This is a genomic window from Stenotrophomonas sp. YJH_SMC_14-1 (assembly GCF_059372275.1).
Map to the genome: position 1 here is coordinate 1 of NZ_JCAFVK010000010.1, position 113,444 is coordinate 113,444.

General features: G+C 67.5%; 103 protein-coding genes (1 of these 103 running past the window's edge). 41 read left to right on the top strand and 62 right to left on the bottom strand.

Going from position 1 to position 113,444, the window contains the following annotated elements:
- Positions 1-225: 225 nt before the first annotated feature.
- The 13 genes from gspF to AC5P9P_RS17775 all read right to left on the bottom strand — a co-directional run bounded on the left by gspF (position 226) and on the right by AC5P9P_RS17775 (position 12,932).
- Positions 226-1,425, bottom strand: a complete 1,200-nt coding sequence (gene gspF, locus AC5P9P_RS17715) for a type II secretion system inner membrane protein GspF (protein WP_495232987.1) — start codon at positions 1,423-1,425, stop codon at positions 226-228.
- 7 nt (positions 1,426-1,432) lie between these two features.
- Positions 1,433-2,866: a type II secretion system ATPase GspE gene (gspE, locus tag AC5P9P_RS17720; protein WP_080356453.1), complete on the bottom strand. Its 1,434-nt coding sequence runs from the start codon at positions 2,864-2,866 to the stop codon at positions 1,433-1,435.
- A complete protein-coding gene (gene gspD, locus AC5P9P_RS17725) occupies positions 2,863-5,244 on the bottom strand; it encodes a type II secretion system secretin GspD (RefSeq protein WP_184013504.1) in 2,382 nt (793 codons plus the stop codon). Before gspD ends, gspE begins: the two co-directional genes overlap by 4 nt.
- Positions 5,241-5,768: a type II secretion system protein M gene (locus tag AC5P9P_RS17730; RefSeq protein WP_049403387.1), complete on the bottom strand. Its 528-nt coding sequence runs from the start codon at positions 5,766-5,768 to the stop codon at positions 5,241-5,243. The genes gspD and AC5P9P_RS17730 overlap by 4 nt, the downstream gene beginning before the upstream one ends.
- Positions 5,765-6,928, bottom strand: a complete 1,164-nt coding sequence (gene gspL / locus AC5P9P_RS17735) for a type II secretion system protein GspL (RefSeq protein ID WP_184013505.1) — start codon at positions 6,926-6,928, stop codon at positions 5,765-5,767. The genes AC5P9P_RS17730 and gspL overlap by 4 nt, the downstream gene beginning before the upstream one ends.
- The gene (gene gspK / locus AC5P9P_RS17740) at positions 6,925-7,830 is read right to left on the bottom strand and encodes a type II secretion system minor pseudopilin GspK (RefSeq protein WP_049403389.1); all 906 of its coding nucleotides are present in this window, start codon (positions 7,828-7,830) and stop codon (positions 6,925-6,927) included. Before gspK ends, gspL begins: the two co-directional genes overlap by 4 nt.
- A 9-nt stretch (positions 7,831-7,839) precedes the next feature.
- Positions 7,840-8,277, bottom strand: a complete 438-nt coding sequence (gene gspG / locus AC5P9P_RS17745; protein WP_049403390.1) for a type II secretion system major pseudopilin GspG — start codon at positions 8,275-8,277, stop codon at positions 7,840-7,842.
- 57 nt (positions 8,278-8,334) lie between these two features.
- Positions 8,335-8,895 carry a hypothetical protein gene (locus AC5P9P_RS17750; protein WP_227415366.1) on the bottom strand — a complete coding sequence of 187 codons (561 nt, stop codon included), beginning with the start codon at positions 8,893-8,895 and terminating at the stop codon, positions 8,335-8,337.
- Positions 8,896-9,039: 144 nt separating this feature from the next.
- Positions 9,040-9,591 carry a hypothetical protein gene (locus AC5P9P_RS17755; RefSeq protein WP_049432851.1) on the bottom strand — a complete coding sequence of 184 codons (552 nt, stop codon included), beginning with the start codon at positions 9,589-9,591 and terminating at the stop codon, positions 9,040-9,042.
- Between the two features lie 58 nt (positions 9,592-9,649).
- Positions 9,650-10,630, bottom strand: a complete 981-nt coding sequence (locus tag AC5P9P_RS17760; RefSeq protein ID WP_231522244.1) for a FecR family protein — start codon at positions 10,628-10,630, stop codon at positions 9,650-9,652.
- 69 nt (positions 10,631-10,699) lie between these two features.
- Entirely contained in the window at positions 10,700-11,230 is a 531-nt protein-coding gene (locus tag AC5P9P_RS17765; RefSeq protein ID WP_019337777.1) for an RNA polymerase sigma factor, read from the bottom strand.
- Positions 11,231-11,246: 16 nt separating this feature from the next.
- Positions 11,247-11,927, bottom strand: a complete 681-nt coding sequence (locus AC5P9P_RS17770) for an STN domain-containing protein (protein WP_111172365.1) — start codon at positions 11,925-11,927, stop codon at positions 11,247-11,249.
- A gap of 540 nt (positions 11,928-12,467) precedes the next feature.
- Entirely contained in the window at positions 12,468-12,932 is a 465-nt protein-coding gene (locus tag AC5P9P_RS17775; RefSeq protein WP_049403394.1) for an Lrp/AsnC family transcriptional regulator, read from the bottom strand.
- Positions 12,933-13,059: 127 nt separating this feature from the next.
- On the opposite strand from AC5P9P_RS17775, the gene AC5P9P_RS17780 reads away from it, so the two are divergent.
- Both AC5P9P_RS17780 and AC5P9P_RS17785 read left to right on the top strand, forming a co-directional pair.
- Entirely contained in the window at positions 13,060-13,791 is a 732-nt protein-coding gene (locus AC5P9P_RS17780) for an AzlC family ABC transporter permease (RefSeq protein WP_005409897.1), read from the top strand.
- Positions 13,788-14,102 (top strand): AzlD family protein, encoded by a 315-nt coding sequence (locus AC5P9P_RS17785; RefSeq protein WP_005409898.1) that lies wholly within the window; start codon positions 13,788-13,790, stop codon positions 14,100-14,102. The genes AC5P9P_RS17780 and AC5P9P_RS17785 overlap by 4 nt, the downstream gene beginning before the upstream one ends.
- A gap of 52 nt (positions 14,103-14,154) precedes the next feature.
- Here AC5P9P_RS17785 and glgX read toward each other — a convergent pair whose 3' ends face one another.
- From glgX to glgA, 7 genes are read right to left on the bottom strand one after another with little or no spacing between them, the layout of a single operon-like run.
- Complete coding sequence (glgX, locus tag AC5P9P_RS17790; RefSeq protein ID WP_495232988.1) at positions 14,155-16,275, bottom strand: glycogen debranching protein GlgX; 2,121 nt, start codon at positions 16,273-16,275, stop codon at positions 14,155-14,157.
- The gene (locus tag AC5P9P_RS17795; protein ID WP_005413658.1) at positions 16,262-16,432 is read right to left on the bottom strand and encodes a DUF2934 domain-containing protein; all 171 of its coding nucleotides are present in this window, start codon (positions 16,430-16,432) and stop codon (positions 16,262-16,264) included. The genes glgX and AC5P9P_RS17795 overlap by 14 nt, the downstream gene beginning before the upstream one ends.
- The gene (treY, locus tag AC5P9P_RS17800; protein ID WP_049403397.1) at positions 16,401-18,974 is read right to left on the bottom strand and encodes a malto-oligosyltrehalose synthase; all 2,574 of its coding nucleotides are present in this window, start codon (positions 18,972-18,974) and stop codon (positions 16,401-16,403) included. The genes AC5P9P_RS17795 and treY overlap by 32 nt, the downstream gene beginning before the upstream one ends.
- A complete protein-coding gene (locus AC5P9P_RS17805) occupies positions 18,971-20,815 on the bottom strand; it encodes a 4-alpha-glucanotransferase (protein ID WP_049432843.1) in 1,845 nt (614 codons plus the stop codon). Before AC5P9P_RS17805 ends, treY begins: the two co-directional genes overlap by 4 nt.
- On the bottom strand, positions 20,812-22,530 hold the full coding sequence (gene treZ, locus AC5P9P_RS17810) for a malto-oligosyltrehalose trehalohydrolase (RefSeq protein WP_049403399.1): 1,719 nt from the start codon (positions 22,528-22,530) through the stop codon (positions 20,812-20,814). Before treZ ends, AC5P9P_RS17805 begins: the two co-directional genes overlap by 4 nt.
- Positions 22,527-24,764 (bottom strand): 1,4-alpha-glucan branching enzyme, encoded by a 2,238-nt coding sequence (locus AC5P9P_RS17815; RefSeq protein ID WP_049403400.1) that lies wholly within the window; start codon positions 24,762-24,764, stop codon positions 22,527-22,529. Before AC5P9P_RS17815 ends, treZ begins: the two co-directional genes overlap by 4 nt.
- Complete coding sequence (gene glgA, locus AC5P9P_RS17820; RefSeq protein ID WP_080356455.1) at positions 24,761-26,287, bottom strand: glycogen synthase GlgA; 1,527 nt, start codon at positions 26,285-26,287, stop codon at positions 24,761-24,763. Before glgA ends, AC5P9P_RS17815 begins: the two co-directional genes overlap by 4 nt.
- Positions 26,288-26,728: 441 nt before the next feature.
- Between glgA and AC5P9P_RS17825 the strand changes: the two genes are divergently transcribed.
- Together AC5P9P_RS17825 and AC5P9P_RS17830 are read left to right on the top strand one after the other, a co-directional pair.
- Complete coding sequence (locus AC5P9P_RS17825; protein ID WP_049403401.1) at positions 26,729-27,157, top strand: PAS domain-containing protein; 429 nt, start codon at positions 26,729-26,731, stop codon at positions 27,155-27,157.
- A complete protein-coding gene (locus AC5P9P_RS17830) occupies positions 27,154-28,683 on the top strand; it encodes a diflavin oxidoreductase (protein WP_049403402.1) in 1,530 nt (509 codons plus the stop codon). Before AC5P9P_RS17825 ends, AC5P9P_RS17830 begins: the two co-directional genes overlap by 4 nt.
- Positions 28,684-28,980: 297 nt before the next feature.
- Here the strand turns inward: AC5P9P_RS17830 and AC5P9P_RS17835 are convergent, their stop codons facing one another.
- The 11 genes from AC5P9P_RS17835 to moaA all read right to left on the bottom strand — a co-directional run bounded on the left by AC5P9P_RS17835 (position 28,981) and on the right by moaA (position 36,949).
- Complete coding sequence (locus AC5P9P_RS17835; RefSeq protein ID WP_049403403.1) at positions 28,981-29,649, bottom strand: sulfate/molybdate ABC transporter ATP-binding protein; 669 nt, start codon at positions 29,647-29,649, stop codon at positions 28,981-28,983.
- Positions 29,639-30,322 carry a molybdate ABC transporter permease subunit gene (gene modB / locus AC5P9P_RS17840; protein ID WP_005409908.1) on the bottom strand — a complete coding sequence of 228 codons (684 nt, stop codon included), beginning with the start codon at positions 30,320-30,322 and terminating at the stop codon, positions 29,639-29,641. The genes AC5P9P_RS17835 and modB overlap by 11 nt, the downstream gene beginning before the upstream one ends.
- 3 nt (positions 30,323-30,325) lie before the next feature.
- Positions 30,326-31,069, bottom strand: a complete 744-nt coding sequence (gene modA, locus AC5P9P_RS17845; RefSeq protein ID WP_049403404.1) for a molybdate ABC transporter substrate-binding protein — start codon at positions 31,067-31,069, stop codon at positions 30,326-30,328.
- A 23-nt stretch (positions 31,070-31,092) separates the two neighbouring features.
- Positions 31,093-31,869, bottom strand: coding sequence for a helix-turn-helix domain-containing protein (locus AC5P9P_RS17850; RefSeq protein WP_049403405.1), 777 nt, complete (start codon positions 31,867-31,869; stop codon positions 31,093-31,095).
- A 68-nt stretch (positions 31,870-31,937) separates the two neighbouring features.
- Positions 31,938-32,303 carry a hypothetical protein gene (locus AC5P9P_RS17855; protein WP_049403406.1) on the bottom strand — a complete coding sequence of 122 codons (366 nt, stop codon included), beginning with the start codon at positions 32,301-32,303 and terminating at the stop codon, positions 31,938-31,940.
- Positions 32,300-32,842: a molybdenum cofactor guanylyltransferase gene (mobA, locus tag AC5P9P_RS17860; protein ID WP_049403407.1), complete on the bottom strand. Its 543-nt coding sequence runs from the start codon at positions 32,840-32,842 to the stop codon at positions 32,300-32,302. The genes AC5P9P_RS17855 and mobA overlap by 4 nt, the downstream gene beginning before the upstream one ends.
- A gap of 105 nt (positions 32,843-32,947) precedes the next feature.
- Positions 32,948-33,448, bottom strand: coding sequence for a molybdenum cofactor biosynthesis protein MoaE (locus AC5P9P_RS17865; protein WP_049403408.1), 501 nt, complete (start codon positions 33,446-33,448; stop codon positions 32,948-32,950).
- A gap of 3 nt (positions 33,449-33,451) precedes the next feature.
- Entirely contained in the window at positions 33,452-33,712 is a 261-nt protein-coding gene (locus tag AC5P9P_RS17870) for a MoaD/ThiS family protein (RefSeq protein WP_005409914.1), read from the bottom strand.
- Positions 33,712-34,965: a molybdopterin molybdotransferase MoeA gene (locus AC5P9P_RS17875; RefSeq protein ID WP_049403409.1), complete on the bottom strand. Its 1,254-nt coding sequence runs from the start codon at positions 34,963-34,965 to the stop codon at positions 33,712-33,714. The genes AC5P9P_RS17870 and AC5P9P_RS17875 overlap by 1 nt, the downstream gene beginning before the upstream one ends.
- On the bottom strand, positions 34,962-35,960 hold the full coding sequence (gene moaCB / locus AC5P9P_RS17880) for a bifunctional molybdenum cofactor biosynthesis protein MoaC/MoaB (protein WP_049403410.1): 999 nt from the start codon (positions 35,958-35,960) through the stop codon (positions 34,962-34,964). The genes AC5P9P_RS17875 and moaCB overlap by 4 nt, the downstream gene beginning before the upstream one ends.
- A gap of 8 nt (positions 35,961-35,968) precedes the next feature.
- Positions 35,969-36,949, bottom strand: coding sequence for a GTP 3',8-cyclase MoaA (gene moaA / locus AC5P9P_RS17885; protein WP_049403411.1), 981 nt, complete (start codon positions 36,947-36,949; stop codon positions 35,969-35,971).
- A 567-nt stretch (positions 36,950-37,516) separates the two neighbouring features.
- On the opposite strand from moaA, the gene AC5P9P_RS17890 reads away from it, so the two are divergent.
- The gene (locus tag AC5P9P_RS17890; RefSeq protein ID WP_049403412.1) at positions 37,517-37,891 is read left to right on the top strand and encodes a hypothetical protein; all 375 of its coding nucleotides are present in this window, start codon (positions 37,517-37,519) and stop codon (positions 37,889-37,891) included.
- A gap of 45 nt (positions 37,892-37,936) precedes the next feature.
- Here the strand turns inward: AC5P9P_RS17890 and AC5P9P_RS17895 are convergent, their stop codons facing one another.
- Both AC5P9P_RS17895 and AC5P9P_RS17900 read right to left on the bottom strand, forming a co-directional pair.
- Positions 37,937-38,272 (bottom strand): DUF6984 family protein, encoded by a 336-nt coding sequence (locus AC5P9P_RS17895; RefSeq protein ID WP_049403413.1) that lies wholly within the window; start codon positions 38,270-38,272, stop codon positions 37,937-37,939.
- Between the two features lie 10 nt (positions 38,273-38,282).
- Positions 38,283-38,672 carry a hypothetical protein gene (locus AC5P9P_RS17900; protein ID WP_049403414.1) on the bottom strand — a complete coding sequence of 130 codons (390 nt, stop codon included), beginning with the start codon at positions 38,670-38,672 and terminating at the stop codon, positions 38,283-38,285.
- A 1,124-nt stretch (positions 38,673-39,796) separates the two neighbouring features.
- Here AC5P9P_RS17900 and AC5P9P_RS17905 point away from each other — a divergent pair.
- On the top strand, positions 39,797-40,618 hold the full coding sequence (locus AC5P9P_RS17905; protein ID WP_049403415.1) for an alpha/beta fold hydrolase: 822 nt from the start codon (positions 39,797-39,799) through the stop codon (positions 40,616-40,618).
- Positions 40,619-40,653: 35 nt separating this feature from the next.
- Here AC5P9P_RS17905 and AC5P9P_RS17910 read toward each other — a convergent pair whose 3' ends face one another.
- Positions 40,654-41,448: an AraC family transcriptional regulator gene (locus AC5P9P_RS17910; protein ID WP_014647399.1), complete on the bottom strand. Its 795-nt coding sequence runs from the start codon at positions 41,446-41,448 to the stop codon at positions 40,654-40,656.
- A gap of 79 nt (positions 41,449-41,527) precedes the next feature.
- Here AC5P9P_RS17910 and AC5P9P_RS17915 point away from each other — a divergent pair, with 79 nt between their 5' ends.
- The 10 genes from AC5P9P_RS17915 to eptA all read left to right on the top strand — a co-directional run bounded on the left by AC5P9P_RS17915 (position 41,528) and on the right by eptA (position 51,445).
- On the top strand, positions 41,528-43,489 hold the full coding sequence (locus AC5P9P_RS17915) for an FUSC family protein (protein WP_329772600.1): 1,962 nt from the start codon (positions 41,528-41,530) through the stop codon (positions 43,487-43,489).
- Positions 43,490-43,493: 4 nt separating this feature from the next.
- The gene (locus tag AC5P9P_RS17920; protein WP_049403417.1) at positions 43,494-43,703 is read left to right on the top strand and encodes a DUF1656 domain-containing protein; all 210 of its coding nucleotides are present in this window, start codon (positions 43,494-43,496) and stop codon (positions 43,701-43,703) included.
- A gap of 1 nt (position 43,704) precedes the next feature.
- Positions 43,705-44,589 carry an HlyD family secretion protein gene (locus AC5P9P_RS17925; protein ID WP_049403418.1) on the top strand — a complete coding sequence of 295 codons (885 nt, stop codon included), beginning with the start codon at positions 43,705-43,707 and terminating at the stop codon, positions 44,587-44,589.
- The gene (locus AC5P9P_RS17930; protein ID WP_495232989.1) at positions 44,586-46,022 is read left to right on the top strand and encodes an efflux transporter outer membrane subunit; all 1,437 of its coding nucleotides are present in this window, start codon (positions 44,586-44,588) and stop codon (positions 46,020-46,022) included. Before AC5P9P_RS17925 ends, AC5P9P_RS17930 begins: the two co-directional genes overlap by 4 nt.
- A gap of 134 nt (positions 46,023-46,156) precedes the next feature.
- Entirely contained in the window at positions 46,157-46,504 is a 348-nt protein-coding gene (locus AC5P9P_RS17935; protein WP_495232990.1) for an RcnB family protein, read from the top strand.
- 71 nt (positions 46,505-46,575) lie between these two features.
- Complete coding sequence (locus AC5P9P_RS17940) at positions 46,576-47,106, top strand: Cif family virulence factor (RefSeq protein WP_012480496.1); 531 nt, start codon at positions 46,576-46,578, stop codon at positions 47,104-47,106.
- Positions 47,107-47,209: 103 nt separating this feature from the next.
- Positions 47,210-47,884: a response regulator transcription factor gene (locus AC5P9P_RS17945; RefSeq protein ID WP_032962486.1), complete on the top strand. Its 675-nt coding sequence runs from the start codon at positions 47,210-47,212 to the stop codon at positions 47,882-47,884.
- Positions 47,881-49,113 carry a sensor histidine kinase gene (locus tag AC5P9P_RS17950; protein WP_495232991.1) on the top strand — a complete coding sequence of 411 codons (1,233 nt, stop codon included), beginning with the start codon at positions 47,881-47,883 and terminating at the stop codon, positions 49,111-49,113. The genes AC5P9P_RS17945 and AC5P9P_RS17950 overlap by 4 nt, the downstream gene beginning before the upstream one ends.
- 60 nt (positions 49,114-49,173) lie before the next feature.
- Complete coding sequence (locus AC5P9P_RS17955; protein WP_005409934.1) at positions 49,174-49,560, top strand: diacylglycerol kinase; 387 nt, start codon at positions 49,174-49,176, stop codon at positions 49,558-49,560.
- Between the two features lie 73 nt (positions 49,561-49,633).
- Positions 49,634-51,445, top strand: a complete 1,812-nt coding sequence (gene eptA / locus AC5P9P_RS17960) for a phosphoethanolamine transferase EptA (protein WP_495232992.1) — start codon at positions 49,634-49,636, stop codon at positions 51,443-51,445.
- Here the strand turns inward: eptA and AC5P9P_RS17965 are convergent.
- Positions 51,349-52,269 (bottom strand): M14 family metallopeptidase, encoded by a 921-nt coding sequence (locus tag AC5P9P_RS17965; protein WP_033835608.1) that lies wholly within the window; start codon positions 52,267-52,269, stop codon positions 51,349-51,351. The genes eptA and AC5P9P_RS17965 overlap by 97 nt on opposite strands.
- Positions 52,270-52,414: 145 nt before the next feature.
- On the opposite strand from AC5P9P_RS17965, the gene AC5P9P_RS17970 reads away from it, so the two are divergent.
- Genes AC5P9P_RS17970 through AC5P9P_RS17985 form a run of 4 tightly spaced genes read left to right on the top strand, consistent with a single transcriptional unit; the run spans position 52,415 to position 56,336 of the window.
- Positions 52,415-53,068 (top strand): DUF3348 family protein, encoded by a 654-nt coding sequence (locus tag AC5P9P_RS17970; RefSeq protein ID WP_033835609.1) that lies wholly within the window; start codon positions 52,415-52,417, stop codon positions 53,066-53,068.
- Positions 53,069-53,078: 10 nt separating this feature from the next.
- Entirely contained in the window at positions 53,079-55,343 is a 2,265-nt protein-coding gene (locus AC5P9P_RS17975; protein WP_495232993.1) for a DUF802 domain-containing protein, read from the top strand.
- Positions 55,340-55,978: an OmpA family protein gene (locus AC5P9P_RS17980; protein ID WP_006449800.1), complete on the top strand. Its 639-nt coding sequence runs from the start codon at positions 55,340-55,342 to the stop codon at positions 55,976-55,978. Before AC5P9P_RS17975 ends, AC5P9P_RS17980 begins: the two co-directional genes overlap by 4 nt.
- Entirely contained in the window at positions 55,896-56,336 is a 441-nt protein-coding gene (locus AC5P9P_RS17985; RefSeq protein WP_395760172.1) for a DUF2894 domain-containing protein, read from the top strand. Before AC5P9P_RS17980 ends, AC5P9P_RS17985 begins: the two co-directional genes overlap by 83 nt.
- 635 nt (positions 56,337-56,971) lie before the next feature.
- Here the strand turns inward: AC5P9P_RS17985 and AC5P9P_RS17990 are convergent.
- From AC5P9P_RS17990 to AC5P9P_RS18035, 10 genes are all read right to left on the bottom strand, one after another.
- Complete coding sequence (locus AC5P9P_RS17990; RefSeq protein WP_495232994.1) at positions 56,972-57,418, bottom strand: REP-associated tyrosine transposase; 447 nt, start codon at positions 57,416-57,418, stop codon at positions 56,972-56,974.
- A gap of 385 nt (positions 57,419-57,803) precedes the next feature.
- Positions 57,804-58,562 (bottom strand): 2,3-dihydro-2,3-dihydroxybenzoate dehydrogenase, encoded by a 759-nt coding sequence (locus tag AC5P9P_RS17995; protein WP_495232995.1) that lies wholly within the window; start codon positions 58,560-58,562, stop codon positions 57,804-57,806.
- Complete coding sequence (locus tag AC5P9P_RS18000; protein ID WP_495232996.1) at positions 58,553-62,443, bottom strand: enterobactin synthase subunit F; 3,891 nt, start codon at positions 62,441-62,443, stop codon at positions 58,553-58,555. Before AC5P9P_RS18000 ends, AC5P9P_RS17995 begins: the two co-directional genes overlap by 10 nt.
- On the bottom strand, positions 62,440-62,697 hold the full coding sequence (locus AC5P9P_RS18005) for a phosphopantetheine-binding protein (RefSeq protein WP_005409947.1): 258 nt from the start codon (positions 62,695-62,697) through the stop codon (positions 62,440-62,442). Before AC5P9P_RS18005 ends, AC5P9P_RS18000 begins: the two co-directional genes overlap by 4 nt.
- On the bottom strand, positions 62,697-63,329 hold the full coding sequence (locus AC5P9P_RS18010; protein ID WP_033835614.1) for an isochorismatase family protein: 633 nt from the start codon (positions 63,327-63,329) through the stop codon (positions 62,697-62,699). The genes AC5P9P_RS18005 and AC5P9P_RS18010 overlap by 1 nt, the downstream gene beginning before the upstream one ends.
- Positions 63,329-64,981, bottom strand: coding sequence for a (2,3-dihydroxybenzoyl)adenylate synthase (locus AC5P9P_RS18015; RefSeq protein ID WP_005409949.1), 1,653 nt, complete (start codon positions 64,979-64,981; stop codon positions 63,329-63,331). The genes AC5P9P_RS18010 and AC5P9P_RS18015 overlap by 1 nt, the downstream gene beginning before the upstream one ends.
- Positions 64,978-66,171 carry an isochorismate synthase gene (locus AC5P9P_RS18020; RefSeq protein ID WP_049403971.1) on the bottom strand — a complete coding sequence of 398 codons (1,194 nt, stop codon included), beginning with the start codon at positions 66,169-66,171 and terminating at the stop codon, positions 64,978-64,980. Before AC5P9P_RS18020 ends, AC5P9P_RS18015 begins: the two co-directional genes overlap by 4 nt.
- The gene (locus AC5P9P_RS18025) at positions 66,168-67,364 is read right to left on the bottom strand and encodes an MFS transporter (protein ID WP_049403972.1); all 1,197 of its coding nucleotides are present in this window, start codon (positions 67,362-67,364) and stop codon (positions 66,168-66,170) included. Before AC5P9P_RS18025 ends, AC5P9P_RS18020 begins: the two co-directional genes overlap by 4 nt.
- A 153-nt stretch (positions 67,365-67,517) precedes the next feature.
- On the bottom strand, positions 67,518-67,829 hold the full coding sequence (locus AC5P9P_RS18030) for a DUF3817 domain-containing protein (protein WP_049403974.1): 312 nt from the start codon (positions 67,827-67,829) through the stop codon (positions 67,518-67,520).
- Positions 67,830-67,950: 121 nt separating this feature from the next.
- Positions 67,951-68,886 (bottom strand): TIGR03571 family LLM class oxidoreductase, encoded by a 936-nt coding sequence (locus tag AC5P9P_RS18035; protein ID WP_495232997.1) that lies wholly within the window; start codon positions 68,884-68,886, stop codon positions 67,951-67,953.
- 66 nt (positions 68,887-68,952) lie between these two features.
- Here AC5P9P_RS18035 and AC5P9P_RS18040 point away from each other — a divergent pair, with 66 nt between their 5' ends.
- From AC5P9P_RS18040 to AC5P9P_RS18060, 5 genes are all read left to right on the top strand, one after another.
- Positions 68,953-69,402 carry a GNAT family N-acetyltransferase gene (locus AC5P9P_RS18040; RefSeq protein ID WP_049432206.1) on the top strand — a complete coding sequence of 150 codons (450 nt, stop codon included), beginning with the start codon at positions 68,953-68,955 and terminating at the stop codon, positions 69,400-69,402.
- A 149-nt stretch (positions 69,403-69,551) separates the two neighbouring features.
- Entirely contained in the window at positions 69,552-71,072 is a 1,521-nt protein-coding gene (locus tag AC5P9P_RS18045) for a thioredoxin family protein (RefSeq protein ID WP_049403979.1), read from the top strand.
- Positions 71,073-71,317: 245 nt separating this feature from the next.
- Positions 71,318-71,947 (top strand): superoxide dismutase, encoded by a 630-nt coding sequence (locus tag AC5P9P_RS18050; RefSeq protein WP_012480516.1) that lies wholly within the window; start codon positions 71,318-71,320, stop codon positions 71,945-71,947.
- A complete protein-coding gene (locus AC5P9P_RS18055) occupies positions 71,944-72,519 on the top strand; it encodes a flavin reductase family protein (protein ID WP_495232998.1) in 576 nt (191 codons plus the stop codon). Before AC5P9P_RS18050 ends, AC5P9P_RS18055 begins: the two co-directional genes overlap by 4 nt.
- The gene (locus AC5P9P_RS18060) at positions 72,519-72,854 is read left to right on the top strand and encodes a tetratricopeptide repeat protein (RefSeq protein WP_111172392.1); all 336 of its coding nucleotides are present in this window, start codon (positions 72,519-72,521) and stop codon (positions 72,852-72,854) included. The genes AC5P9P_RS18055 and AC5P9P_RS18060 overlap by 1 nt, the downstream gene beginning before the upstream one ends.
- Positions 72,855-72,859: 5 nt before the next feature.
- Here the strand turns inward: AC5P9P_RS18060 and AC5P9P_RS18065 are convergent, their stop codons facing one another.
- Complete coding sequence (locus AC5P9P_RS18065; RefSeq protein WP_005413710.1) at positions 72,860-74,008, bottom strand: fatty acid desaturase family protein; 1,149 nt, start codon at positions 74,006-74,008, stop codon at positions 72,860-72,862.
- A gap of 11 nt (positions 74,009-74,019) precedes the next feature.
- Entirely contained in the window at positions 74,020-75,090 is a 1,071-nt protein-coding gene (locus tag AC5P9P_RS18070) for a ferredoxin reductase (RefSeq protein WP_181453296.1), read from the bottom strand.
- A gap of 92 nt (positions 75,091-75,182) precedes the next feature.
- On the opposite strand from AC5P9P_RS18070, the gene fabR reads away from it, so the two are divergent.
- The 3 genes from fabR to AC5P9P_RS18085 all read left to right on the top strand — a co-directional run bounded on the left by fabR (position 75,183) and on the right by AC5P9P_RS18085 (position 78,774).
- Entirely contained in the window at positions 75,183-75,839 is a 657-nt protein-coding gene (fabR, locus tag AC5P9P_RS18075) for an HTH-type transcriptional repressor FabR (RefSeq protein ID WP_005409961.1), read from the top strand.
- Between the two features lie 246 nt (positions 75,840-76,085).
- Positions 76,086-78,236 carry a TonB-dependent receptor plug domain-containing protein gene (locus AC5P9P_RS18080; RefSeq protein WP_495232999.1) on the top strand — a complete coding sequence of 717 codons (2,151 nt, stop codon included), beginning with the start codon at positions 76,086-76,088 and terminating at the stop codon, positions 78,234-78,236.
- Entirely contained in the window at positions 78,226-78,774 is a 549-nt protein-coding gene (locus AC5P9P_RS18085) for a thioredoxin-like domain-containing protein (RefSeq protein WP_111172395.1), read from the top strand. Before AC5P9P_RS18080 ends, AC5P9P_RS18085 begins: the two co-directional genes overlap by 11 nt.
- A gap of 39 nt (positions 78,775-78,813) precedes the next feature.
- Here the strand turns inward: AC5P9P_RS18085 and mntR are convergent, their stop codons facing one another.
- Entirely contained in the window at positions 78,814-79,284 is a 471-nt protein-coding gene (gene mntR, locus AC5P9P_RS18090) for a manganese-binding transcriptional regulator MntR (protein WP_005413716.1), read from the bottom strand.
- Positions 79,285-79,401: 117 nt separating this feature from the next.
- On the opposite strand from mntR, the gene AC5P9P_RS18095 reads away from it, so the two are divergent.
- Positions 79,402-80,733, top strand: coding sequence for an Nramp family divalent metal transporter (locus AC5P9P_RS18095; protein ID WP_495233000.1), 1,332 nt, complete (start codon positions 79,402-79,404; stop codon positions 80,731-80,733).
- 113 nt (positions 80,734-80,846) lie between these two features.
- Here AC5P9P_RS18095 and AC5P9P_RS18100 read toward each other — a convergent pair whose 3' ends face one another.
- The 4 genes from AC5P9P_RS18100 to AC5P9P_RS18115 all read right to left on the bottom strand — a co-directional run bounded on the left by AC5P9P_RS18100 (position 80,847) and on the right by AC5P9P_RS18115 (position 85,141).
- Complete coding sequence (locus tag AC5P9P_RS18100; RefSeq protein WP_049403991.1) at positions 80,847-81,173, bottom strand: thioredoxin family protein; 327 nt, start codon at positions 81,171-81,173, stop codon at positions 80,847-80,849.
- Positions 81,145-81,612, bottom strand: a complete 468-nt coding sequence (locus AC5P9P_RS18105) for a flavodoxin (protein ID WP_080356471.1) — start codon at positions 81,610-81,612, stop codon at positions 81,145-81,147. Before AC5P9P_RS18105 ends, AC5P9P_RS18100 begins: the two co-directional genes overlap by 29 nt.
- 25 nt (positions 81,613-81,637) lie before the next feature.
- Positions 81,638-82,678, bottom strand: coding sequence for a ribonucleotide-diphosphate reductase subunit beta (locus AC5P9P_RS18110; protein ID WP_049403992.1), 1,041 nt, complete (start codon positions 82,676-82,678; stop codon positions 81,638-81,640).
- Positions 82,679-82,777: 99 nt separating this feature from the next.
- Complete coding sequence (locus AC5P9P_RS18115; RefSeq protein WP_049403994.1) at positions 82,778-85,141, bottom strand: ribonucleoside-diphosphate reductase subunit alpha; 2,364 nt, start codon at positions 85,139-85,141, stop codon at positions 82,778-82,780.
- A gap of 429 nt (positions 85,142-85,570) precedes the next feature.
- Between AC5P9P_RS18115 and AC5P9P_RS18120 the strand changes: the two genes are divergently transcribed.
- Both AC5P9P_RS18120 and AC5P9P_RS18125 read left to right on the top strand, forming a co-directional pair.
- A complete protein-coding gene (locus AC5P9P_RS18120; protein ID WP_049403996.1) occupies positions 85,571-86,548 on the top strand; it encodes a zinc-binding dehydrogenase in 978 nt (325 codons plus the stop codon).
- Positions 86,549-86,881: 333 nt separating this feature from the next.
- Positions 86,882-89,509 (top strand): TonB-dependent receptor, encoded by a 2,628-nt coding sequence (locus AC5P9P_RS18125; RefSeq protein WP_495233001.1) that lies wholly within the window; start codon positions 86,882-86,884, stop codon positions 89,507-89,509.
- A 107-nt stretch (positions 89,510-89,616) separates the two neighbouring features.
- On the opposite strand, the gene betT is transcribed toward AC5P9P_RS18125, so the two are convergent.
- The 4 genes from betT to AC5P9P_RS18145 all read right to left on the bottom strand — a co-directional run bounded on the left by betT (position 89,617) and on the right by AC5P9P_RS18145 (position 92,946).
- The gene (gene betT, locus AC5P9P_RS18130; RefSeq protein WP_180882532.1) at positions 89,617-91,596 is read right to left on the bottom strand and encodes a choline BCCT transporter BetT; all 1,980 of its coding nucleotides are present in this window, start codon (positions 91,594-91,596) and stop codon (positions 89,617-89,619) included.
- A gap of 196 nt (positions 91,597-91,792) precedes the next feature.
- Positions 91,793-92,173, bottom strand: a complete 381-nt coding sequence (locus AC5P9P_RS18135) for a VOC family protein (RefSeq protein ID WP_021204273.1) — start codon at positions 92,171-92,173, stop codon at positions 91,793-91,795.
- A gap of 96 nt (positions 92,174-92,269) precedes the next feature.
- Positions 92,270-92,593, bottom strand: a complete 324-nt coding sequence (locus AC5P9P_RS18140) for a DMT family transporter (protein ID WP_049432057.1) — start codon at positions 92,591-92,593, stop codon at positions 92,270-92,272.
- Positions 92,593-92,946: an SMR family transporter gene (locus AC5P9P_RS18145; RefSeq protein ID WP_005409979.1), complete on the bottom strand. Its 354-nt coding sequence runs from the start codon at positions 92,944-92,946 to the stop codon at positions 92,593-92,595. Before AC5P9P_RS18145 ends, AC5P9P_RS18140 begins: the two co-directional genes overlap by 1 nt.
- A gap of 160 nt (positions 92,947-93,106) precedes the next feature.
- Here AC5P9P_RS18145 and AC5P9P_RS18150 point away from each other — a divergent pair, with 160 nt between their 5' ends.
- Complete coding sequence (locus tag AC5P9P_RS18150) at positions 93,107-93,958, top strand: LysR family transcriptional regulator (protein WP_111108725.1); 852 nt, start codon at positions 93,107-93,109, stop codon at positions 93,956-93,958.
- A 68-nt stretch (positions 93,959-94,026) separates the two neighbouring features.
- Here AC5P9P_RS18150 and AC5P9P_RS18155 read toward each other — a convergent pair whose 3' ends face one another.
- Entirely contained in the window at positions 94,027-94,947 is a 921-nt protein-coding gene (locus AC5P9P_RS18155; protein ID WP_495233002.1) for a M14 family metallopeptidase, read from the bottom strand.
- Between the two features lie 131 nt (positions 94,948-95,078).
- Here AC5P9P_RS18155 and AC5P9P_RS18160 point away from each other — a divergent pair, with 131 nt between their 5' ends.
- From AC5P9P_RS18160 to AC5P9P_RS18170, 3 genes are all read left to right on the top strand, one after another.
- Positions 95,079-97,160: a TonB-dependent receptor family protein gene (locus AC5P9P_RS18160; RefSeq protein WP_495233003.1), complete on the top strand. Its 2,082-nt coding sequence runs from the start codon at positions 95,079-95,081 to the stop codon at positions 97,158-97,160.
- Between the two features lie 62 nt (positions 97,161-97,222).
- A complete protein-coding gene (locus tag AC5P9P_RS18165; protein WP_012480538.1) occupies positions 97,223-98,995 on the top strand; it encodes a chloride channel protein in 1,773 nt (590 codons plus the stop codon).
- A gap of 127 nt (positions 98,996-99,122) precedes the next feature.
- Entirely contained in the window at positions 99,123-99,839 is a 717-nt protein-coding gene (locus tag AC5P9P_RS18170; RefSeq protein WP_005409984.1) for an MgtC/SapB family protein, read from the top strand.
- A gap of 71 nt (positions 99,840-99,910) precedes the next feature.
- Here the strand turns inward: AC5P9P_RS18170 and AC5P9P_RS18175 are convergent, their stop codons facing one another.
- Positions 99,911-100,318, bottom strand: a complete 408-nt coding sequence (locus tag AC5P9P_RS18175; RefSeq protein WP_049404010.1) for a MerR family transcriptional regulator — start codon at positions 100,316-100,318, stop codon at positions 99,911-99,913.
- Between the two features lie 63 nt (positions 100,319-100,381).
- Between AC5P9P_RS18175 and AC5P9P_RS18180 the strand changes: the two genes are divergently transcribed.
- The gene (locus tag AC5P9P_RS18180) at positions 100,382-101,209 is read left to right on the top strand and encodes a class I SAM-dependent methyltransferase (RefSeq protein ID WP_049453435.1); all 828 of its coding nucleotides are present in this window, start codon (positions 100,382-100,384) and stop codon (positions 101,207-101,209) included.
- A gap of 79 nt (positions 101,210-101,288) precedes the next feature.
- Here AC5P9P_RS18180 and AC5P9P_RS18185 read toward each other — a convergent pair whose 3' ends face one another.
- The 4 genes from AC5P9P_RS18185 to AC5P9P_RS18200 all read right to left on the bottom strand — a co-directional run bounded on the left by AC5P9P_RS18185 (position 101,289) and on the right by AC5P9P_RS18200 (position 109,065).
- Positions 101,289-101,579 (bottom strand): DUF6959 family protein, encoded by a 291-nt coding sequence (locus tag AC5P9P_RS18185; protein ID WP_019659952.1) that lies wholly within the window; start codon positions 101,577-101,579, stop codon positions 101,289-101,291.
- A 121-nt stretch (positions 101,580-101,700) separates the two neighbouring features.
- The gene (locus AC5P9P_RS18190; protein ID WP_005409988.1) at positions 101,701-102,537 is read right to left on the bottom strand and encodes an OmpA family protein; all 837 of its coding nucleotides are present in this window, start codon (positions 102,535-102,537) and stop codon (positions 101,701-101,703) included.
- Positions 102,538-102,599: 62 nt separating this feature from the next.
- The gene (locus AC5P9P_RS18195; protein WP_495233004.1) at positions 102,600-107,849 is read right to left on the bottom strand and encodes an ESPR-type extended signal peptide-containing protein; all 5,250 of its coding nucleotides are present in this window, start codon (positions 107,847-107,849) and stop codon (positions 102,600-102,602) included.
- Between the two features lie 235 nt (positions 107,850-108,084).
- Positions 108,085-109,065, bottom strand: coding sequence for an AraC family transcriptional regulator (locus AC5P9P_RS18200; RefSeq protein ID WP_005409990.1), 981 nt, complete (start codon positions 109,063-109,065; stop codon positions 108,085-108,087).
- 694 nt (positions 109,066-109,759) lie between these two features.
- On the opposite strand from AC5P9P_RS18200, the gene AC5P9P_RS18205 reads away from it, so the two are divergent.
- The 5 genes from AC5P9P_RS18205 to AC5P9P_RS18225 form a co-directional block, all read left to right on the top strand.
- Positions 109,760-109,966 carry a Flp family type IVb pilin gene (locus tag AC5P9P_RS18205; protein WP_043035237.1) on the top strand — a complete coding sequence of 69 codons (207 nt, stop codon included), beginning with the start codon at positions 109,760-109,762 and terminating at the stop codon, positions 109,964-109,966.
- A gap of 88 nt (positions 109,967-110,054) precedes the next feature.
- Positions 110,055-110,600 (top strand): A24 family peptidase, encoded by a 546-nt coding sequence (locus AC5P9P_RS18210; protein WP_005413738.1) that lies wholly within the window; start codon positions 110,055-110,057, stop codon positions 110,598-110,600.
- Complete coding sequence (locus AC5P9P_RS18215) at positions 110,597-111,073, top strand: TadE/TadG family type IV pilus assembly protein (protein WP_005409993.1); 477 nt, start codon at positions 110,597-110,599, stop codon at positions 111,071-111,073. The genes AC5P9P_RS18210 and AC5P9P_RS18215 overlap by 4 nt, the downstream gene beginning before the upstream one ends.
- A 23-nt stretch (positions 111,074-111,096) precedes the next feature.
- A complete protein-coding gene (cpaB, locus tag AC5P9P_RS18220; protein ID WP_184013534.1) occupies positions 111,097-112,134 on the top strand; it encodes a Flp pilus assembly protein CpaB in 1,038 nt (345 codons plus the stop codon).
- 18 nt (positions 112,135-112,152) lie between these two features.
- Positions 112,153-113,444: the 5' portion of a type II and III secretion system protein family protein gene (locus AC5P9P_RS18225; protein WP_049404139.1), read on the top strand. 64 nt of this gene lie beyond the right edge of the window; the window shows 1,292 of its 1,356 coding nt (coding positions 1-1,292); its start codon is at positions 112,153-112,155; its stop codon lies off the right edge, out of view.

The following is a 113,444-nucleotide window of genomic DNA, read 5'->3' on the forward strand; positions in this document are numbered from 1 at the left end:
CTCGACTAAACGGCGTCAAACGGGCATTTTTATGGTGGTTCATCCGGGCTCTTTGGGGACTGGATAGGTGTGGTAACCACCATTTTCCAAAGATGCCCCGGATGAACAACCTACCGAGAGATCACAGTTAGTCGACTGCTTTTCGCACGCGGAAACGATCTGAATGCACTCGATCTCCGCGCTAGTCGACTAACAGTCGACTCTACCTGTGATGCGCGTTGCGCATCACTGCACCAACTGGTTCATTTCCATGATCGGCATCAGCACCGCCAGCACGATCGTCAGCACCACGCCGCCCATCACCAGGATCATGGTCGGCTCCAGCAACGCAGTCAGTGCCATCGCGCGACGCTCGATCTCGCGCGAGATCGTCTGCGCGGCGCGATCCAGCAGCGGCGCCAGCGAACCGGTCTTCTCGCCACTGGCCACCAGGTGCACCAGGATCGGCGGATACACCTTCTGCACCTTCAGCGCAGAGCCAAGCGCGGCACCTTCGCGCACTCGCGCGGACACATCATCTGCACAACGCGCCAGCAGCGCATTGCGCAGGGTCTGCCGCGCCGCCTCCAGTGCACGCAGCAGCGGCACGCCAGCATCCAGCAGGATCGCCAATGTCGAGGCGAAGCGCGCACTGTTCACGCCCAGCACGAAGCGCCCGACCATCGGCACCCGCAGCAGCATCGCGTCCCATCGCAGGCGCAGCTCGGGCTTGCGCAGGGCCAACCGCCATGCAACCACCAGCGCAGCGATGCCCAGCCCCACCCACACGCCCCAGCTGCGCACGAACGCGCTGGCGGCCAGCATCACCTGGGTCAGCATCGGCAGCGTCTGCCGCGCCTGCACGAACGCGGTCACCACCTGCGGCACCACGTAGCTGAGCAGGAAGATCACGATCGCCACCGATACCAGGCTGATCGCCGCTGGATAGATGAAGGCTGTCAGTACCTTGGCCTGCAGCGCATTACGTTCTTCGATGTAGTCGGCCAGGCGCTCCATCACCCGCGCCAGGTCACCGGAGTCTTCACCTGCGCCCACCAGCGCCCGATAGATCGGCGGGAAGTCGCGCGGCCGCGCGGCCAGCGCAACGGTCAGGCGCTGGCCGGCACGCACGTCGGCGCGTACGGCGGTGAGTGCCTGGGCCACGTGCGGGCGCTCGGCCTGTTCAATCACCGCACTCAATGCTGCTTCCAACGGCAGGCTGGCGGCCAGCAGGCTGGCCAGCTGGCGCGTGGCCCAGGCCATCTCGCTGGCAGACAACCGGCGGGCGCCCCAGCCACCGCCGGCACTGCGCGCGGCGCTTACCTGCACAGGGGTCAGCCCGCGCCCGCGCAGCAGCTGACGCGCACCGAGCGGGCTGTCGGCGTCCAGCTGGCCTTTCTCGATGCGGCCCTGCGCGTTGGCGGCCTGGTAGTCGAACAGTGCCATGCAGGCCTCAATCGTCGCCGGTGACGCGCAGGATCTCTTCCAGCGTGGTTACCCCGCTGTCGACCCAGCGCTGGCCGTCCTGCCGCAGGGTCCGCATGCCGGCCCGCCGGGCCGCCTCGCGTAGCGCAGGCTCGCCCTGCCCTTCATGGATCAGTGCGCGCACGCGGTCGTCGACCACGAACAGTTCATGGATGCCTGTTCGCCCCCGATAGCCGCTGTTGGCGCAGGCCGCGCAGCCCACCGCGCGCCATACGGTGCGACCCTCGCCGTCCACCTCGGCACGACGGCACTGCGTGCACAGCCGCCGCACCAACCGCTGCGCCAGCACGCCGCGCAGCGACGAGGCCAGCAGGAAGGGCTCCACGCCCATGTCAGCCAGGCGGGTCACCGCCGAGATCGCATCGTTGGTGTGCAGCGAGGCCAGCACGCCATGCCCGGTCAGCGACGACTGCACCGCAATCTGCGCGGTCTCCAGGTCGCGGATCTCACCGATCATGATGGTGTCCGGGTCCTGGCGCAGGATCGCACGCAGCGCGGTGCCAAAGCTCATGCCGATGCGCGCGTTAACCTGGATCTGGCCGATGCCGGCGAAGTCGTACTCCACCGGGTCTTCCACGGTGAGGATGTTGCTGGTGCTGCTGTCGAGCTGGCCCAACGCGGCGTACAGCGAGGTGGTCTTGCCGCTGCCGGTCGGGCCGGTGACCAGCACGATGCCGTGCGGTTGCCGGATCAATCCGGTGAACGTGGCCAGGGTGTCATCGGCCATGCCCAGGCGCTGCAGCTGCAGGCGGCCGGCGTCCTTTTCCAACAATCGCAGCACGGCGCGTTCGCCATGCCCGGTCGGCACCGTGGAGACACGGATATCCAGCGGCCGCCCGCCCACTCGGATCGCAATGCGCCCATCCTGCGGCAAGCGCTTCTCGGCAATGTCCAGGTGCGCCATGATCTTGATACGTGATACCAGCGCCGCATGCAGTGCGCGCCGTGGCTGCACCATGTCGCGCAGGGTGCCGTCCACGCGGTAGCGCACCACCGAGTGGGTCTCGAATGGTTCGATGTGCAGGTCGCTAGCGCCATCGCGTGCGGCCTGTGCCAGCAGCGCGTTGATCATGCGGATCACCGGCGCATCGTCCTGCGCGTCCAGCAGGTCGGTGACTTCCGGCATGTCCTGCATCAGCCGGTCCAGATCGACTTCGCTTTCGGCGGCACCCACTACCGCAGCGGCATCGCCGCCGTCACGGTACTGCTCACCCAGCCGCTGCTGCCAGGTCGCAGCATCCAGCGCCTGGAACGGCAGCGGGCCATGCCGACGGCGCAGTTCGGCCACGGCCCACGCTGCGGTGTCGGCGGTGCCCAGCAACACGGGCTCGCCGCCAACTTCGGACAGCATCACGCCATGGCTGCGCACCCAGGCGTACGGCAGCGGCGCGGAAGCGCTCACGGCCCGATCACCAGTTCCGGCGTGTAGCCCAGCCCGCGCAGCTGCTGCAGCGCAGGGTCCAGCGTCGCCGGATCGCGCGGCAATCGCACGCGCAGGCGTTGCCCGCTCTCGCCGGGCGTCGCTTCGGCATAGGCCTGCAGGCCCAGTGCACGCACCTGCGCCACGCCCTGGCTGGCACGCGCCGGGTCCAGCCCCTGCGCGAACTGCACCAGCTGCGCGTCGCCGTCACCGGACGGGTACAGCGCCGCCAGGCTGCTGCTCTGCAGCGGCTGGCCCTGGTCATCGCGTGCATTGCCCTGGCCGAGTACAGACAGGTCCTGCGGTGGCAGCTGCGGTGCCGACAGCGCCGGCAAGGCCCAGCTCTGTGCCGGCTGCGCGCCCGCCTGCGCGTTGCGCATGTAGTCGTAGCGGTCGCGGGTCAGGCGCTGGCCGGCGGCCGGGTCACGCACCACGTGCGGGCGCAGGAACACCATCAGGTTGGTCTTGGAGCGCTTGCGCGTATCACTGCGGAACAGCGCCCCCAGCACCGGGATCCTGCCCAGGCCCGGCACCGCATCACGGCCATGGCTGACGTTGTCCTCCAGCAGGCCACCGAGCACCATGATCTGGCCATCGTCCAGCAGCACACTGGTATCCAGCGCACGCTTGTTGGTGATGATGCCGGCGGCACTGTTGGCACTCTGCGCATCGATGCTGCTGACTTCCTGGTAGATGTCCAGCTTCACCGTGCCGCCCTCGGAAATCTGCGGGCGTACGCGCAGCTTCAGGCCCACGTCCTCGCGCACGATGGTCTGGAACGGGTTGTTGCTGCCGCCACCGCCGTCGGTGACGTAGCGGCCGCTGACGAACGGCACGGTCTGGCCGACCATGATGCTGGCCGCCTCGTTGTCCAGCGTCATCAGGTTCGGCGTGGACAGGATGTTGGCACCGCCCTTGCTCTGCAGCGCAGTGGCCAGCGCTTTCATGTTGAGGATCTGGCCGACACCGGGCAGGTTGATGGTGCCGTCGATCACACCGATCTTCAGGCCGTCCTTGGGCAGCACGTCCAGGGTGGTGCGCGCGGTGGTGCTCAACCCGCTGCCGCCGGTGGCGCCACCGAAATGGGTGCCGCCGAAGGTTCGCCCGTTGCCCAGCATCCACTGCACGCCCAGCTCGGCCGCATCGGTCTGGTTGACCTCCACGATCAGGCTCTCGACCAGCACCTGCGCACGGCGCTGGTCGAGCTGATCGATCACCCGTCGCAGGTTGCGGTACACCGGCTCCGGCGCCGAGATCAGCAGCGTGTTGGTGGCCACGTCCGCCTGCACCGAAATGCCGTTCTGGCTGAAGCCGGTGCTTCCCGCATCGATCGGGTCGCGGCGGCTCGGGTCCAGACGCTGTGATTCCAGCGCATTGCCCCCGGTCTTGGCCTGCTGCGGCTGCGACGGCTGCGCGGGCGTGGAACGGTTGGCGTCACCCGGCAGTGGCGTGATGCCTTCGTTGCTGCCCATTGCCGGTGCATCGCTCTGCCCGGCCACCACGCCTCGCAGCACCCCCGCGAGCTGGTTGGCCTGGGCATTGCGCAGGTAGACCACATGCAGGTTGCCGGACTCGTCCTGGGCGCGGTCCAGCTTCTCCACCAGCTGCCGCGCCAGACGGGTGCGTCCGGGACTGCTGGAGCGCAGCAGCACGCTGTTGCTGCGCGGGTCGGCCATCACCACCACCTTCTGGGTGGGCTCGGCGCCCTGCGCATCCAGCAGCGGCGCGACCATCGCCGCGACGTCAACGGCAATGCCCTGCTGCAGCTTCACCACGTCGGTGTCCATGCCGGCCGGTGTATCAACGCTGGCGATCACCCGCGCGATGCGCTCCAGGTTATCGGCATAGTCGGTGATCACCAGGGTGTTGTTGCCCGGATTGGCAGTGATCGGATTGTCCGGGCTGATCATCGGCCGCAGCACCGCCACCAGCGCGGCCGCGTTCTCGTAGCGCAGCGCGAAGGTGCGCGTGGCAACCTCGCCCCCCGCACCGCCGCTGCCAACGCGGCCACCGAGCAGCTTGGCATCGGCCTGCGGCACCACGCGACTGACGCCGCCGTTCTCGACCACGGCGAAGCCGCGCATGCGCAGTGCGCCCAGCAGCAACTGGTAGGCCTGGGTACGGCTGACCGGGCCATCGGAAACCACTGTCATCTTGCCGGTCACCCGTGGATCGACCAGGAACTGGCGCCCGGTGAAGCGCGCTGCCATGCGCAGTACGCCACCGATATCGGTGTCGACCAGGTTCAACTGCACCGGCTCATCACGGGCGTCCTGCGCCAGTACCAGCGCCGGTGCGTGGGCCATGCACACGATCAGGGCCAGTGCGGTACTGCAGGCAAGGCTGCGCATCGCCCTCATGGATGGGCACCCGCGGTGGCCACCATCACGATGTTTCCGGAAATCCGTGCCGCAGGCATGTTCGCATCCCCTGTGCGTGTCAGTTGCAGCTGCTGCAGCTCGATGGCCGGGTCGGCCAGTAGCGGCAGCAGCCAGTTCCATAGCGCATCTGCGGGCACCGCCTGCACCTGCAGGTGCCAGCGCCCGTCGCGCGCTTCGATATGCAGGCCGGCGGCAAGGCCGGCGGTCTTGATGCCATCGCGCAGCCCGGCCAGTGTCGGGTGCTGGCCCTGCGCCAGCTGCTGGCGCTCTCGGGCGAGCAGCAGCGGTGCCAGTGCGCGGGACTGCGCCTGCAGCCGCGGCAGCTCGGCCTGCCAATACGTGCGCTGCTTCAGCAGTGGCCCCAGCCACAACGACCACAGGCCCGCCACCAGCAGCGCCACCACCATCACCCACAGCATCAGCCGGTCGCGCGGTGGCAGGCGTTGCCAGCGCTGCTGCAGGCCCACCAGCCCCTCGCCCGGCCGTAGGGTGCGGGTCGTCACTGCCCAGCTCCGCTCACTCGCAGGTGTCCACCGGCTTCGCGCGCCAGCTGCAGGCCCTGTGCCTGAACTGCTTGCTGCCAGTGCTCAAGCCGCTGCGGATCGTCGGCCAATGCCTGGGCATCGGCATCCAGCTCCATGTCCAGCTGCCCGGGTTGGTAATGCAGGCTGCGCACTTGCCCGGCCAGCTCCGGAACAGCCTGCAGCGTGCTGGCAACCTGACGCTGCAGCGCCGGCAACGGCGGCGCCGGCAGCGGCACCGCAAGTGCTCGCCTTGCCTGCAACACCGGGTCCACCACATCGGTGATCTCCGGGAAGCGCGCGCTGAACTGGCGCGCCATGTCCTGTTGCAGGGCCTCGCCCTCGATCCGCCAACGCGAGACCTGCAGCTGCAGGCCGAGTGCAGCCAGCAGCACTGCTACCAGTGCCAGGCCGATCGCGAGCCGCGGTGCTTGCCGGCCTGCGCCGGGCAGCGGCAATGACCAGCCTGGCAAGGGGCCAGAGGTCTGCCGTTCATGCGTGACGGCGGTGGCCGGGAGGCTGTCCGGCCACGTCGGCGGCACACTATCGATCCACTGCACGGCCTGCACGCCGGCCTGTTGCAGGCGCACGGCCAGCGCCTGCATCACCGCACAGGCGTCACGTCCGCCATACCATTGAACGAAACCCCGATCGCGCCCGCTGCGTACCAGCAGGTGCTCGCCGCTGACCTGCAGCGTGGCCTGGCCGTCCTGCCAGGGCAGCAGCAGTGGCGTCGGATAGAGCGCCTGCAGCTGCAGCGCACACGAGGCCAGCAGCTGCTGCGCCTGCGCGATGGCCTGCTGGCCGAGCCAGGCCACCGGAACCGTGCCGTCTGCCGCCTGCGCGCCGTGGGCCAGCGCCACCTCCTGCAGGTCATCCAGCAGCATCGCCTCCACCTCACCCTGCAGCGCCGACTGCAGGCGGCGCCCGGACAACGGCGGCAGCTGCAGTTCCAGCAGGATCAGGTCGTTCGGATCGAGGCAGGCACGAACCGCAGCCTGCGGATGCCGCAGGCCCAGCGTCGCCAGTGTGTCGCGGCCATGCGCCAACATCTCGCCCTTGTGCAGCTGCGCCCAGTCCACCGCGCTGTCGGCGCGCAGGTGCTCCAGCGCCGGAAGGCGCACGCGAAGCTGCACATTCATGCGCCGATCCTCGTCCACACCCGTTGCACACGCACCCCATCGTCGCGGTATTCGCGCCACAACAGCGCGCGAAAATCGACCGCACTGCCGTCAGCCTGCACCTGGCCGACGGCCAGGAACCATTCGCTATGGATACCCAGGGGAAGCACGGCCATCTGTTCGTTGCTCAGTTGGAGTCGGTTGGCGATGTCGCCGCGATTGAGCAGCCAATGGCCAGCATCGCGCTCACCGAGCAGCGCCTGCAGCCGTGCCGGCTCGACCACCGGCGTCACCGCCTGCAGAACGCGCAGGTCGCTGGTGTTGGCGTTGACCAGGGTCTGCGCCGGCAACACCACGGTGCGCCGCGCCAGCGCCCGCAACGCCACCGGATCGGCACCAGGTAGCGCTTGTTCGATCAGTGATTCGCGCGGCAGCGGCGCCTGCGCCTGCATGTCGCCATCGCGCAGGCGCGCCTGGATGTGGTCGGCGGCGGACGCGCAGGCGCCCTGGCCCAGCCCCTGCCCGGCACACAACGCGATGAACGCGCGCCGCGCCTCGGGGTCCGGCCTGCCATGCGCAAGAAGGTTGCGCAGGTTGAACATCGACTGGGCATCGACCAGCTGCAGCTGCACCGGCAACGGCGCCTGCAGCTCCAATGGGCGCGCCCAGCGCCCGCTGCGCACCGTGGTCAGCTGTTCCTTTACATCCTCACGCAGCTGTTGCGCCGCACGCTCCAGCGTTGCGTCCACCGCCATGCGTACCTGTGCGCGCAGCTGATCGCCACGCAGCGCACGCAGCTGGGCCGACTGCCGGGTCAGCAGTGCCGTGGCAATCACCGCCACCAGCGCCACCACCAGCATGGCGACGATCACCGCCATGCCACGTTGACGGACACTCGAAACAGAACGCATCCGGGCTGACATCGGTCTGCCTCACAGCTGCCAGGAGCCGATGTCCGCGTTCCCGGCGTCGCCACCGGGCTTGCTGTCCGCACCCAGCGAGAACACATCGATGTCGCCGTGGGTGCCTGGTATCTGATACTGGTACGGTTGGCCCCATGGATCATTGGGCAGGCGATCCAGATAGGGCGTGACCGGCATCGCGCCACCGCCCTGCGGTGGCTTCACCAGCGCCTGCAGCCCCTGCTCGGCACTGGGATAGCGCCCGTTGTCCAGCTTGAACAGTTTCAACGCCTGCATCAATGCAGCGATGTCCTGGCGCGCCGCCACTACGCGCGCCTGGTCGGGGCGGTCCATCAACCGCGGTACGATCAATGCAGCGAGGATGCCGATGATCACCACCACCACCATGATCTCGATCAGGCTGAAACCCTGCTGCCGAGCCCTGCGACCACGAACCTGCCTTGCCATTGTTCCGCCCTCGTCATCCTGGAAGAGACCGCTGCGCCATGGTCAGCGGTGCATGTGTCAGTACGATAAACATCCGCTGGAAATCCGCTGCGCGTGTCCCTGTGCAGGCGCAATACGTGCAGCCGGGGCACATGCGGACTCGAACAGGTGCTGCGGCACGCTGGCCAGCGCATCGTCGATGCAGCCGCGCAGCAACGGATGCGCGCAGGCCTGCAGCAGGCGCACGCACTGCATCGGCGACCATGCCGTTCCATGATCGAGGCCGATGAACATCCGATAGGCCTGGTGATAGCGCAGGTCGTCGTACACGCGCTGGGCACTGTTCAAATCGCGCACGACCACCAGCAGAGCCGCGCGCTGCAGCAGCCGCGCATCGCCTGCATCAAGCGGTAGCGGGCTCATCGCCGCCTCGGGCCAGGGCCGCAGCTGCAGGTCGAGGGCTTTTCGCAGCGCCGCCAGTGGGTGCGCACTACCATCCAGTGCCGCCCAGCGCGCCGCGTCCGCCCAGGCGTCGCTGGACAGCACCCAGACCCACGAGCGCCCATAGCGCTGCACGTTCAATGGTGCATGCCGTGCCTGCTCCAGTGACTGGCTCAGGTGACGATCCAGCTCCAGCATGCTGATCCTGCGACTGTCTGCCATCGGCGCCGCCCGTGCTCCACGACGCGTGGTGCGTCGTACTCTGGAGAAGACGTCAGCAAGGCAGGTGAAGCGACAGCGCGCATGCAGCTCTGTGCACTACGTGGCGCTTCATCGACAACGTCATCGCAGCGTCATCTGCCTGCAGGCTTCGCGTTCCAGCCGCGGCGCTTCGCCTCCACAACGGCGTGCCAATATCGCCACGTCGCTGCGCGCGGCGAATGTTGCCAGCGCATTGGACATGTCCACGTCATCGAACCATGACGCCATCGCAACGCGCAGCGCCGGCAGCTGCCAGCCGTCCATCACACCATGGGTGCCTGCTACGAACCAATGCCAGAGGCGATGGTGAAGCACCTGGTCGTGCAGCTGTGCGAGATTCTCAATGCGATGCACGTCCATCAACAGCAGTGCGCGTGCAACCGCCGCGGGCGGCAACGCACCAGCTTCAGACAGCGGAAGCGACTGCTGCTGCAGGCGCAGCAGCATCGCCAGCGGGTGCGACTGCGGATCAAAGTCCAGCAGCACCGCCTGTTGCTGCCACTGCGCATCGGACACCACGCACACCCAAGGTGAGCCATAGCGATGCACCATCAATGGCCGTCGCTGCGTGGTTTCCAGCAGCGCCGACAGATTGCGACGCAGATCCAGCACACCGATGGTCTCGTTGCGCATCCTTGGCCTCTCCTCGCTTGCAACAGCCCTGCGCGGCGCGCAGGGCCAGCGTCTTCATCTATCCAAGGACGGCAATGCCACCCGGAAAGCGACGCAGATCCAGCGACATCGTCAGTCGCAGCTGCTCCAGTGCCGCGTCTGGATCATCAATACGGAAGCGACCGCTGACCGGCGCGCGCGCCAACGCCGATTCTCCCAGCAGCACCTTGCCGCGGCGGTAGCGGTTGATCTCGTCCACCACCTCACGCAGCGGTGCGCGGCGGAACACCAGCATGCCTTCGGTCCAGGCGCTAACCTCCGAAGCCACGGCTTCGGCCACCACGCCACTGAGGCGCTCGTCGTACTGGGTCTGCTGACCCGCCTGTAGCTGCAGCCGGCCCTGCGGATGCTCGATGCGGGCGCTGCCCTGCAGGCAGGTCACCCGTACCTGGCCTTGGGTGTTGCGCACATCCAGGCGCACCGCGCCTTCATCGGCAATCACGCAACCAGGGCCCGCGAACAGCGCCAGGCGCAGGCCAGCCCCGGTTTCGATCGCGGCTTGGCCCTGCATCAGCTCGAAGCCTTCGCCCTGCGCGTCCGCGCGGCGGCGCAGGCTGCTCTGCGTATCCAGTTCGATCTTCAGCTGCGGCAAGGGCGCGATCTGCAGCCGTTCACCGGTGCCGGTGTGGAAATCGGCCGTCATCGCCGTCACCGAGGGCCACAATCCCAGCGGCGGGCGGATCGCCGCCACCACCACCAGGCTGGCCGGGGCGGCAATCGCCGCGCCCAGGAAGGCGCGCCGGCTCCAGCGCTGGGCCGGCGTCGGCGCCACCGGTTGGCGGGCGGCGGCGGGCAGCTGCTCGCCGGCCAGCCGTACCTGCTCCCATTGCCGGCGCGCACGGCCGAACGCCTCACGATGACGCGGATCCGACTCGCACCACGCACGGAACCTGCGCCCGTCGGCGGCGGTCGCCTCGCCCGAGGTCAGGCGCACCACCCACGCGTGCGCCTGACGCTCGACGGCATCCAGCGGGCGTTGCGGGCGATCGTCAGGATCCATGGGGGCTCATGCCGGACCCGCACGCTGCGGGGTTCTGCTCGGCGTCAAAGTGTAGACGGATGCCGCCGTTCAGAACCGCACCTGGCGCCCCTGCCCGCTGCGCTCGGCCAGGTAGTCCTGGGCCGCCTTCAGCTCACGCTGCACCAGCCGCAGCGACACACCGAGGTGGTCGGCCACGTCGCGCTGCTGCAGGCCGTCGACGCGGATCGCCAGCAGGATGCGGCGACGGCGCTCGGGCATGCGCTGCAGCAGGCCGACCATGTCTTCCAGCGCGAAGTCCAGTTCGGCCGCCTGCGCCGGGCCGGGTGCAGGGTCGGCCATGTCCATCAGCGTATCCACCTCCTCCAGGCTCAGCAGACGGTGGTCAGCACGTTGGCGGTCGATCACGGTATTCATTGCCATGCGCAGCAGGTAGGCCGCGGGGTTCTGCACGGCATCCAAGCGGTCACGCCGCGCGCTCAGGCGCATCCACGTGTCCTGCAGCGCGTCGCCGGCCAGCTCCTCCGAGCCCAGCTTGCGCACCAGCCGGCGCTTCAGCTCATCGTAGGCACCCAGAAGGTGGTCCATCAGGTCAACTGCCCCAGCCGTACCGTTGCTCATGTTCGAATCCTTGAAGTCATGGAAGGGGCGCGCGCCGGCCACAGTCGTGGTCGGTCCCGGAAGGACGGATCTGCAGCGTCACCGGCTGCGGCAGCGCAGCGGCATCGGGCGCCAGCACCAGGCCCTGCAGCGCCTGCAGCAGGCGCGCATCGCGGCGGGCGCTGCCACTGCCTGACAGCAGCTCGGGCTCGCTCACCTGGCCCGCGCCGTCGATGCGGAAGTGCAGCGTCGCGGCATAGCGGCCGGGCGCGATCTCCGGGTCGTCACAGAACGCCGCACGCAGCCGCTGCTGCAGGCCGCCGTAGCGACGCCGACGCTCGGCCTCGGGAAGTTCGGCGCCAACACCGGGTTCGGCTGCCGAGGGCGCGCCCCGGCGCAGCACCACGCGCTGCTCGCCGATCACCTCGGCCTCGATACCGGAGTCCTGCAGCAGCACCTGCAACGCAGGCAGCGGCGCCAGGCTGCCGCGCAGTGCATGGCTGCTGCGGCCGGCGGCCAGGTCACCCGGGTACATCACTGACCACCCACTGATGACGCTGAAGCGCTCGACCGCCTGTTCCAGCGGCTGCGCAGGGATGTCGTAGGCATGAACAGCGTCCTGCGCGGCAGCGGCAAAGGACAGCAGCAGCCATGCGGCGATGGCCACCTTCCAAGTTCTGACCGCATGGTGTCCATTCAGCCCCCTGACGTAGAACACATGACCCTCGGCAGCGACAGCAGCTGCAGTGGACGCGCGCCACCACCGGAACCCCGGCCCGCGCGCGACCCGCAAGCGGGCTCAAACCGTACCGGCGCCACATGTCATTGCGATGACCGCCGCCCACGGCCTGGCATCGAGCCAGGCTCCGTAAAGCCAGTCACGCATCAGGAATCAATGAATCGAACAGACCTGTTCATTTGCTCACAGGGTCAGAGCCCGTTGCGCAGCAACGGGATCCGACCCCGTACCGACCCAAACGTGTCGACCAAGGTCGACACCCACCAGGAGCAGCTCATGCCGTTCCGGCAGATCGTGGAAATCTGTCGAAGGCGGGGTGGGTCCGGTTGCGGGGGCGTGAGCCGCATGGATGCGGCGACCGAGCTACATGGACGTACTTGCAGCGTCCCCCGCAACCGGACCCACCCCGCCATCCCTCAGCAGGCCCGCTGTTGCTGTTGCTGTTGCTTCTGAGGTTGCCGGCCAGCGGCCGGCACTACCCGCGGGTGCCGGGTGCAACCCGGCCGCAAACCCCATCCCTCAAAGCGGCAGCTGGGTCGTCTGCTTGATCCGCTGCATCGGAATCTCGGTCTTGGTGTTCTGCACCCCCGCAATCCGGTTCAGGTGCTGCATCTGGAACTGCCGGTAGGCATCCAGGTCGGCCACCGCCACCCGCAGCAGGAAATCGCAGTCACCGGCCATCAGATGGCATTCAAGCACTTCCGGGAACGACTTGATGCTGTTGATGAAATGATTGGTAGTGTCCTCGTCCTGCCCGCGCAGCCACACCCGCACGAACACCGTGAAGCCACGGGCCACCTTGGCCTCGTTCAACAAGGCCACATAGCGGTCGATGTAGCCGCCCTCCTCCAGCAGACGCACCCGGCGCAGGCAGGCCGACGGCGACAGCCCGACCAGGCGTGCCAGCTCCAGGTTCTGCAGGCGGCCGTCGCGCTGCAGGGCGTCGAGGATGCGCCGATCGAGGTTGTCCAGCTGGTACTGCATGGAATTTCACCTCTTTCACTTTTGACCGCATGGAATATCAATCATCCAGAATCAAGTGGTATCAACGCAACCCGATTTCGCGATTGGACCGCTAGCATGGGCCACCCCCACCTTGTTGTGCCGTTCGATGGACGCCCGTACCACCCTCCCCCTGCCTGACACCTGCGATACCGCGCCGCGTGCCGAATTCCTGCGCGGCCTGCGCGCCGCCGTGCCGGTGATGATCGGCTTCATTCCCTTCGCCCTGGTGCTCGGCGCGCAGGCAGCCCAGAAAGGCCTGAGCGCACTGGAAGTGCCGCTGATGACCGGCCTCAACTTCGCTGGCGGCTCGGAGTTCGCCGCCGTCGAACTGTGGACCTCGCCACCGCACATTGCACTGATCGTGGCCATCACCGCGCTGGTCAACAGCCGTCACCTGCTGATGGGCGCCAGCCTGGCCCCGCTGCTGCAGCACCTGCCGCGCCGCCGGGTGCTGCCGGCCCTGTTCTTCATGTGCGACGAAAGCTGGGCGATGGGCGTGGCCGATGCGCGCAGACGCGCGCTTGGCTTCAGCCTGGCCTACTACCTGGGCGTATCGGCAGGCCTGTACACGGTCTGGGTGGCCTGCACCACGCTCGGCGCGATCGTTGGCCCGATGCTGGGCGACATCCACGCCTATGGTTTCGACATGGCCTTCCCCGCCGTGTTCCTGGTGCTGCTGCGCGGCATGTGGCAGGGCATGAAGGCCGCGCGACCGTGGCTGGTCAGCCTGGCTGTAGCCGCTGCTACCTACCTGCTGGTGCCAGGTGCGTGGTACGTGGCCAGCGGCGCACTGGCCGGCCTGGCCGCAGCCTGGCTGCTGGCGGAGGACGCAGCATGATCTTCAATGGCCTGATCCACTGGACCTCGGTACTGACCATCGTGCTGATGGCCGCCGCCACCTACCTGACCCGCATCGTCGGCTTCCTCGCGCTGCGCAACCGCACACTGAGCAAACGCGCAGTGACGGTGATGGAAGCCGCGCCGGGCTGCGTGCTGATCTCGGTGATCGCCCCGGACTTCGTGGCCGACAAGCCGGCCGACCTGGCCGCACTGGCCATCACCCTGCTGGCCGCCACGCGGCTGTCGATGCTGCCGACCGTGCTGATCGGCGTGGTCTCGGCGGGTGTGTTGCGCTATCTGATGGGGTAGCTACCGGTACGCCGGGCAATGCCCGGCAGTCCGTAGTGGCGCAGCAGTGCAATCACGCGCTGCTGCTTGCCGCCAGCAGGCACAGGCTGCGCGGCGGCAGCGTCCAGGCGCCTTCCTCATCCGGCTCCAACGGCGTTTCGTCGGTCTGCAGGAGCACGCGCCGGAACGACAGGGCGTCGTCTGACACACAGAACCGCTGCGGCTGCTCCCCGGCGTTCAACAGCAGGGCCAGGCTGACATGCCGCCCGGGCTCGCGCAGGCCACTGTCCGGACTGCGACCGTCCAGCACGATCGCCAGCGCACGCAGCCCTGCGTCATGCCAGTCCGCTTCCTCCATGCCGCGACCATCGGGATGCCGCCAGTCGATATCGCGCAGGCCCAGTGCCTCATCGTACTCGCCGCGCAGGAACCGGTTCCGGCGCAGCAGGCCGTAGCGCCGGCGCAGCGACAGCGCCCGCCGCACGAACGCCACCTGCGCCTGTGCAGCCGGCAATGCTGCGCGCTCCCAGTCGATCCAGCTCAGTGGATTGTCCTGGCAGTAGGCGTTGTTGTTGCCCTGCTGCGAATGGCCGAACTCATCGCCTGCCAGCAGCATCGGCGTCCCCTGCGCCAGCAGCAGCGTGGCCAGCAGGTTGCGCATCTGCCGCGCACGCAACGAAAGGATCGCCGCATCATCGGTGTCTCCCTCCACGCCGTGGTTACTGGAAAGGTTGTGTGAGTGGCCGTCACGGTTGTCCTCGCCGTTGGCCTCGTTGTGGCGATCGTTGTAGCTGACCAGATCGTGCAGGGTGAATCCATCATGCGCGGTCACCAGATTGATGCTGGCCGACGGTCGCCTGCCGTGGTGTTCGAACAGGTCGGCCGAGCCGGTGAAGCGCGTGGCAAACTCTGGCAGCTGCCCGCCATCGCCACGCCACAGCGCGCGCACCGTGTCGCGGAAGCGGTCGTTCCACTCGGCCCAGCCCGGCGGAAACTGGCCCAGCTGGTAGCCGCCCGGGCCGATGTCCCATGGCTCGGCAATCAGCTTCACCTGGCTCAGGATCGGGTCCTGGCGTACCGCATCGAGGAAGCTGCCCGAGGCGTCGAAGCCATGCCGTTCGCGGCCGAGGATGGTTGCCAAGTCGAAGCGGAACCCATCCACCCGCATCTCGGTCACCCAGTAGCGCAGGGAGTCCATGACCATGCGCAGCGCACCGGCATTGGTCAGGTCGAACGTATTGCCGGTACCCGTATCGTTGATGTAATAGCGGCGATCATCGGCCAAACGGTAGTAGCTGGCGTTGTCGATGCCCTTGAACGACAGCGTAGGGCCCAGCTCGTTGCCTTCGGCCGTGTGGTTGTAGACCACGTCCAGGATGACCTCGATGCCCGCGTTGTGCAGGCGCGCGACCATCTGCTTGAACTCGGCCACGGTGCCCAGCGACAGATAGCGTGCCTGCGGCGCGAAGAAGCCGATGGTGTTGTATCCCCAGTAGTTGCGCAGCCCGCGCTCGAGCAGCTGCTGGTCATCCACGTAGGCATGCACCGGCAGCAGCTCGATGGCGGTCACCCCCAGATGGCTGAGGTGGTCGACCACCGCATCGTGCCGCAACGCGGAGAAGGTACCGCGCTCGGCCTGCGGGACGTCGGGATGCTGCATGGTCAGTCCGCGCACGTGGGCTTCGTAGATCACGGTCCGGTCCCAGGGCGTGGCAGGTGCACGCTCGACGCCCCAGCTGAAAGCCGGATCGATCACGGCACAGCGTGGCATGTAACCGGCGCTGTCGCGGCGGTCGAAACTGAGATCGCCATCGCGGTGACCCAGGGTGTAGCCGAACAGGTGTGGGGCCCACTTCAGTTCGCCGACGATCTGCTTGGCGTAGGGGTCCAGCAGCAGCTTGTTGGGATTGAAGCGATGGCCCTCTTCCGGCGCATACGGGCCGTGCACCCGGTAGCCGTAACGTTGCCCGGGCCGCACGTCCGGCAGGTAGCCGTGCCAGATCTCGTTGGTGTACTCGGGCAGCGCGATACGCTCGACTTCACGGTTGCGCGCGTCGAACAGGCAGAGTTCCACCCGGGTGGCGTGCCGCGAGTACAGCGCGAAGTTCACACCCAATCCGTCCCAGGTCGCCCCCAGCGGGAACGGCCGGCCTTCGCGCACCCGCGAGGTCTGCGTCCACTTACGGCTGGCCATCGGTTCCCTCCTCGTCGCGCGCAGCGGCAATCTCGGCTTCCACCAGGCGCTCGGCCATGTGCCAATGCCGCTGCTGCTGGTCGTCCGGCCGCCCTTCCGCTTCCCATATCTGGTGGGCCAGTGCCTCAATCCGCTGCCGTCGTTCCCTGCTGTCCATTCCTGTCCGTCTCCTCGTTGATCCATACCGCCAACGGGCTGCCAGCCAGAAGCCGTGCCGCGTCCTCGGTTGCCTTGAAATGTTCGATGCGCCCGTCCAGCAGGTTGCGCATGGGACCTGTCGGCAGCCCGTGCAGCATCACGCCAGTGCCGACGTCGTGTGCTGCGTGCAGGCTGGGCCCGGGCACGGCGGTGGGCGAACCACGCCGCACGATCACCAGCAGCACCTGCGCCTGATGCCTGCGCGCGAATGCCAGCCAGGGCGAACGGGCCGGTGCGGACAGCGGCTGCAGTTGGCCGTGCAGGAACAGCTGCGGGTGCCTGCGGCGGCACTCCAGCAAGCGCCTGAGCAGAAATGCCTTGATGCCACCGTCCCGCCAGTCCTCCAGCAGGGCGGGCCACCCGCGCGTATCACGCAGCCACGCCTGCCGCACTGGATAGTCCACGGCACGACGGTTGTCCGGGTCCACCAGGCTCAGGTCCCAGCCTTCTCCGCCCTGGTAGAGGTCGGGCACGCCGGGCAGGCAGTGCTGCAGGCACAGCTGTGCCAGGCCGTTGCAGGCGCCGGCCGGCGCAATGCGCGCCACGAACGTCGCCAGCGCCTCCCGCACCGGCTGCAATGGCGCTCCATCCAGCAGTGCGTGCAGCCACTGCGCGGCGGCCTCCTCCACCGCCACGTTGGGATCGGACCAGCTGCTGACCCGTTTGCCCTCGCGCAACGCCTTGGTCAGCCATTGCACCATCCTCGATGCGAAGTCGGCGCCCGGGTTACCGTGCATCGGCCACGCGGCCACGAGCGCCTGCCACAGCGCATAGGCCTCGGCACCCGGCAACGGCATCGACGCGCCCGCGCGGGTCGACATCCGGCTCCAGCGCCGCACAGCCTCCCGCCACTCGACCGTGCAGGTGCTGATAACCGCCAGCCGCGCCCGGCTGTCGGCCCCGCGCTTGTGATCGTGGGTCGCCAGCGCAAGCAATGCCCGCGGATGGCGCTGCAGGCGTCCCACTGCGTGTTCCAGCAGCTCGCGTCCCTCCATGCCCAGCCGCTGCGGATCACTTCCGACTTCGTTGCGCGACAGCAGCCTGAAGTAACGATAGAAGCCTGTGTCCTCCACCGACTTGGCATTCAACGGCGCGGCCAATTGCCCGAATCTCACCCGCAGCGCGCGCTCGGCCTCCGCCTCGCCGGGAAGTGCCCGCAGCAGCAGATCCAGTGCCGCGTGTGCCGTACCGTCCAGTGCCTCGCGTGCTGCCACGGCAGCGTCCACCAAGGCCTTCCGTTCACCTGCATCCTGCAGCGAATAGGGGCGGTAGGTACGGTAGTGCCGCAGCAGCGCGGCCAATGCACGGGCCAGCGCAGCGGCTCCGATATCGGCTTCGGCCAGCCGGGGCTGCAGGACCCGCTGCGCGCTGCGCAGCAGTCGCTGGAAGTCGGTGTGAAGCGACGTGCGCAGCAGCATGCCGCGGGCATCCTGCTGCAGGTCGTCAAAGCTGCGCGCGTCGGCACTCGCCGCTTGCCAGGCGCGGGAGAGCGCGGGTGCAGCTGCCGGATCATGCAGCCACGCGCCAACCTGGTCCATGAAGTCATAGCCCGTCGTGCCGTCGCAGGCCCAGCCATCGGGCAGCTGTTCGTCCTCCGCCAGTATCTTCTCCACATGCACGCTCACTGCCTGTGGGTCGCGACCGCCTGCCGCGCAGGCCGCGTCGAGCGCCGCACGCAGGTGTTGCAGGTACGGCCCGGGTGACGACAGGCCATCCACATGGTCAATGCGCAGGCCGTCAACCCATCCCTCACGCACCAGCCGCAACGGCAGCACATGCACCGCCGCGAACACACCGTCGCGCTCTACCCGCAGTGCGGCCAGTTCGTTGATGTCGAAGAAGCGCCGGTAGTTCACCTGATCGCCCGCCGTGCGCCACCAAGCCAGCCGGTAGTGCTGACGCCGCAGCAGCGTGTGCAACCGTTCCACGCTGCGGTTGCAGCGTTCCGCCCATGCCGGCCACTGCGCGGGTGCCAGCGGATGGCTGCGCGGAGACAACGGCAATGCCAGCCCGTGATGACGCAGCGTCGGCCGCTCATCGTCCACTGCTACGCGCAACACGCCATCGCGCACGGCGTCGTGCAGTGGCCGGTCCAGCACTGGCAGCCAGAGCCGGCCCTCGCAGCCCGGCGCCTCCCAGTCAATGTCGAACCATCCGGCATGGGGACTTCTGCACCCGTGCAGCAGCACATCGTTCCACCAGGGCGTCTGCGGGGATGCCGCAAGATGGTTGGGTACGATGTCCAGGATCAGGCCCATGCCATGCGCACGCGCCGCTGTCGCCAGCCGCTGGAAGCCTTCTTCGCCGCCCAGTTCCGGATTGATGCGGGCCGGGTCGATGCCATCGTAGCCATGCATGGACCCTGGCATCGCAGCGCTGATCGGCGACAGGTAAAGGTGGCTGACGCCCAGCGCGGTGTAGTACGGCAGCTGCGCCGCAGCGGCCTCGAAGTTGAAGCCTGCATGCAGCTGCAGGCGTGCGGTGGCACGCAACCGGGTCATCGTCCCGCCTTGCGTCGCGTGGCGCTGAACCGGGCAATGCGCGCGTCGGCCGCGTCCGGATCCCACGCAAGCGGCAAGCGTCGGCGCCAGTTCGGGTGACCGTTGACGGTACCCGGCAGGTTCACCTGCGCGCGGCTGCCCAGCGCGTCTTCCAGCGGGAGCAGCGCCAGCCGTGAAGGTGCGTGCGCCATCAGTGACAGCGCACGCGCTTCCAGCGTCGCGCCCTCGCCCCGGGCGACTGCGGACAGCGCCTGTACCTCGCTGGCACGCGCGTGCAGCGCCGCGGGAAGCTCGGTCAGCTCACTTAGGCGTGCACGCCAGCGCAGGTCGCGCCCACGCAGCCAGCCGGCCAGCGGCGGCAGATCATGGGTGGAGGGCATGGCCACCGCATCGCGGCGCCACCGTGGCGCCGGCAGGAAGCGCTCACCGTTGCGGGCGAACGGCAGCACCTCAAGCCCCAGCACGCCACGGGCTGCCAGTCGCTGGCGGATACCCGGAGGAACCACCCCAAGGTCCTCACCGATCAGCACGCAGCGATGGCGCCACGATTCCAGCACCAGCAGGTTGATCAGATCATCGAACGGATAGCGCAGGTACACCCCCTGCCCGGCGCCTGCGCCACGAGGCAGCACCCACAGCCGCTGCAGGCCCAGGATGTGGTCGATGCGCAATCCACCGCGACCCGCCATCACGGCGCGCAACACGCGGATGAACGGTTCAAACCCCTCACGCTGCAACGCAGAGGGTGACCAGCTGGTGATACCCCAGGCCTGGCCCAGCGGATTGAACGCATCCGGCGGCGCGCCCAGCTCGAGGCCCTGCAGCAGGCGGTCGCCGCCGGTCCGGGCCTCGACGCCCTGCGGTGCGCAACCCACTGCCAGATCCGCGATCAGTCCGATCGACGCGCCGTCGCTACGCAGTCCCGCCTGCACCTGCGCCCAGCCTTGCCGCGCCAACCACTGCGCAAACGCATGGTCGTCGGCGCTTCCAGTGAAGCGATCGGCGGCGTGCTCGCAGTACTGCAGCAGGGGTTCGCCCTGCGCATCGCACCACGTCTGCAACTGTTCGTACTGTGCCGGCGCCTGCTGCCGCAGCCATTGGCGCCCTTGGCGCAGCCAGCGCCACTTCACTGCCGCCGAGTGCGGCCAGTCGATGCGGCGTGCTGCGGTAGCCGCTTCAACGGCCATCGCCAGTGCTTCGTCCTCGCGCAACACGCTGCTGGCGGCCTCCGGCAGAACCTGCGGCAGCGACACCTGCAGCGGGTCAAGCCAGCGCCGGTCGCTGGGTGAGTAAGGACTGTAGCCCGGACCCGGTGGCAGGCCGGCGTGCAGCGGACTCAACGCCAGTGCATCGCCGCCGTGACGGTGCAGCAGCTCGCGCCACCGCGCACAGCCGGCGCTGTCACCGATGCCGGCATCATCGGGCGCGCGCAGGCTGTACACCTGCGCCGACAGACCCCAACCGCGCAGCAGGCCCTGCGGCCACCAGGCACGCTGCGGTGCCACCGCAACCGCCTGTTGCTGCCCGCCCTGGCGCCACTGCCAATAGCCTGGCTGATCCGGAACCCGCCAGCGCCCTTGCGCATCCGCACGTGCAGGCAACGCTGTGCCCTGCTCGTCCACCCAGCACGCCGCGCCCGTTGCCTCAGGCATGGCCAGGAGCTGACCACAGCAGGCGGTGAGCAACGGGTGGACCACCGGCACACCGTCGCACGCGAACTCCGACAGCACGGCGCGCAGCACGTCGGGCGCAACCTCGCGCTCTGCTCCGGCCACGTCGGTCCAGCGGACCAGCAGGCCCGCACGGCGAGCCGCCTCCCGCACCGCCGCATCCGTATTCATGCGGCGATCCAGCGCGCAAGCGCACCGCCGCCTGCCGGCAGCATCGCGGCCGCATCCGGCCCCACGACGCACTCGCCGGCCGGCATCGCGTGGGCCACCGGCGACGGACCCACGTTGATCGCGATCCACCACTGGCCCGATGGCAACTGCCAGCCCGCCTGCACCGCGCCATGGCCCAGCACGCGCGCGCCCAGCGACCGCGCCTGCAGCAGGCCAGGCTGCAGATAGCGCCTGCGCAGGCCGAGGAACTCACCCGTGCAGCGCAGCCAGTGCTGCGACCAGGGATCATCGCCGGGTGGCAGTGTGTACGAGGCCTGCAGGGTCGCCGGATCGTTCGGGTCCGGAATGCACGCGCGCGAGGCGACATCGGCAAAGGCGCTGAAACCCGCGAATTCACGGCGACGTCCCTCGCGCACGGCTTCGTCCAGCGGTGGCGCGTAGTCGGTGAAGAACAGGAATGGCGATTGCGCCTGCCACGGTTCGCCCATGAACAGCAGCGGGATCATCGGCGTCAGCAGGGTCAGGGCCAGCGCCGCGCGCAGCGGCGCAGGATCGGTCAGCATCGACAGGCGCTCGCCGAAGGCGCGGTTGCCCACCTGGTCGTGGTTCTGCGCGAATACCACAAAACGCGCAGGCGACAGGTCGACGCTGGGCTCGCCACGGGGATGGCCGTGCAGGTCCGGCTCGCCCTGCCAGGCGAATCCTTCGGCCAGGCACCGCGCCAGGAGTGCTTCGGCGCGACCGGCATAGGCCGCGTAATAGCCTTCCTGCTCGCCGGTCAGCATCACATGCAGCGCGTTGTGGAAGTCGTCGTTCCACTGCCCCTGATAGGCGCCGCGCAGCCACCGCGCCTGGTTGCGTTCGTTCTCCAGCACCAGGTGCGCCTGCGGCACCGCAGCGCGTACCTCATCGGCCAGCTGCTGCAGGAACCGGTCATCGTCAATGGCGTGCACAGCATCCAGGCGCAGGCCGTCGAAGCCGTAATCGCGCAACCACATCAACGCATTGTCGACGAAGAAGCGCCGCACCCATGGCTGGCGGAAGTCGATGGCCTCGCCCCAAGGGGTGGTGCGATCGTCACGGAAGAACCCCCGTGCATAGTCGCGCAGACGGTTCCCCTGCGGCCCGAAGTGGTTGTAGACCACATCCAGCAGCACCGAGAGCCCTGCATCGTGCGCCGCGTCGACAAAGGCCTTCAGCGCGGACGGACCGCCATAGGCCTGCGCGGGTGCATACGGGAACACGCCGTCGTAGCCCCAGTTGCGGCCACCGGGAAACTGCGCGACCGGCATCAGTTCAATGGCGGTGATGCCCAGGGCCGCCAGCATCGGCAGCTGCGCGGTCAACGCCGCGAACCCGCCGCCGGCCTCGATGTGCACTTCATAGATCACCAGGTCCTGCCAGGCATGCCCCTGCCAGGTGGGCTGTGCTCCATCCGTGCCAAGCACCACCGCGCTGTCACCATCGACGCCGTCCGGTTGCCAGCGCGAGGCGGGGTCGGGCACGTCCTGGCCGGACGGCAGGCGGAACCGGTAGCGGTCACCATGCGACGCCTGCGTCCGCAGCCAGTGGCAGCCGTCCGGGTCGCGGTGCATCGGCCGCAGCACGCCCTGCAGGCACAGCGCCACGGTGCCTGCGTCCGGTGCCCACACGCGGAACTCGACACCTTCACCGGCCACCGGCCAAGCGCCCAGGCGCGGCGCCACTGTGGTCATGCATCAACCTGCAGATACAGCGTGGACAGCGGCGGCAGGGTCAGCCGCAGCGACTGCGCGTGACCATGCATCGGCCTCGGCTCGGTATGCACTGCGCCGAGGTTTCCCGCATTGCCGCCACCGTAGTAACCGCTGTCGGTGTTGAGCCGTTCGGTCCAACACCCCGATTGCGGCACGCCGACCCGGTAACCGTCGCGACGTACCGGAGTGAAGTTGCTCACCACCAGAAGGGTGCGGCCGCTACCGGCCGGATCCCGGCGGATGAAGGCGTAGACGCTGTTGCGGCTGTCGTCGGCCACGCTCCAGTCGAAACCGCGTTCGTCGCGTTCGTCGCGATGCAACGCAGGTTCGGCGCGCAGCACGGCATTGAGGTCGCCCACCAGGCGCGACATGCCCTGGCCCTCGTTGCTTGCCGCCCGTGCCCAGTCCAGTGCCGCATCGTGCGACCACTCCTGTCCCTGACCGAACTCGCCGCCCATGAACAGCAGTTTGCTGCCCGGGTGCGCCCACATGAAACCGTAGTACGCGCGGAGCTGGGCCAGCCGCTGCGCCGGCTCGCCCGCCATCTTGGCCAGCAGCGCTCCCTTGCCGTGCACCACCTCGTCATGCGAAAGCGGAAGCACAAACCGTTCGGAGAAGGCGTAGACCAGGCCGAAGCTGATCTCACTATGGTGATGCTGGCGATGAACCGGATCGCGCCCGAGGTACTGCAGGGTGTCGTGCATCCAGCCCATGTTCCATTTGTGGGTGAAACCAAGCCCGCCCTGCTCCACCGGCGCGGTCACCCCTGGCCATGCGGTGGATTCCTCGGCGATCACCAGCACGTCCGGGAAGCGCTCCCTCAGCGTCTGGTTCATCCGCCGTAGAAAAGCGACCGCCTGCAGGTTCTCGCGCCCGCCCTGCTCGTTGGGTATCCACTGGCCCTCGGCACGGCTGTAATCCCGGTACAGCATCGACGCCACGGCATCCACGCGCAGACCATCGATGTGGAACCGCTCCACCCACTCCAATGCACTGCCGATCAGGTAGGCGGCCACTTCGTTGCGGCCATAGTTGTAGATCAGCGTGTCCCAGTCGGCGTGCACCCCTTCGCGCGGGTCGGCATGCTCGTACAGCGCGGTGCCATCGAACCCGGCCAGGCCATGCGCATCGTTCGGGAAGTGCGCGCTCACCCAGTCCACGATCACCCCTACGCCGGCCTGATGACAGCGGTCCACGAAGCGTGCGAAGGCCTGTGGCGTGCCATGGCGCGCCGTTGGCGCGTAGATCCCCAGTGGCTGATAGCCCCAGGAACCGCCAAAGGGATGCTCGCTGACCGGCAGCAGCTCGATGTGGGTGAAACCAAGTCCTGCCACGTACGGAATCAACCGGTCGGCCAAGGCATCCCAGTCCAGCGGCGAACCATCGTCGCTGCGCTGCCAGGAGCCCGCATGCACTTCGTAGATGGACAGCGGCGTGCAGGTTCCGGCCTGCCGCCGCGCCGCCAACCATGCATCATCGTGCCACTGCATCGGCGCGGCCGAAGGCACCCGCGAGGCGGTGGCCGGTGGCAGCTCGGCCCAGCGCGCCATCGGATCGAACTTGTCGGGCATCACCCGACCGTCGGCGCCGACAATGCGGAACTTGTAACGGGCACCGGCCTGCACGTCAGGCAGGAACAGCTCCCACACGCCAGCGGTGTGGCGCAGCCGCATCGGATGGCGCCGACCATCCCACCCGTTGAAATCGCCGACCACGGCAACCCTTCGTGCGTTGGGGGCCCACACCGCGAAGCGCACGCCGTCGATACCCTGTACCTGCATCGCTACTGCGCCCAGCTGCCGCGCTGCATCAGCGTCACCGGCATGGAAATGCTGCAGCAGCGCCTCATCCAGCAGCGGACCGAAGGAATAGGCATCGTGCACCTGCTCCACACCCTGCTCGAAATGCAGGGCGAGCAACGGCACGGGCGCGTCACCTGCTGCACCTTCGAACAGGCCGGGCAAGGGGCCCGGTTGCAGATCCCAGCGCCGCTCCGGGCCCGCAATCACCTCCACGCGACGCGCGTGGGGCACCAGAACGCGCAGCTGGCGCTGGCCATCGGGCTGTTGGTGCGGCCCGAGCCAGGCAAACGCATCGGCCGGCCGTGCATGAACCAGGTCGTCCAGGGCCGGGGCCACCACGCCCTCCTCCCGTCCGGCAGTCGCCAAGGGCTCGTCCTCGAGGGCGATCGGCTGCAGGCTGTCGTGACTCATGCGGCCACCTGGCAGGTCTGCTGGTACAGGGCCAGATATGCGCGCCCCGCCGCATCCCAACCGCCCGGCCGCAGCATGGCCGCGCGGCGCATGGCCTGCAGCAGGCCGGGCAGGCGGAAGGTGCGCATCGCCCGTTCCACGCAGCGGCGCAGGCCATCGGCATTCGCGCCGTGGAACAGGAATCCGGTCACGCCATCCTCGACGGTATCGACCAGCCCGCCGGTCGCGTGCGCGATGGGCAGGCAGCCGAAGCGCTGCGCGTACATCTGGCTCAGCCCGCAGGGTTCGAAGCGTGAGGGCATCAGCAGGAAGTCGGCGCCGGCAAACATCTGGCGGGCCAGCGCCTCTTCGAAACCGATGAATGCGCCCACCCGTCCGGGGTAGCGCCGGGCCAGCGCCTGCACCTGCGCTTCCACCTGCGGCTCGCCGCCACCGATGATGCACAACTGGCCGCCGGCCGCCACGATCTGTGGCGCCACGTCGCAGGTGATGTCCAGGCCTTTCTGGTGCACCAGGCGGGAGACCACCGCGAACAGCGGGCCGGTCGACGGCGCCAGGCCGAACGCCTTGCGCACCGCATGCGCATTGGTGGCGCGCCCGGTCCACTCACCAATGCCGAAGTGGGCCTTGAGATGGATATCGCGGCGCGGGTCCCAGCTGGCGTCGATGCCGTTGACGATGCCACTCAGGTGTCCGCCGGCCGCGCGACGCGCCAACAGATCATGCAGCCCGCAGCCGTCATCCGGGGCGGTGATCTGCTGCGCGTAGCGCAGGCTGACCGTGTTCAGGCGCGTGGCGTTGGTGATCCCGCCCTGCAGGAACGACATCTGCCCGTGGAAGTGCAGTTCATCCAGGTGTTCGGCCGGTACGCCCAGCACCGGTGCAAGCGCGTACGGAAACAACCCCTGGTAAGCCAGGTTGTGGATGGTCAGCAGGGTCGGCACGGTGGTCCGGTCCCAACGCACGTAGGCGGCCGCCATGGCCACCGGCCAATCATTCAGGTGCAGCAGCTGCGGCGACCAGTCCAGCCCGGCACGCCCGGCCGCAATCTCCGCCGCCGCGTGTGAGAGCGTGGCGAAGCGAACCGCATTGTCCTTCCACTCCTGGCCCTGCCCATCGACGTAAGGCGAACCTTCGCGCTCGTACAGCTCTGGCGAGAGCAGCACGTAGATCGGTAGGCCGTCGGCCTGCACTGCCATGCCGATCCCGCACGCAGGCAGGCCCGCTCTCGCGTTGACCTGTCCCACCCGCCGCAGCTGTGGCAGGCGCTGCAGTACTTCCGGGTAGCCGGGCAGCAGCACGCGCGAATCACAGGCGCCGCGCACCGCACGCGGCAGGGCTGCGGCCACGTCGCCCAGGCCTCCGGCCTTGATGAAGTCGGCCATCTCGGTCGCGACGAACAACACACGCTGTACCAGTTCCGGCAGCTGCAGTGGTTGCGAGTGGCCACGGCGGGTGCCGATCGGCACGGGCGTGACCGGAGAGATCGCAACGGGTGAAGCGGACTGGGCGGCGCGGGCCATGGGGATGATCTCGGATGCTTCAGGCAGACAGACGCCAGCGGCGCCCGGACGGGCGCTGATGCTGGGAAGGAAGTCGACGCAGGACGTGGGGGACGCCAGCGAGAGGCTCAGGACGACAATAGCCCTGCATGCGATCAATCAACCGTGAAGCCATGGCGATTTCTTTGTGACAAGGCGTCATGAGCTCAGTACACATGACAGGCGCCCGCCTCCCGCACGTGTCTCCTGCCATGGGGCCGAGCCCACGCCCGGCTGCTGGGAATCCTGCTTGCCGCCTGAGCCGGGCTGGGTTGATCTCCAAAGAGACTCACCCTGCGACACCCGGTCGCAGGCCTTCGCGCTACGCGCTTGACCAATGTCAAACCGCCCGCTCCCGTGCGGGCGTATCTCTACGCAGGACCCGAACACGCCGGCGTTACCGGCATCCACAAGGACCCTGCGATGAGCTACACCCCCGACAACACCCAGCTGCTGAACGCCATGCAGAACGTCATGGTGATCTCCACCACCGACCTGCAGGGCAACATCACCTATGCCAACGACCTGTTCTGCACGCTCACCGGCTTCGCCCGCGAGGAACTGATCGGCCAGCCGCACAGCATCGTGCGCCACCCGGATGTGCCCAAGGCGGTCTACAAGGACATGTGGGACACCATCAAGGCCGGCAAGACCTGGACCGGCATCGTGCCCAACCTCGGCAAGGGCGGCGTGCTCTACGTGGTCGACACCACCGTGCAACCGCTGTTCGACGCCGACGGCAACATCACCTCCTACATCAGCATCCGCCGCGTGGTGAACGACCTGATGCAGAACTACGACCTGGTCGAGTTCAGCAAGGAAAAGTTCGACGACTTCTACGAGGCCGCGTGAACGCTCTCCCGACCAGTGCGCCCTTCAGCCGTCTGCTGGTGGGTTTCGCGTCCGAGTCGGGCAATGCCCGCGCCCTGGCCCAGCGCCTGGGCGCGGACCTGCAGCCGCACGCGCCGCAGGTGCTCCCGTTCAACGACATCGAGGTGGCCAGTCTCGGTCACGGCGACGTGCTGCTGGCGATCTCCAGCTCGTTCGGCGATGGCGAACCGCCGGCCAATGGCGAACAGTTCTTCGAAACACTGCGCCAGACCCCGACGCTGGCTGGGCTGCGCTATGCAGTGTTCGGCCTCGGTGACACCGGCTACCCGAGCTTCTGCGGCTTCACCAAGGCGCTGGATGCTGCACTGAGCGAGCGCCAGGCGCAGCCGCTGCTGCATCGGGTGGACGCCGACCTGGGCTACGAGCAGTTCTTCCAGCAATGGCGGCCGGTGCTCGGCCAGGTGCTGGAGGGCGACCTCAACGCTGGCCAGGACCTGCGCCTGCAGGTCACCGCCTATGGCGAAGACAATGCGTTTGCCGCCCCCATTCTCGAACGTCGCCGCTTGAACAGCAGCGACCCCGCTGCCTGGCACCTGCAGCTGGACATTGCCGGCAGTGGCATGGCCTACCGCGCAGGTGACACCCTGCACGTGGTGCCCGAGAACGATCCCGCCCTGCTGCAGGCATTGGCTGCCTGGTATGGCGACACCGCCGCCGTGGCCGCCCTGCACGACCGCGAGCTGCGCCTGCTGAGCAAGGGCGTACTGCGCGAACTGGCCAGGCTCGGCGGCAGCGAGGTACTGAAGGGCCTGTTGAAGGTCAGCCAGAAGCGCGAGCTGGACGCCTACCTGCACGGCCTGGACCTGCTGGACGTGCTGCAGGACCACGCCACCCCGCACAGCGTGCCGCTGGCCAGGCTGCGCGAACTGCTGTCACCGCGGCTGCCGCGTGCCTATTCGATCGCCTCGCACCCGTTCAACGACCAGCTGAGCCTGTGCGTGCGCGAAGTGCGCTACACCCTGCGCGGCCGCGAGCGCTTCGGCACTGCCACCGGCAGCCTGCTGCATGGCGGCGACCACGCCCGGGTGTACTGCCGTTCCAACCCCGGCTTCCACCTGCCCGATACCGGCCAGGCACCGCTGCTGCTGGTCGGCACCGGCACCGGCATCGCACCGTTGATGGGCCTGATGCAGGAACTGCAGGCCAACGGCTGCGAACGCGAGGTGCACCTGGTGTTTGGCGAGAAGCACCGCCAGCACGACTACCTGTACCGCGACCAGCTGCAGGACTGGCACACGCGAGGCGTGCTGGCCGGCCTGCATACCGCGTTCTCGCGCGATGGCGCTGAAAAGATCTATGTGCAGCATGTGCTGCAGCAGCGCGCCAGCGAAGTGCGCGACGTGCTGGCCCGCGGCGGGCATCTTTACCTGTGCGGCAACAAGCGCCATCTGGAAGGCGCGGTGCGCGAGGCCATCGATGCCATTGGTGGCGAAGGGCGCTGGGATGCGCTGCGCAGTGAAGGCCGCACGCACTGTGAGTTGTATTGATCCCTCCCATTGGACCGCACGAATCCTGGACCGGTAGAGCCGGCCGCTGGCCGGCTGCCCAGTATCCCTTGGTTCCCGGCCAGCGGCCGGCACTACCAGAACATGTAGCCAATCATCGCCTGTGCATCACGGTAGAGCCGGCCGCTGACCGGCATTACCAGAATATGTAGCCAACCATCGCCCGTGCATCACGGTAGAGCCGGCCGCTGGCCGGCTGCTCAGGATACCGAGGTTGCCGGCCAGCGGCCGGCACTACCATCAGATGTGACCAACCATCGCCGGTGCGTCCATCACGGGTCAACCGCCGACAATGCGACCATCCACCATGCGCGCCACCTGCTGACCGAACATGGCCACGTCCTGTGGATCGTGGCTGATCAACAGCAGCGGGATGCCGGTCCGGTCCAGCACCGTCTCCAGCTCCTGGCGCAAATGCTGGCGCAGGTCATGGTCCAGTGCGGAGAACGGCTCATCCAGCAGCAGCGCCTGCGGCTGCGTCACCAGGGCGCGCGCCAATGCAGTGCGCTGGCGCTGGCCACCGGAGACCTGCGAGGGCAGCAGATCGCCCACCGTGTCGATGCGGAATGCGTGCAGCCACTGCTCCACCGCATCGAAACGCTGGCCGACCCGCGGATTCAGCCATCCCTTCTGCAGCCCGAACGCCACGTTCTGGCGCACGCTCAGGTGCGGGAACAACGCGTAATCCTGGAACACGTAGCCCAGCCGGCGGCGCTGCGGCGGCAGATCCACAGCGGTGGCCGCGTCGAACAGGGTCCGCCCCTGCACGCGCACATGGCCCTGGTCCGGCCGCAGCAGACCGGCCACCGCCTTCAGGGTCAGGCTCTTGCCGGCGCCTGAAGGCCCGAACAGTACCACCTGCCGCTGCGTGCACTGCAGCGATACGTCCAACACGAAATCCTGGCCGGCCGCCTGCAGGCGGCGCTGCACCTGCAGGTCAAGCCACATCGCGCAGCTCCCGGCGACGCCCGCCCACCAGCCGCGCTGCCAGCAACAGGATCACGATGCACACCACCGAAGTCAGGATCACCAGCGCATTGGCCTTGCCATCCTGACCGGCCTGCACCGCCTCGTAGATGGCGATCGACAGCGTCTGCGTCCGGCCCGGAATGCTGCCGGCCACCATCAGCGTCGCGCCGAATTCACCCATCGCGCGCGCAAACGCCAGCAACAGGCCGGCCAGGATGCCACGCCATGCCAGCGGCAGTGTGACGCGGAAGAACACCGCTGCTTCGGACACACCCAGCGTGCGTGCAGCCTGTTCCAGCTGCCCGTCCACTTCTTCGAACGCCGCGCGTGCCGGCTTGAACACCAGCGGCAGCGAAGCCACCGCCGCGGCGATCACCGCGGCCTGCCAGGTGAACACCAGGTTGATGCCGAACCACGACTGCAGCCACGCGCCGATCGGGCCGTTGCGGCCGATCAGCACCAGCAGGTAATAGCCCAGCACCGTCGGTGGCAGCACCATCGGCAGGGTCAGCAGCGAATCCAGCAGCTCGCGGCCGGGAAAGCGCCGCCGCGCCAGCAGCGCGCCCAGTGCCACGCCCAGCACCAGATTGATCGCGGTGGCCCAGCCGGCCACCTTCAGCGACAACCCCAGTGCGCTCCAGTCCAGATCCATGCGTCAGGGCTTGCCGAACCCGTGCTTGGCCAGGATCGCCTGGCCCTGCGCCGAACGCACGAAGGCGGTGAAGCGCCTGGCTTCGGCCGACTGCGCGCTGGCCCTGGTCACCGCCAGCGGATAGGCAATGCGCCCCGCCACCGGAACCGCGAAGGCACGGCGCACCCGGTCGGGCATCGCCCGTGCGTCGGTGGCATAGACGAAGCCGGCGTCCACTTCACCGCGCGCCACGTAATCCAGCGACTGGCGCACGTTCTGCGTGGTGATGGTCTTGCCCTGCACCGACGGCCAAAGGCCCGCTGCTTCCAGCGCGCCCTTGGCATAGCGGCCAACCGGTACGCTGTCCGGGTTGCCCAGTGCGATGCGTTGCACGCCGGCACCGGCCAGGTCCTTCAAGGTACGCGGTGCAGCCTTGGCCTGCGGCGGTACCACCACCCACAGCGCGTTCACCGCGAACACCTCGCGGGTACCGGCCGCCAGCAGGCCCTGCTGCTGGGCCTGGTCCATCGTGGCTTCATCGGCCGACGCGAACACATCCACCGGCGCACCGCGGCTGATCTGCTGCAGCAGCACGCCGGACGCGGCGAAGTTGAAATCCACCTTGGTTCCCGGGTGTGCCTTCTCGTAGGCGGTGCCCAGTTCGCGGAAGCTCTCGGTCAGGCTCGACGCCGCCGACACCGTCAAGTCGGCCGACCAGGCCGGTACTGCAGCCACTATTCCCAGCACCAACAGCCCCGCTCGCATCATGGGTCGGCCCCTCGCTTGCCTGATCAGTCCAGTCCGGATTCCCGAGCCACGGCCAACGCCGCCAGCCGTTCGGGTTGCAGCAACAGCATCTCACGTTGGTTCACCGCAATCACACCCTCGTCGCTCAAGCGGCGCAGTACCCGGCTCACTGTCTCCGGCGCCATCCGCAGGTAGTTGGCAATCTCGGTACGGGCCATGCTCAGGTTGAAACGGGTGGCGGAGAATCCGCGCCGGGCATAGCGCTCGGAAAGATCCAGCAGGAACGCCGCCATGCGCTCCTCGGTGCGATGGTTGGCAGCCAGCGTGGCCACCTTGCCGATCTCGGCACTGAGCAGGCTGAACAGCCGCGCCTGCAACCCCGGCATGCGGGTGGCCAGCAGGCTCAGTCGCGGGAACGAGATCCGGCACAGGTAGACGGTGTCCAGCGCCACGGCGTTGCAGGGAAAGCGCGCACCATGGATGGCATTGAGCCCGATCACCTCGCCCGGCAGGCTGAAACCCAGCACCTGCTCGTTGCCCTGGCTGTCATCGACAAAGGTCTTGACCATGCCCGCGCGGACCGCTGCGATCGAGTCGAACGGATCGCCCGCACGGAAAAGATAGTCGCCGGCCTGGAACGGGCCGACGTGATCGACCAGCACATGCAGTTCACCCAACGCGGCCTTGTCGTAACCCTGCGACATGCAGGCGTCGGAGAACGCACAGGTACTGCAGAAGTGCAGCGCGTCTCCGTCATCGGCCGCTGCCGGATTGGGCGTGGCCGGTCGGGACGCAGAGGGAGCGGAGGGGTCCAGGGGCATTGCAGCAACGCAGGAACGAAGGCCCCCATCATACGACAGCGCGCCACCCGGCCCTGCGCAACCTGCGCCTACTCCGGCGCAGGTTCAGCACGTCGTTGCGGGCCACGCTGGCGTACGCTGTCGCGCACGTCCACATCGAACTGCAGCTGAAGCATGCTGTCGTCATCCAACGCGATACCAAAGCCCAGCCCATCGCGGCAGGGCAGCCGACCCGCCAGCGACTCAACGGCCTGGCGCGGCAGTACCAACCGGCAGAATGCCCCACCATCGAGCAGCACGGCCTGGTCGCCGGCATGCAGCGACAGCGCCACGCCCCAGCCACCGCTGCCACCAAAGCGCGTCAGGTTCTCAACCGATTCACCGGCCAGCAATCGTGCCAGTTCTTCTTCATCCACGCGCAGGCGCATCGATTGCTGTTGCAGCTGGACCTTCATGCTGTGATGGACTCCCATTCCGACGGGGTATTGCAGTTGAGCAGCAACGCCTGATCCTCCGGCGCCAGTGGCAACCGTGTCACGCCCAGGCGTTCCTGCAGGGCGCGCAGTGAACGGCGCGCCGTCGGGTCATCGATCAAGGCCTGCAGCACGCGGCGGCAATGATCATCGATCTGCAACCGCATCGGCAACGGTTCATCGTCGAATACCGTGCAGGCGCGCGCTTGATCGGCCTGCAGGCGCTGCAACAGCGCGGGTGTCACCCGCGGCGTATCGACCGGCACCACCCAGGCGGGGCCATCGGGCATCTGCATCGCCACACTGTAGAGGCCGCCCAGTGGGCCGCAGCGTGCGACCCGGTCCGGGATGCCACCAAACGCCGGGTAGTCACCGCTCACCCACACCCGCCCGGCGCCCGCCTGCAGCAACAGCCCCCGCATGTGTTCCAGCAATGTACGGCCCTGCCAGGGCAGCAGTGCCTTGTCGCGGCCCATGCGGGCGGACAGGCCACCGGCCAACACGATGCCGTTGATGGTCATCGCAGTAGAGCCACGCCATGCGTGGCTGCGCCGGCCGGATGCGCGGGAAAGGCCTCTTCCACGCATGGCGTGGATCTACTGAATCCCGCGCCCTGAAGGGCGCGGTCAATGCCCGTGGTCATGCGTATGGTCATGGGAGTGCGAAGGTTCACTTTCCGCATGGCACAGACTGCAACCTTCGCTCCACTGGCTGTCGCCGTCCTCGTAATGCTCCTGCTTCCAGATCGGGCACTGGTGCTTGACCACCTCGATCAACTGCCGGCAGGCCCGGAACGCTTCGTCACGGTGCGGGCTGCCGGCGGCCACCACCACCGCCACATCGCCGATGCCGAGCCGGCCCTTGGCATGCGCCACATACAGCTTCAGCTTCGGACCGAACGTGGCTTCGACCTCGGCGGCCAGGCGCTTGAACTCGTTCAGCACCAGCGGTTCGAACAGATCGTAGGTGATCCCGGTCACCCGTCGGCCCACATTGACATCGCGCACCTTGCCGATGAACACGTTGATGCCGCCGAAGCCAGGATCGGACACTGCCGCGATGCCCTCGGCCGGATCGATCGCCGCCTGCGCGCGATCCACCACCTTGGCGATGATCATCTCGCTCATCGCTCAGCCCCCACTCACCGGCGGCAGGATCGCCACCCGGCCATCGTCGGGCAGCGCCTCGTGGTCGCGCAGCACGCGTTGCTGGTCGGCGAACGCCGAATAATCCAGCAGGCCGGCACGGAAACCCGGCCAACGCAGCGGCAGCAGCTCGCGCAGCGCCTGGCGCAGATCGGCCACGGTGCCACCGGCCACGTCCACGGCAATCTCGCGGCTGGCATCCAGATCGGAAAACGCACCGAACAATTGCAGATTCACCTGTCTCATCACGGCTCCTGGCTCGCCAGCTGCACAGGGTCCTGATGACCCCAGCCCTGCACGCGCACTGGCGTGCCGGCAGGGGCGAGACCGCCCTCGCCTTCCAGCACCACCCAGGCGTTGGCCTGCAGCATGGACATCAAACGGAACGACTCCTGCCCGGCCAGCACGCGCGCACTCAGGCGGCCCTGCGCGTCCACTTCCACCCGGGCCCGCGCATGAAAGCGCAGGCCCGGCGGCGTGCGCACGTCGGCCTGCAGCGGCAACGTCAGCACCTGCTCGGGTGCCAGCCCCAGCAGGCGGCGCAGCACCGGCTCGACAAAGAAGCGCTGGCCCACGGCAGCGGAGACCGGGTTGCCCGGCAGGCCAAAATACAGCGCGCCATTGGGCAGCACCGCGAACAGCAACGGCTTGCCGGGGCGGATCGCCACCTTGTGGAACACGATGCGCGCCCCCCGGCCGCGCAGCGCGTCGGGAATGAAATCGTAGCGGCCGGCCGACACCGCGCCCGTGCTGATCAACAGCTGCGCACCCGCGTCCAGCGCTGCATCCAGCACCGCATTGAACGCGGCCACGTCATCGCCCACCGTGCCCTGCCAGACCACCTCGGCACCGGCGGCCTGCAGGCGGCCGACCAGGTACGGCCGGTTGCTGTCACGGATCTGACCGGATTCCAGCGCCTGCGCCGCCTCGGTCACCAGTTCCCTGCCGGTGGCGATCACCGCCGCCTTCGGCCGTGCCACCACTGCCACCTCGCCCACGCCGATGGCATGCAGCAGGGTGCGCGCGTTGATGCCCAGCAGCTGCCCGGCCCGCAGCACGCGCTCGCCGTCGCTCACATCCTCGCCGCGCAGGCGCACGTTCTGGCCCGGCTTCACCGATGTCTTCAGGGCGATGCGGGTCGGGCGGCCGTCCTCGCTGGCGAGGATCTCCACATTCTCGACCGGCACCACCGTATCCAGCCCAACCGGCATGCGCGCACCGGTCATGATTTCCCAGGCACCCTCGCCGCCTTCGGCGCCAGCATCGCCGGCCGCCTGCCAACCCTGCACGGCAAATTCGGTACCGGCCTCGAACGTCGCGCCGTTGGCGCGCAGCGCGAAGCCGTCCATCGCCGAATTGTCGAACGGCGGCAGCGACTGCCCACTGAGGATGTCGCTGGCCAGGGTACGGCCTCTGGCCTCATGCAGCGGCAGACGTTCGGCCGGCAGCGGCGTGGCCGCGTCCAGCAGGTGCTGCAGGGCTTCGCTGTAGGTGATCATGCGTGGCCATCCCCCTCGACCATCGCCAGGGCATGGCCCAGTACCGGCGCCAGGATATCCAGGCACTGCGCCGCCGCCTTCGGGCTGCCCGGCAATGCAAACACCAGCATGTTGCCCAGCTGTACCACCTCGGCGCGGCTCAGCCAGGCCATCGGCGTGTGCTGTGCGCTCAGCGCCCGCACCATCTGCGCCAGGCCATGCACCGGCCGCGCGTTCAAGGAACGCAGCGCTTCCGGGGTCAGGTCACGCGGGCCCAGCCCGGTACCACCGGTACACAGGCACAGGCGCACGCCCTCGGCAGCCAAGGCCTGCAGGCGGCCCGCCAACGGCTCGATGCCATCGGGCAGCACTTCGGCGGCCACTACGTCGCCATCCAGCTTTCTCAGGCCGGTCACCAGGGTCGGGCCGGACACATCCTCATAAGTGCCTTCGCTGGCGCGATCGCTCAGCGTAATCACCGCGCAGGCCGCACCCTCCAACCCCTTAGGTGCACGTGGGTTGAAACGCACGCGCTCGGTCTCGTCCATGCCATCCGGGTGCAGCCAGACGCCGCGCTTGCCGCCCTCCTTGAACAGCAGGCGGATGCCTTCGATGCGCAACGCCGGCTCCACCGGCTTGCTCAGGTCGTACAGGGTCAGCAGCGCCGCGTTGACGCCGGCCAACGCTTCCATTTCCACGCCGGTGCGCGCCTCGCTGGCGCACTCGCACCACACGCGGATCGCCTGCCGCTCCGGCACCGGCGCGCAGAACACCTGCACCAGTTCCAGCGGCAGCGGATGGCACAGCGGCATCAGCATCGAGGCCATCTTCGCGCCCTGCAGGCCGGCAATCTCGGCCATCACCAGCGCATCGCCCTTGGGCAGGCGGCGCTCGACGATCAGCGGATAGGCCACCGGACCGGCATGCAGCTCGCCCACCGCCACCGCACGGCGGCGGCTGATGCGCTTGTTGCGCACATCGGCCATATGGAAGGCCGCATTCAATTCCCCACTCATCGTGTTGCTCATCCTCCGATGGAGGCCAGGTGCGGGGTCAGCCCGGTCTGGCCCTGGTGCAGTCCATGCCCGGCCGCTTTCAGGCCAAGCTGGGCGGTGATGCGTGCCAGCAGCGCGTCATGGTCCTCGTCGCGCTGCAGCAGCGGGCGCAGCGGCACGCCGAACTCGCCGAACAGGCACAGCCGCAGGTCGCCCTTGGCGGTCACCCGCAGGCGGTTGCAGCCCTTGCAGAAGTCACGCGAATACGGGGCAATGATGCCGATGCTGCCGCGATGGTCGGGGTGGCCGAACTCGCGCGCCGGGCCGGCGTCGGCGGCGCGCGGCCGCTCCTGCCAGCCAGCGGCCAGCAACTGCTCGATCACCCGATCGGCGCGCAGGTGATGGCGCTGGAAGTAGGTTTCGTTGTCGCCGGTGCGCATCAGTTCAATGAAGCGCACGCTGAAGGGGCGGTCACGCAGGTAATCCATCCACTGCGGCAGCTCGTCGTCGTTCAGGCCGCGCAGCAGCACCGCGTTGAGCTTGATCGCCGGCAGGCCCAGCGCCTGCGCCAGGGCCAGGCCCTGCTTTATCTCCGGCAGGCGATCATGCCCGGTGATGGTGTGGAAACGCTCGCGCTGCAGGCTGTCCATGCTCACATTCAGCGCGGTCAGCCCGGCCCGGTGCCAGCCCGGCAGGCGCCGCGGCAGCAGCGTGCCATTGGTAGTGATGGCCACCTTGCGGATGCCCGGCACCGCCGCCACGGTGGCGATGATCTCGTCCAGATCCTTGCGCAGGCTGGGCTCGCCACCGGTCAGGCGGATCTTGCTCATGCCCAGCGCGGCAAAGGCCCGCACCAGGCGGCCGATCTCCTCCACCTGCAGGAAACGCGGGCGGCCATCGGCCTGGTACCCGTCGGGCAGGCAGTAGCTGCACCGGAAGTTGCAGGCTTCGGTGAGCGACAAGCGCAGGTACGGAAAGCTGCGTCCGAAGCTGTCGGTGAGTTGGCTCATGGCTGTTCCGCCTCCTGGTACCACCCTGCAGCCCTGCCCCTGATCGGGTTGTCGACCCCAGCCCGCAGAGTGCGCTGGGGCGTTGAAAGCGTCAACCCGGGACAGCCCGCAGCCTGAATTGGCACCGCCTGTCGTGATAGGCCCTCCCCGCCCGTCCCGTTCGCCGTGGCAACCTCGACACCTGTCGCAGATTGCACGGTGCGGGCGGATCCCCACGCCAGCCAGCGCTGGCGGTGCTCAACTGCATGTGAGAATGCCAAAAGCGTCTCCAATCGAGTGATGTTTGCAACTCTTCTGATTGGCATTGCACAGCGCCAGGGGCTCAGATGGCGTGCCACCGGAAAAGGGTGCCCGGGCTTCGAACACCCGAGTTGATGTTGATGTATGCGCTTGCCAGCCGGCGCCACCTTAGCGTGGCGCCGGCTGGCAATCCGTCTGCCGGCTATGGCGGGCGGTGCGTGGGGGCCTTCGGGCCCGCCGGACTGACATCAACCCGGTGTTCGAACCACGTACCGTCCGCCACTTTTATGGGTGGCGGCTACCGATTGCCCTGCACGGAGCCTTGCCATGAACGAATCGGACTTCCCGCATCTGCACGCCTACCGCAGCACCGCCGGCGACGACGGTTCGCCACAGGCTGCGCCAACAGTGGACAGGAACACCTTCATTGCCAATCTCCACCGCATCGGCTCCGGTGCGGCGGCTGATGGGCAGCCGTGGCCGGAGCGGCATCAGCTGCCCGGGCGCTGCCTGGCCCTGGCCGATGCCGATTGCGCGTTGAGCGGGTTGCGGGTGGTGCTGGAAATGCTGCTGGCGGCCAAACGCACCCGGCAGAACGGCGAACCCGAAGAGTACGTGGGCGACCGAGTGATGGAGGGGTTGGTCATGGCCTGCCAGTCGTTGTGCGCGCAGGCGGTGGGGCGCTTGCAGCCCGAAGGGTGAAGGCGATGCGCAACGCCCTTCAGCTTGGATCGCTTTCAGCAGGCGTCAGTACTCGCTGAAAGCGCTCCTCAGATCGACGCCGATGATCGGCGAGAAGTCCACCTTGCACAGCTCCAGCTCGAAGAGCTGATCGTGATTGTCCAGGCACAAGGTGACCCTCACCGGTACGCCGTCGGCATCGGCAAGCATGGCCGTGGCAATGTCGCTTCCGAAAACCTGGGTCGTGCTGGACAGGAACACCACGCCCCCGAATCCGACGACCTCCACGTCCTCCACCTGGGCGAGTGCCAGATCCTTCAACAACCGTTCGGACAGCTCGGTCGTCTCGGGCAGAAGCCTGTGGATGAGGGAGACCTCGTCGGGGGTGAGGAATCTGGGCACGGAATGTCCTTCAGGGCACTGCATCCGCCATCGGCAGATGCTCGATCCGCCATGTCCTGGCGTAGATGAGAATGACGCTTCCGGTCGAGCTGGTCTCGATACGGAAACACTTCAGACCGGACAGCGGATAGCCGACCGCCTTCCAACGATCAAGAAGATGAGCAAGTCCCGGCTCGTCATCGTCCACCATGGCGAACTCTATTCCCTCCTCCCCCAGTACGCCGAAGTTTATGAGCGCGGAGCAACCGTAGGCTTCCGGGAAGCAAACGATTGACTCCCGACCATCCGGCCAGCGCACCCGGACCTTTACCTCATCGCACACACCAGGATTGCTCCTGTCAATGTTGAAGGCCAGCAACGTGGCGTCACACCATTCAAGGGAGTTGAAATCTTGGTTCATCTACTGGAATCCGCCAGATTCATACGACGGTGGTGCGACCTCATCCGCCCCTTCCTCTCTCTCCCCGCTCCTGAAGCTCCCCAAGGTTGAGGTCCCGGGCATAGGACCGCCGACTACTGATCCGTACTTCCTTGGATGCGAACCTTCGACCGTCCCTGCATTCGACTGCGAATTGGTAGCTTCTGGGTTCCGGCCCTGCAACGACCATCATGGGGACCGAGAATGTGCTTCCAACCGGTTTCGACGAAACTACACCTTCGCCCTCCCCGAGCATGCTCAGCTCACAATCGAGAGCGCGAACGTCACCCTGACCTGGCGGCACGCTTCCCGAGACGCGCACGATCATATCGCCACCCGATGTTGCACAGCCGGCCAGAACCAGACCGGCAATGACAGCTGCGGCATACCTCACCTTCGCCCCTTCTTCGCATTGTTAATGCACCTGTTGAGCGCACTGACGTTCGCATTCACCACGGTCAACAGTTGCCGGATGGTGTAGCTGGCGGTACCTGCCGAGGTGACCAGCGCGATGCGATTACCTATGACGTCATAATCTCAAGCTCCCTTGCAAAGAGGTGGTTGAGAAGGCCCGCTATTCCGGGGACCCGTCTGCAAAATGCCGCTTTCTCCTAAAGGCAACGAGAACGAAGGCTGTCGCAGCCAGGAAGGCACCAAACGCATCCCAGATTCGGCCCAGCCACAGCATCAAAGCGGAAATGGCCAGCCACATTACAGATAGTGCAAGAAACCATCCGCGCGTCAGCTTCATAGGGCTCAATACACAGTTTGAGTTCCAACCATAGCGCAGACGATAGCCAATGCAACCTAATAGATTGCCGGCATCCCTTCCTCCAAATGCTGCAACGCCGGCGACAATGGGCAAAAGCAGCGTCAGATCCGACGCACCAGATGCCGGCAAGGTCAGCCGCGTTGATAGGCGGGCGGAACAACCCGCAGCACAGGCGCAGCGACCTCATGCACCATGACTTCCTGCACAGGGATTAGGTGTTATACCTCACTACATTACCAGCACGACCTGTCGCGAGGTCGGCAGGCTGTGGCACTCCGCTGCAGACCTGGCCCATCGGAAGGGCTGGCACGCGTCACGGCCCAAGGGAATGGCAATGAAAAGCAGCCGAGTGACGTTGTGGGCGCTGGCCGCCATGATGGCCGCAGTGGGCACCGCGCACGCAGGGGAAATCCAGGTGGATCGAGGCGCTTACACACTGCAGGCCGAAGAGATGGGGGCCGGCCCGATCACCGTGGTCTTTGAATCCGGTTTCGGGCAGGGCGCGGGGGCCTGGAAGGAGGTGGTTGCCGGTCTGGGGCGCGACTACCACAGCATCGCCTACGCCCGTGCGGGACTCGGCAAGTCCGGCAGCGACGGTCACCCCAAGCGCATCGATGCGCATCTGGCCGACCTCACGGCCGTGATCGATACGCTCGCTCCCGGTCGCCGCGTTGTGCTGGTGGGTCACTCCTATGGCGGCCTGCTGGCCACGGAGTTTGCACGCCGCCATCCGGAGCGCCTGCAGGGCCTGGTGCTGGTGGACCCGGCCACGATGGGTCAGCGCCATGCGTTCAAGCAGGCCGACAGTGCCCGCGTGCAGGCAGATGATGCCCAGCTGCGGGCGATGCTGCCGCCAGCCATGGCCGCCGACTACGCCGTGCTGACCGAACAGCTGGATGCACCCGGTGCGGAAACCCCGCGCACGATGCCGGACGTGCCGGTAGCGCTGCTGACTGCAACGCAGCTGGCTGCCGAACCGCTGTTCTTCGAGGAAACCGCAGCGGGCAAGGCGCTCTGGAAGGCGCAGCACGCCCTGCTCTTCTCGGGGTTCACGCGCGGCTCGCACCGCTACCTGGCAACCGGCCACACCCTCCAGCGCGAGGATCCCGCTGCGGTGGTGGCCGCGATTCAATCAGTCTCCGGCACCTTGAAGTAGCCGTTCCAGGCAACGGCCTCCCCCGTTGTTCCCGGCTACTGCCCACGCAGGCGCACCGCAAAGTACCGCGCCGGGGAAAGGCCAAGCGCTTTCTTGAACATCGTGATGAAGGCCGTCACCGACTCATAGCCCAGCGTCTCGGAAACGCGTTGTACCGGTGCACCGGCGGCGAGTTCACGAATGGCGATGAGCAGGTGCAGCTGCTGCCGCCAGCGCCCGAAGGACAATCCCGTTTCCCGTTCGATGAGGCGGGTCAACGTGCGCTCGCCCAGGGCCAGGCGCACGGCCCACTGGCCGATGGTGCTGCGGTCTGCCGGATCCGCCGACAGCGCCGCCGCCAGCGCACGCACCTTCGGGTGATGGCTGACCGGCAGCGACAGATGCTCGGCCGGCATCTGTACCAGCTCGTCCAGCAACACCCGCGCCAGCCGGTCGGTGTGGCTGCCATGCGGATAGTCCAGCGGCGCGTCGGCCAGGTGCAGGATCATCTCGCGCAGCATCGGCGAGATGGCCAGCGTCACGCACTGCGCCGGCAGGTCGACGATGCCGGGCTCGACGAACAGGTAGCACAGGCGCGCGTTGGCGGTGGCGCGGTTGCTGTGCGGCATGCCGCCCGGAATCCAGACGCCACACTGGGGCGGCACGATCCACAGCGCATTGGCCACTTCGCAGGTCACCGCCCCATGCAGCGCAAGAATGAGCTGACCCTTTCGATGCTCATGCACCGGAATTTCCGCGTCGTGCTCGGCCACCTGCAGGCGGCTGGCAACCGCCGGGCGATCGGTCTCGTCCGGGTCCAGGTCAAAGCCGGGGAGCGAAATGCGAGCCATTCTCACATTGACCGGTTTTAGTGATTGATTGTCATTGTAGCGAAATTCGCCATGCCGGCCGATCACTAGGATGAGCCGCATGCACTCCTCCAGCCCGCTCCGCCCCCACCTGCTCCAGGCATTTGCGCGGTTTAAAAGCCCTGCCGTCAGGACCGACCAGGAGGCGGTGCTGTTCTCGCTCAAATGCCTGCTCGCCGCGTCGCTGGGGCTCTATGTCTCTCTAAGGGTCGGCCTGAACCGCCCGTTCTGGGTGATCGGCACGGTCTATCTGGTATCACAGCCTCTTTCCGGGGCAACGCTCAGCCGCGGCCTGTTCCGCCTGCTCGGTACCGTGGGCGGGGCCGTCGCCACCGTCGCGCTGGTGCCACGCTTCGCCAATGCGCCCTTGGTGCTGAGCGCCGCGCTCGCCACCTGGATGGCGCTGTGCCTGTACCTGGCGATGCTCGACCGCACGCCACGTGCGTACGCGTTCCTGCTGGCCGGCTATACCACCAGCCTGATCGGGTTTCCTGCGGTCATGGTGCCGGGAGAAGTGTTCACCATTGCCGTCACGCGGGTGCAGGAAATCGCCATCGGCATCCTGGCCGCAACGCTGGTACATGGACTGGTGCTGCCGCGCCGGGTTTCGATGCGCGTGCACGCACGGGTTGCTGCGGTGCTGGAAGATGCGGAACGATGGACACGCGACATGCGCGCCAGTGCATCGGACACGGTGCTGGCGACGGACCGCTCGAAAGTGGCCGCCGACCTGCTCGAGCTGCATGTGCTGTCGATCCACCTGCCCTTCGACAGCGCCCACGGCGTCGCCCAGGTGCAGATCCTGCGTGCCCTGCATGACCGGATGCTGGACGTACTGATGCTGTCCAGCGCGGTGGAAGATTCCATCGCTCCGCTGCGTTCACCGCAGGCCGGCACAATGGATGCAAGCGGCTGGCGCGATCTGCTGCAGGCCAGCCTCGCCGCTCAACAGGCCGAGCTCGACCTCGCCCACGCCGACTGCCGCGTGCTGCAGGCACAACTGCACACTGCCCGCCCCGACTGGCGCCTGCATGTGCCTGACCGTCTTGCGCGGAATGTGCAGGGCGCAGTGATTCACCGGGATCACAGGAACGCCGCGCGCAGCGCGCTGGGCGCGTTCGTCGGCATCCTGCTGAGCTGCGTGCTGTGGATCATCACGGGCTGGTCGGACGGCGCCACGGCGGTGTCCATCATCGGCACGGCGTGCGTGCTGTTCGGCACGATCGAAGCGCCGGCACCGCATGTCATGCGCTACCTGGTGGGATCGTGCATCGGCGTTGCCGTCGGCCTGCTCTACGGTCTGCTGATCTTCCCCGCGCTGTCCGATTTCGTCGGCCTGATGGCCGCGCTGGCGCCTGCGCTGCTGCTATGCGGATCGTTCCTGGCCCGGCCGCCCTTCATCATGGCTGCGCTGGGCGTGGTGCTGACGTTTCCGCTCATCGCCGGCCTGGGCGCGACCAATTCGACCAACATCGTCGGCGCACTCAACAACAGCGTTGCGTTGTTCGTCGGTACGGCAATGGCACTGTGCAGCATGCAGTTGTTCCAGACCGCCGATGCGGGCCGCAACCGCACGCGGTTGGAGGGTTCCATCCGTCGGGATATCGCACGACACGCCGCCGGACAAGGTGATGTGACCCGCGCGTGGCTTAGCCGAATGCTGGATCGAATCGGGCTGCTCGCTCCCAGGTTGCAGGGCCGTTCCAGCGCCGCGCACGACCTGCGGGCGTTGTTTGCGGACGTTCGTGCGGCACGTGCATCCAGCCAACTCCGCGCGCTGGAAAAGCGGCTGCACAACCCGCAGGTTCGGGCGCTTCATGCTGCGCTGGTCGAACGCATCGCTGCACATTTCGGGGTTCGCGCCCACACGGCACGCAGTGTCGACATCCATCTTCTGGAACTGCTGGACCGCATGCGCGAGGCAGCTGCGGCCAGCACCGGGGCTGATCGTGAGCATCTGTCGCACCTGCTCAGCGGGTTGCGCCGCGACCTGCTGGCATCCCCGCTTAACCATCGGCACTGACCACATGCTCTCTGATCTTTCCATTGATGGCGTGCTCATTCCCGGCCTGCTCGCCGTGGCCGCCGCCGCGCTGGCGCTGTCGATGCTGACCTCACGCCTGCTCGCCAGCCTCGGCCTGTACCGGTTGTTCGCCGCGCGGCCCTTGGTGGGCCTGTCCCTGTTCGTGACCCTGGTGGAGCTGATGATCCGGCTCTCGCCCCTGCTCGAGAAATGAAATGAAACACCTGCTTGCCGTCATCGGGCGCTGGAGCGCTACGCTGGTTGTATTCGCGATTGCTGTCGTCGCCGCACTGTCCATCTGGAAGCGTTACGAAATGCGCCCGTGGACGCGGGATGGGCGGGTGCGCGCCGATGTGGTGCGCGTTGCATCGGACATGGGGGGGCTGGTCACCCAGGTGCTGGTGCACGACAACCAGCGGGTCAGCGCCGGACAGCTGCTGCTGGTGCTGGATCAACCGCGCTTCACTGCCGCGCTTGAGAAGGCCGATGCAGCGGTCAGCAGCGCTCGCGCCACGCTGGCGCTGGCCCGCCGCGAATCGACACGGGACAACGCACTTGGCAACCTGGTCGCCTCGGAAACACGCGAACGCAATGCCGCCAAGGTCGATACCGAACTGGCCGCCCTGGCCCAGGCACGAGCCGAACAGCGCGTCGCCCAGCTCAACGTGCAACGCACCGAGGTGCGCGCAACCACCGACGGCATCGTCACCAACCTGGACCTGCACGCGGGCGACTACCTGCAACCCGGTGCGCAGGCACTGGCGCTGATCGACACCCACAGCCTGCGTATCGAAGGCTACTTCGAGGAAACCAAACTGACCTGCATCACCGAGGGCGATGCCGCCGTGGCCCGGCTGATGGGCGACACCCGCGATGTCCGCGGACACGTTGACAGCATCGCCGCCGGCATTGCCGACGATCAGCGCTCAAGCACGCACAACCTGCTGCCCGCCGTGGCGCCGACCTATACCTGGGTGAGGCTGGCACAGCGCATCCCGGTACGCATCCGTATCGATGATGCGCCGCCGGATACGCGCCTGATCGTAGGTCGCACCGCAAATGTGACCATCACGCCCTCGGCAGCGGGAGCCTGCAAGTGAGCGTGCGGACAGTACGTTGTGGGTTGTTTGCCCTGCTGCTGCCGATGACGGCCTGCGTGTCCGGCCCCGACTATCACCTGCCGGCGAGCGCTGTCGCAGCCTCCCCACGAGCGGCGCGGGCGTTCGTCTCGGGCCAGGACGCATCGTTCAGCCACGACGCGCCACCGGATCGGTGGTGGCGACTGTATGGCGACCCTCAGCTTGACGCCTACGTACGCGATGCTCTGGCGGCCAATACCGACCTGCGCGCCGCCGATGCCAACCTCCGGCGCGCCAGCGCGACCGTGCTGGAGTACCGCGCGCGCGGTGCCGTGCAAGGGGACGTGGATGCATCGGGCACGCTCGTCCATGCCGGTGGCTACACCCAGGCGTCGGCCGCGCCGCAGTCGTACGCGCTGGGCCTCCACCTCTCCTATCCGCTGGATCTCGCAGGTGGCATCCGCCGCGGCATCGAAGCCGCCAACGCGGACACGGAGGCGATTGCTGCGGCACGCGACCAGGTCCGCGTGGTCGTCGCTGCGGCCGTCACCCGTGCCTATCTCCAGGTGTGCACAAGCAATCACACGCTCACTGCAACCCGGCAAGTGCTGGCAATACAGCGCGCCACGCTGGAGGCAACCCGACGGCTGGCTGCCGGCGGGCGCGGAACGGACTTCGATGTCAGCCGTGCCGGTGCCGCCGTCAATCGCAGCGCGGCGGCGATACCGCACCTGCTGGCGGAACGGCAGGCCTCGCTGTTCGAACTGGCCGCATTGATGGGCAGGCTCCCGGCAGATTATCCCAGGGAGGCAGAAGCGTGCCCGCGTGCCCCGGAGCTGGAGCAGGCGCTGCCGGTCGGTGATGGCTGGCAGCTGCTCCAGCGACGCCCTGACGTACGCGCAGCCGAACGCAGCCTGGCCGCCGCGACTGCAATGATCGGTGTCGAGACGGCGGGTCTCTATCCGCAGATCACCCTGGGCGCCTCTTCGGGCGTGGCCGGCACACCGGCGCATCTGCTGTCGGCCGACGGCTTCGGTGCGAGCATCGGTCCCGTGCTGTCATGGCACTGGCCCAACCGCCGCGTAGCCAAGGCCCGCATCGCGGCGGCCGGTGCCAATGCGGAGACCGCTCTCGCTTCCCTTGACGGAGTCGTGCTGCAGGCACTGCGCCAGACCCAGACCGCGCTTTCTGCCTGCACGCAGGAGCTTGAACGCGAGCGCAGCCTGGCGCACGCGCGTCGGGACGCAGCCCGGGCCACCGAACAGGCACAGCAACTCTACCGCTTCGGCAGGATCGATTTTCTCGACGTGCTTTCGGCCCAGGCCGAGCTGGCAGATGCGGAGTCCGCATTGGCCGCGTCGCGCGCGGCGCGCATTGACCGGCAGATGGATCTTTTCCTGTCGTTGGGCGGAGGCTGGGCCGCAACGGATTCGGCCCCGGGCGCGGTCCAATGACCCGTTGTCTGGCCACGACTGCAGGCCGCGCCGTCTGTTCAGGAAATTACCGCCTACACCCGCATTCATTCACATGGATTGCCCTATATTCCCGCCACAGCGCCGCATGCTGCGGCCATGACGGAGGCATCCCCATGAAGACCACACGTTTGCTTGCCATCGCATTGAGCGCAGCCACCGCGTTGGCCGCGGCCCCCGCCTTCGCCGATCCGCCGCACCACGCCCGAGGCAACGGCCCGCCGCCGCACGCAGGCGGCCCGCACCGCCGCGATGCGCCGCCGCCGGGCTGGCAGAAGAAGGCCTGGCGACGTGGCGAGCGCCTTCCGTGGGCCGAAGTGGACCGCCGCTACTGGGTGAACGATTACGCGCGCTATGACCTGCGCGAGCCGGGCCGCGACCGGCGCTGGGTGCGCCAGTCCGACAACGAGTACCTGTTGGTGGAGATCGCCACCGGCTTGATTGTTGACGCGCTGCATCGTTGAATGCGGAGCGCGCCGGGGCCCTGTAGCCGTGGCCCTGGCGCGCTCCCACCACACTGCGGCCGACATGAATGATGCGAACCACCGGATTCCAGAGCGCGTTTCTCATTGTTGGCCTCATCGCAGGCCAGCCGGCCCACGCAAGCCAGCAGCCATCAGCGGCGGATGTAAAAGCGATCGAACAGGTGGTCGAAGCGTTCCGTACTTCGCTGATCAACAAGGACAAGCCGACCTACATGGGCCTGTTCTTCTCGGACAAACCAGAAGACATCGGCTGGCAGTTCGTTTCCGAGGATGTGCGCCTGCAGGACATCCGCAAGGCCAAGCCCGATGCAATCAAGGCGCGGCAGATTCCTGCAAACAACTTCATCGCGCTGATCGACGGGGCGGTGGCCTCGCCGAAGCCGAAGGAAGAGAAGTTCTCCAACACGAAGATCGAGACGGATGGTGATGTGGCTTCGGTCTCGTTTGACTACAGCTTCCACGACGATGGGGTGAAGACCAACTGGGGCAAGGAAATGTGGCAGCTGATCCGCACCGAGCAGGGCTGGAAGATCTTCTCGGTGATCTACTCGGTCCGCGATTCACGCAGCCCGGCCGATTGAGCAGGGCTTGATGCGGGCGCCCTCACCCGCGATCCATTCAGCAAGGGCATTGGCATTCGGCCAGCGATCGGGCAGAGTTCGGCCACGCGCAAGGACGCATGCCATGACCCGCCTGCTGATCATCGAAGACAACCCCGAGCTGGTTGCCAACCTGTATGCCTTCTTTGAACCGCTGGGTTACGTACTGGACGACGCCCGCGACGGCGCCAGCGGACTGCGCCGGGCCACGCAGCACGACTACGACGCCATCCTGCTGGACCTGATGCTGCCGCGGCTGGACGGCATGACGCTGTGCCAGAAGCTGCGCCAGGAGTTCCAGAACCCGGTGCCGATCCTGATGCTGACCGCGCGCGATCCGGTCGAAGACCGCGTGCAGGGCCTGGCCCTGGGCGCGGATGACTACCTGGTCAAACCGTTCTCGCTGACGGAACTGGATGCGCGGATCAAGGCCCTCGTACGACGGGCGCAGGGTCGCCAGGTCCAGAGCGTGCTGGCGTGGAAGGACCTGCAGGTGGACACGCGCTCGCCACAAGCCTGGCGGCAAGGCCGCTGCATTGCGCTGACGCCCACGTCGCACAAGCTGCTGATGTGCCTGGTGCGTGCGGCGCCGGCCGTGGTGCGCAAGCAGGAGATGGAATACCTGGTCTGGGGCGACGAGCCACCGGACAGCGGTGCGCTGCGAACCCACATCCATGAGCTGCGCCTGCAGGTGGACCGCAGCTTCGACACCGCGCTGATCACCACGGTGCACAGCGTCGGCTGGCGCATGCAGGCGTGACCCCTGCCTCCCTCTACCGCCGCCTGAGCCTGCGTACCCGCATCACGATCTCGTTCGTGCTGTTGATGGCCGGTGCCATGGGCTTCATCGTACTGGCCGAACAGGTGGACTACGATCAGGTCCGGGCCGCTGTCGTCGCGCGGACCCAGGATAGTGCCGTGCGGAAGCTGCAGGGAGCACTGGCCCGTGGCGAACACCCCGCCCTGCCCTCGGGTAGCCAGTTGTACGACAGCCATAGCGTGCCGATGGTCCTGCGCCAGTACGGTCCGGGCTACCACGGCGAAGCAGCACCCAACGAGTGGCACCTGCGCGTCTTCGACAGTGCCGGCCAACGTTACTACCTGCTGCAGGACGCAGCCCCCTATGGCTATCTGGAATACCTGATCAGTGCCTTTGCGGCACTGGTCATTTCGATCTGCGTGCTTGGCGCCTTCCTGATCGGTCGCAAGGTAGCGACCCACGTCATCGCACCCATCACACGATTGGCCGATGCGGTGCAGGACGGCCAGAAGCCCTTTCCCTATCAGGACGCGCGCGACGAGATTGGTGTACTCGCCCGCGCCTTCGCCCGGCACAGCGACGAGCTCGAACGGTTCCTGCATCGCGAGCAGTGCTTCAGTGGCGATGCCAGCCACGAGCTGCGCACGCCGCTGGCCATCATCGGTGGTGCTGCCGAGACGCTGGCCTGCCAGCTTCCGGCCGACAGCCACCTGGTTCCCAGTGCCGAGCGCATCCTGCGCACCACCCAGGAGATGCAGCGCCAGCTGACCTGCCTGCTGCTGCTCTCTCGCGCCCCCAGCACCGTGCCACGCAACGAGGTGGCCCTGCGTGCGCTGGTTGAATGCTGCATGGAGCGGTGCCAGCCCTGGCTTTCCGGCAAGCCGGTGATCGTTGCGTTTGATGCCCTGCATGACACCGTGCTGCACACCAACGCGGATCTTGCGCACAGCGTGATCTGGAACCTTCTGCGCAACGCCTGCCAGTACACCGAAAGCGGCGAAGTCCGGATCTCCCTTCACGACGCCGCACTCGTCGTCGCCGACACGGGGCCCGGCCTGCCCTCCAGTATCGATCCACAGCTGTTCCAGCGCTTCGTGCCCGGCAGCGTGCACAGCGGCGAGGGGCTGGGGTTGTCGATCGTGCAGCGCATCGTCGAGCACCTGGGTTGGAGGATGACGGTGCATTCATCGCAGCAGGGATGCCGGTTCAGCCTGGAGTGGCCCCTCTGACGATTTCCTGACGCACGCGCGCACATGCTGGGAATTGCTCACTTCACGGCGGAAAACCGCATGCAGCACCCCAAGGACAGCGGCAAGTACCCGCACGGGAAGACCGGCCTGAGCCGCATCTTCCACACCCTCATCCATTCGCGCGATGGATTCGTCGCCACCTTCCGCGGCGAGGCAGCCTTTCGTCAGCTGCTGCTTCTGCACGCGCTGTTGATCATTGCAGCGTTCGTACTGGACATCAGCGCGGTCGAGCGCGCGATAGTGCTGGCGGTCTGCTTCATCAGCCTGCTGGTGGAACTGCTCAACTCGGCGATCGAAGCGGTGGTTGATCGCATCTCCCTGGAACAGCATCCCCTGTCAAAGAACGCCAAGGATATGGGCAGCGCCGCGCAGACCACCGCACTGTTGATGGTGGGCGCGGTGTGGGGCGTGATCCTGCTGGGCTAGTCCGCCCAACCTGACAACTTCCTGATAAAGCGGTTTCGATACTGCGCGCACTCCCGCTCCACGGAACCTGCTCGTGCGTCAATGCCGCCGTTTTCCACGGCCCCATCCGATCGTTCTGGTCTGGGCCGTCGCACTGTTCTTCACCACGATTGGAAACATCGCCCTCTGGAAGACGCTGTGGGGGCTGGTCGACCTCAACAGCGTGCGCAGCGTGCTGTTCCTGGTCAGCCTGCCGGTGGTGCTGTTCTGCCTGTTCAACCTGATGCTGACGCCACTGCTGGCACTGCCATTCCTGCGCAGGCCGCTGCTGGTGCTGCTCGTTGTCGTCAGCGCCGCCTGCAGTTACTTCATGCTGCACTACAACGTGCTGATCGATCGCAGCATGGTGCAGAACGTGTTCGAGACCAACCAGGCCGAACTGAACGCCTATCTGTCGCTGCCACTACTGTTGACCCTGCTGGCGCTGGGCGTGCTGCCTGCTGCCGGGCTCGCCCTGGTGCGCACCACCAGCGGGGCCGGTTCGATACGTTCGCTGCTGGTGTGGCCGGCCAGCGCTCTGGCGTCATTGCTGGTACTGCTGGCAATCGGCTTCGCGTTCTACAAGGACTACTCCTCGCTGCTGCGCAACAACCGCTATCTCCGTGACCAAGTGCTGCCGTTGAATGTCGTGCGCCATACCCACGATTATCTGAAAGGCCTCTACAGCGCCCGCCAGCAACCCTTGCGCCCGATCGGCATGGACGCACGGCGCGTACCGGGCCCGCGTCCGAAGCTTGTGGTCATGGTCGTCGGCGAGACCGCGCGATCACAGAACTTCCAGCTCAACGGCTACCCACGCGCGACCAATCCCCGGCTCTCGCGCAAGGAAGGCGTCATCAGCTTCAGTGATGTTTCCTCATGCGGAACCGCAACGGCGATCTCGGTGCCGTGCATGTTCTCGCAGATGACCCGCCGCCAGTATGACGATGTACGCGCAGCGACCGAGGAGAACGTGCTCGACATCCTGCAGCGCACCGGCATCAGCGTGCTCTGGCGCAACAACAACAACGGTGGCTGCAAAGGCGTGTGCGAACGCGTGCCGACCGAGGACATGCCCGCGCTGAAGGTGGCCGGCCAATGTGTCAATGCCGACGGCACCTGCTATGACGAGGTGCTGCTGCATCAGCTCGGTACCCGCATTGATGCCATGAACGGCGACGCCCTGGTCGTGCTGCACCAGCTTGGCAGCCACGGCCCGACCTACTTCGAACGCTACCCGGCACAGTCGCGGGCATTCAGTCCGACCTGCGACAGCAACCAGATCCAGCAGTGCAGCAACGAGGCGCTGGTCAACACCTATGACAACACCCTGGTCCACACCGACCGCATGCTTGGCAAGACCATCGACCTGCTGCAGGGCTATTCGGACCAGCGTGATGTCGCGCTGATCTATGTGTCCGACCATGGCGAGTCGCTCGGCGAACGTGGCATGTACCTTCACGGCACGCCTTACTTCATCGCGCCGCGCGAGCAGACCCAGGTGCCGATGGTGATGTGGTTCTCACCGGAGTTCAGCCGCAACGCGGGCGTGGACCTGGCCTGCCTGCGCGGGAATGCCCTGCACCGGGCGCACAGCCACGACAATGTCTTCCACTCACTGCTGGGCCTGTTCGGGGTCAACAGTACGGTTTACCGGCGCGATCTGGATGTCTTCGCCGGCTGCCGCGCGTCGGCTTCGCCGGCTGTGGCCACCTCGCCAGCCAAAGAACGGCGCCGGTTGATGCCGGTCGCTGCCCGCAACGTGGCGCGTTACTGCGCCGCCAGGGCGAAATCCAGACCCGCGCACACCGCCGCCACCTGGGCGTCGTTGCATTCCTGCGGGTTGGTGCGCGGGCTGTCCGGGTAGACCTCGGTGGTGGTGGCAAAGCGCGCGTCGGTGAAGCCGGCGCAGGCGCCGATCGAGCGCGACTCACCCCACACCACGCCCGGCGACTGCAGCGGCAGGCCGACCAGGTTGCCCTCGGCGTCGGCCGGGGCGATATGGGTGACCGGGGCGACGGCGGCGATCAGGGCCTTCTGGAACTCGGCCTGCGGATCCTCGCTGTTGCCGATCACGTAGAAGCCGTCCGGAATCGTGTCGCGCTCGAACGGCTTGCCGTCGCGGGCGCAGCGGGCCGGATCGAACTCGTGCAGGTCGCTGTCGGTGGTCTCGTGCAGGTCCAGGTGCACCAGCAGGTTCGGCTTGCGCTCGGCCACCCAGCGCATCAGCGCGGCGGCTTCCTCGATCTGGCCGCCGTCACGGAAGCTGCGGTTCGGGTCGACGGCATCCGGGTTCCAGCGCTGGATGCGCTCGTAGCCCCATGGGCTGACGCACGGCGCCACGATCAGGTTCAGCCGGCCCAGGTAGCGCTCGGCCTGCTGTTCCAGGAACTGCAGGGCGCCATGCACGCCACTGGTCTCATAGCCGTGCACGCCGCCGGTGATCAGCGCGGTCGGCAGCGCCGGGTTCCAGTCGTGGTTGACCACGGCGAACAGCGGGTAATGGTCCGGCGCATAGTCCAGCTGGCCGTACTGGATCACATCGAAGCTGTCGTCCAGGCGCTCGAGCGCGGCCACAACGTCATCGTGGTAGCTGCGCTGGCGCTGCTGGCGGGCCCGCCACTGTGCGCGTTCCGCGTCGCCCCAGGGCTGTCCGGGGGTGCCGATCGGGTAGAACTGCGCAACAGTCATTGGGTACTCCAGGGGTCGAACGGGATGGGTGCAGCCGGTCATTCTAAGCCTTGTCGCGCCCGCGGGTCCCCTCCCCCGGCCCCGCCTTCATCCAGCCAAGGTCATCTGGTTGTAAAATCAATGGTTTTTGGCCCCTCACCCCTTGATGGCGAAAGCAGCGCAGCCGGTCCTGGGTGGACCGGAATTCCTCCGCCTGCTCGCCCGTCTCAGCGACGGCGCGATGCCGGCCAGCAGTCCCGCCCTGACCGATCGCCTCGGCCAGTGGGTGGACTGGAGCCGTGCCGTGGCCCTGTCCGGGGCGCTCGGCGGACGCCTGCCCGAGCCCGGTGAAGCCGCCGAGGCGGTCGAGGATGTGCTGGCCGACTGCGCGCAGGCGCACGCCAGCCTGCTGGCCTCGATCAGTGAGGACGCCGAGGCCGAGCGCCTGCTGGATCTGGCCGAAGCTGCCGCTGCACCCAACTTCGCCTCGCTGCGCCAGCGCTATCGGGTACTGCAGCAGGCCATCCAGACCGCCACCGGGCGCCTGCGCGGCCGCCTGCGCGACCAGCTGGTGCAGGTTTCGCCCGAGCTGGCGCGGCTGGCCGAGGTCGATGCGGTGATGGAACAGACCCTCACCCCGCGCGAGCACAGCCTGCTGGCCACTGCGCCGGCCGTGCTCGGTGCCCGTTTTGAACGCGTGCACGGCCAGCCCGGCTGGCGCGCGGCCTTCCGCCATGACATGCGCACCCTGCTGCTCGCCGAGCTGCAGCTGCGCTTCCACCCGATCGAAGGGCTGCAAGACGCCCTGCGCTCCCACTGACCGGAACACCATGTCCAGAACTGCTTTCCATGTCGTTGTTTTCCTTGTCGGCCTGCTGGCCGTGTGCTGGATCGGCATTGGCTATGTTTCGGTGCATCCGCTGGGTGCAGCGGTGGCGGCGATCATCGCGGCCTGCTACATCGCCGGTGGCGTGGAGCTGTACCGCTACCGCCAGGCCAGCAACGGCCTGCGCAGCGCACTGAACGACCTGTCCAGCGCGAAGGAGAGCCTCGCTCCCTGGCTGGAGCGCGTACCGGTAGGCCTGCGCAACGCCGTGCGCCTGCGCGTGGAAGGCGAGCGTACCGCCCTGCCCGCTCCGGTGCTGACCCCTTACCTGGTCGGCCTGCTGGTGCTGCTGGGCATGCTCGGCACCCTGCTGGGCATGATGGACACGCTGCGTGGCACCGGACTGGCCCTGCAGAGCGCGACCGACATGGCCGCGATCCGCGGCTCGCTGGCCTCGCCGGTGCAGGGTCTGGCGGTGGCATTCGGCACCTCGATCGCCGGTGTGGCCAGCTCGGCCATGCTCGGTCTACTGGCCGCGCTGATGCGTCGTGACCGCCTGCAGGCCGTGCAGCAGCTGGACCGCGCCATTTCCGGCGACCTGCATCCGTACTCGCAGGCTTGGCAGCGTGCCGAATCGCTGCGCCTGCTGCAGGCGCAGTCCGCGGCGCTGCCGGCGCTGGTCGACCGCCTGCAGGCGATGACCAGCACCTTTGAACAGCACAGTGCGGCCGCCAATGAGCGCCTGCTGGCCGGCCAGGCCGAGTTCCTGACCCAGAGCCAGGCACTGCAGGAACGCCTGGCGGTCTCGCTGCAGCAGTCGCTGCGCGAAGGGGCTGAAGCCAGCGCCGCCGCCATCGGTGGCGCGCTGCAGCCGATGGCCGAGACCACCCTGGCAGGCCTGGCCCATCACGGCGAAGCACTGCATGCCCGCGTCGAGCAGGCCGTGCAGCAGCAGCTGGCCGGCCTGAGCGACGGTTTCGAACGCAGTCGCGTCGCCACCAAGGCCAGCTGGGCCAAGGTGGTGAGTGAACAGACCCAGGCACAGCAGGCACTGGTGAGCGACCTGCGCCAGCACCTGCAGGCCTTCAGCGATGGACAGGCCACGCATGCCGAAGCGCTGGTCACACGTATCGGCGAGCGCCTGCAGGCCGATGCACAGGACAATGCGGAGGCCTTGCGTGCTGCCGCCGAACAGCAGCAGGCCCTGAACAGCGCGCTGGTCGAGCGCCAGCAGCAGGCGTTGATCGCCGCCAGCGAGCATCTGGACGCGCGTGCGCAGGCGCTGCTGCAGGCACTGGAGCAGCAGCACAGCGCCAGCCAGTCGCTGCTGCAGGACCACGAACAGCAGCGTTTGCAGGATTGGCAGGCCGCGCAGGCCGCCGCTGCCACCGCGCACGCCGAACTGCAGGCCAGCCTGGACAGCCGCGAGCAGCAACGCCAGGCGCGCTGGGACGCGGTCAGCGCCGAGTTGCAGCAGGCCCACGCCGCCCTGCAGGCGCAGCTGCAGGCCGGCGACGAACAGCGCCTGCAGCGCTGGAGCGATGCTCTGCAGCACGTTTCCACCGAGCTGGCCGAGCGCCTGCAGGCCAATGGCGAACGCCTGGCCTCGCAGCAGCAGCGCGTCTGCGACACGCTGGCGGAGACCGCACAGCAGATCGGCGAGAACGGTCGCGCACAGGCCAGCGCCACGCTGGCCGAAGTGTCCACCCTGCTGCAGACCGCCGCCGCCGCGCCCAAGGCCGCTGCCGACGTCATCAACGAGCTGCGCAGTACGCTGTCCGAGAGCCTGGTGCGTGACAACGCGATGCTGGAGGAACGCGGACGCCTGCTGGCCACCGTGCAGACCCTGCTGGATGCGATCAACCACGCCTCGCACGAACAGCGCACCGCTGTGGACGCACTGGTCGGTGGCTCGGCCGAGCTGCTGGAACGCGTCGGCAACCGCTTCACCGACCATATCGCCGCCGAGACCGGCAAGCTGGATGGCATTGCCGCAGCGCTCCACGGCAGCGCGGGCGACGTCGGACAGCTGGCCAGCAGCTTCGGCGAAGCGGTCGCGCAGTTCGGCAGCGCCTCCACCGAGCTGTCCGGCCGCCTGGAACAGATCGGCGGCGCACTGGATGCCTCGCTGGCCCGCAGCGATGAGCAGCTGGCCTACTACGTGGCGCAGGCGCGCGAGGTGGTCGACCTCAGCCTGCTGTCGCAGAAGCAGGTGATGGAAGAACTGCAGCAGCTGGCCGCGCGCCGCGGCAAGGCCGGTAGCGCATGAGCGACGAGTTGGAGGTCGACGGCGGTTCGCACGCCCCGATCTGGGCCGCCTTCGGCGACCTGATGTCGGTGCTGCTGGGCGCGTTCGTGCTGATACTGGTCGGTGTGGTCGCGGTGCAGCTGGAGCTGTCGCAGCGGCTGGACCAGGAAGTGAAGCAGCGCCAGGCCGAAGCCAAGCGCCTGCAGACACTGGAGCAGGCACTGGCTGGCCCGCTGGCCGCCGGTCGCGTGACCCTGGTCGACGGCCGCATCGGCATCAGCGGCAGCGTGTTGTTCGCGCTGAACTCCGACCAGCTGCAGCCGGAAGGCCAGGAGCTGCTGCGCAGCCTGGCCGCACCGCTGGCCGCCTATCTGGGCAGCCGCGAAGAGATCCTGATGGTCAGCGGCTTCACCGATGACGCACCGGTGCGCGAAGGCAATCGGCGTTTCGCCGACAACTGGGAGCTGTCCGCGCAGCGCTCGCTGACCGTGACGCGTACGCTCATCGCCGATGGCGTACCGGCCGACGCCGTGTTCGCCGCCGCATTCGGCAGCGAGCAGCCGGTCAGTTCCAATGCAAGCGAAGACGGCCGCGCACGTAACCGTCGCGTGGAAATCGCGCCGATTCCCAAGCCCAAGGCGCCGGATGCCAAGTAAGCCGCCAGCGCTCGAAGGCCTGCGCGCACTGGTGCGCGACCTCGATGCGGGGTCGCGCTCGCTGCCGCATTACCCGCAGGTGCCGATGCTGCAGCAGGTGCAGCGCGAGTGGTCGGAGCTGCGCAGCGAACTGCAGGTGCGCCGCTCACTGCGCACCGAGGCCCCTGCCGACGGCGGCCCGCTGAACTCGGCGGTGCTGGTGCAGCGCATGCTGGACACGATGCAGGCCACCAGCCCCGGCTACCTGCGGCACTTCATCGACTATGTGGATACGTTGTCGTGGCTGCAGGCGCTGCAGGACGGTGCCGCCAGCGGTGCAGATACCGCGAAGCCGAAGCGGACACGCAAGCCGCGCTGAACATTCACTGGTAGTGCCGGCCGCTGGCCGGCAGCCATGCATCTCCGCGCAGGTCATGAGGTTGCCGGCCAGCGGCCGGCACTACCACCGAGGGTGCTCTGTGCGCCGGAACGCGATCTGAGCTGCGCTGCGCTTCGCCTTTGCTGTGGTAGTGCCGGCCGCTGGCCGGCATCACAACCAGACCGACCACGGCCGAGGCGCGCGCAAGCGGCGCTGAACAGCGAATGGCCGTGCTGAACATTGACTGGTAGTGCCGGCCGCTGGCCGGCAGCCATGCATCTCCGCGCGGGTCATGGGGTTGCCGGCCAGCGGCCGGCACTACCACCGAGGATGCTCTGTGCGCCGGAACGCAATCTGCGCTGCGCTTCGCCTTTGCTTTGGTAGTGCCGGCCGCTGGCCGGCATCACAACCAGACCGACCACGGCCGAGGCGCGCACAAGCGGCGCTGAACAGCGAATGGCCGCGCTGAACATCGACTGGTAGTGCCGGCTGCCGGCCGGTAGCCATGCATCTCTGCGCGGGTCATGGGGTTGCCGGCCAGCGGCCGGCACTACCATCGAGGGTGCTCTCTGCGCCGGAACGCAATCTGCGCTGCGCTTCGCCTTTGCTTTGGTAGTGCCGGCCGCTGGCCGGCATCACAACCAGACCGACCACGCATACGGATACTCACCAATCTGCCCAGCAATACCGGCGCGTACCGGATTCCCCAGGATGTACAGCGCCTGTCGCGCCAGCGACTCCTCGGCCCTCACTGCGTGATCGAAGTAACCAGGCTGCCAGACCGTACATCGACGCCCCACCAAGCGATTCAGCGCAAGCGCGCTCGACGACTTCATCCGGCGCGCGATGTCGGGAAGGTGAGCTGCGCGCAGCTCGAACATGCAGTGGACGTGATCCGGCATGACGACCCATGCGTGTGACTGTACGAGCCCGCGCTGTTCGATGTAGTGGAACTGGTCGATTACACATGCTGCTGCAGCTTCGCTTTCAAAGAGCCGGCGGCGCTGGTGTGTCGTGGTTGTCAGAACGTAGGACTGGCCGATGATCGAGTGACGGCCCAGACGGAGGCGATGGCTGCTCATGCGCCATGGTGGGTCGATCATTGCGCGTTGGCTGTCGGGCCATGCCTCGATGGGGGTTGGGAGATGTCTGAAGTTGAATGAGGTTGCCGGCCAGCGGCCGGCACTACCGGGACTATGGATTGCCGGCCAGCGGCCGGCACTACCGGGGCTATGGATTGCCGGCCAGCGGCCGGCACTACCGGGACTATGGATTGCCGGCCAGCGGCCGGCACTACCGGGGCCATGGATTGCCGGCCAGCGGCCGGCACTACCGGGGCTATGGGTTGCCGGCCAGCGGCCGGCACTACCGGTGCTGTGGGTTGCCGGCCAGCGGCCGGCACTACCGGTGCTGTGGGTTGCCGGCCAGCGGCCGGCACTACCATTGCCCGCAGGCGGCGGTCGGGGCTCAGCCGCGCAGGGTGGCGCCGCCGTCCACGTACAGGTCGCTCATCGCCACATGCCCGGCCTGTTCGGAGAGCAGGAACATCACCGAGTGCGCGATGTCCTCGGGGGTGGCCAGCTTGCGCAGCGGGATGCCGGCCTTGTACGTCTCCAGGCTGCCGGCGATCACCCGCTCGGCACCGTGCGCGTCCTGCCACATGCCGGTCTGCATCGGGGTCAACGTGGACCCCGGGGCGACGATGTTGCAGCGGATGCCCAGCGGCGCCAGCTCCAGCCCGAGGCAGCGGGTGAACATGGTGGCGGCGGCCTTGGACGCGGCATAGGCGGCCATGCCGTGCCGCGGCACGCCGGCGGCATTCGAACTGACGGTGACGATCGCGCCCCGCTGGCGCGGCGACATCACCCGCGCCAAGGCACGCCCGACATGGAACACGCCGTCGGTGTTCACCGCGAACACCCGGCGCCAGTCGTCATCGCCGGTCTCGGTCACGCCGCCCATGTGCAGCACACCGGCCACGCTGGCGGCCAGCATGATCGGTCCGATGCTGGACTCGACCCGATCCACCAAGGCGCCGACGGCCGCACTGTCGGTCACGTCGAGTGCGAACGACCTGACCCGCGTATCGGCCACGTGTGGCGTCTCGCGATCGGTCGCCACCACGGTGCAGCCGGCCTCGGCCAACAGCCTTACCAGTGCCTCGCCGATGCCGCCAGCGGCACCGGTCACCAGTGCCACGCGGCCTTCAAAGCCGGTCAACTGCATGTTGCGATCTCCTGTTGCTCATCCCATTGGCGCAGTCGCGCCGACAACCACGGCGCCAGCTGCGCCACCGCATCGCGGCCGGTCAGCTCGGCGTGCAGGAACGGCAGTTCCAAGGCCTGCACCTTGCGCGCGTGGGTCCGCCACAACGCCGACTGCAGCTGTGGCCGCGCCTGATGATCCCGGCCCGCGCGGACGTGCACCAGCGTGCCGTCGAACGGTTGGTGAATGTGTTCGCGGATCAGTCGATTGGTGCCGGTCACTGCGCGCACCACGCCATCGAGCACCACATCCGGCAGGCTGCCGAGTGCACTACCGCCACGTCGCAGGAACGCCAGAATGCGTTCACGGCTGTCCAGTTCCGGATGCGCATCCGGGTCATGACCGGCAATCGCCAGCAGTGCCCGCAATGCAGCGATGGCATCGGGTTCCGGCTCGGCCCGCCAGCACTCGCTGGGATAGGCGTCCAGCAGTACCAGCTCGCCGACGTCGCGGCCGATCTCATGCAGGCGCACCGCCATCGCCTGGGCGAGGATGCCGCCCACCGACCAGCCCAGCAGATGCACCGGCCCCTTCGGCTGCAATGCGACCACGCGCTGTACGTAGTCGTTGGCCATCGCCTCGATGCTGCTCGGCAGTGGTTGCCGCGCATCCAGTGCCGGCGACTGCAGGCCATACACCGGGCGTGCCGGCTGCAGTGCCCTGGCCAGGGTGCGGTAGTTCCAGGCGATGCCCCCGGCCGGGTGCAGCACGAACAGCGGCGTGGGCCCGGCAGCGTCGGTCGCGGCCAGCGCGATCACTGGCCCCAGGGCGTGATCGGCCAGCGCGGGCGGCTCGGCAATGCGTACGGCCAGTGCGGCCACGGTGGGCTGCGCAAACAAGGCCCCCAGACCCAGATCGCAGCGCCAGCGCTGTTCGATCGCCAGCAGCAGGTGCACCGCCGACAGCGAATCACCGCCGAGACTGAAGAAATCCGCATCCACCGCAACTGGCACTTCACGCCTGAGTGCCTGGGCAAACAGCAACGCCAGTTCCTGTTCCAACGGCGTGCGCGGTGCCAATCCGGCAACTTCAAGTTGCGGTGGTTTCGGCAAGGCGTTGCGATCGAGCTTGCCGTTGGCGGTCACGGGCCAGTGGTCCACGCCGACAAACGCCGAGGGCACCATGTAGTCCGGCACACGCGTGGCCAGGTGGCTGCGCAGCGTTACGGCATCGGCAAGCGCCGCTGGCACATAGGCCACCAACCGAGCATCGCCGGGCGCGTCCTGGCGCAGCAGCACTTCCACCCGCTCCATGCCAGGCAGCTCGCGCAGTGACGCCTCGATCTCGCCCAGCTCGATGCGCAGGCCGCGCAGTTTCACCTGGTGGTCGCTGCGGCCCAGGTACTCGACCGCGCCATCGCGCCGCCAGCGTGCCACGTCGCCGGCGCGGTAGATACGCTCGCCCGGCAGGAAAGGATCGGCAAGGAAGCGTTCGGCGGTCAGATCGTCGCGACCGAGATAGCCACGTGCCAGCTGCACGCCCCCCAGGTACAGGTCACCGGCCACGCCTATCGGCACCGGCTGCATCCGCGCGTCCAGCACGTACAGGCGGGTGTTCCAGACCGGGAATCCGATCGGCACCGGCCGCGAGCGATCCTGCGCCGACGCCGGCCAGTAGCTGACATCCACCGCAGCTTCGGTCGGGCCATACAGGTTATGCAGTTCTGCGTGCACACGCGTGTGGAAACGATCGCGCAGCGATGCGTCCAGCGCTTCGCCACTGGTGAACACGCGGCGCAGCTGCAGGCCCTCGGAGGCTGGTGAGGCGAGGAAGGCATCGAGCATCGACGGCACGAAATGCGCCGTGGTGACGCCATGCCCACGGATCAAGCGCGCCAGTTCGGTAGGATCACGATGCGCGTCCGGCCCGGCGACCACCAGCGTGGCTCCACACAGCAGCGGCAGGAAGAACTCCCAGACCGAGACATCGAAGGTGGCCGGGGTCTTCTGCAGCACGCGGTCATCGGCGCGGATGCCGTAGTGCTCGCGCATCCACAGCAGGCGGTTGACGATGGCACGGTGTTCGATGACCACGCCCTTCGGCTCTCCGGTCGAACCGGAGGTGTAGATCACATAGGCCGCATCGCTGGGCGCCGGATCGGCCCATGGCGCGGCGAAGCTCAGCGCGGTCCACTGTTCCGGCGCGAGCATCGGTACGCCAGCCATGCGCGCCGAATCCTCGGCCGCAGCCAGTACGCACACAGGCTGTGCCGAGGCGAGAATACGCGCCAGTCGCTCATCGGGATGGGCAAGGTCCAGCGGAAGATAGGCCGCGCCTGCGCGCAGCACCGCGACCAGCGCGATCACCAGCTCCAGCGAGCGCGGCAATGCCACCGCCACCACGCTGCCCGGGCCGACATCCATCGCCCGCAGCTGCGCCGCCAGCGCGAAACTGCGCGCTTCCAGCGTTGCGTAATCCAAAGCAGCGTCGCCGAACACCAGCGCAGGCGCGTGTGGGTCCCGATCCATGCCCTGCTGCAGCAGCTCGACCAGGGTCGTCTCCGGCAGTGCGTGCGCGGTGGCGTTGAATTCCTGCAGCACCTGCTGCGCCTCCTCGGGCGTCGCAAGGGGCACGGCTGCGATATCGTCAGCCTGCAGCGCCGCCGATACGAAATGCAGCAGCCGCGCTGCGTGCGCCTCGACATCCTCGCGACTGTACAGCGCGGGATTGGCCTCGATTTCCAGATCCAGCAGCGACTGGCCATCGCCACGGAAGCCCAGCGTCAGGTCATCCACCGGCCCGGTGCACAGCACCTCCAGCGTCGCCTGCACGCCGGCCAGCGTCAGCGCCTTGTAGAACGGCTGCACATTCACCAGCGGACCGTGCAGGCGCTGCTGCGCGCCGACCAGGCCCAGGTCCCGGCGCAGCTGCTCACCGCGGTAACGGCCGTGCTTGCGACCCTGGCTGAGCTGCCGGCCCAGGCCGCGGGTGAAGGCCTCCACGCTGCCCTCGCCGGCCGCCACGCGCAGCGGCAACACATTCATCACCATCGCCGGCACCCGCGCCGACGCGTTGCCGAGCCGCCCCATGTAGGGCACGCCCAGCACCACTTCATCGGCCGCGCTCATCCGCCGCAGGTACTCGGCCGACAACGCGGCCAGCACATCCGGCCAGGGCTGCAGCCAACGCACCGATGCCTGCAGCAGCTGCTCACGGAAGGCCGCATCGAGCGGCTGCACCCAGCGCAGCGCGTCGTCACTGGCCGCGAGCGTGCCGGCCAGGCCCACGCCTGCCGGTGCGCCCTGCATGTGCTCACGCCACCACTGCCCGGCCAGCGCGCGGCGCGGATCGGCACGATAAGCGGCATCATCGGCCAGCACGCCCGCCAGCCCCGGCAGTGGCTCACCCATGCGGCCGGCGTACAACGCGCACACGCGATCAGTGAACAGCGCCATGCCGTAGCCATCGGCGGCCAGATGATGCACCCGCAGGTACCAGACCCAGCGCTGCCCGCCCAGCTCAAGCAGCACCTGCTGGCTGATCCGGTCGCGGGTGGGGTCGACCGGGCTCATCCGGTCGGCGTGCATCAGGCTGCGTGCCGCAGCAGCAGCGTCCGCCTCGGCGGAAACATCACGTACCGAAAGCAGCGGCACGTGCGCCGGGTCATGCCACTGCAGCGGCTGGCCATCGGCCCCTTCGGCAAAGCGCAGTGCAAAGGCCTCGGCCTCGCCCGCAGCCTGGTCTGCCGCTGCGACGAACGCGGCCACGTCCAGCGGGCCGTCGATCCACACCGCGTGCGCGGTATTGAATGACGGGTTGTCCGGTGCCAACCGCTGTGCGAACCACAGTCCAGCCTGGGCCTCGGTCAATGCCACCGGCGTGGCCAGCGCGACGGCGTTCATGCGTTCTGCGCGGCCTGCAGCGTCTGCACCACGTTCCACCACTGGCGCAGCGTGGTGTGCTCGGCCAACTGCGAGAACTCAATCGGCAGGCCGGTGTTGCCCCAGGCCAGGACCAGGCCGAGCATGCGCATCGAGTCCAGGTCCAGGTCGATCAGGTTGTCGTCGTCACCGATCTCGGCCGGCGTACATTCCAGAACGCGCGCCACGTCGGCACGCATCCGCTCCAGATCCAGCATCTCAGCGGTGGCAGCCATCACAGCACCTCCAGCAACTGGTCGGTGGTCATCGGCACGCCACAGGTGCGTGCGATCCAATGCAGCGCCTGATCGTGATCGGCGCGCGAGAAGTCCGCCACGGCATCGGCGGCAATGAAGGCCTCGATATCACGCTGGAACGCCTCGACCACGGTCGCGGTGCAGCCGATATGGGCGTACACGCCGGTCACCAGCAACTGGTCGCGGCCACGCACCCGCATCAGCGTCTCCAGGTTGCTGCGCTGGAACGCACTGTAACGGTGCTTGACTAGCACGTGCTCGCCCGGCTGCGGTGCCAGCGCGTCGATGATCGGTTCATGGTCGGCGCTGCGGCGCATGCCCGGTCCCCACAGGTCGGCCTGCAGGCCACGGTCACGGCGATCCTGGTCGCCATGCTGGGCGGTGTAGAACACCGGAATACCGCGCGCGCGGCAATGCGCCAGAAGGCGTGCGATGTTGTCCACGGCCGGCCGCAGCGGTGCATTGCCGGCGTCGAATGCGGCCAGGAAGTAGCGCTGCATGTCGTGCACCAGCAAGGCGACACGATCGCGCTGCGGGCGCCACGGGCCGCGTGCCTGCGGCAGTTCGGCGGCGGTCGGCAAGGGGTAATCGGTGATACGGGGCAGCGCCATCAGCGCGTTCCTCCTGTCTGTTGCAGATGACGCGCACGCAACTGCGCGCGCAGTTCGCGGCGGCTGATCTTGCCGACCGCGGTGGTATCGAAACTGTCGACGAACACGACCTGGTCGGGCACCTTGAACGCCGCCAGGCCGCGCCCGCGCATCCAGGACTTCAGCGCCGGCGCCTTGAACGGTTCGCCCTGCGGAATCACGAAGGCACAGCTGCGCTCGCCCAGATACTCGTCGGGAATGGAGACCACGGCCGCATCGAACACACCGGGGTGGGCCAGCAGGTGATCTTCGATCTCTTCGGCGGAGATCTTCTCGCCGGCACGGTTGATGTGGTCACCGGCGCGGCCCTGCACCACCAGGTAGCCTCCGGGCAGCTGCTGCACACGGTCACCGGTACGATAGAAGCCGTCATCGGTGAACGAGCGCGCATTGGCCACCGCGTCGTTGTGGTAGCCGCGGATGGTGTACGGCCCACGGGTGAGCAGATGCCCTACCTCGCCTTCGGCCACCGGCTGGTCGTGATCATCGACCACGCGCACTTCATCATCCGGACTGATCGGCCTGCCCTGGCAGGCCACGATCAGTTCCTCCGGGTCATCCAGCCGTGTGTAGTTGACCAGGCCTTCGGCCATGCCGAACACCTGCTGCAGCGTGCAGCCAAGGCCATCGATCACCCGTCGTGCGGCTTCCGGCACCAGTTTGGCGCCGCCTACCTGCAGTACCTGCAGGCTGGACAGATCATGCTTGCTGGTGGCGGCGGCCTGTGCCCACAGCAACGCCAGCGGCGGCACCAGCCCGCAGCAGGTCACCTGCTCGCGGGCGATCAGCGGGAAGGCCGCATCCGGACCGGGGCCGGGACTGAGCACCACGCGGGCGCCGGCATACAGTGCGCCGAAGAAGCCCGGCGAACTCATCGGGAAATTGTGCGCGGCCGGCAGCGCGACCAGATAGACGCTGTCGCGGTCGATGCCGCAGAGGTCATTGCTGGCGCGGAACGAGTAGATGTAGTCGTCGTGGGTACGCGGAATCAGCTTGGACAGCCCGGTGCTGCCTCCGGATATCTGCAGGAACGCCACCGACTGCGGGTCCGGATCGGACGGCAGCTGGCTGCGATCGCCCTGCAGTGCCTCCAGCGCGATGAACTCCGCCGCATCGCCGTCGATCACCACATGGCGAACCGCCGGCACTTCGGCCTGCAGCGCCCTTGCCAACGCGCGATGATCGAAGCCATCGTGCAGTGCGGTGGTGATGTAGGCACTGGCTTCCGCCTTGCTGGCGAAGTGGACCAGCTCGGTGATGCGGTGCGCCGGCAACGCATACACCGGCACCAGGCCGGCGCGGAACAGGCCGCAGACCATGGTGATGAACCCGGCGGTATTGCCCAGCTGCACCAGCACCCGTTCGCCAGGCTGCAGGCCAAGCGCCAGCAGGCCCGCACCGATGCGGCCTGCCTCATTCCACAGCTGCGCATAGCTCAGGCGTACGTCGCCGGCGACTACCGCGATGTCATCGGCGTAGCGTTCTGCACGCTCGCGCAGGAAACCCGGGAAGGTCTCGCCACGCCAGTGACCGGCTTCGCGATAGCGCGCCACCAGCGTGTCGGGCCACACCTGCTGCAGTGGCAGGCGGGAAGAGTCAGTGGAGGTACTCATGCGGCAGGCTCGATGGCGGGCGCGGATTCATGGACACCCAGCGCGTTCAACAGGGCAGCGAACTTCGCTGCGGTTTCGGCCACCTCGGCCTCGGGGTGTGACTCGGCGACGATGCCGGCACCGGCATACAGGCGCAGCTGCGTGCCCTGCAGGCGCGCGCAGCGGATCGCCACGTACCAGTCGCCGTCACCCTGCGCGTCCAACCAGCCCACGGCACCGGCGTAGAAGCCGCGCGGCACCGGTTCCAGCTCGCGGATGCGCTGCAGCGCCGCCAACCGTGGCGTACCGCAGACTGCCGGCGTGGGGTGCAGCTGCGCCAGCAGTTCGGCGGCAGACGCCTGCGGATCCTTCAGGGTGGCGTGGATGCGGGTGCCCAGGTGCCACATGCTGGCGGTGGCATGCAGCACCGGGCGCGGCTGCGCATCGATGTGGCTGCAGTACGGTGCCAGGCCCTCGACGATGGCTTCGACCACGTGGCGGTGCTCGTCGTGGTCCTTGGCCGAGGCCAGCAGCGCCTGCGCCGCACGCTCGTCCTCGGCGGCATCGGCGCTGCGCCGCGCGGAACCGGCCAGCGGATGCGACAACAGCTCGGCGCCGCGCTTGCGCAGCAGCAGCTCCGGCGTCGCCCCCACCAGCCAGGCCGGTGCCTGGCCCAGCTCCACCGGCAACGGCACCGCGTAGGTCGCCACCGACGGATCCGCGCCCAGGCGTGCCAGCAGCACGTCCGGAGACAGCGCCTGGCGGGTGCGTGCCAGCAGGCTGCGCGCCAGCACCACCTTCTGCAGGCTCAGTTCGGGCGCGCGCAGTACCTGCACCGCCGCGGCAACCGCTGACGCATAGTCCTGCGGCGCAGGCTCGGCGCGCAGGGCACCGTCCAGCGGCGGTGCGGCCTGCGGCTGCAGTGCCAGCGCCGGCAGCAGGCGCTCGGGCTGGAACAGCGCATCGTCCGCACGCGGTTCGAACGGCACTGCGCCAACCAGCAGGCCCGGGCCGCCACGCTGCCGGGCAAAGAACGCCGAGACGCGTTCTGCCAATGTCGCCAGTGCACCGGCCGGCAGCGTGGCGCGGCAGCCGCGTGCATGCACGTGCTGGCCGGCATGCTGCAGCAGGAACAGCGACGCGTCGTCGGTGCTGTCCAGCGGCGCTGGCGCAGCCTCCGGCCACGCGCCCTGCATCAGGGAATCGTTCATGGGGTCTCCTTCATCCGATGCGCTGCAGCCAGCGCGCACAGCAACAGCAGCAGCGCACCGACCAGCAGGTAAGGCAGGCTTGGCCCGCCGCGATACAACAGCGTGCCGAGCATCGGCCCGGCCACCATGCCCAGCCCCTGCGCGGCAGCGACGGTGCCGGCGGCGGCGCCCTGCTCGTGCGCCTCCACCGCATCGGCGGCCAGCGCCTGGAACGAGGGGAATACGAAGCCCATGCCAAACGCGGCCAACGCGTACGCCGCCGGCAACTGCCAGCCCTGCTGCACGCCCGCCACCGAAGCAAAGCCAATGCCGGAAATCAGGGCGCCAAGGACGATCCAACGGCGTGGATGTACCTCCAGCTTCATCACCAGCGCCTGCGCCAGGATCAGGCCGACACCAACGGCGGTAAGTGCGATGCCGGCCATGCGTGCACCGGCCGCCGCATCCAGGCCCAGGCGATCAATCGCGAAGAAGCCGACCGTGACCTGCGCGATGGTCACCGAGACCATCGCGATGAACGCTGCCAGCTGCGGCAGGCGCAGGCGCGCGTCGAGACGGCTCATCGGCGTGCGGCGCTGTGCGGACGCGCCCACCACCGGTGGTGTAGCCGGCAGCCGCCAGGCCAGCAATGCCAGTGCCAGCAACGGCAGCAACGCGGCCACGTACAGCGCCAGCGAAAGATTGGTATAGGCCAGCCAGCCGGCAGCGGCCGGACCCAGTACCATGCCCAGCGCGTTGGCACTGCCCAGCCGGGCGAGGAAACTGGCGCGCTGCCCGGTCGGTGCCTTGTCGGCAATCAGCGCAGCGGCCGTGGGCGGCACGGCCGCGTAGAACAGCCCGATCAAGCCGCGCGCGCCCACCAGCACCAGCACCGACATCAGTACCGGCGGCACCGCCTGCAGGGCGACGTCGATGAACACCGCCAGTGCGATGTAGACCGCCGTATAGGCACTCATCGCCAGGATCAGCACGCGCTTGCGCCCAATGCGGTCGCTGAGCTGGCCCCAGGGGCGCGCGGCCAGCATCCACAACACACCTGCGGCGGTGACCGACAGGCCGGCATGCCACTCGGACAAGCCGAGCATGCGGACCACCGGGCCGATCACGGCGACGAAGGACATCATCGCCATGGTGCCGATCAGGGCAGCCAACACCAGCGCCGGCAAGCCGGGAACGACGGGACGTGCATGCATGGAACACCAGCCGTAACAGGAAAGGATGGCCAGGCGCACCTGCGCGCCCCACCCGGCACCGGCCCTGCTCAGGACCAGGCACCACCCTTAAATGATAACGGCTCGTATTTGCATTTGATACCCATTCTCTTGAATGGGCATGCAACAGCGGCTTCAGCGCATTGCACGCAGGCCGAGCAGGCCACGGCGCTTGAACCACCACTCCAGCGGCAGCGTCACCAGCGGCGGGATCGCCGCCAACAGGGCCAGGGCACTGGCCCACCACGGCCAGCGCAGGCGCACCGCCGCGAACAGGGTGACTGCCACATAGACCAGGAAGGCCACGCCGTGCAGCGGCCCGAACACCTTCACCAGCGCCACGTTGGCCATCGGGCCGTACTTCATCCACATGCCGATGAGCAGGCCGGCCCAGGTCACGGCCTCGATGAAAGCGACCGCGGCGAACAGACGTCCGGTCGGGTGCATGGGGGAACGTTGGGTCACGCGGGGCTCCGGCATCGGGGTATCAAATGCGAATGATACGCAGATGCGAACCCCATGTAGAGTCGAGCCGTGCTCGACCGCTGGAGCCCACCGAGGTGGACAGCTACCGGAGCGCGTGTGGCAGAACGTGCTCCCCGATCTCACGCAGCACCGCGTCCATCGGCCGCCCGTTGTCGACCAGGTTGAACATCACGTGCGCCACGCCCTGCGCATGCACGCGCAGCAGGTAGTCACGCAGGCCATCGCGGCCGACCTTCAGGCCCAGCGGCAGCGGCTCGGCTGGCGCCTGCGGATCGGCCTGCAGGTCCAGCAGCATCGACTGCACGAACGGCTTGCCTGGCCCACCACGCTGCACCAGCGCCTGCTGCCACAGGCCGATGCGTCCTTCCTGCGCGGCCTCCTCGCGATGATAGGTGGCCCAGCCTTCAGCCTCGCGCGCGATCCACTGCAGGCTCTGCCGCGCGGTACCCACCACCAGCATCGGGATGCGGGTTGCCGGCGCCGGCAGCACGTCGAAGCCACCCGTCGCCTGCAGTACGGCGGTCCGCTCATCGGCCTCCGGTGACAGCGCCGCGCGCAACAAGGTCCAACGCGCACGGAAGGTCGCCGCCCTGCCCTCCAGATCCTCGCCGAATGCGGCGAACTCTTCCGGGCGGTCCCCCGAACCCAGGCCCAGCACGAACCGTCCGCCGCTGATCCGGTCCAGGCTCAAGGCCGACTTCGCCACCTGCAGCGGCTGCCGCAATGGCAGCACGATGGCCGCGCTGCCTACCACGATGCGTCCGGTCGCGGCAGCCAGCATGCCCAGCCACAGAAACGGGTCATCCAGCGCGCTTGCTGTCTCGTCCGGACCCTGCGGCACCATCAGTGGTACATCACGCGTCCACAATGCAGCAAAGCCCAGATCATCGGCCAGTCGCGCAATGCGCCGCGCCTCATGCGGATCGGCCAGTCCATGCGCGGCGACAGGCGTCATCAGGCCCAGGCTCAGGCCCTGTTGCGGAAACAAGGCAGCGTAAGCAGGATTGAAATCACTCATGCCGCCAGCTTAGCGTGCAGGCCTGCGGCAACGATGACGTGCCGCCCACTACCGGAAGAACACTGCATGCCGACGATCCGCCCTGCCCACGTCGATGACCTGCCCGCGATCAGTGCGGTGTGCCTGGCTGCGTTCACTGCGGCGGTCGCGCCTTCGCTCAGCGCGGCCGGCATCGCCACCTTCGGCAGTGTCGCCGCTGCCGAAGCATTCGGCGCGCGCCTGCAGGGCGACAACCACATCCTGGTGGCAGAGCAGAACGGCCGTGTCGTCGGCGTGATCGAACTGAAGGAGGGCCGGCACCTTGCGATGCTGTTCGTCGATCCCGCCTGCCAGCGCCAGGGCATTGGCCATGCTTTGTTCGAGGCGGTGCTTCCACAGGTGCGCGAGCCGGTCCTGACCGTGCGCGCTTCGCTCAATGCAGTGCCGACCTACCTGCGCTATGGCTTCGCGCTGGACGGTGACGTCGGCGAGTTCAATGGGTTGGTGTATCAGCAGATGGTGCGGGCAGCGGTCTGAAGGCAACCGCCCGGCGTTGCCCGGCAATGCCCGGCAATGCCCGGCAATGCCCGGTGGGCGTTATGCCCTGCAGCACGCCCGTCATGAGCAAACTGAATCAGCGGGCTCCCCGGCGGTTCCTACAATGGCCTGTCACCCTGCCCTTCGAGATGCTGCTGATGCGCGTCGCGCTTTCCGTGTTGCTGCTGGCTTCGGCGCTGAGCGCCTGCACCCCGGCCCCGGTTTCCACCGCCAACTCCGCCGAGGCACCTGCGCCGGCCAAGGGAATCGCCTGGCGCCAGGGCGATGTGGACGATGCCTTCGCCGAAGCCGCCGACAGCGGCAAGCCGGTGCTGCTGTACTGGGGCGCGGTCTGGTGCCCGCCGTGCAACCAGCTCAAGGCGGGCCTGTTCAAGGACCCGGCCTTCATCGCGCTGACCAGCAAATTCGTGCCCGTCTATCTGGATGGCGACGAGGAAGGAGCGCAGGCCTGGGGTGAGCGCTTCGGCGTACGCGGCTATCCGACCCTGATCGTGCTGGACCCACAGCGCAACGAAATCACCCGCGTGGCCGGCGGCAACGACGCCGCCGAACTGACCCGTGCACTGACCGTTGCCGCAGGCCGCCGCAGTGCCGTCGCCGCCACCTTGGCCACCGCGCTGGCGACGCCGGACCGCCTGGCCGCCGAAGACTGGCAGGTGCTGGGCGACTACGGCTGGGAAGTCGACGCCAACCGCCTGGCCGACGAGCGCAAGAGCCAGGATGTGCTGCGCCAGCTGTCCAAGGCGGCACCGGATGCCGCCCTGCAACGCCGCTTCGCCCTGCTCGCCCTGGCAACGGCTGAAAAGCCTGATGCCTCGCCTACCGAGGTACGTGAGCTGCTGCAGGCAGTACTGGCGCAACCGGCGGAAGTCCGTCGCAACCGCGAACTGCTGGGCTACGCGGGCGCCTCGCTGGTCAAGCAGGCCAGCGCCGGCCCAGCCACCAGCAACACGCTTGGGCAGCAGCTGCTGGTCGCACTGGAGCGCGCAGATGCCGAGCGCGGTGACCGCGCCGACGACGCGTTGTCGCGTGCGCTGACCGAAGTATCGCTGGCCCGCCAGCAGCAGCCGAAGGGCGCACTGCCCGTGGCCCTGGTTGATCGGGTCAAGCAGCGCGTGGCCGCTGCCGATGCCGCCGCCACCGATGCGCATGCACGCCAGGCCACGATCAGCAGCGCGGTTTATGCCCTGCGCGAGGTCGGCGACGACGCGGGCGCCGAAGCGCTGTTGCTGGCCGAGCTGAAGCGCAGCGAACAGCCGTACTACTACATGCCCGAGCTGGCCGAGCTGGCCGAACAGCGCGGCGACACCGCCGGGGCACTGGAGTGGCTGAAGCGTGCCTACGATGGCGCGCAGGGCCCGGCCACCCGCGTGCAGTGGGGCGTGCTGTACGTGGAGGGCCTGCTGAAGCTGGCGCCGGACGACGCACCACGCATCGAGCAGGCCACGGCCTCGCTGATCGCCGAACTGGAAGCGCAGCCGTCGGGCTACCACCAGCGCACCCGCCAGCGCTTCGAGCGCTTGGCCGGGCAGTTGAAGACGTGGAGCGGCAAGCACCAGGGCGCCGAAACACTGGCGCGACTGCAGCAGCGGATGCAGCAGGCCTGCGGCGATCAGGTGGATGGCGCGTGCAAGGATTGGTTGAGTTGATGAAAACGCTGGCGGCGGGCACGTCACCGCGGCGGTGAGGATTCGAAAAGCGGGTTCTGGTAGTGCCGGCCGCTGGCCGGCAACCCGACCTTCGCTGATTGCCGGCCAGCGCCCGGCACTACCATGCCGCTCCTGCTCCCTTTCACGCATTTCCTCCCCCCGCCCCTTGACCTCAACCAATGTTGAGGTGCGATAACAGTCTCCCCACGGCCAGCCCTCTGGCCTTCCCCACGGAGATTGCTTCGATGTCGTACTCGCTTCCCCCGCTCCCCTACGCCTACGACGCCCTTGAGCCGCATTTCGATGCGCGCACGATGGAAATCCACCACAGCAAGCACCACCAGACCTACGTCAACAATCTCAACGCCGCCATCGAGCAGGCTGGCATCGCCGAGCAGCCGGTCGAGGCGCTGATCGCCAACCTCGATGCCGTGCCCGAGGCCCAGCGTGGCGCGGTCCGCAACAACGGCGGTGGCCACGCCAACCACAGCCTGTTCTGGACCGTGCTCAGCCCCCACGGTGGTGCACCCGATGGTGAGCTGGCCGCCGCCATCGACCGCGATCTTGGCGGCTTCGATGCCTTCAAGGACGCCTTCACCAAGGCGGCTCAGACCCGCTTCGGCAGCGGCTGGGCCTGGCTGACCAGCGATCGCGATGGCCGCCTGCAGGTGGAAAGCAGCGCCAACCAGGACAGCCCGTTGATGGGTGCAGCCGTGGGCCTGTCGGGCAACACCCCGATCCTCGCACTGGATGTCTGGGAACACGCCTACTACCTGCACTACCAGAACCGTCGCCCGGACTACATCGGTGCGTTCTTCAACATCATCAACTGGGCCGAGGTCGGCCGGCGCTACCGCCAGGCCAGGGCCTCATGAGCGGCGAGACACTGCCGTACGCCGGGCCGTGGGCGGGAGTATTCCCCGCCCCGGCGCCGGTGCCGTCGGTCGAGATGCCGCCGCGCGCACTGCGGCGGCTGCTCGGCCACTTTCCTACCGGCGTGGCCATCGTCTGCGCACGCGATGCGCAGGGCAAGCCCATCGGCCTGACCATCAATTCGTTCGTGCCGCTGTCATTGCAGCCGCCCCTGGTGCTGTGGAACCTGGCATTGCACGCGCAGAGCCTGTCCACCTTCCAGCGCGCCACCCGCTTTGCGATCAGCGTGCTGGCGGCCGACCAGGAAGCGCTGGCCCGGCGCTTTGCCGATCCGCAGGTCCGCAACCGCTTCGATGGCCTGGCATTGCTGGATGACGACGAGGACGCCCCACCGCGCATCGCCAGTGCGGTCGCCCATCTCACCTGTACCCGCCACGCACAGTGGCCGGTGGGCGATCACCTGCTGCTGGCCGGCCGCATCATCGAAGTGCACGAGAACGGCGGCGCGCCGCTGCTGTTTCATCGCGGCCGCTTCCAGCCCGGCCCGGCCGAGCTGCTGGTGGAGGTGCGCTGATGAACATCGAGGCTCTGGAATGCATGCTCGCCGCCGGCAAGGACGGCGCGCTGCTGCGCTTCGGCCTGGGCAAGGGCTGGCTGGACGCCGGCAACCCGGTGCGCGCGGCCACCCATCTGGGCCGTTGCGTGGTGCTTGATCCGCAGTACTCGGCGGCGTGGAAGCTGCTGGGCAAGGCCTGGCTGGCCAGTGGCCAGCCGCAGGCGGCGCGCGAAGCATGGCGACGCGGCCTGAGCGTGGCCGGCAGCAAGGGCGACCAGCAGGCACGCAAGGAAATGCAGGTGTTCCTGCAACGCCTGGACCGCGAGCAGGCGGACCTGGCGAAAGCGGGCTGAGTCGATCAGCCCGCGTTGGCCGATGCCGGTGCGGACATGATGTCCGACATCGGCAGGCGGCGCGGCTTGCTCGGGAACGCGTGACGCAGGATGCGCCAGACCACCTGGCCGAACTGGCGCGGCAGCGAGCCGTTGTTGTAGTGCTGGCCGTAACGGCGGCAGATGTCCTTCACTTCCTTGGCAATGGCCGCATAGCGGTTGGCCGGCAGGTCCGGGTAGAAGTGGTGCTCGATCTGGTGGCTGAGGTTGCCCGACAGCACGTTGATCAGGAAGCCGCCGCTGATGTTGGACGAACCCCGCAGCTGGCGCAGGTACCAGTGACCGCGCGATTCATTGCGCAGGCATTCCTTCGGGAAGGTTTCCGATTCGGCGGTGAAGTGGCCGCAGAAGATGATCACGTAGGTCCAGATGTTGCGCAGGCCGTTGGCCACCATGTTGCCCAGCATCACGGTGAGGAAGAACGGGCCGGCCAGCAGCGGGAAGAACACGTAGTCCTTCAGCACCTGGCGGGCCATTTTCCGCGCCACCGGGCGGGTCTGCATCCACATCGCACGGCCGCTGATGCGGCCCTTCAACCAACGGCCCAGGCGCAGGTCCTGCGCGGCCACGCCCCACTGGAACAGCAGCGCGAAGATCGGTGCGATGATCGGCTGCAGCAGGTAGAACGGCTTCCAGCGCTGTTCCGGGAAGATGCGCAGCAGGCCATAGCCGATGTCATCGTCCATGCCACGCACGTTGGTGTAGGTGTGGTGGCGGAAATTGTGGGTCTTGCGCCAGTTGTCGGCGGTGGCAACGATGTCCCACTCGTAGGTGTTGCCGTTGAGCTTGGGGTCGCCGGTCCAGTCGAACTGGCCATGCATGACGTTGTGGCCCAGCTCCATGTTCTCCAGGATCTTCGACAGCGCCAGCAGCAGCGTGCCGGTGATCGCAGCCGGCCACAGCAGCGGCATCCAGAACAGCGGCGAGAATGCCGCCAGGAACAGCAGGCCACGGCCGCCCACGCCGAACCAGCGCACGGCGGCAGCCACCCGGCGGATGTAGCGGGTATCGGAAGCGCCGAGGCTGCCGATCACACGGTCGCGGATCGCGTCGAGTTCCTCACCGAAGGCATGCATCTCGGCAGTACTCAGGGCACGGTCGGTAGCGCGGGTCATGGCAGGCGTCCTCAGAGATCCAAAGTCAGGTCGGTGGTCGGTGCGCTCACGCAGATCCGCACCGGCTGTGCCGATTCGGACTGCAGGTCGCCGGTGCGCAGATGGCGGGTGGCGCCACTGACGCGATCACAGGTGCAGGTATTGCAGATGCCCATGCGGCAACCATGCTTGGGCTTGATGCCATGGGCTTCGAGGCTTTCCAGCAGCGAGCGGCCACGCGGCACGCTCAGCTGGCGCCCACTGCGCGCAAGCGTCAGCGACACTTCGCCTTCGCTGCTGGCATCGCGCAGCGGCGCCGGCGGGGTGAAGGCTTCGGCCTGGAAGCCAGCCACCTGGTGCGCCAGGCGCTCACGCGCGGCAGCAACGAAGCCGTCCGGGCCGCAGGCCAGCACATGGCGCTGCGCCAGCGGCGTGTCATCGCCGGCCACCTGCAGATCATGGGTATCGATTCGCGCGGCCGGCGCCTCACCCTCGCGGGTGGTCAGCAGGTGCACGCGCAGGTTCGGATGGGCCGCGGCCAGCGCCTGCAGTTCATCACGGAACTGCAGATGGGCGGCGGTGCGCTCCCAGTAGAACAGATCCACCGGCGCTGCCAGCGGGCGCTGGCAGGCGTCGCGCAACAGGCTGCGCATCGGCGTGACGCCGCTGCCGGCCGCCAGCAGCAGCACCGGCGCCGCGGCCGGCATATGGAACTCGCCGAAGGCGGCATCGAGGCGGAACAGTTCGCCCGGCTGCGCGTGGTTGACCAGGTGCTGGCTGACCCGGCCGCCATCGACCGCCTTGACGGTGATCGCCAGCTCGCGCCGACCCAGTGCGGTGGGGCTGTAGCTGCGCTGCCACAGGCGTCCTTCAATCTCGACGCCGAGGGTGACGTGCTGGCCAGCGCGCATGCCGGCCCAGTGCCGGTTGGTGCGCAGGACCAGGGTCGCCGCGCCCTCGCCTGCCGGCTCACGCCGGACCAGGCGGGCCACCGGCTCGCGCAAGGTCCACAGGGGATTGAGCTGGCCCGCCCAGAAATCGAACAGCGACGGCGAGACCCAGCGGTACGGAGAGAACAGGGACGGACGGACGACAGCGCTCATGAGCGAACTATACGGGCGCACATACACCTGTGTATACACGTGTATATTGAACCGGATTGGGTATGATTCAGCCTCGCCCCACCGGAACCCCCATGGCCGCTGCCACCGCCTTGTCGACGCCCGAAGATGCCAACAGCCCGGCCCGCCGTACGGTGAGCCGCGAGGATCTGCTGGCCGCCGCCCTGAAACTGATCGGGCCGCACCGCAGCCTGTCCACGCTCAGCCTGCGCGAAGTGGCACGTGAGGCCGGCATCGCGCCGAACAGCTTCTACCGTCAGTTCCGCGACATGGATGAACTGGCCGTGGCGCTGATCGACGCCGCCGGCCGCTCGCTGCGCACCATCATCGGCGAGGCCCGCCAGCGCGCCACCTCCACCGCCACCAGCGTGGTGCGGGTCTCGGTGGAGACCTTCATGGAGCAGCTGCGCGCCGACGACAAGCTGCTGCACGTGCTGCTGCGCGAAGGCGCGGTCGGCTCGGACGACTTCAAGCACGCGGTCGAACGCGAGCTGCACTACTTCGAAGAAGAGTTGCAGCACGACCTGGTGCGACTGGCCGCACTGGATGGCGCCGTACTGCATGCCCCGGAACTGGTGGCCAAGGCCATCACCCGGCTGGTGTTCGCGATGGGCGCGACCGCCATGGACCTGCCGCCGGAGAAGGATCCGGAACTGGTCGAACAGATTTCCACGATGATCCGCATGATCATCGTCGGCGCCCGCACCCCCGCCGCGTTCCGCCGCGGCTGACGATCCGACCCCGCCTCCCCGCCTGTACGGCAACTCCATCCTGCGGACATGACCACCGGCAGGGTTGCGGTCGTTTTATGTAATGTTATAACACAGCCATAATCTGACTCGACCAGCGCCCAGTCGTAATTGCTGCGGCTTCCTTATATAGCACTTGCTATCTTCATGAGCCGCTGCTTTCATATGCGTCAGCCAGGTCGCCCTCGCCGCCTTTCTTCCCCCAGGGACGACGCCCTCATGTGCTCCATGCCCCACCGCTTCCGTCGGTTGCCGCTGGCCGCCGCCATTGCCCTGACTCTGCCGCTGCCTGCACTGGCCGACACTCCGAAACCGACCGAACTGGACCGTGTGCAGGTCAAGGTCAGCACTGCCACGCGCAGCGAACGCCTGCTGTCGGACGTGCCGATCCGCACCGAAGTGCTGCGCAAGGAAGACATCGCGCTGCGCGCGGCCACCGACTTCTCGCGCGCCGCCGAGCTGATCAACGGCCTGCGCGTGGAAAGCAACTGCCAGAACTGCAACACCAGCGAAGTACAGCTGCTGGGCCTGCCCGGCGCCTACAACCAGCTCCTGTTCGATGGCATTCCGCTGCTGTCCACGCTGGGCAGCGTGTACGGTCTGGAACAGATCCCGGCCGGGTTCGTCGACCGCATCGAAGTGGTCAAGGGCGGCGGCTCGGCGCTGTACGGCCCGGGCGCGGTTGCCGGTGTGATCAACCTGGTTCCGCCGCTGCCGGCGCGCAGCGGTGGCCATGTACAGGCCGGCGTGGATGTGCTGAAGGGTACGCCGCAGAAGAACGCCGACGTGCGGCTGGACCTGGTTGCCAAGGACGCAGACGCCGGTCTGTCGGTGATTGCCCAGCGCAACTGGAACAGTGGCATCGACTACAACGGCGACGGCTACACCGAAATCACCCGCAAGAACCTCAAGGTCGGCGGACTGCAGGCCTGGTACGCGCCCACGCCGGGCACGCGGCTGCGCCTGGACCTACAGATGACCGATGAAACCCGCCGCGGCGGCAACCGCCTGGACCAGCCCGAATACCTGGCCAACATCGCCGAATCGCTGGATACGAAATACCGGCGCGGCAGCGTGTCGTGGGACCAGGAGATCACTGCCGACGTCGATTTCCGCCTGGCCTATGCCTTCGCCGACATCGACCGCGACAGTTTCTATGGCGGCCTGGGCGACGTGGTCACCGATCCCTCGGCGCCCGGCTATGACCCGTTGCAGCTGGACCCCGACGTGGCCGGCAGTGCGGCCTCGCGTTCGTGGCGCCAGTACGGCCGCACCCACAACCCGCTGCACTACATCGACAGCCAGTTTAACTGGCGGCGGGGCGCGCATGCGCTGGCCTTCGGTGTGCAGTACAAGCACGAGGCGCTGCGCGACGACAACCGTACCGGTGACGGGCAGCGTCTCGCGACGCTGGAGGATGCGACCTTCCACAACCTGGGCGCCTTCATCCAGGACGAGTGGAGCCTGCGCGACAACGTCGACCTGGTGCTGGGCGCACGCGTGGACAAGAGCTCGGAACTGGACAACGCGGTGTTCTCACCACGCATCGCGCTGGCCTGGCAGGCCACGCCGAACCTGAAGTGGCGCGCCGGCATCGCCACCGGCTTCCGTGCGCCGGAGATCTTCGTCGAGGATGTGCATGTCGATACGCTGGGCGGCGAACAGGTGCGCGTGCGCAACGCGGACGGTCTGAAAGAAGAGCGCGCGTTGACCACCCTGTTCGGCTTCGACTGGCGTTCGGACCCGGCCGATCCGGTGTGGAGCTGGGATGCCACCGCCTCCTATGCACGCATCCGCGACACCTTCGCGCTGGGCGAGATCCAGCGCGGCGATGACGGCCAGCTGAGCCAGCTGCGCTACAACGCCTCCGGCTCGAACGTGATGGGCGCGGAAACCAACCTCGGCTGGCAACCCTCGCCGCAGTGGCGCCTGACCGCCGGTGCCTCGTGGTACCGCTCGCGCTTCCGCGAGCCGCAACGCATCTTCGACGACAGCGGCGACGGTGGCGACACCGTGATCGAAAGCCGCGATTACCTGAAGACACCGCGCTGGACCGGCCTGGCGCAGCTCAGCTGGATGCCGGCCGAACCGTGGGAAACCTTCGTCGCGCTGCGCCATACCGGGCCGATGTCGGTGCTGAACAACCGGCTGGGCGAGCTGCACCGCACGCGGTCATTCCTGGTCACCGACCTCGGGGCGCGCTGGCACCGGCATCTGGGGGCGCAGGCGCAGCAGGAAGTGTCGGTAGCCGCAGGCGTCAAGAACGTGTTCGATCAGCGCCAGAAGGATCTGGAAGTGGGCGCGCTGCGCGACAGCGACTATGTCTACGGGCCGCGTTTCGCGCGCTCGTGGTACGTCAACCTGCGCTATGCGTTCTGAGCTGCTGCGAACGTTGTCGCTGGTCAGCGCCCTGCTGCTGGGCGCACACGCAATGGCCACGGACCTGCATGCGCAGGTTTCGGCCTCGCTGATGCGGCCGGAACAGCGCTCGCTGCGGCCGATGCAGTGGACACCGCCGCCGCGGCTGGTGGCGCTGTACTTCGGCGCCGACTGGTGCGCACCGTGCCATGCCTTTGTACCCACCTTGCGCAGCGTACGCGACGCGTTGCGCGAGGCCGGCGCCGATACCGAAGTGGTGTACGTCAGCCTGGATGAGAGCGAGGCTGCATTGCGCCGCTACATGTACACGCAGGACATGCCGTGGCCGGTACTGGACCCGCGCCGCGCCGCGCGAATGCCGGCACTGCAGGCATTGGCCGGGCTGGCACCGCCGAATCTGGTACTGATCAATGCCGACGGCCAGGTGCTGGCCAATGGCTGGCAAGGCCGGCGCTATGAAGGCCTGCAGCCGGTGTTGAAGGAATGGACGAAACGGGCGTGCGCGCAGGAACAGGCACGCTGCCCGCCTGGATTGTAGGGTCGCGCGAAATGCCGCCGGGCATGGCCGGCGCTACCGTTACGGCGCCCCGCCCTCGGCCTTGCGCACGAACGCTTCAAACAACGCCAGCGTCTGCTCGCTCACATGGTGCTCGATGCCCTCGGCATCGCGCCGCGCGGTATCCGCGTCCACGCCCAGCGCCAGCAGGAAACGCTCCACGGTCTGATGACGCTGGCGGCTGGCATGGGCCAGCGCCTCGCCTTCCGGGGTCAGGAACACGCCGCGGTACGGCCGCTGCACCACCCAGCCATCGCGGGCCAGGCGCCGCAGCATCTTCGCCACGGTGGGCTGGGCCACGCCCAGGCGGGTGGCGATGTCGACCTGGCGGGCCTCGCCGCCGTCGGCCAGCAGGTCCGAGATCAGCTCGACATAGTCCTCCACCAGCTCCATCCGGTGCGCCTCGCGCACTTGCCGGAAGCTCTCGACCTGGCGCTCGGCCTCGATCAAGGGGGTGCTTTTCAGCGATGTCGAATCGTCGGTCTTGCCCACGCCTGCGCCTGTCCTTCCGGGGTGATCCGGTGTTGAACCTGAATTCTGGACCAGTAACGTGATAAAGACGATTGTTTCACATTGCTAATGACTATAGCAGGAGCTATATTCGGACCCATGAACACCCTGGCACCCCGCGACCCTTCGGCCTCCACTCCGGCCAGCCTGGGTGCGCTCAACGCCTCGGTGGCGGTGCCCGACAAGGGCCATTGGTGGTTCCGCCTGCTGGCCTTCCTCGGCCCGGGCTACATGATCTCTGTCGGCTACATGGACCCGGGTAACTGGGCCACCGACCTCGCCGGCGGTTCGCGCTTCGGCTACCTGCTGCTGTCGGTCATCCTCATCTCCAACCTGATGGCGGTGATCCTGCAGGCGCTTTCGGCGCGGCTGGGCATCGCCACCGGCGTGGACCTGGCGCAGGCCTGCCGCGCGCGCTACCCGAAACCGGTGAACCTGGCGCTGTGGGCGCTGTGCGAGGCGGCGATCATCGCCTGCGACCTGGCCGAGGTGATCGGCACCGCGATCGCACTGAAACTGCTGTTCGATCTGCCGCTGCTGTGGGGCGCGGTGATCACCGCCCTCGACACGCTGCTGGTACTGCTGCTGATGAACCGCGGCTTCCGGGCGCTGGAAGCCTTCGTGATCGCGCTGCTGATGGTGATCTTCGGCTGCTTCATGGTGCAGATCGCGCTGGCCGCACCGCCGGTGATGGACGTGCTGGGCGGATTCATTCCGCGCGCGCAGGTAGTGACCGATCCGCACGCGCTGTATATCGCGATCGGCATCATTGGTGCCACGGTGATGCCACACAACCTGTACCTGCATTCGTCCATCGTGCAGACCCGCGCCTACCCGCGCACCGATGAGGGCCGTCGCAGCGCGCTGCGCTGGGCGGTGACCGACAGCACCCTCGCGCTGACCCTGGCACTGTTCATCAACGCCAGCATCCTGATCCTGGCGGCGGCGGTGTTCCATGCCAATGGCCGTTTCGACGTGGAAGACATCGAGCAGGCCCACCAGCTGCTGGCGCCAATGCTGGGCGTGGGCGCGGCGGCGACGTTGTTCGCAGTGGCCCTGCTGGCGTCGGGCCTGAATTCGACAGTGACCGCCACGCTGGCCGGCCAGATCGTGATGGAAGGTTTCCTGCACCTGCGACTGCCGCCGTGGCTGCGGCGGCTGATCACGCGCGCACTGGCAATCATTCCGGTGGTGGTGGTGATCATGCTGTTCGGCGACCAAGGCGCGGTAAAGCTGCTGGTGCTGAGCCAGGTGGTGCTGTCGATGCAGCTGCCGTTCGCGATCATCCCGCTGGTGCGGATCGTAACCGACAAGGTGACGATGGGCGCCTTGGTCGCACCGCGCTGGCTGGGCGCGATCGCCTGGGTGATCGCGCTGGTGATCGTGGGGTTGAACGCGAAGCTGCTGGTCGACACCTTCAGCGGCGGGTAATGCCAGATCCAGGGGTTGGACCCAGTAGATCCACGCCATGCGTGGATGCCTTTACACGATGCGGGGCCAGAGCCCTTGCCTCTGGCAAGGGATCCGCCCCCGCCATCTCCACGCTACAGATGCAACGCGATCGCGGCCTCGATCTGTTGCGGCGACTGGAATCCGGCCAGGCGCGTACGTTCGTCACCGTCACGGAACAGCGACAGCGTCGGCGTCTGCCGCAGCCCCAGCTCCCTGAAGAACGCCTCACCCAGCACTTCCAGCTGCACGCGCAGCAGGGTCGTGCCCTGCCCCGCCACGCTGTTGGCCACCCGGTGCAACGACATCTCCAGCATCCGGCACCCCGGGCACTGGCCCTTGTGGAAATCCACCAGCACCCGCGGGTGCTCGGCCAGCAGCTGATGGAACTGCTCAGGCGTGGTGGCGTCGATGATCTGCATCGGTGTTGCTCCAATAGTGGGCCAGGACCGCGTCGGTCCAGGCCTCGATGGCCCCCGCATGGCGTTGACCATGCGGCATCTGTTCGATTTCCAGCGGCGGATAGTCGCTGCGGAAGTAGCGGATCAGGCGGTGCACGGCGCCGCAGTAGTACTCCTGCCCCCACTGCGTTTCGCCGGTGCCGAACACCGCCAGCTGCCGCGGCCGCTCGCCGCGCTCGGCGATGCCGGCCACCCATGCCTTCATCTCCGACGGCGTGCGGCCGGCGTTGTCGGTCCAGCAGCCCAGCAGCACCAGGTCGGCCTCATCGGCCGCCAGCGGCGGCGCCTGGCGCAGGTCGTCAGCCTCCTGCCAGTGAACCGCATGGCCGGAAGCGCGGCAGCGCTCGGCAATCTGCCGGCCAAGTTCGCGGGTATTGCCGCTCAACGAGGCGACCACCACCAGGATGCTCAGCGCGGCGCCGGGCTCACAGGTCGTCGAAGCCGTTGTCGACGTTGGTCTTCTTGTAACTTGCATTGCGCATCTCGAAGAAGTCGGTCTTGGTTTCGGTGAAGTTGTCGGCGTAGGCCTTGATCCACGGCATCACGTTGTCGGTGGTGTCGCTGTACAGGCGTTCGATGCCGAGCATGCCGGCCATCTTGTTGGCGCGGTACTTCACGTAGCGCACCATCTCGTCCACGTCGATGCCGTCGATACCATCCAGCACCTCCGACGACCACTGCGTCTCCAGCTCGATGGCATGCTCGAACGATTGGTGTACGTAGGCGGTCAGCTCATTGGTCTGCAGCTCCGGGTTCTCGCCGATGATGGCGCGGATCAGCTCGCTGATGAATTTGGTATGCGCCAGCTCGTCGCGGTTGATGAAGCTGATGATCTTGCCGGTGCCGTTCATGCGGTTCTGCCGCACCATGTTGTAGAAGTACGCGAACCCGGAATAGAAATTGATGCCCTCCAGGATGGACGACTGGATCAACGACTTGAGCAGGGTCTCGGCGGTCTTCTCGCGCATGAAATCGTCATACGCCCCCATGATCGGCGCATTGCGCCTGATGATGGTCGGGTGGGTGCGGGCGATCTCGAAGATGCGGTTCTGGTTCGGCAGGTCGGTGATCGAGGCCAGCACGTAGCTGTAGCTCTCGTTGTGGATCACTTCCTGCTGCCCGATGATCGCCGCATTGGCGTGCGCGGCCGGGTCGGTGATGTACTCCGCGACGTTGTAGATGAAGCGCGTCTGCGGTGAATCCAGCGTGGCGAGCAGGCCGATGATCGAGTCGTAGGCGTTCTTCTCGCGTGCGTTCAGCTCGCCGTACTGGCGGGCGTCCAGCTTCATGTCGACCTCGTCGGGAATCCAGAAGTTGGTGGACAGCTCCTTGTAGGCCCGATAGAACGACGGGTACGGGATGTCGTTCCAGTTGAGGATGCCGCTGGTCTGGCCGTTGATGATGCCGGTGCTGCGGTTGGGATGGCGAGGTTCGAGGATCTTGATGCGGTCGAGGTCAGTTGCCATGGTTTTCTGCCTTCGTTCTCTTTCTATCGTGTTGCCGGCCAGCGGCCGGCACTACCGAAGATCGCGGGGTTGCCGGCCAGCGGACGGCACTACCATTGATCAGCTGGAGCACCACTCGCATTCGCTGATGTCGATGTCGTTGGAGCGCACGTAGTAGGTGGTCTTCAGGCCTTCGCGCCAGGCGCTCAGGTGCAGCTCCAGCAACGTGCTGGCGCGGATGGTGCTGGGCACGTACAGGTTGAAGCTGATCGACTGGTCGACATGGCGCTGGCGGCGCGCGTTCTGGCGCACGCTGGCGAACTGGTCGACCTTGTAGGCCCCCTTCTCGTAGTACGGCCAGGTTTCCAGCGACAGTCCCGGCGCCGCCACCGGCCGCCGGAAGTCCTTCTTTTCCTCGTAGTAGAACGCGCTGTAGATCGGGTCGATCGAGGCCGTGGAGCCTGCAATCTGCGCGGTGCTCATGTTCGGCGCCACCGCCAGCAGCCAGCCGTTGCGCAGGCCGTGCGTGGCCACCTCGTGGGCCAGGCTGTCCCACGCGGCGCCACTGTAGTCGCGGTCACGGAAGTAACGCCCGTTGTGCCAGTCACTACCCGCGAACATCGGGTAGCTGCCCTTCTCCTTCGCCAGCTGCGCGCTGGCCTGGATGGTCAGGAAATTGATGCGTTCGTAGAGCCGGTCGGCCAACGCCTCGGCATCCGGTGATTCCCATTGGATTGCCTGCTGCGCCAGCAGGTGGTGCCAACCGAACGTGCCCAGGCCGATGGCGCGATACTTGCGATTGGTGATCGTGGCCTGCGGCACCGGCAACGCATTGAGGTCGATCACGTTGTCGAGCATGCGCACCTGGATCGGGATCAGGCGCTCCAGTACATCGGTGGCCAGCAGGTCATCCGGTGCGCCGATCGCCCGGCCGAGGTTGATCGAGGACAGGTTGCAGACCACGAAATCACCGGCACGGCGTGTGGTGACGATCTGGTCGCCGCTGACGATCTCCTGGATCATCCGCGTCGGGCTCATGTTCTGCAGGATCTCGGTGCACAGGTTGCTGGAATAGATCATGCCCGCGTGCTTGTTCGGGTTCCGGCGGTTGACCTCGTCGCGGTAGAACAGGAACGGGTTGCCTGTTTCCAGCTGGCTGAGCATGATCCGCTTGAACAGATCGATGGCCTTCACCGTGCGGCGGCTGATGCGCTCGTCGGCCACCAGTTCGGCGTAGCGGTCGCGGAAGCTGCCCGCGCCGCGCTTCTCGTCGTAGAAGTCCTGCAGGTACCAGCCCTTGGCCTGCTTCACCTCGTGCGGGTCGAACAGGTACCAGTCGGCGCGGCGCTCCACCGCCTCCATGAACAGGTCGGGCACGCACACCGAGGTGAACACATCGTGCGCGCGCAGGCGCTGGTCGCCGTTGTTGAGGCGCAGGTCCATGAACGCTTCGATGTCGCGGTGCCAGATGTCCAGGTACACCGCCACCGCGCCCTTGCGCTGGCCAAGCTGGTCGACCGACACCGCGGTGTTGTTGAGCTGCTTGATCCACGGCACCACGCCGCCAGAGGAATTGGCCACGCCACGGATCGGTGCGCCACTGCTGCGCACATAGCCCAGGTAGGCGCCAACGCCGCCGCCATGCTTGGACACACGGGCGATATCGGTGTTGGAGTCATAGATGCCCTGCAGGCTGTCATCCACCGTGTCGATGAAGCAACTGGACAGTTGCCCACCCACCTTGCCGGCATTGGCCAACGTTGGTGTGGCGACCGTCATGTACAGGTTGGACAGCGCCCAGTACGCCTCGCCGACCAGCTGCATGCGCCGCTCACGCGGTTTTTCTTCCTGCATGAGGTACAGCGCGATGGTCAGCCAACGCTCCTGCGGCAGCTCGTAGACCTCGCGGCTGCGATCGCTGGCCAGATAGCGCGTGGCCAGCAGGTACAGGCCGTTGTAGGCGAACAGTCGGTCGCGCTCCGGATCGATCATCTCGCCGGCCTGCTGCAGCTCTTCCTTCGAATAGCAGCGCAGGATGTCGTTGCTGTAGATCCCGCGGTCGGCCAGGCTTTCCTGCAGGCCCACATACGAGCCGTACTTCAGGCCGACGTCGTAGAAGCGGTTGCGGCTGGCGCGCTTGTACAGGCGGCGCAGGTAGATGCGCGCGGCAAACTGTTCCCACTCGGGTGCGACCAGGTCCACCCGCGACTCGGCCTCGCGGATCAGCAGATCGACCAGGTCATCGGCGCTGATGCTGGGCTTGCGCTCGACCATCGCCTGCACCACGCGGCGGTAGTCGCTCACGTCCAGCTGCGGGAACTCGGCATGCACGGCGTCGATGCTGCGCTGCAGGCGTTCGGCCTCGAACGGCAGGCGGCGGTTGCCGGCCTCCTTGGTGATCCAGGTCGGCACGCGCTCGCCACCGGCGCGCAAGGCGTCGCCAGCGCCGGCCAGATCGGCCACGCGGAAGGTACTGTCGGTCATGGTGGTGAAACTCCAGGCTCGCGCGCGCGTTGGCGGTCGATGCCATGGCGGCCCTGAACGCGATACCGGCGCACGGGGCGAACGGGTGGATTGCCAGGGCACGGGAACGTAGGTCGTCGGCATCTGCCTGCGCCTGCGGCCGGTATCCGGGCCGTGGGGGCGACCTGCGTCCGCACTATGGCGGCCGCGTCGACACGGCAAGCCTCAGGGCGGGCCGCGGGACGTTTGCTGCATGTCCGGCGGCGGCGGCTGACCGGGAGTGACCGCCACAACATAGTGGGGATATCCGAACTCGTCAACACAAGATGCGGTAATCAACACATGTCGCGACGATCAGTCGCAGGATGCCGTGTTGCACCTGCGGCGCCTTGTCGACAGCGCCTGCGTCCCCAGTTCGGTACAACATCAACTTTCCCCGGAACACCGCCCATGCGCGCTGCCCAGTACCCCTCCTTCGGCGATCCGGCCGACGTCCTTGCCATCGCCGACGCCGCCCTGCCCGAGCCCGGCCCCGGCGAGGTGCGCATCCGCACCGTGCTGGCCTCGATCCACAACCACGACCTGCTGACCGTGCGCGGCCTGTACGGCTACAAGCCGACCCTGCCGGCGATCGGTGGCAGTGAAGCACTGGGCGTGATCGATGCACTCGGCGATGGCGTCGACGGCCTTCAGGTCGGCCAGCGGGTGGCCGCTGCCTCGGTGCACGGCACTTGGGCCGAAGCGTTCATTGCACCGGCACGCATGGTGATTCCGATGCCGGAAGCGATCCCGGACGAAATGGCCGCGCAGCTGATTGCCATGCCGCTGAGCGCGTTGATGCTGCTGGAGTTCCTGCACGTCGAGCCGGGCCAGTGGATCGTTCAGAACACCGCCAACGGCGCGGTGGGCAAGTCGCTGGCGATGCTGGCGCGGGCGCGTGGCGTGCATGTGGCCAACCTGGTGCGCAATGCCGATGCGGTCGCGCAGCTGCAGGCGCTGGGCATCGATCACGTATTCGACACCTCGCTGGACGGCTGGAAGGATCGCGTGCGTGAGGCGACCGGCGAAGCACAGGCTGCGGCCGCGGTGGATTCCATCGGCGGCGACGCCAGCGGTGACCTGGTCGACCTGCTCGGCCACCACGGCACGCTGGTGTCGTTCGGAGTGATGAGCGGCGAACCGATGCGCATTCCCGCGGGCGGACTGATCTACAAGGAAGCCACGGTGAAGGGTTTCTGGGGCAGCAAGGTCAGCCAGGCGATGGCGGTGGAGGACAAGCGCCGGCTGGTCGGCGAACTGCTGAAGCGTGCGGCGAGCGGCGAACTGACCCTGCCGGTGGAGCAGATCTTCGCACTGGACGACATCGCCCAGGCAGCGAAGGCTGGCGCCGGTTCGGGCCGTAACGGCAAGGTGCTGCTGCGGCCTTGATGCCTCAGCGGATGGCGCTGTCCCGGTGGTGGCGCAGTCCCGGTAGTGGCGCAGTCCCGGTAGAGTCGACTGTCAGTCGACTCTCGCGCGTAGCGCGGGGGGATGAGGCTTCTTTCCACAGGGAAAGGGCTCTGCCCCTGCAGGGTGTGCGGACCAACGGTCCGCACCCACCAAAGATCGGTCCCGCACCCACCGAGTGGGTCTGCTCCAACGGAGGCACCGACTTTCGTTAAGAACCCGTGATGTATAACTGAATGCGCTTTCGTCATTGGAAGGCGCACGTGCCTGCGTGCGGTACTGACGGCTCCTCCCCCGTTCGGCGTTGTCGCTTCCATGTACCGTACCACCCTGAACCTGCTTGCCGGCGCGATCGCGCTGGGCCTCACCGCCGGCGCTGCCGGCGCCGCTGAAACCGCCGATACCGGCAAGGACAGCACCACCTTGGGCGCCGTGCTGGTGACCGGCTCTAACATCAAGCGCAGCGATACCGCCGGGCCGAACCCGGTGCAGATCGTCAGCCGCGAACAGATCGAGCAGACCGGCCGCTCCACCCTCACCGACGTGCTGCGCAACCTGTCGGCCAATGCCGGCAACAGCTTCGACGAGCAGTACACCGGCAGTTTCGCCGCCGGCTCGGCCTCGATCGGCCTGCGTGGCCTGTCCCCGAAGAACACGCTGGTGCTGGTCAACGGCTACCGCGTCTCCAACTTCGGTTTCGCGCTCAACACCCAGGACACCTTCGTCGACCTCAATGCGCTGCCGATCAGCGCGGTCGAACGCATCGAAGTGCTGAAGGATGGCGCCTCGGCGGTGTACGGTTCCGATGCCATCGCCGGCGTCATCAACATCATCCTGCGAAAGAACTTCCAGGGCGTGGAAGTCGGCGGCGGCTTCGGTACCGCCACCCAGGGCGGCCTGAACGAGCGCAAGGCCAACCTGCTGGCCGGCTTCGGTGATCTCGAACAGCAGGGCTGGAACGTGCTGTTCGGGTTGGACCTGCTCAAGCGTGGTCGCCTCGACGCCGACCAGCGTGCCTACACCCGCAGCGGCGATTTCCGCGACAAGCCCGGCGGTCGCCTGGCCGGTTGGTCCACCGCCGGTGGCAACTGGCTGTCCAACCCGCGCGCACCGCAACCGTTCGCCAACTGCCCGGATGGCAGCCAGCTGCGCCCGTACAGCGATTTCGGCAGCACCCTGCCCGGCCAGGCCTGCGCCTTCAACGCCCAGCCGTTCAAGACCCTGCAGCCCGGCGCCGAGCGCCTGCAGGCGTCGTTGAGCGCGACCTACCGCTTCAACGACAGCGTCGAGGCGTTCGCCGATGTGCTGTACAGCCACAACAAGGCCGACCAGATCTTCAGCGCGCCGCTGACCGTCGGCCCGGGCCTGCGTGCCTACAACCCGGCCACCGGCACCCTGATCGACGTGCCGGCGGTGCTGCCGGTCGGCCACCCGAACAACCCGGGCAGCGCGCCGCTGCCGTTCGAGTACACCTTCTTCGATCTCGGCCCGCGCCTGAAGGACAACACCCAGGTGTTCTACCGTGCGCTGGCCGGCGTGCGCGGCAGCGGCGAGCGATGGGACTGGGAAGTGGCGGCGCTGACCTCGCAGAGCGCGCAGCGCGAATACGTCGACAACTTCGTCAACCGCTACGCGTTCGAGCAGATCCTGCGCGATGGCAGTTACAACTTCCTCAACCCGTCCGCCACGCCGGGGGCACTGGATGCACTGCGCCTGCAGACCAAGCGTCCGGGCTGGTACAAGCTGCATTCGTTGAACGTGAAGGCCTCGACCTCGCTGTGGGAGCTGCCGGCCGGTGCGGTCGGCTTCGCCTGGGGTGCCGAGTTCCGCAAGGAATCACTGGACGCGCGCACCAGTGCGCAGGTGCTGTCGGGCACCGAACTGCGCCCGGCCATCAACGTGGTCAACGGCGAGCGCCAGGTCAGCGCCGCCTACGCCGAACTGAGCGTGCCGCTGCACCGCACGCTGGAGCTGCAGGTGGCCGGTCGTGGCGATCACTATGACGACTTCGGCAACGCGTTCTCGCCGAAGGTGGCGCTGCGCTGGCAGCCGCTGGACAGCCTGCTGCTGCGTGGTTCGTTCTCGCGTGGCTTCCGTGCACCGTCGCTGCCGGAGATCGCGCCGGGCCAGACCGTCAGCTACGGCTCGGTGATCGATCCGCTGGATCCGTTGCAGCCCGGTGGCAGCCGTGGCGTCACCAACATCCGCACCGGCAATCCGGACCTGAAGGCCGAACGCTCGCGCAACTTCAACGTGGGCGCGGTGTGGTCGCCCGATGGCGATACCAGCATCGGCCTGGACTGGTACCGCATCGAGCAGGACAACCTGGTCAAGCCGGACAGCGCACAGTTCATCGTCGACAACCCGACACTGTTCCCCGGACGCGTGCAGCGTGATGCACAGGGGCGCATCCAGTTCATCACCAACCAGTACGCCAACCAGGGCGAGCTGACCACCTCGGGTCTGGACCTGGAAGCCAACCGCACCTTCCGCACCGAGGGCTGGGGCAACTTCACCGTGGCCGGCAGCTGGACCCACCTGCTCAGCTTCAAGCAGCCGCTGGTGGCCGGCCAGGCACCGTATGAAGGGGCCGGCAACAACCGCCACGGCGCACTGCCGCGCACCCGCGGCACCACGTCGTTGAACTGGGCAGTGGGCGACTGGAGCAGCACGCTGAGCCTGCAGTACGTGAGCGGCTATGACCAGCGTGTGGCGACAGCGACCAGCAACCCGGGCCTGCGCGACCGCATCAAGCCTCATCACCAGCTGGACCTGTACGTGGCCTACGAAGGGATTCCCAACACCACGCTGTCGCTGTCGGTGCTGAACCTGACCGACAAGGACCCGCCGTTCGACCCGGCCGGTGGCTCCAACGGTTTCGACATCAGCCAGTACAACCTGCGCGGGCAGTTCGTCTCGCTGGGGGCGCGCTACCGGTTCTGATGGTCGCTGTAGAGCCGAGCCATGCTCGGCTGCTCTTCCGGCATCACGCAGCCGAGCGTGGGCTCGGCTCTACAGGGTGTGCGGACCAACGGTCCGCACCCACCGCATCACCGGCTCAGGTGCAGGAACTGCAGGTGCCGTTCGTACTGGCTGATGATGTCGTTGATGATCTGCTTGCGGCTGTAGCCGACCAGGTCGTAATCCTGGCTGCCTTCGAACAGGTGCACCTCGGCGCGGTAGTAGCGCTGGTTGCGCAGCTGCTGCGCGGCGAACGACGGGGTCAGGTAGCCGCTGAGGATCACCCGGTACAGGAAGTCCTGCTGCTCGCCATGGTTGACCGTCAGCTCCATGTCGCCCGCTTCGAAGCGCGTCGCCACATCCCAGCCCTGCCCACGCAGCTGCTCGGCCACCGCCTCCATCGCCGGCTTCACCGTGTCATCCATGAAGCGGTAGACCTGGTCGCGTACCGGGAAGTGCATGGCCTGGCTCAGGCGCTGGCGCCAGCCCTGGTGGTGGCGATCGTCTCCGATCAACGGCGACGGCCGGTACTGCAGCGCGCGCTTGCGGTGCGACTCGTCACTGAAGGCGCGGGTCAGCCCCCACATCATCAACAACAGGATCGCCGAGAACGGCAGCGACGCCAGCACCACCGCAGATTTGAGCGCATCGATGCTCCCAGCCAGCAGCAGCCCGGCGGTCAGTACGGCGATCACCGTGCCCCAGAACACACGCAGCCAACGCGGACCATCATCCTCCGGTGCACCGCCATGCGAGGACAGCGTGGACAACACCACCGCCCCCGAGTCGGCCGAGGTCACAAAGAAAATGAAGCTGACCAGCACCGTCACCGCGATCACCGTGCGGCTCCACGGGTAGCCATCCAGCAGTGCATACAGCACCGTCGGTGGATCATCCACCGCCAGCTGCGCCAACTGCTGCTGGCCGTGGTGCAGCACCTGGTCCAGCGCGCTGTTGCCGAAGATCGACAGCCAGGCCAGGGTGAAGCCCAGCGGGATCAGCAGCACGCCGAACACGAATTCGCGGATGGTGCGGCCACGCGAGATGCGCGCGATGAACAGGCCGACGAACGGCGCCCAGCCGATCCACCAGGCCCAGTAGAACACCGTCCAGCCACCCAGCCATTCCGGCCGGCCGCCATAGGCGTACACATCGAAACTCTTGCCGACCACGCTGCCCAGGTAGTCGCCCAGGTTCTGCATCAACGTGCTGAGCAGGTACTGGGTGGGGCCGGCGCACAGCATGAACAGCACCAGCGCGATCGCCAGCAGCATGTTGATGTTGGCCATCCAGCGCACGCCCTTCTCCACGCCGGAGACGGCCACGGCCACCGCCGCGCCCATCATGCTGACCACCAGGATGATCTGCACCAGATTGGAGTGCGGGATGTTGAACAGGTGCGACAGGCCGGCGTTGAGGTGCAGCACGCCGAAGCCCATGTCCGCACCGATGCCGAACACGGTGGCGACGATGCCCAGCGCATCCACGGTGTAGCCGATCGGGCCATTGATGCGCTTGCCGATCAACGGGTACAGCGCCGAACGCAGCGCCAGCGGCAGGTTGTGGCGGTAGGCGAAGTAGGCCATCGCCATCGCCGCCAGCGCGAACACGCCCCAGCCATGCAGGCCCCAATGGAGGAACAGCAGCTGCATGGCCTGGCGCGCACCGGCCTCGCCCGCAGCCGGATCGCCCTGCGGCGGCTGCAGGTAGTGGGTCAGCGGTTCGGAAACGCAGAAGAAGAACAGCGTGATGCTGATGCCCGCCGCGAACAGCATGCCGGCCCAGGAAAGGTAGCTGAACTCCGGCTCGTCATGGTCGGCGCCGAGCTTGATGCCACCGTACTTGGACAGCGCCACGCCGACCACGAACACCAGGTAGAGGGTCATGGCCAGCAGATAGTACCAGCCGACGTTGAGGGCGGCCCAGTCCTGTGCCTTGAGCAGAAGGCGGCCCGCGCCGAGCGGGAACAGGCTGACGAACAGCGCGAACGCCACGACAACGATCGCCGCGAAGGCGAACACAGGCCGAAGGGTGCGCACCGGGGATTGTTGCGGCTCCAGTACTTCCATGGGGCGGCGTTCTCCGGTAGATCAATGGGTTAGCCGACCGATTCTGGCTGAACCGCAGTGGACAGAGCATGAAGTTGCGGCCTGTGGTCGCAGGCCCGTCCGCTCATTCCGTGGTATCACGCGCGCGCTGCGACGCACCCTTGCTTGCGCGGGCCGCGCGCACCGCCTGCGGCGCGGCCACGCGCATCCTGTCCGATCACGACATTACATGCACCGCACACAGCTTGTTGCCATCCGGGTCACGCAGATAGGCCAGGAACACCTGCCGACCGGACATGTTGCGGACGCCGGGCGGATCTTCGATGGCGGTACCACCGTGAGCCACTCCAGCTTCCTGCCAGGCACGCACGGCCTCTGCACTGCCCAGACTGAAACCGATGGTGCCACCGTTGGCATGGCACGCTGGCTGCCCATCGATCGGCGCGGTTACACCGAACATCCGTCCATCCTTGAAGTACAGCAGCCGTCCCTTCTCGTCGAATACGCCCGCACGCGCGGCCATCGCAGCGAACAGGGCGTCGTAGAAGCGACGCGCGGCATCCATGTCGTTCGTTCCTACGGTGATGTGGCTGAACATGCGGGCACTCCATGTGGAAAACCGCAGTGTCGATGAGCGCGGGCGACTTCGCAAATCGCTGCATCATCGCCGCCCCGCTCGCGACCGGGCGTGCTGCTACTTAGCGGTGCTGAGCAGCAGTACCGCCGCCGTGACCAGGGCGATGCCAACCCAGCCGATCGGCCGCAGGCGGTTACCGAACAACAGGCGGCCGCAGGTGGCGGTGCCGATCACGCCGATCGCCCCCCACATCGCATAGGCCGTGGCCAGATCCATGTAGCGTACGGCCTGGCCCAGCAGGGCGAAGGCGATCCAGACCATGACGATCGCACCGACGCCCCAGCGCCAGCGGCGGAAGCCCTCCGACTTGGCCACCATCATGTTGGCGGCGACGTCGATCAGCGCCGAACAGATCACGAAAAACAGGGCCAGGGTGTTCATCAGTGTGCCTCCCCGAGAGTGACGCAGACGATGCCGACCACCGCCAGCACCAGGCCGGCCAGCTGCTGCAGCGACAGGCTTTCACCGAAGACGGTGAGGCCGACCACGGTCAGCAGGGTCAGGCCCAGGCCTTCCCATACCGCGTAGGCCACGCCCACCGCGATGCGGCGCACCGACTGCGCCAGGAAGAAATAGGACAGCGCCAGCGCGCCGGCCATGACCAGATAGCCGGTCCAGCCGCCATCGCGGGCGGCGTGGGCCATGAACGAGGTGCCGACCACTTCGGCGACGATCGCCACGGTCAGGCAGGCCCAGGCGACCAGCGCGCCACGGGCGGGAACAGTACGGGACATGTGAAGCTCCTTGCAGGGCGGGGACCACGCCGCCTCATCAATGGATCCACGCCGAGCGTGGAGGATCCGGAACGCCCAGCAGACAGGGGCGACGGCGACTAGTATCATCGCCTTTTACGGTGGGATCAAAATGGATTCCATCGACAGGAGCGATGGATAAATGCCCTACTCCCCTGAATCCCTGCAGGCCTTCGTGGAAGCCGCGGCGCTGGGCTCGTTCTCGGCCGCCGCGCGACGGCTGCGCAAGACCCAGTCGACGGTCAGTACCGCCATTGCCCACCTGGAAACCGACCTGGGCGTGAGCCTGTTCGATCGCAGCGGGCGCTACCCCCAGCTGACCGAGGCCGGGCGCCAGGTGCTGGGGCACGCGCAGGAGATCCTGGCTGCCGATGCACGCCTGCAACAGTTGAGCGTGCGCCTGGCCGCACCGGTCGAAGCGCGACTGACCGTGGTGTTCTCCGATGTCTACCAGCTTGATCCCGAACAGCGGATCCTGCAGCGCTTCTCCGAGGCGTTCCCGGAGATCGAACTGGAATGGCTGGATGCCGAGGGCGAGGACGTGCTGGAACTGGTGAGCAACGGACGCGCCGCGCTCGGGCTGCTGCCACGGCAGGAACACTATCCAGATGGCCTGATGGCCCGGCCGCTGGCCCATCACAGCGAACTGTCGGTATACGTGGCGCGCGAACATCCGCTGGCCAGCGCCGGGCGTCGCGCCGCCGCACAACTGGCGCGGCATCGGCAGGTGCGCCTGAGCGCGGAAGTCGATCAGTCCCGCGTGGTCACCGGCCTGGCCTGGACCGCCACCGACTACCTGATGGTGATGGAGATGGCCGAGGACGGCATCGGCTGGGCCGAACTGCCCCGCGCGCTGGTGCAACGCTACGACCGCGGGCAACTGGTGGAACTGACGCTGCCCGGGTGGCCGCGGCGCATCCACAGCGACCTGCTGTGGCGCCGCGACACGCCGCCCGGACCGGCCGCACTGTGGTGGGCCGACGCGCTTGGATGAGGTAGTGCCGGGCGCTGGCCGGCAATCCCAGTGTCCCGTGGTTGCCGGCCAGCGGCCGGCACTACCGATCAACGATGGGCGAGCGCGTAATCCAGCGCCGAGCACACCGCCGCCACCTGTGCGTCGTTGCACTGCTGTGGCGTCGCCCGCGGGCTGTCCGGGTAGACCTCGGTGGTGGTGGTGTACTTGGCGCCGGTAATGCCGGCGCACAGGCCCAGCTTCACCAGCGGGTACTCGATCACGCCATGGGCCACCACCAGCGAACCGATGATCTCGCCCTTGTCGTCGGCCGGCGCGATATGGGTGACCTTCTCCACCGCGGCGATGACCGCCTGCTGGAAGGCCGGTTGTGGGTTCCCGCTGTCGTCCACCAGGTAGAACCCATCGGGAATCCGGCCCGGCTCGAACGGCTTGCCGTCACGCGCGGCCAGCGCCGGGCGGAACTCGCTCTCGTCGCTGTCTGTGGTTTCGTGCAGGTCGATGTGCAGCACGAACTGGCCCCTGTACGGCGCGATCAGTTCGATGACGGCGGTCGATTCGCGGGCCGGGCCGTCGGCCCGGAAGTTGCGGTTCGGGTCGATCGCATCGAAGTTCCAGCGGTTGATGCGCTCGAAGCCCCACGGATTCACGCACGGCGCCACCAGCAGGTTGGCCTTGCCGGCATAGTCGGCGGCGTGCTTTTCGAGGAACTCCAGCGCGCCCACCACGCCGCTGGTCTCATAGCCGTGCACGCCACCGGTGACCAGCGCGGCCGGCAGCGCCGGGTTCCAGTCGCGGCTGCGCAGGGCCAACAAGGTGTACGTCTCGCCCGCGTAGTCGAGCTGGCCGTAGGCCACCTTGTCAAAGCGCGAAGCCAACGCCTCGATGCGCGGCAGCACCTCTTCGTCATAGCGACGCAGGCGCTGCTGGCGGCCACGCCACGCCTCCCGCTCCGCCGCTCCCCACGGCTGGCCAGGGGTTCCGACGGGGTAGAAAGCAGCTTGGGACATGGCGGATCTCAGCGGGTCAGGAAGCAATCGCCCACTCTACCACCGGGGCATCGGCATGAACCGGAGGCGCATTTCAATAGCGAATGGGATCAGCAATAATTCTCATTTACGACCTTCCACAACCCGCACCGATGCCCATCCACGCCCTGCAACCGGCCCGCCTGCCCCTGGCTGCCGCCCTCGCCCTGTGCCTGCTCCCGGCCACCCGCGTCCTCGCCCAGGACAGCGCCACCACGCTGGACAGCATCCAGGTTTCCGGCAGCTGGCTGGGCACCGGCCTGCATGACAGCGTCAAGAGCTTCGCCGGCGCGCGCACGGTGGTCGACCGCCAGCGCATCGAGGCCAGCGGCGCGGCCAGCATCGGCGATGCCATGCGCCGCATCCCCGGCGTGCAGGTCACCGACAACTCCGGCACGGCCGGCAGCTCGGTCTCGCTGAACATCGGCGTGCGCGGCCTGACCGGGCGCTACTCGCCACGCTCGACCGTACTGCTGGACGGCGTGCCGCTGGCGGTGGCGCCGTATGGCCAGCCACAGCTGTCGTTCGCACCGACCAGCCTGTCCAACATCGAATCGATCGACGTGGTGCGCGGCGGCGGCGCGGTGCGCTACGGCCCACAGAACGTGGGCGGCATCATCAACTTCAGCACCCGCGCCATTCCGACCGGCGCGGGCCTGCACGGCGAAGCGGGTGTGCGCTACAGCGCCTACGACCATGGCGGCGGTGTCAGCACCCAGTACAACGCCTTCCTCGGCGGCACCGGCGGCAACGGCCTCGGCGCGGCGCTGCTCTACTCCGGCCAGGACGGGCGTGGCTGGCGCCAGGGCAGCGATGACCGCTTCAACGACCTCGCGCTGAAGTTCGCCTACGCCATCGACGAACAGCAGGAGCTGCGTGCCAAGCTGTCCTACTACGACGTACGCTCGCTGACGCCGGGCGGCCTGACCCGTGCGCAGTACGAGGCCGATCCGTTCCAGAACACCCGCCCCACCGATTTCTGGAAGGGCCACCGCACCGGCATCGACCTGGGCTACACCAACACGCTGTCGGCCAACAGCGAGTTCGAGGTGCTGGCCTATTACAACGAAAGCAGCCGCGCCAGCTCGCTGATCAACGCCGCCAACACCCAGCTGACCGTGCAGCCGCGTGACTACCGCGTGCTCGGCATCGAGCCGCGCTACACCCAGCGCCTGCACTGGGGCGCCAGCGTGCACGACATCACCGCCGGCTACCGCTTCCTGCGCGAACGTGGCAACGACCGCAGCTACACCGTCACCCGCCGCACCGGCGTGGCCAGCGCCACCAACCGCTTCGACAACGCCACCGACGCCCACGCGTTCTACATCGACGACCGCATTGCGATCGGCCAGTGGCGGATCACCCCGGGCGTGCGCATGGAATGGATCGACATGGACCGCCGCCAGGCCGGTGGCACGGCGACCTTCAGCAGCCGCAACGACAAGGCCCTGCCCTCGCTCAACATCGCCTACCTGCTGACCCCGCAGCTGACCGTGTTCGGCAACTACACCACCTCGTTCGGGCCGGTGCAGAACATCCAGCTGAATTCGCAGACCGCCAGCAATCCGCTGAACCCGGAAGTTGCAAAGACCACCGAACTCGGTGCGCGCTGGCAGGACGGGGCACTGCGCGCGGAAGTAACCGTGTTCAAGATGCGCTTCGACAACCAGATCCTGCAGGTGCCGGGGATCACTCCGCCGACTTTCCAGAACATCGGCGCCACCGATCACAAGGGTGTGGAGAGCGCACTGGAATACCGCTTCGCCGAGGACAGCGCGCTGGCCGGGCTGGAGCTGTACGCCAACTACACCTGGACCAAGGCGATCCAGCAGTCCGGCGACAACCGTGGCCTGGACGTGCCCTTCTACGCGCGCGACACCGACAGCGTCGGCGCCCGCTACGCACTGGCCGGCTGGACCTTCAATGTCTCCAGCACCCACCAGAGCAGCCAGTACGCCGACGCCGCCAACACCTGGGCCGAGAGCGCCGATGCGCGCGTGGGCCGCGTGCCGGGTGTTCGCCTGTGGAACGCGCAGGTGGCCTGGCAGGTGCCGGGACTGGGTGACAGCGAGATCGCGCTGGGCGTGAACAACCTGGCCGACAAGCGCTGGTACACCCGCAACGTCGATGGCAACGCCGGCCGCATGGTGGCCGCGCCGCGCACCTTCTACGTGCAGGGCCGCTACCGCTTCTGAAGCGGTAATCGCCCGATGCAGTGACGGTGGCGATCACGGTGGCGGCGTATCATGCCGCCACCATGTCACTGCCTGTTTCGCCATCGCGCCTGCACTCAGCTTTCCAGGGCCTGCGCCTGCGGCTGCGCGGCAGTGATCTGTGGTTCATCGCGCTTGCCCTGCTGGTCGGCCTGATCGCCGGCTACCTGACCCTGCTGCAGTCCGGCATCGCACGTTGGTTGCAGGGCACGCTGTATGGGCTGGACGAAGGCATGCGCCTGAGCTCCCTGCCCTCGCTGACCTGGACCGCGCTGCTGGTGCTGCCACTGGGCGGGCTGCTGGTCGGCCTGGTCAGCCTTGCGGCGACGCGGCTTAAGCGCCCCCTGCTCGATGCGGTCGAAGCCAATGCCCTGCACGGCGGCCGCATGTCGATGCGCGACAACCTGATCGTGCTGACCCAGACCCTGCTGTCCAACGGCTGCGGCGCGTCGGTCGGGCTGGAGGCCTCGTATACGCAGATGGGCGCGGGCAGCGGCTCGCAGCTGGGCCGGGTGATGCGCCTGCGTCGCAACGACGTGCGCATCCTGGTCGGTGCCGGTGCCGCCGGTGCCATCGCCGCCGCCTTCGGTGCGCCATTGGCTGGTGCGTTCTATGCCTTCGAGATCGTCATCGGCGCCTACACCCCGGCCGCACTGGCACCGGTGGCCGTCGCCGCGCTGGCCGGTGCGTTCGTGGCCGACCAGGCTGGCATCGAGGCCTACCTGCTGCCCGCTGCCTCTACCATCGACGTGCGCGCCGCCGACTACGCCATTTACGGCCTGCTCGGCTGCTGCTGCGCGATGGTCGGCATTGTCATCATGCGCCTGATCGCTTCGATCGAAGGCACGGTCAAGCGCAGTCCATTGCCGCTGTGGGGTCGCCCGGTGGTGGGCGGCCTGCTGCTGATCCCTCTGGCCCTGGCCAGCCCGCAGGTGCTCTCGTCCGGCCATGGCGCGCTGCACCTGGACCTGACTACCCACCTGCCGTTGATCTGGATCGGCGGCCTGCTGACCCTGAAGTGCCTGGCCTCCGGCATCTCTCTCGGGTTTGGTTTCCGTGGCGGCCTGTTCTTCGCCTCGCTGTTCATGGGCACCCTGGTCGGCGCCCTGTTCGCCGGCCTGCTGGCGATGGCCACCGGCGTGCCGGTGGTCGACGCCACGTCCGCCGCGCTGGCCGGCATGGCAGCGCTGGCCGCGGCGGTGGTCGGCGCGCCGATGACCATGGCCATGCTGGTGCTGGAAGGCACCCACGACTTCCTGCTGACCAGCGTGGTGATGAGTGCGGTGCTGGTGTCCAGCACGCTGGTGCGGCAGTGGTTCGGCTATTCGTTCTCGACCTGGCGCATGCACCTGCGCGGCGAGACCATCAAGAGCGCCCGCGACGTCGGCTGGGTGCAGAACCTCAACGCCGGCCGGCTGATGCGCAAGGGCGTGGCCACCGCGCCGGCCGATCTCGATGCCGCCGCGTTCCGCCAGCGCTTCCCGCTGGGTTCGGGCAGCCGGGTGATCCTGATCGACAGCGAAGGCCACTACGCCGGCATCGTGCAGATTCCGCGCGTCTACGGCGACGGCGTGAAGCCGGAGACCACGATTGGCGAGCTGGCCGAGAACCGAGATGTGTCGCTGCCGCCAGCGGCGGACGTGGTCAGCGTGATGCAGCGCTTCGACCAGACCCAGGCCGACGAACTGGCCGTGGTCGCCGCCGACGGCCAGGTGCTGGGCGTGGTCTCTGAAGCCTTCGTACGCAAGCGCTACGCCGAGGAACTGGACAAGCGCCAGCGCGAACTGATGGGCGAGCGCGTCGAGGACACCGACTGATCCCGCAAAAAGGGGACGGAGGGGATTAAGTCGTTTCTGGCACCTGACTAACCACGCGTGGCGTGGACCGCTGGAAATCCACGCGTGGCGTGGATCTACTGTCACCATGACCGGGTAGACTCCGGCCATGCGCTTCATTGAGACCTTCCAGGCCGGTCCCTTCGCCGACACCGTGGTGAGCCTGCTGGCCGCCTTCGTGCTGGGCACGCTGATCGGCGCCGAGCGCCAGTACCGGCAACGCACCGCCGGCCTGCGCACCAACGTGCTGGTCGCCGTCGGCGCCGCGGCCTTCGTCGACCTGGGCATGCGCATCGCCGGCAGCGCCGAGGCGGTGCGGGTGATCTCCTACGTGGTCTCCGGCGTCGGCTTCCTAGGTGCCGGCGTGATCATGAAGGAAGGCATGAACGTTCGCGGCCTCAACACCGCCGCCACCCTGTGGTGCTCGGCGGCGGTGGGCAGCTGCACCGGCGCGGACATGCTGGCCGAAGGCGTGCTGCTGACCGTGCTGATCATCGCCGGCAACACCCTGCTGCGGCCGCTGGTCAATGCGATCAACCGCATCCCGATCAACGAGGCCGCCACCGAAGCCACCTACGAAGTGCGCCTGAGCGTGGATGCCGAAGCCGTGCCGCGGGTGCGCGAGCGCCTCGTCGATGCGCTGGAGGCTGCGCAGTATCCGGTCGGCGACGTGCAGGTGGTCGAGCATGCCGATGCACCCACCGATGTGATCGCGGTGCTGGTCAGTACCGCCGTGAGTGCCGATGAGCTGGATGTGGTGCTGGCGCGGATGGAACACGTGCCGGGCGTGCTGCACGCCACCTGGGAAGTCAGCACCCGCGATTGATTCATCCACGCATGGCGTGGATCTACCGAGGTCGCGGTGAAGTAGATCCACGCCATGCGTGGATGCTTCTCTCACCCACCCGCCATGCGCTGCTGTGCGCGCAGCAGCTTGCGGAATGAACCGCACTGCCGCGCGTCCTGCGCTTCTGGGCAGGCCGCCGCGCGCTGCAGGTGCCGGCGCACCCGCTGCAACTGGGTGATCTGCCGCTGGAGCACATCGGCCTGTGCCAGCAGCGCCTCACGGTCCAGCGAGATACATCCATCCTGCGGCGGCAGCGACAACCCGATCTGCTGCAGCGACAACCCGGCCGCCTGGCCAAGACCGATCAGCGCCAGCCGTTCCAGCACGCGCTCGTCGTACTGCCGGCGCAGGCCGCGACGGCCCAGTGTCTGCAGCAGCCCAAGCTGTTCGTAGTAGCGCAGGGTCGAGGCCGGCACGCCACTGCGCTTGACCACCTCGCCGATATCCAGTTCACGCACGGGCTTGACCTCAAGTGACCTTCAAGCGTCAACCTATGGGCGACTTCCCCGCAAGGCAAGACCATGACCAGTACATCCCCCGTTGATCAGAACGCGCTGTGGAACGGCCCCGGCGGTCAGATCTGGGTTGCGCAGCAGGCCATCCTCGACGGCCTGTTCCAACCCCTGGCCGACCTGCTGGTCGACGAACTGCCCGACACCGTCACGCAACTGCTGGATGTAGGCTGCGGGACCGGTGCCAGCCTGCTGGCCTCAGCCGCCGCACGCCCGTCGGCGCACTGCACCGGCCTGGACATCTCCGCGCCGATGCTGGCGCTGGCCCGTCAACGCGCCGAGGCGGCAGGACTGGACGCAGACTTCATCGTCGCCGACGCACAGCAGCATCCGCTGCCCACCGCGCACTTCGACTGGATCCAATCGCGGCTGGGTGTGATGTTCTTCGAAGACAGCCAGGCCGCCTTCGCCAACCTGCACCGTGCCGCGCGACCGGGTGCCGGCCTGCGTTTCATCGCCTGGCGCAGCGCAGCGGAGAACCCGTTCATGACAACGGCCGAGCGCGCCATCGGCGATGCACTGGATCTTCCGCCCCGCGCGCCCGGCGCACCGGGCCAGTTCGCCTTTGCCGATGGCGAGCGTGTGCGGCACCTGCTGCAGGCCGCCGGCTGGAAGGACGTGGAGGTTGTTGCGGTCGACCTGCCCTGCTCGCTCGCCCGCGAAGGCCTGCCGACCTACGTCGGCCAGCTGGGCCCACTGGGCCTGGCGCTGCGCGCGATGCCGGAAGACCGGGCCACCTCGCTCCGGAACAAGGCGGTAGCGGCATTCACCCCGTTCATCGAGGGCGACCGCGTACGCGTGGATGCCGCCTGCTGGCTGGTCCGCGCCCGCGCCTAGGAAAAGGGGACGGAGGGGATTAAGTCGCTCTTGCCCCAAGTGTGCCGGAAACGACTTAATCCCCTCCGTCCCCTTTTCCCTACAGCGCCTCGCCGGCGTCGGCCAGGCGCGATTCTATCAGCGCATACCACTGCTGCAGCACGTCGATCAGCATGTCCAGCTCGGCGTCGGTACGCTGTGCGCGGCCACTGCGCAGGCAGGCCTGGGCTTCCTGCAGCTGGGCCAGGAACCCGGCCACGGTGTCTGCCTGCAGGATCAGCCCCGGCAGACGCCGCCCGGGAATGCGTACCACGGCATGGTTGCCGAGCTGGCCGTACACGCTGAGTGTGGTTTCCGTCTTCATGGAAAGAGGCAGGAATTGAGCGTTCATCGCGTGCACCATGGGAAACCTGAGCCGCCGGCAGGCGTGGTCAACGGGGGAGACGTAACCACGTCCTGCCGACGGTCAGGGGGGACTCGGGATACCGGGGCATGGCCCCGGTGCGGGACTCTCAGCGCGGTTGGGCGATCCCAGCGATCTGCACGCGACGGTTCGGCGCCAGGCAGGCGATCAGCTCGCGCCGATTGCGCTGCTCGCACTGCACGATCGGCTCGGCTGCGCCCCGCCCTTCGGCGCTGATGCTGGCCGCAGGCACCCCGCCCTGCACCAGCGCGCTGCGTACGGCCTCGGCACGTCGCTGCGACAGGGTCTGGTTGTAGCTGGCACTGCCGATACGGTCGGTGTACCCGGTCACCCGGATCGACTGCACCTGCGCGGCCTCGCGCACCTGCGCCAGGATGCCCTGCACCGCCTGCTGGCCTTCGGCACTGAGTACCGCGCTGTCGAATCCGAACAGCGCGTCGGCCGACAGCCGCAGGGGTTGCTCCGGCAGCGGTGCCGGTGCAGGCGGCGCCGGTGGCCGTGGCGGTTCGATCACCGCCGCGCACGATTCCGGCTTCCAGTAGCCCCCCTGGGCGATGCCCTTGCTGTCGAAGCGCACCTGGAACTGGCAGGTGAAATACTCCGCGCCCTGCGCGGTGCGGAAGTTGAACAGGTAGTTCCACTCGCGCACGCCCCACATGCCTTCGTTGAAGTGCGGCGTGCCCAGCAAGGTATACAGCTGCCGCTTGCTCATGCCCGGCGCGAATCTGCGCAGGTCGGCGACGTCGGGATAGATGCCCTCCTTCAACGAAGCCTTCGACGCCTCCGGGAACTGCACGGCGGTGGTGTCGGCAGGACGGTCGGCGGCCGGCGCATGGCTGCGGCAAGCAGCCAGCAGGCCCATCCCCAGGACCAGGCCCAGCACTGCGGCCATCTGGCCGGTGCGGGCGATGCGATGCTGTTTCATGTCATTCCCCCCTTTGGACGTTTCCGCGATGCCGGGCCGCACGTGCGGCCCGGCCGCGGGGATCACCACTGGATGCCGGCACCGACGGCCACACCGGCCTCGCCACGGCTGTTGGTGGAGCCGCTGAACTTGTAGATCCAGCGACCACCTTCAGAGACACCGGAGATACCGATCGCCACGCCCGACTCGCCGTTGTAGCTGCCAGCGGCGACCGAGGCCATGCTGCGGCCCGCTTCGCTGGGCTGCGGCAGCGCTGCGGTGGCCATCGCCGACGCGATACCGGCCGAGGCGCGGTTGTCGGTCTTGCGCAGGTCGCGCTCGAAGCCGCCCATGCGCTCGTCGGTGTACGCCTTCGACCAATCCAGGGTCTGCGCCATGCCCGACTTCAGCTGGTCCACGTTGACCGCGTCGGTACCGGCGGTGCCGGCGGCGACGTTGCGCACCGTGGTCGGGCCGCTGCTGGTGCTGCCCAGGGTGACGCTGTTGTAGTTGGTCGCACCGTTCACCGTGGTGTCGTAGCGGATCGTGCCCTGCTGCGAGGCCTGCAGCTGGCGTACGTTGACCGCATCGGTGGCCTGCGAACCGTCGGCCACGTTGACCACCTGGCGTTCGGCACCAGCGGCACCCACCGAGACCGTGTTGGCCCGGTTCGCCACCGAACCCGCACCCACCGCCACCGAGTTGTCGGCCTGCGCCTGCGAACCATTGCCCAGCGCGGTCGAGTTGGCGCCGGCTGCGGTTGAGCCTGCACCACCGGCGGCCGAGTTGGCACCGCTGGCGGACGGGTCGGCCAGGTTGTTGGTGTTGTTGGCACGGAAGCTGCCGGCCACGTTGGTGATGTTCTGGATCTTCTGGTCGGTGTACTTCTTCGATTCGTCGATGGCGTAGTTCACGCCGTTCTTCAGCTGGCCGACATTGGTTGCGTCGTACGTATCGGAACCGTCGGCGACATGCGTGATCTTGCGCTCGCTGCCAGTACTGCCGACCGAGACCTCACCGGCCGAGTTGCTGGCACCGGTCTGGCCGTAGGCACCGGTGTAGCCGCTCTGCGCACCGACGCTGGCCACCGAACCTGCACCCAGTGCCACGCTGTTGCCGGCACTGGCGCTGGCGCCGTTGCCGACCGCCACGCTGTTGGCACCGGCCGCACTGGCCTGCGGGCCGACCGCCACCGCCTCCGCCCCGGCCGCCGTTGCGGCCGCTGCCGTCGAGTTCACCGCCAGGTAGGCACTGCCACCGCCGCCGTTGGTGATGCGCTGGTTGAGGACCTTCAGCGAGCCGTCCACCGCAGTGAAGGCGGCGGTGACATTGTTGTAGTCGCCGCTGGTGAAAGTGCCATCGGTGGCGATGCTGGAGATGCTGAACTTCGGCGCGGTCCACACGTTGGTGGTGCCGTTGTACGCGGTGGTGCCACCGAAGTAGTTGGCGATGGTGCTGTGGGTGCTGAACAGCTGGTCGCCGGTGATGGCATCGCTGCTGCCAGCCAGGATGCTGCCGGCGGCGACGTTGGTGATCTTCACCGCGCCGGTGCCGGTGCCGGTCAGCGTCACGCTGTTGAGCACGTTGCCGCTGGCGTCGACGTCGTACTTCACGGCCAGCTTGTCGATCTCGCCGGTCTGGTCGGCAACGTTGGCCAGCGAATTGCTGACCGCGTCGAAGGCGGTACCGACGTCGTTGTAGTTGCCCTTGGTAATCGTGCCGTTGGCGGCCACGTTGTTGATCGAGTAGGTCGGTGCGGTCAGCACGCCGCTGGCGTTGACCGCCGCGCCACCACCGAGGTGGGTGGCAACGGCCTGGTTGGCCGCAAACAGCTGGGCACCGTTGATGGCCTCGCTGCTGGTGGCACTGACCTGGCCCGGGCCCAGGTTGCGCAGCGTGGTGGCGGTGCCGCTCTGGCCCAGCGTGGCACTGGCGTAGTTGACGCTGCCGTCGCCGTTGAGGTCATAGCGCAGGGCGCCCTGCTCCGACGCCTGCAGCTGGCCCAGGTTGACCGCATCGGTCGCGGCGGTACCGGCGGCCATGTTGGTGACCTGGCGTTCGGCACCCGCCGCACCAATGGACACGCTGTTGGCACGGTCGGCCAGGCTGCCGGCACCCACCGCGATACTGTTGGCGGCGGTGGCGCGGGCGTTGGTACCGACCGCGATCGAGTCGGCGCCGGTGGCCAGCGCCTCGGTACCGGTCGAGTTCACCCGCAGGTACTTGGTGCCACCGTTGCGGATATCGGTGATCTGCGTGTTGAGATTGACCAGCGAGCCGTCGACCGCGGCGAAAGCATCGGTGGCATTCTCATACAGGCCCTTGGCGATGGCGCCGCCGGTGGAGATGGTGCTGATCTCGAACAGCGGTGCAGTGAACGCGCCGCTGGCCGGATCGAAGGCCGCGCGGCCGCCGAAGAAGCTGGCGATGGCAGCATTGGTCGCCGCCAGCTGGCCGCCATTGACCGCTTCCAGACTGCCGGCAGTGACTGCGCCGCCGGCCAGGTTGCCGATGGTGGTGGTGCCGGTGCCCGCCCCGAGCGTGACACGGCGATAGTTCGGGTTGCCGCCGGCATCCAGGTCGTAGGTCACGGCGGCATCGGCCACGCCGTTGATCAGGCTGATCGCGCCCTTCAGCTGGGCTACGTTGACCGCATCGGTGTTGACGCTACCGGCAGCCACGTTGGTGATCTGGCGCTCGCCACCACCGGCGGTGCCCACCGACACTTCGCCCGCCGAAACCTGCGGAGCAGTCAGGCCGTAAGCACTGTAGCTGGCCTGCGCGCCGCGCAGTGCGGCCGAGCGGTAACCCAGTGCGACCGAGTTGGCCTGGTTGGAGGTGGCTTCAGCACCGAGCAGGGTCTGCCCGTTTGCGGTACCGACGGCACTGTCGCCGACGATCACCGAATGGCCCATGCGCGCAGCGTAGTCGGCGGTCGGCACACCGGTCGGATTGCTCGGGTCGTTGACCCCATCACCCGGGAAGGCGACGTTGGCATCGACCTTCGGCAGTTCGTGCCGTGCATTGGCACCGATCACCACTTCCTTCGAACCGTTGGCGAAGGCGCCATCGCCCATCAGCACCTGGTAGTCCTGCGCGGCGTTCACGGCCCAGCACGAGATGTCAGCCAGGGCGACGTCCAGGCACTTGGCGGCCCACGCCGGCGAGTCCTTCGGCAGCAGCAGGCCCAGCAGGCCACCCGGATTGCCGTTGTTGATGTTGTAGATGTAGCTGTCGGAGGTGACGCCACCGATCAGGGTCAGGTGCGAGCTGCCACCGGTAGCGGCACCGCCCAGCCCGTTGAGGGTGCTGCCGACCGGCGACAGGTTGACCACCGGCAGGCCCAGCACATTGACCGTCGAGTAGGTCTGCATCACGTTGGCATTGCTGAGCTTGAGGTTGCCGTTGCTCAGGTAGCCATCGCCACCGAACAGGCTGGTGGTGGTCGGGCCGATCAGTTGCCCGACATTGCCGACCAGGCCGCCGGTGCCGATGATCAGGCCCGCGTTCGGATCGGCCGGAGCCGGCGCCTTCGGGCTGGTGGGCGGGATCGCCGAGGGCTTGGTCAGGCCGAGGCCGCCGAGCGTGCCGCCGACCAGGCCGCCGACCGCGCTGCCCAGATTGCCGAGGGTGCCATTGAGGTTGCCGTTGAGCAGGTTGCCCACGGCACTGCCGACGTTGCCGAGCGTGTTGCCCAGCAGGCCACCCAGGCCAGTGCCGGAGCCGGTGGCGCCATTGAGCAGACCGCCGACGGAACCGACGGTGTTGTTGAGCGTGCCGCCGAGCGCGGTGCCGACGCTGCCCACGGCGCCGTTCAGTGCGCCGCCTACGGCGCCCACGGTGTTGTTGAGCGTGCCGCCCACGGCGCCGCCCACGCTGCCAACCGTGCCATTCAGGGCACCACCGACCGTACCACCGACGCTGCCTACGGCGCCGTTCAGTGCGCCGCCCACGGCGCCTGCAGTGTTGTTGAGCGTGCCGCCTACGGCACCGCCGACGCTGCCGACCGTGCCATTCAGGGCTCCGCCTACCGCACCACCGACGGTGCCTACGGCGCCGTTCAGTGCGCCGCCTACGGCGCCTACAGTGTTGTTGAGCGTGCCGCCTACGGCGCCGCCCACGCTGCCGACCGTGCCATTCAGGGCACCACCGACCGTACCACCGATGCTGCCTACGGTACCGTTCAGTGCGCCGCCAACGGCGGCCACGGTGTTGTTGAGCGTTCCGCCCACGGCGCCGCCCACGCTGCCGACCGTGCCATTGAGGGCGCCGCCGACGGCACCACCGACGGTGCCTACGGTGCCGTTCAGTGCGCCGCCTACGGCGCCCACGGTGTTGTTGAGCGTGCCGCCTACGGCGCCGCCCACGCTGCCAACCGTGCCATTCAGGGCACCACCGACCGCGCTGCCGACCGTACCGACGGTGCCGTTGAGCGCCCCACCGACGGCATTGCCTGCGGCGCCGACCACACTACTCACCAGCCCACCGACACCCAGCGCGCTGTTCTGCGCCGCAACGGTTGCCTGGCCGGCCAGTTTCAGATTGCGATCGGCAACCACTTCCTGGCCATTCGGCGCCTGCACGCGCACCTTGCCGGCAGCACCAGCATCGAATGCTGCGGTGATCGCGCGATCGTGGGTTTCTCCCGGCAGTTCCTCCTTGGCGGGCAGCGTGATCGCCGCCGTCGCCTTTACCTGGCCCTGGGCGTCGATCTGGTGGCCTGCCACCTTCAGCTTCGAATCCAGCGCCCCATCCACAGAAGCCTTCAGACCCCGCAGTGCGCCCGCCGGCGCGCCGCTGATGCCGGCGGCCGCCTTTGCACCGGTATCGATTGATGCCACCTGCGCGCCGCCAAGACCGATGTTGGCATTCGCTCGGACATCAGCGGCAAGCCTTGGCACGGCGACCTGCTTCGGCGCCGTGTTCGCGGCCAGCTTGACCTGCACGGAGGCCGGCAGCACGTCACGCACCACCGGCAGCGACGCGGTGCTCAACTGCAGGCCGACGCGCGCATCCGCACTGATCGCCGGGCTGCTCTGGGCCTGGCTTGCGGCAGCCGCGAGGGCTACCTCGGCATCGACCTTGACTGGCATCGGCTGGGTATACTTGGCTGCAAGAGCCTGCAGATCACGCAGCGATTGATTCGATTCGGATGCTCCCGCGTGGCCACTGGCCAGCACACACAGCAGTGCCAGGGCGAGCGTGGTGGGCATCAGCAGGAAGGCGCGCGGATCCCGCGCGGCGCTGCCGCCGCTGTCGCCGGTGGCCAGTTCCGAGGCCACAACCAGAGCATTGAGCTGGCGGTTCCATACACGCCGGTAGATGCGATTCATGAGCACTTCCCCCGTAGGCGAACAACTTGAATGTCAGTGGACTTGCCGTTAGGCAGGTGACTGACATTTCAGCGTTTGCAACGGTGGCTGCGCACTTCATTCCGGCACGGCAATCGCGCATTCCGGCAAATCCACGGCCGGAATCGGCAGCGGGCTATGCAGAAGCGGCAACGATATCGGCAAGCGCATGGGCAATTCCGGCAGAAACCACCCCGAAACCCTTGCGGCGCTTGATTCAGGCCGGCTGGCCGATCTGCGCGGGAGCGCGCATCAGCGTATCGCGCGGCAGCTCGCCGAAAACCTTGCGGTAGTTGTCGGCAAAGCGGGAGAGGTCCCACAGGCCACAGCTGAGGGCGATCGCCTTCACCGAACGGCGGCTGGAATCGGCCATGGACAGGCTGCGGCAGGCAGCGCACAGGCGCAGCATCGACAGATAACGGTTGGGCGAAGTTCCGAACAGATCCTCGAAGGCATAGCGCAGGCCGCGTTCGCTGACACCCGCCGCGTCGCATATCTCGTTCATGTAGATATTGCGGCGCAGGTTGAGCCGCATGAAGTTCTCCGCCCGCTGTGCGATCAGATAATGCGTGCGCCGGGCGCGGCTGCAACCGGGCCGATCGGCGGCGCCTGCGCCGAGCAGGGCCTGCACGTGCTCGTGCAGCAATCGTTCGGTTTCCTGCGGCTGCAGGCCAGCGCCCTGGCCGAGCTGAAGATGCAGCTGCTGATAATGATGGGCGAGTGGTGCCGAATCGTTCGCCAGATTGAACAGTGAAAGTGCCTGACCCGCGGGCGGTGTGCTGCGCAGGCTCAGTTCGGTCAACTTGCGTTGCACCCGTGCGACCGGCACCAGCATCAGGGTCATGTGCGTACCGGGGCTGAGCGTAAACTCGCTAATGCCTTCGGGCATCACCGTCAGCGCCATCCCCGGTGCAAGCGGCACCCCGTGGCACCAGCTCAGTGTTTCATCGGTGGCGTGCAGATACCCCAGCATCGCCCAGTCGGGTGGCAGCATGAAGCGGCCACGGCAGTGGAAACCGCAACTGATGCTGCAGAACAGGGCTTCCTCATGCACGCGCGAAGCGAAGGCCGCCCGCGGCCCGTTGCCATCGAGCAGCAGCAGTTCGACATCGCACACGCGAAGTACGCCGCCCAGCGTCGCCAGATCGATCGATCGCAGGCCGCTGTCGTCGCTGTCTTCTACCCCACCATCGACCATGACAGTGTCGTCCCCCCGTTGATCCGCAACTCGCTGCGGCCCCCACTGCCTGACAGGGCCACACCATTCCTCCAGGAACCTTCGCCATTGCCGGGATGGCCTCGGCCGGTGCCGCGCGACCAACCCGGTTGAAAGCAGCAACGTGAGAGCGAGTATGCCCGATAATCATCGAAGGTAAACCCGAACTCCGTATTGAAGAAAATAGATACAGAGATGAAGAAAATGTCGTCGCCAGTGGCACGATATTCGCATGCACCATTTGCGCCATCACAATATCTGCACGTCGATGAATCGTTTTGCCAGCGAACGGATACGCGTCACAGAAACAACCTGAAAGTTTAAGGGCTGCCGCGTTTCTGCCGAATTTGCATATAGGTTCCAGTTGCAGCCAACCGCCATTCAGGCAAAGTCGACGACACGGTGATCCGGTCGCTTCAAAAACGACCACACCTGGGGGAGCGTATGACCACGACCGTATCGCAGAACAGTTCGACCGCCGGCGCATCGCCGCGTGGTTGCGACGTTGCGGCCGGCATTTCCCCCGGGGCAGATCACCAGGAATGAGCACGGCGGGTCATTCCCGTCATGCCACCCCGCCAGGATGTGCGGGGCCCACGGACGATCCCGGCGGAGCCGGGCCACCGCCCAACAGGTGTCCTGCATCTGCAGACAACAAGTAGAGGGAGACAAGGCCATGAACGCATCCATCCGCAAGTTCCTGAAGGAAGAAGATGGCGTCACCGCGCTCGAGTACGGGCTGCTGGCCGCCGTCATCGCCGGCATCCTGATCGCGGTCGGCAACAAGGAGATCAAGGGGTTCTTCGAGACGCTGTTCAAGAACCTCTCCGACCTTGCCACCAAGGCCTCCGGGTCGGCACCTGCGACCGGCGGTGGCGGCTGAGCCTGCGCGCATCGCACATCCCTGCAGCAGTGCTGGGATGTGCCGGTGGCAACTGCAGGCTGTCCAATGACGGACGACGGAGTGTGCGATGACGTTGCTGGGACTATTGGCCATCGGCGTATGCCTGCGGATCGCGATCAGCGATCTGTATGCCCGCCGGGTGCCCAATGCCTGGCTGTTGTCTGCGTCCATCATTGCCGTCGCATTGATCATCGCGGGGCAGTTCAGCACGCCGCGCCAGCCGTGGCTTGCCCACGCAGCGGGCGCGGCGCTCGGCCTGGTGGCCCTGCTGCCGTTCTATGCCATCCGCTGGATGGGCGCCGGTGACGTCAAGTTCTTCGCGGTACTGGGGCTGATGCTGGGCTGGAAAGCCCTGCTGCCGATCTGGATGGTGGCCAGTCTCGCGGCCGGCCTGCACGCGGCAGTGATCATTGTCGGCCGCCGCCTGGGCGTGATGCTGCCCACGGGCCTTCAGATGCAGGTCAACCGCGCCAGCAGCCAATGGCAATCGCACCCCGCCCTGCGCGACATGCAGGCCGCGCGCCAGGGACGACATGGCATTCCCTACGCAGCCTACCTGGCCATCACCGGCATCGGCTGGGTCCTGGCAAGCGTCTATGGAGGTGTGGCATGAACATCCGCGATCCACGGCGTCAACGTGGTGCAGCCAGCATCGAATTTGCCCTGATGCTCATGCTGGGCCTGCTGCCACTGCTGCTGTTCACGTTCTCCGGCGTGATGATCATGGCCGCGCAACAGACATTGGCGACGGCCTCGGCCGAGGGCGCTCGCGCTTCGTTGCGCTATGGCAGCGCCAATGAACGGCGTACCGCAGCCTGCGTAGCAGCCCGCAGTTCGATGCAGTGGCTGTTGAAATTCTCTGGACAGGGTGTCGACTGCAGCAATGGCGGCAGCAACGCAATCGTTGTCTCCGCGCAGGCACCCTGCGCCGGCCTGGCCACTGCCCAGTGCATGACGGTGACCGTCAGCTACGACTACGCCAGCCATCCCTTCCTGCCGGGCACCGCCACGCTTTACAAGTGGGTGATGCAGGCCCCCATCCGTAGTGTCGCGGTCGCCCAGCTCGACCTCGGCAGCGGCAACTGACCATCGGCACAGGAGACGGTTCCATGCTCAAGTTGACCCGCATCGCTGCCGTCGCCCTGATCGGGCTGGCCGTGCTGCTGGCGGTGATCGCCTTGATGATCGGGCGCAAGCAGGCCGCGCCGGCCACGGTTGCCCCGGTCGCGCAGAGCGAAGCCTCGGCGATCACCGTGGTAGAGGCGGTGGCCCGACTGCCGGCCGGCGAACCGATCTCTGCCAATGGAGTGCGCCTTGCGCAGCGGACCACGGCGGTAGCCGGTGCTGCCACCAGCATCTCGGCCGTGGTCGGCAAGGTGCCGGTGCAGGACATCGCCGAGGGCACCGCCATCAGCAGCGGCACCCTGGCACAGGGATTCTCGCTGCAGCTGCGCCCCGGCGAACGCGCGCTGGCCGTCCCGGTGGACGAACTGGTCGGCGCCGGAAACCGCATCCTGCCGGGTGATTTCGTCGATGTCTTCCTCAACCTGCGCAATGCCCAGCCCAACGCCAGCGGTCCGGCAGAGGCCGCGCAGACCCGCCTGCTGCTGTCGCGGCTGCGCGTACTCAGCTACGGTCAACAGGACATCGCTCCGGTCACCAGCGATGCCGTCGCCGGCAACGAAGGCGATACCCGCAACGATCCCCGCGCCGCCGACATCACCGGCAATGGCAGCAATCATGGCTCGGGCAACGAGGCCACCCAGCCGGCACGCAGTGCGGTGCTGGCAGTGCCGGTGGCCGATGCCAACCGGCTGCTGCTGGGTGCGCAGCAGGGAAAGCTGTTCCTTGCCCTGCGCAACCCGGCCGATACGGGGCAACCCGACCTTGCACTGTTCCCACAGGCGCGTGGCGTGATCGATCCCGTGCGTGGCCTCGATGCCGAACAGCAGCTCGCACTGCAGCGGCCGGAGAACCACGCCTTCGCCGGCATCGATGGTGATGCCCTGGCCGGCCGCGGCAACAGCGCAGCCCGCAGCAACCCGCAGCCGCCGGTGCATGCGCCGGCGGCTCGACGCAGCGCACCGCGTGCGTCGGGCATCGAGATCATCCGTGGCGACAGCTCCGCCCCACGCGGTTCCCTTTGACCTGCATCGAGCGCATCCATGACCGAACGCCGCCACCCACGCCCCTCCCCCCGCCAGCGCTGGCTGGCCCTGCTGCTGGTGCTGCTGGCTCCGGCAACAAGCGTGGCCGCAGACGATCTCGTGTTGCAGGCGCGTGAGCAGCGCCCGTGGACGCTTCCGACCGATCTGGAACGGGTCGCCATCGCCGACCCAGGCGTCGCCGACATCGTGATGCTGCGTGGGCAGCGCCAGGCCCTGCTGGTCGGAAAAGCGCCGGGTACGACGACCCTCCTGCTGTGGCACCGCAAGCAGGCCGAGCCGCAACGTCTGCAGGTGCGGGTGCAGAGTGCCGTGCAGGGCGCGGCAGACGCGGGCTCCAACGGGCTGGTGTTCACCCAGCAGGACAACCAGGGCCTGCTGCAGGGAAGCACCGATAGCGTGCTCTCGCACATGCAGGAACAGAAGACCGCGGCCATGGCGCTGGGCAAGGACGGGCTGCTTGCCGACGCGTCGACGGTCAGCAGCGGCGGCGTGGTGCAGGTCGAGGTCAAGGTGGTCGAATTCAACAAGACCGCGTTGAAGCAGATCGGCATCAGCTTCCAGAACCGCAATGGCAGCTTCGCCTACGGCTTCGCCCGCCCGGGCGGCCAGTTGCCGGGCAACACCGGCATCCTGCCGGGCATGAAGGAAGGCAACTCCGGCAACGAGGCCGAGTCGCCCATTTCTTCGGCGTTCCGGCTGGTGTTCGGCTCGACCAAGGGCCTGTGGAACGCCGATGTCGACCTGTTGCAGAGCAACGGCATGGCGCGCGTGCTGGCCGAACCGACCCTGGTCGCATTATCCGGCCAGAGCGCCAGCTTCCTGGCTGGCGGCGAACTGCCGATCCTGGAACCGCAGGGCCTGGGCACCACCACCATCACCTATAAACCGTTCGGCATCGGCCTGACGGTGACACCAACGGTACTGGCTCCCAACCGCATCGCGCTGAAGGTTGCACCGGAAGCCAGTGATCTGGACTACAGCAACGCCATTGCCCTCAATGGCGTGCAGATTCCCTCGATCACCACGCGCCGTGCCGACACCACGGTCGAACTGGGCGATGGCGAGAGCTTCGTGATCGGCGGCCTGGTCAGCTCCAATGTCGTCTCCAACGTCGGCAAGATCCCGCTGTTGGGCGACCTGCCGATCATCGGCTCGTTCTTCCGCAACTTCGACTACAAGCGCCAGGACAAGGAGCTGGTGATCATCGTCACGCCGCGGCTGGTGCAGCCGCTGGCGCGCAACACCGAGCTGCCGCTGCCTGGCGAACGCGAGGCCAAGCCGCACATGCC

Bases quoted from the DNA above. Each gene is read 5' to 3' on its own strand.
- gspF (WP_495232987.1), bottom strand. From the start codon at position 1,425: ATGGCACTGTTCGACTACCAGGCCGCCAACGCGCAGGGCCGCATCGAG.
- gspD (WP_184013504.1), bottom strand. From the start codon at position 5,244: ATGAGGGCGATGCGCAGCCTTGCCTGCAGTACCGCACTGGCCCTGATC.
- gspL (WP_184013505.1), bottom strand. From the start codon at position 6,928: ATGAATGTGCAGCTTCGCGTGCGCCTTCCGGCGCTGGAGCACCTGCGC.
- gspK (WP_049403389.1), bottom strand. From the start codon at position 7,830: ATGTCAGCCCGGATGCGTTCTGTTTCGAGTGTCCGTCAACGTGGCATG.
- gspG (WP_049403390.1), bottom strand. From the start codon at position 8,277: ATGGCAAGGCAGGTTCGTGGTCGCAGGGCTCGGCAGCAGGGTTTCAGC.
- AC5P9P_RS17750 (WP_227415366.1), bottom strand. From the start codon at position 8,895: ATGCTGGAGCTGGATCGTCACCTGAGCCAGTCACTGGAGCAGGCACGG.
- AC5P9P_RS17755 (WP_049432851.1), bottom strand. From the start codon at position 9,591: ATGCGCAACGAGACCATCGGTGTGCTGGATCTGCGTCGCAATCTGTCG.
- AC5P9P_RS17760 (WP_231522244.1), bottom strand. From the start codon at position 10,630: ATGGATCCTGACGATCGCCCGCAACGCCCGCTGGATGCCGTCGAGCGT.
- AC5P9P_RS17765 (WP_019337777.1), bottom strand. From the start codon at position 11,230: ATGAGCAACGGTACGGCTGGGGCAGTTGACCTGATGGACCACCTTCTG.
- AC5P9P_RS17775 (WP_049403394.1), bottom strand. From the start codon at position 12,932: ATGCAGTACCAGCTGGACAACCTCGATCGGCGCATCCTCGACGCCCTG.
- AC5P9P_RS17780 (WP_005409897.1), top strand. From the start codon at position 13,060: ATGGACGCCCGTACCACCCTCCCCCTGCCTGACACCTGCGATACCGCG.
- AC5P9P_RS17785 (WP_005409898.1), top strand. From the start codon at position 13,788: ATGATCTTCAATGGCCTGATCCACTGGACCTCGGTACTGACCATCGTG.
- glgX (WP_495232988.1), bottom strand. From the start codon at position 16,275: ATGGCCAGCCGTAAGTGGACGCAGACCTCGCGGGTGCGCGAAGGCCGG.
- AC5P9P_RS17795 (WP_005413658.1), bottom strand. From the start codon at position 16,432: ATGGACAGCAGGGAACGACGGCAGCGGATTGAGGCACTGGCCCACCAG.
- treY (WP_049403397.1), bottom strand. From the start codon at position 18,974: ATGACCCGGTTGCGTGCCACCGCACGCCTGCAGCTGCATGCAGGCTTC.
- AC5P9P_RS17805 (WP_049432843.1), bottom strand. From the start codon at position 20,815: ATGAATACGGATGCGGCGGTGCGGGAGGCGGCTCGCCGTGCGGGCCTG.
- treZ (WP_049403399.1), bottom strand. From the start codon at position 22,530: ATGACCACAGTGGCGCCGCGCCTGGGCGCTTGGCCGGTGGCCGGTGAA.
- AC5P9P_RS17815 (WP_049403400.1), bottom strand. From the start codon at position 24,764: ATGAGTCACGACAGCCTGCAGCCGATCGCCCTCGAGGACGAGCCCTTG.
- glgA (WP_080356455.1), bottom strand. From the start codon at position 26,287: ATGGCCCGCGCCGCCCAGTCCGCTTCACCCGTTGCGATCTCTCCGGTC.
- AC5P9P_RS17825 (WP_049403401.1), top strand. From the start codon at position 26,729: ATGAGCTACACCCCCGACAACACCCAGCTGCTGAACGCCATGCAGAAC.
- AC5P9P_RS17835 (WP_049403403.1), bottom strand. From the start codon at position 29,649: ATGTGGCTTGACCTGCAGGTGCAGCGCCGCCTGCAGGCGGCCGGCCAG.
- modB (WP_005409908.1), bottom strand. From the start codon at position 30,322: ATGGATCTGGACTGGAGCGCACTGGGGTTGTCGCTGAAGGTGGCCGGC.
- modA (WP_049403404.1), bottom strand. From the start codon at position 31,069: ATGATGCGAGCGGGGCTGTTGGTGCTGGGAATAGTGGCTGCAGTACCG.
- AC5P9P_RS17850 (WP_049403405.1), bottom strand. From the start codon at position 31,869: ATGCCCCTGGACCCCTCCGCTCCCTCTGCGTCCCGACCGGCCACGCCC.
- AC5P9P_RS17855 (WP_049403406.1), bottom strand. From the start codon at position 32,303: ATGAAGGTCCAGCTGCAACAGCAATCGATGCGCCTGCGCGTGGATGAA.
- mobA (WP_049403407.1), bottom strand. From the start codon at position 32,842: ATGACCATCAACGGCATCGTGTTGGCCGGTGGCCTGTCCGCCCGCATG.
- AC5P9P_RS17865 (WP_049403408.1), bottom strand. From the start codon at position 33,448: ATGAGCGAGATGATCATCGCCAAGGTGGTGGATCGCGCGCAGGCGGCG.
- AC5P9P_RS17870 (WP_005409914.1), bottom strand. From the start codon at position 33,712: ATGAGACAGGTGAATCTGCAATTGTTCGGTGCGTTTTCCGATCTGGAT.
- AC5P9P_RS17875 (WP_049403409.1), bottom strand. From the start codon at position 34,965: ATGATCACCTACAGCGAAGCCCTGCAGCACCTGCTGGACGCGGCCACG.
- moaCB (WP_049403410.1), bottom strand. From the start codon at position 35,960: ATGAGTGGGGAATTGAATGCGGCCTTCCATATGGCCGATGTGCGCAAC.
- moaA (WP_049403411.1), bottom strand. From the start codon at position 36,949: ATGAGCCAACTCACCGACAGCTTCGGACGCAGCTTTCCGTACCTGCGC.
- AC5P9P_RS17890 (WP_049403412.1), top strand. From the start codon at position 37,517: ATGAACGAATCGGACTTCCCGCATCTGCACGCCTACCGCAGCACCGCC.
- AC5P9P_RS17900 (WP_049403414.1), bottom strand. From the start codon at position 38,672: ATGAACCAAGATTTCAACTCCCTTGAATGGTGTGACGCCACGTTGCTG.
- AC5P9P_RS17905 (WP_049403415.1), top strand. From the start codon at position 39,797: ATGAAAAGCAGCCGAGTGACGTTGTGGGCGCTGGCCGCCATGATGGCC.
- AC5P9P_RS17910 (WP_014647399.1), bottom strand. From the start codon at position 41,448: ATGGCTCGCATTTCGCTCCCCGGCTTTGACCTGGACCCGGACGAGACC.
- AC5P9P_RS17915 (WP_329772600.1), top strand. From the start codon at position 41,528: ATGCACTCCTCCAGCCCGCTCCGCCCCCACCTGCTCCAGGCATTTGCG.
- AC5P9P_RS17920 (WP_049403417.1), top strand. From the start codon at position 43,494: ATGCTCTCTGATCTTTCCATTGATGGCGTGCTCATTCCCGGCCTGCTC.
- AC5P9P_RS17925 (WP_049403418.1), top strand. From the start codon at position 43,705: ATGAAACACCTGCTTGCCGTCATCGGGCGCTGGAGCGCTACGCTGGTT.
- AC5P9P_RS17935 (WP_495232990.1), top strand. From the start codon at position 46,157: ATGAAGACCACACGTTTGCTTGCCATCGCATTGAGCGCAGCCACCGCG.
- AC5P9P_RS17940 (WP_012480496.1), top strand. From the start codon at position 46,576: ATGCGAACCACCGGATTCCAGAGCGCGTTTCTCATTGTTGGCCTCATC.
- AC5P9P_RS17945 (WP_032962486.1), top strand. From the start codon at position 47,210: ATGACCCGCCTGCTGATCATCGAAGACAACCCCGAGCTGGTTGCCAAC.
- AC5P9P_RS17955 (WP_005409934.1), top strand. From the start codon at position 49,174: ATGCAGCACCCCAAGGACAGCGGCAAGTACCCGCACGGGAAGACCGGC.
- AC5P9P_RS17965 (WP_033835608.1), bottom strand. From the start codon at position 52,269: ATGACTGTTGCGCAGTTCTACCCGATCGGCACCCCCGGACAGCCCTGG.
- AC5P9P_RS17970 (WP_033835609.1), top strand. From the start codon at position 52,415: ATGGCGAAAGCAGCGCAGCCGGTCCTGGGTGGACCGGAATTCCTCCGC.
- AC5P9P_RS17975 (WP_495232993.1), top strand. From the start codon at position 53,079: ATGTCCAGAACTGCTTTCCATGTCGTTGTTTTCCTTGTCGGCCTGCTG.
- AC5P9P_RS17980 (WP_006449800.1), top strand. From the start codon at position 55,340: ATGAGCGACGAGTTGGAGGTCGACGGCGGTTCGCACGCCCCGATCTGG.
- AC5P9P_RS17985 (WP_395760172.1), top strand. From the start codon at position 55,896: ATGCAAGCGAAGACGGCCGCGCACGTAACCGTCGCGTGGAAATCGCGC.
- AC5P9P_RS17990 (WP_495232994.1), bottom strand. From the start codon at position 57,418: ATGAGCAGCCATCGCCTCCGTCTGGGCCGTCACTCGATCATCGGCCAG.
- AC5P9P_RS17995 (WP_495232995.1), bottom strand. From the start codon at position 58,562: ATGCAGTTGACCGGCTTTGAAGGCCGCGTGGCACTGGTGACCGGTGCC.
- AC5P9P_RS18000 (WP_495232996.1), bottom strand. From the start codon at position 62,443: ATGAACGCCGTCGCGCTGGCCACGCCGGTGGCATTGACCGAGGCCCAG.
- AC5P9P_RS18005 (WP_005409947.1), bottom strand. From the start codon at position 62,697: ATGGCTGCCACCGCTGAGATGCTGGATCTGGAGCGGATGCGTGCCGAC.
- AC5P9P_RS18010 (WP_033835614.1), bottom strand. From the start codon at position 63,329: ATGGCGCTGCCCCGTATCACCGATTACCCCTTGCCGACCGCCGCCGAA.
- AC5P9P_RS18015 (WP_005409949.1), bottom strand. From the start codon at position 64,981: ATGAGTACCTCCACTGACTCTTCCCGCCTGCCACTGCAGCAGGTGTGG.
- AC5P9P_RS18020 (WP_049403971.1), bottom strand. From the start codon at position 66,171: ATGAACGATTCCCTGATGCAGGGCGCGTGGCCGGAGGCTGCGCCAGCG.
- AC5P9P_RS18025 (WP_049403972.1), bottom strand. From the start codon at position 67,364: ATGCATGCACGTCCCGTCGTTCCCGGCTTGCCGGCGCTGGTGTTGGCT.
- AC5P9P_RS18030 (WP_049403974.1), bottom strand. From the start codon at position 67,829: ATGCACCCGACCGGACGTCTGTTCGCCGCGGTCGCTTTCATCGAGGCC.
- AC5P9P_RS18035 (WP_495232997.1), bottom strand. From the start codon at position 68,886: ATGAGTGATTTCAATCCTGCTTACGCTGCCTTGTTTCCGCAACAGGGC.
- AC5P9P_RS18040 (WP_049432206.1), top strand. From the start codon at position 68,953: ATGCCGACGATCCGCCCTGCCCACGTCGATGACCTGCCCGCGATCAGT.
- AC5P9P_RS18045 (WP_049403979.1), top strand. From the start codon at position 69,552: ATGCTGCTGATGCGCGTCGCGCTTTCCGTGTTGCTGCTGGCTTCGGCG.
- AC5P9P_RS18050 (WP_012480516.1), top strand. From the start codon at position 71,318: ATGTCGTACTCGCTTCCCCCGCTCCCCTACGCCTACGACGCCCTTGAG.
- AC5P9P_RS18055 (WP_495232998.1), top strand. From the start codon at position 71,944: ATGAGCGGCGAGACACTGCCGTACGCCGGGCCGTGGGCGGGAGTATTC.
- AC5P9P_RS18060 (WP_111172392.1), top strand. From the start codon at position 72,519: ATGAACATCGAGGCTCTGGAATGCATGCTCGCCGCCGGCAAGGACGGC.
- AC5P9P_RS18065 (WP_005413710.1), bottom strand. From the start codon at position 74,008: ATGACCCGCGCTACCGACCGTGCCCTGAGTACTGCCGAGATGCATGCC.
- AC5P9P_RS18070 (WP_181453296.1), bottom strand. From the start codon at position 75,090: ATGAGCGCTGTCGTCCGTCCGTCCCTGTTCTCTCCGTACCGCTGGGTC.
- fabR (WP_005409961.1), top strand. From the start codon at position 75,183: ATGGCCGCTGCCACCGCCTTGTCGACGCCCGAAGATGCCAACAGCCCG.
- AC5P9P_RS18080 (WP_495232999.1), top strand. From the start codon at position 76,086: ATGCCCCACCGCTTCCGTCGGTTGCCGCTGGCCGCCGCCATTGCCCTG.
- AC5P9P_RS18085 (WP_111172395.1), top strand. From the start codon at position 78,226: ATGCGTTCTGAGCTGCTGCGAACGTTGTCGCTGGTCAGCGCCCTGCTG.
- AC5P9P_RS18095 (WP_495233000.1), top strand. From the start codon at position 79,402: ATGAACACCCTGGCACCCCGCGACCCTTCGGCCTCCACTCCGGCCAGC.
- AC5P9P_RS18100 (WP_049403991.1), bottom strand. From the start codon at position 81,173: ATGCAGATCATCGACGCCACCACGCCTGAGCAGTTCCATCAGCTGCTG.
- AC5P9P_RS18110 (WP_049403992.1), bottom strand. From the start codon at position 82,678: ATGGCAACTGACCTCGACCGCATCAAGATCCTCGAACCTCGCCATCCC.
- AC5P9P_RS18115 (WP_049403994.1), bottom strand. From the start codon at position 85,141: ATGACCGACAGTACCTTCCGCGTGGCCGATCTGGCCGGCGCTGGCGAC.
- AC5P9P_RS18120 (WP_049403996.1), top strand. From the start codon at position 85,571: ATGCGCGCTGCCCAGTACCCCTCCTTCGGCGATCCGGCCGACGTCCTT.
- AC5P9P_RS18125 (WP_495233001.1), top strand. From the start codon at position 86,882: ATGTACCGTACCACCCTGAACCTGCTTGCCGGCGCGATCGCGCTGGGC.
- betT (WP_180882532.1), bottom strand. From the start codon at position 91,596: ATGGAAGTACTGGAGCCGCAACAATCCCCGGTGCGCACCCTTCGGCCT.
- AC5P9P_RS18135 (WP_021204273.1), bottom strand. From the start codon at position 92,173: ATGTTCAGCCACATCACCGTAGGAACGAACGACATGGATGCCGCGCGT.
- AC5P9P_RS18140 (WP_049432057.1), bottom strand. From the start codon at position 92,593: ATGAACACCCTGGCCCTGTTTTTCGTGATCTGTTCGGCGCTGATCGAC.
- AC5P9P_RS18145 (WP_005409979.1), bottom strand. From the start codon at position 92,946: ATGTCCCGTACTGTTCCCGCCCGTGGCGCGCTGGTCGCCTGGGCCTGC.
- AC5P9P_RS18150 (WP_111108725.1), top strand. From the start codon at position 93,107: ATGCCCTACTCCCCTGAATCCCTGCAGGCCTTCGTGGAAGCCGCGGCG.
- AC5P9P_RS18155 (WP_495233002.1), bottom strand. From the start codon at position 94,947: ATGTCCCAAGCTGCTTTCTACCCCGTCGGAACCCCTGGCCAGCCGTGG.
- AC5P9P_RS18160 (WP_495233003.1), top strand. From the start codon at position 95,079: ATGCCCATCCACGCCCTGCAACCGGCCCGCCTGCCCCTGGCTGCCGCC.
- AC5P9P_RS18165 (WP_012480538.1), top strand. From the start codon at position 97,223: ATGTCACTGCCTGTTTCGCCATCGCGCCTGCACTCAGCTTTCCAGGGC.
- AC5P9P_RS18170 (WP_005409984.1), top strand. From the start codon at position 99,123: ATGCGCTTCATTGAGACCTTCCAGGCCGGTCCCTTCGCCGACACCGTG.
- AC5P9P_RS18180 (WP_049453435.1), top strand. From the start codon at position 100,382: ATGACCAGTACATCCCCCGTTGATCAGAACGCGCTGTGGAACGGCCCC.
- AC5P9P_RS18185 (WP_019659952.1), bottom strand. From the start codon at position 101,579: ATGAACGCTCAATTCCTGCCTCTTTCCATGAAGACGGAAACCACACTC.
- AC5P9P_RS18190 (WP_005409988.1), bottom strand. From the start codon at position 102,537: ATGAAACAGCATCGCATCGCCCGCACCGGCCAGATGGCCGCAGTGCTG.
- AC5P9P_RS18195 (WP_495233004.1), bottom strand. From the start codon at position 107,849: ATGAATCGCATCTACCGGCGTGTATGGAACCGCCAGCTCAATGCTCTG.
- AC5P9P_RS18200 (WP_005409990.1), bottom strand. From the start codon at position 109,065: ATGGTCGATGGTGGGGTAGAAGACAGCGACGACAGCGGCCTGCGATCG.
- AC5P9P_RS18205 (WP_043035237.1), top strand. From the start codon at position 109,760: ATGAACGCATCCATCCGCAAGTTCCTGAAGGAAGAAGATGGCGTCACC.
- AC5P9P_RS18210 (WP_005413738.1), top strand. From the start codon at position 110,055: ATGACGTTGCTGGGACTATTGGCCATCGGCGTATGCCTGCGGATCGCG.
- AC5P9P_RS18215 (WP_005409993.1), top strand. From the start codon at position 110,597: ATGAACATCCGCGATCCACGGCGTCAACGTGGTGCAGCCAGCATCGAA.
- cpaB (WP_184013534.1), top strand. From the start codon at position 111,097: ATGCTCAAGTTGACCCGCATCGCTGCCGTCGCCCTGATCGGGCTGGCC.